Origin of the sequence: Rhizobium sp. BK512, assembly GCF_014194915.1 — a bacterium.
In the GTDB taxonomy this organism is placed as follows: domain Bacteria; phylum Pseudomonadota; class Alphaproteobacteria; order Rhizobiales; family Rhizobiaceae; genus Rhizobium.
On record NZ_JACIAS010000003.1, the window covers coordinates 744,115 to 854,770 of the forward strand.

A 110,656-nucleotide genomic window follows, 5' to 3' on the forward strand; every position below is an offset into this window, starting at 1 on the left:
GGTGACGTCGCTGACCTGTACGTTTGCCAAAGTCGTTTCTCCCTAATCCAGTTCGGCTTGCGTCTTGGTAATGTGCAAATAATTCATCGGCTCACCCCTTCCAGATGATGTAGGCGCCGAGCACGGCCGAGATTGCCGCCGCAAACCACACCGAAAGCCCGAACGGTTCGATGAACCGCATCCAGAGCAGGGAGAGAGCGACCCAGATTACGACCGAAATGAAGAGCCTGTCGAACCAGTTCGTCTCGATCGGCAGGAAGCCTGGCTGTCTTTCATTGTTCCGAGAATTCGAGGCCATCCCGCTATCCTTTCACTGCGCCGAAGGTCAGGCCGGCAACGATGTGACGCTGCACCACCGAGAAGACGATGAGGGCCGGGATCAAGGTCAGCATCGAGATCGCTGCCATGATGCCCCAGGCCGTCCCGGTCGTCGTCACGTATTCCGACAGGCCGGTTGTCAGCGTCCGGGCGTTGAAGTTGGTGAGTGTTGCGGCGAGCAGATATTCGTTCCACGCGAACACCCAGGTGAGGATGAGCGTCACTGCAAGGCCCGGTCGCGCCAATGGAAAGACGATGTCGTAGAGCACCATCCAGGGGCTCGCGCCATCCATATAGGCGGCCTCGTCCAGTTCCTTCGGAATGCTCTCTACGGTCGGACGCAGGGTCCAGATGGCGAAGGGAAGGTTGAAGGAGCAGTAGACCAGGATCATGCCGAGCCTGGTATCAGCCAGCGAAAAGTCGCCGATCCTGTAGACTTGCGTCAGCAGCAGGAAGAGCGGCAGCAGGAAGACCGCCGGTGGCGCCATGCGGTTGGTGATCGTCCAGAAGAAGATGCTTTCCTTGCCTGCGAGATCGAAACGCGTCAGCGCGTAGCAGGCAAGAAAGCCGAGGGTCGTCACCAGGATCGCGTTCCCCGACGAAATGACCAGCGAGTTGATCATGTATCGCCGCAAGGTCTCGTTCGTCAGCACGTCCTGGTAGTTCTTCCAGAAGAAGCTCCGAAGGACGACGTCTGGCGTGGAAAACAGGTCGAAGGGCTGCTTCAGCGAGATGACGAAGAGCCAGTAGATCGGGAAGAGAGTTGCAAAGCTTATCAGCGTCCACAAGAGAACCGAAAGCCAGGGGTTCTGTCTTCTCATCGCATCAGCCTTTCTTCGCGCGGGGAGCAATCAGGCCAACATAGAGCAGCCAGCAGACGACGATGGTGAGATAAAGCACGACGACCGAGATCGCTGAGCCGTAGCCGTAGTTCGTTTTCGGAAAAACCTCTCTGAAGATGTGAACGCCGATATAGCGCGTCGACGACCCCGGACCGCCTCCGGTCAGCATCAGGACTTCGTCGACCGTGCGCAGCGCGTCCATGAGCCTGATGAACACCGTGGCCAGCAGGGCAGGGCGGATCAGAGGGAGCGTGATATGCCAGAAGATTTGGCTCTTGCCGGCGCCATCGATCTGCGCCTGCTCGAAGGGATCTGGCGGAAGCGAGACCAAGGCAGCAATCAGGGACAGGGTGACCAGCGGCGTCCAGTGCCAGACGTCCATGATGACGGTGATAGTGAATGCCGCGAGCGCACTCTGGCCGATGTTCAGATCGTAACCGAACCAGCTTCGCAGCAGGTATGGGATGATGCCGATCGACGGTGTCGTCATCAGCTTCCAGACCGATCCGACAATGATGGGCGCCATTATCAGAGGAAGGGTGTGGATGGTGCGGAAGAACGCTTTTCCCGGAAAGTCCTTCATCAGCGCCTGCGCGAGTATGTATCCGAGGATCAGTTCGGAAACGACTGCGAAGAACACGAAGGCGATGGTGATGCCGAGCGAAGCAAGGAACTGCTTGTCGAAAACGAGGGTCCGGTAGTTCGAAGCCCAGTTGAAGACCATCAGCGGATTTGCCGCGAAAGGGTTCCACTGGTGAAACGAAACCCAGACAACGTAGATGAAAGGAAAGATGCCGAAGAGCCCAAGGATCAGGATCGTCGGTGACAGCAGCAGCCATCCAAGTTTTTGTGAATGCATCGCCTCATCCTCTTCGGCACCCAACGGGGGCGGCCTCTCAAGTCAAGAAAGGAGCGGGTCGCCAAGCGAAGACGACCCGCCAAGTTGGGGAGGATGACCTATTTGCGATAGCCGAGCGACGTGAGCTCTTCTTCCGTCTTGGCCGCCATCTGGTCGAGCCCTTCGTCGGGCGCGATCTTGCCGGTCAGGATGTCGAAGAAGATCGGCAGGGTTGCTTCACGCAGCTGGGCATGGAACGGATACGGAGGGGCGCCGGCGAAGAGTTTGCCCTCATCCTTCAGCATCGTGTAGAAACCGCCGAGTTTGACATCCATCGCCTTGACCTTCGGATCGTCGAAGGTCGCCTTGTTGGTGATGCGCGGTGCCGCGATCGCCCAATCGGGCTGCACGTCGTTCTGACCCATGAATTGGAGGAAGAGCAGGGCTGCTTCCTTGTTCTTGGATGTAACCGGCAAGCCGAAGGCGCCGCCGTCATAATAACCGATATAGCCCTTTCCGGTTTTCGCGTCTTCCAGAACGCCCGGTTCCAGCGGCGGCAGGGCAAAGCCCACTTTGTCGACGACCTTCGACTGTGCAGGATCACTCGCGATCCATGCGGCGTTCTCACCGTAGATCAATCCCTGAGCGACACGGCCGGCAGCGAAGGTCGTGGCGGTTTCCGTCCAGGTGGACTGGGTCGATTCCGGCGGGGCGATGTCGCGCAGATGCAGCCAGTATTTCAGCGCGGCTTTCGCCTTATCGCTGTTCATTGCGCCGCCATGTTCGACGGTTGCAGCATAGTTGTTGCTGGCGTCGATGCCCCAGTTGTAGACACCGAAGGTCGGAGCGATGGATTCGAAATATTCATACCAGGACGCGGCATGACCTGTATGGGCCTGCGCAGTGGTGCCCCAGAGCTCAATGCCGTTATCCTTGCCGTATTTGGTGAAGAATTCGGCGATCTGCGTGTAGTCCTCATGCGTGGTCGCCGGCTTCAGGTCCTTGCCAGTCTCCTTCTTGAAGGCTTCCTTGATCTTCGGATCGTCGAAAAGGTCCTTGCGATAGAGGTAGGTCTTCAGGAAGGCTTCCATCGGCACGCCAAAGAGATCGCCCTTCTTGTCCTTGAAGTAGTCGGCAAAGCTGGTGAAGTTTGCGTCGTCGTAGGTCGGCGCCTTCAGATCCGCCTGATCCTTCAGCGTCTGCGTAATGTCGACGAGGAAATCCCGGGACAGATACGAATAGATGATGTCCTGTTCGATATAGACCATGTCATAGATGCCGGTCTTGGCCTCCATGTCCTTGATGGCCTTGTCGTACATCTGATCCCAGGACGTCGTCTCGATCTCGACCTTGATGCCCGTCTTCTTCTCGAATTCCGGCGCCAGCACATCCTTGATGTAGTTGGACGGGGGCGTGCTTTCGGTCACTCCGTGCAGCGTCACGCCCTTGAATTTGGCGCCGGCGTCGGACCAGAAATCTGCCCAGGCCGGCGAGGCAGCGGTGGCGAGACTGAGCGTCAGCGCGAGCGCGCTGGCCTTCAAAGCGTAGTTCATTTCAATCCTCCCAGATAGCAGCGAGATCATGTCGCCGGACCTTTGTGTAGAGGAAAAATGCCGTCTGCGCAATATTTGTTGTCTAAACCTGCAAATATGCAAGCTATGTTATTGTTTTCGGTAGAAAGTAATTTTCGAGAGAGAGATGGAGATAGGATGCAGGAATAACATTGCTGCATCGCAATGATTTACCTCGCAAAGGCAAAATTACGATCCTCGAATTTATTTGTTGCTTTGCCATACTAAATAACATAGCTGTTGCGCGAAGGCAGGCATCCAGCGGAGGAAAATGGCCATGCGTCGATTGGGTATCCATTCATTTGTATGGACAGGCGGCCAAACCCAGGAGGGCCTCGAAATGGCCCTTAACAAGTCGGCCGAGCACGGATATCGCACGATCGAATTCGCCTATCTGCGCCCGGAGAAATTCAATCTCGATCGTCTGGCGAAGCTCGCGCAATCTCTCGGCCTCGAGATCGGCGTGACGATGGGCCTGCCCGTCGACAAGGATATCTCAAGCGAGGATGCGGCGGCCATCGCCGCCGGTAGGCAGATGCTGGCCGATGCAGTGCATGCGGTGCGCGACATCGGCGGCAACAAGCTCGGTGGCATCCTCTATTCTGCCCATACCAAATATAATCGACAGCCCACGAAGAAGGGCTGGGACAACAGCGTCGCCGCGATCGCTGCGACTGCGGATATTGCAAGGGATGCGGGCGTCGACCTCGTCCTTGAGGTCGTGAACCGCTTCGAAACGAACCTTTTGAATACGACCGCCCAGGGACTGAAGTTCATTTCCGAGACCGGATCGGACCATGTCCGCCTGCATCTCGATACCTTCCACATGAATATCGAAGAAGCAAATCCGGCGGCTGCGATCCGGCTCGCCGGCGACAAGATCGGCTACTTCCACATCGGCGAAAGCAACCGCGGCTATCTCGGTGACGGCGTGATCAACTTCGATCTGATCTTCGATGCGTTGCTCGATATCGACTACAAGCGCGACATCGTGTTCGAGAGCTTTTCAACCGCCGTCGTCGACGAAGGCCTTTCGCTCGCCTGCGCAATCTGGCGTGACACCTGGACCGACAATGACCCGCTGGCGGCACATGCCAAGCGCTATATCGAGTTGAAATATGAAGAAGCGAAACGCCGCCGCGTCACGAACGCGCGCCCTTGATAATCCTTCTGCCGATCTGCTTCGAAAGTGTAGGCTGGAGCAGTCGATTTGAAGAGAAATGAAGATGAACGACACCGTCTCCATCGGAAGCTCGCCGCGCAGGATCAGGCAGAACAACATCGTCGCTGCCCTGCAGACGATCTACGGCCATCGCCGCCTAAGTCGGGCCGATCTGGCGCGGAAGCTTGGAATGAACCGCTCGTCGTCGGGCGAGATCGTTGCCGAGTTGACGGAAAGCGGCTTGGTCCAGGAGTCGGAGGAGAGCAGCAAGCAGCGTTCGGAGCAATCGCGCGCCGGCCGGCCGGGGATCATGCTCGAACTGGTGCCGGATGCGGCATTCTTCGCCGGGCTCGAGCTTGGCGTCGAGCACATATCTGCTGTCGTCGTGGATCTTTCGGCAGACGTCCGTGCCTGTCGCAGGCTGGCCTTCCAGGCGCAGTCCTCGACCGTGGAGGAAGCTGTGGCGCGGGGCGTCGAACTGCTCATGAACGCCATGTCGACAGAAATGGTCGAGCGCTGCAGGGGGCTGGGCATATCCGCGCCGGCGCATATCCGGCCGGAAGGAATTGTCACGCTTGCGCCGATCATCGGCTGGCGAGAGGTGCCATTGAAGGAGATCGGCCGCAGCGCCTTTCCGGCCGAGGTGCCGATTGCGGTGGAGAACGATGCCAACGCCTTCGCCATCGGTGACAGCTATCGTCGCGGCATTTCCGGGGTGACGCTCTTCCTGCTCATGGAGACCGGCGTCGGTGGAGGGATCATGATCGACGGGAAGCTGTTTCGTGGCGGTCATGGCCTTGCGGGCGAAATCGGCCATACCCTCGTACCGGGAAGCGGCGGACAGAAATTCGAGCAGCTGATCGGCCGCGAGGTGCTGATCCGGCAGTACCGGGAAGCGACCGGCCGTACCGACGTCGATCTGCAGGATTTCCTCACCGACGTTCGCGACCGTGTCCCGGACGCGGTGAACATAGCGGAGATGTGGTCGCGGCATCTTGCCTATGCGTTGCTGCAGGCCTGCCGTCTGCTCGATCCGGTCCGGATTGTCCTCGGCGGCTCCGTGGCCTCGCTCTATCCGATGGTGGCTGCCCGTGTGGCGGTCCACATGGCGGAGGGCCAGAACATTCCTTTTCCGACACCCGAGATCGTCGTTGATGACGATGCGGAATTCGGGTCCGCCTTCGGCGCGGCGTGCATGCTGCACCAGCGCTTCCTCTCTCTCGAAAACGAGGAATTCGGCGGTGAAGACGGTGCCTTACAACGATCAACAGCGACTTAGCGACACCTATCGAAAGCAGGATTGCAATGACTTCAGTGCTGGCTCCGGACAGTCTTGGTCCCACGGTTTGCGTCGGTGAGATCCTCGTGGAGATCGTCGCCACGACCGTCGGAGACGGATTCCTTGAGGCTCAGTCTCTTGTCGGCCCGTTCGCCAGCGGGGCGCCGGCGATCTTCATCTCGCAATGCGGCCGGCTCGGCGGCTCGGCGGCGATGGTGGGAGCCGTCGGCAATGACGATTTCGGTCGTGTCAACGTTGACCGCCTCAGGCGTGACGGCGTCGATGTCTCTACCATTGCCATCGATCCTGACTATCCGACGGGAAGCGCCTTCGTCCGCTACCGCAACGACGGTTCCCGCGACTTCGTCTATAATATCGCAAGGTCCGCGGCCGCACGCTTCGGCTGGTCTCAGGATGTCAGCGATCTCATCAGCCGCAGCGGGCATCTTCACGTGATGGGTTCGGCACTTTCCGTCCGGAGTGCTCGGGAGGTGATCGACAAGGCGGTCGACATCGTCAAGGCGCGGGGCGGTACGCTGTCGGTCGATCCGAACATCCGCAAGGAATTGCAGCTCGATGAGGACACCGAGCGCCGATTTTCCCGGCTCGTCGCTGCCGCCGATCTTCTCTTGCCGTCGGGTGAGGAGCTTGAGAGGGCGGCAGGTGTATCAGGCGAAGCCGAAGCGATCCAACGCCTTTTCGAAATTGGCGTGAAGGAGATCGTGCTGAAGCGTGGTGCCGAAGGCGCGACCTATTTCGGCAAGGATGGAGGCCGTATCGATGCCCCTGCGTTCCTCGTCGACGAGGTCGATCCGACCGGCGCCGGCGATTGCTTCGGCGGCGCTTACCTCACCTGCCGGCGGCTCGGAATGTCTCCAGGCGAGGCTCTCACATATGGTTCGGCTGCAGGTGCGCGTAATGTTGCGATCCGTGGCCCGATGGAAGGTGCCGGCACACGTCAGGAGCTCGACGCGTTCATCGCCTCAACGGAAAGGCGTTCCTGATGCAGATTGCGCTCAATCAACTGGCCACGCTCAGGGCTGAGGGTCGTCCCCTTGGTATTACCTCTGTCTGCTCGGCCCATCCGATCGTCTTGAGAGCGGCGTTGCGTCATGGGCGGGATCATTCGAGCACGGTTCTGATCGAGGCCACCTGCAACCAGGTCAACCACCTGGGCGGCTATACAGGCATGACCCCTGAGGACTTTGCGGCCCTCGTCCTGCGCGTCGCCAAAGAGGAGGGGTGCCCAGAAAATCTCATCGTGCTGGGAGGCGATCATCTCGGGCCAAATCCCTGGCGGGATCGTGCGGCCGAAGAGGCCATGGTGGAAGCCGAGAGGATGGTCGCGGCCTATATTGATGCCGGCTTCCGCAAGATCCATTTGGACGCGTCGATGGGCTGCCTGGGCGAACCCGCCGCATTGGACGACGAGACGACCGCCTATCGCGCTGCACGGCTTGCCGCCGTCGCGGAGACCGCGGCAAGGCGGGCAGGAGGCGCCATGCCGGTCTATGTAATCGGCACGGAGGTTCCTCCTCCCGGTGGTGCCGATCACACGCTGACCACGATCGAGCCGACCGAGGCTTCGGCCGCCAGACGGACGATCGATATCCATCGTCGTATCTTCGCACAGGCCGGCCTTGCTGAGGCGTTTGCGCGTGCCATCGGCCTCGTGGTGCAGCCGGGCGTCGAGTTCGGCAACCATAATGTCATCAGCTATGATCGCGGCAGGATCGACGCGTTGAAGCAGGTGCTCGAGGACGAGCCACAATTCGTGTTCGAAGCGCATTCCACCGATTATCAGGGCACTCGTCCGCTGACTGCACTCGTCGAAGACGGTTTTCCGATCCTCAAGGTTGGACCGGAACTGACCTTTGTCCTGCGCGAGGCCCTCTACGGGCTGGATCTGATCGCATCCGCCCTCGTGTCTGATTATGGCGAACGTCCGCTATACGCTGCGATGGAGGCTTTGATGCTGACGCATCCGGAAAACTGGAGCCGTCACTATCATGGTACGGAGGACGAGCAGCGCTGGCTTCGTCATTACTCGCTGTCTGATCGCATCCGATACTATTGGACGTCTGAGCCGGCTCAATCCGCGGTCGCGCGCCTTTACGGTGCGCTTGCAGGGAAAGCCGTGCCACTTCCGCTTTTCTGGCAGCACATGCCGGCAGCCGCACTGTTTTCCGATGCGCCACTCGATCCGGAAGAGGTTTTGGTCTGGCGGGTGACGAAAAGCCTTGCCGAATATCATGCAGCATGCGGCGGAGCGAGATGAGGCCGCCCAACAGAGGAGGAAGGAATGAACGAGTTGAAAGGGAAGGTTGCTGCGATCACGGGCGCGGCCTCCGGTATCGGTATGGCGTCGACGGAGGCGATGATCGCGGCGGGTGCCACGGTCGTTCTTGTTGACCGTGACGAGAAAGCGTTGAAGTCTGCCTGCGAGCGCCTCGGTGCACAGGCGATACCTCTCGCTTTGGATCTCCTGGATCCCGAGGCATGCGCCGGGCTTCTCGATCGCGTGCTGTCCAAGGTAAGCCAGCTCGATATCTTTCATGCCAATGCTGGCACCTATATCGGCGGTGACCTCGCGGACGCCAATCTCGATGCCATCGACCGGATGCTGAACCTGAACGTCAATGTCGTCATCAAGAATGTCCGGACCGTCATTCCGCACATGATCGAACGTGGCACCGGCGACATCGTCGTCACAAGCTCCGTCGCGGGCCATGCGCCCGTTCCCTGGGAGCCGGTCTATTCGCCGTCGAAATGGGCGATGCATTGCTTCGTCCAGACCATGCGCCGCCAGCTTCTGAAAAGCGGTATTCGTGTCGGCTCCGTCTCGCCCGGTCCTGTCATCAGCGCGCTGCTTGCCGACTGGCCGGAGGAAAACCTCCGCAAGGCGAAGGAAGCTGGGGCCCTGATCGAACCCAAGGAGGTGGCTGACGCCATCATGTTCATGCTGACGCGTCCGCGTAACGTCACGATCCGCGACATCGTCGTTCTACCAAGCGCATTCGACATCTGAGGAGCCGAGCTATGAGCTATCAGGAAAAATTCCGCCTCGACGGCGAACGGGCTGTCGTTACCGGCGGCGGACGCGCCATTGGACTTTGCTGCGCCCATGCGCTCGCCGAGGCTGGTGCCGCCGTCATCGTGATCGAGCGTAACGAAGCCGACGCAGAGGAAGCGCTGGCGCTTCGGGGCAAGGGATATGACATCGAGTTACGGTTGGGTGACGTCACTGATTCCGCGCGCATGGAGGCCATTGCCAATGAGCTTGCCGATGGTGGCCGGCCGGCATCGATCCTGGTGAACAATGCAGGGATCGGCAAGAACGGCATCCCGTCGGAGGACGTCACCGACGCCGACTGGCTGCGGATGATGGACGTCAATGTCAATGGCGTCTTCTGGTGCTCGCGTTCCTTCGGCCGTCACATGGTTGCGATGAAACGCGGTGCGATCGTCAATCTCGGTTCGATGTCGGGCATCATCTGCAACCGGCCGCAGGCGCAGACACCTTATAATGTTTCGAAGGCGGCTGTGCACCACATAACGCGCTCGATGGCCGCCGAGTGGGCCCAGCACGGCGTCAGGGTCAATGCCGTCGCGCCGACTTATATCGAAACGCCGATGGTTGCGGCAGTCGAAGCCAATCGTGAACGGATTCCGATCTGGCTCAACGATACGCCGATGGGACGAATGGGCACGCCGGAGGAGGTTGCCAGCGCTGTTCTCTTCCTTGCATCCGGTGCTGCAAGCCTGATGACGGGTGCAATCGTCAGCGTCGACGCAGGTTTCACCTGCTGGTAGATGCGCTATAGTTCGCAGGCGCCGTGTCCGCAGGGGCCTGCACTCCATCAAAGTTCAACTCCGAGCCGGGTCGTCCCTCACGGCATCGGCGAACTTGCGCATCAGGCGGACCAGATTGTCGAGATCATCGGGATCCCAGGTCTTGAATATCTCGATCCCCATGCGCTCGCGCGCGGCATCGACACGATCCGTCATTGATTTGCCTTGCGGGGTCACGATTGCTTCGCTGACGCGCCGGTCCGTCGCGCTGGCCTGACGTTGGATCAGGCCGAGGCTCTCCAGCTTGGCGACCTGACGGCTGACCGTCGTGTAGTCACGGCCGGCACGGTCGGCCAGCTCGACCACGCCGATTGGCCCCAGTCTCTCGATACCCACCAGCAGGGGAAAGAGCGCACGGTCGAGCGAGATTCCAGCCTCCCTGACCATTGCTTCGTCCCGTTGTGGACGGTTCATGACGCTGACGATTTCAAGCAGCGATCCATGAAGGTCACGGATACAGTTTGAGATGTGTGTATTTTGCACATTTTTTGTTGACGGCATTCCTGTTCTCCTATTATGTGCATAATACACATAAATGAGGAGCTACGGCAATGACAGATGAAGATGCAATCGATGTTTTGATTTGTGGCGCCGGCGCTGCCGGCCTGACACTGGCGATCGATCTGGCGCGGCGCGGCATATCCTTCCGGCTGATCGAGAAAATGGATGATCCGTTTCGCGGCTCACGCGGCAAGGGCCTCCAGCCGCGAACCCTGGAAGTCTTTGAGGATCTCGGTATCGTCGACAGGATTGCCGCTTCCGGCAGCCTCTATCCGCACCAGCGCGAATATCATGGCGACGGTAGCGTGAAGGATGTTGCGCTTTTCGAGGTCGGTGAACCGATCCCGGCCGAGCCCTACGGCACGCCGCTTCTCGTCCCCCAATTTCTAACGGAGTCAGCAATGCGCGAACGCCTCGCAGAACTCGGTCATTCTCCGGAATTCGGCTGCACACTGATTGCCTTCGAACAGGACCGGCAAGGTGTCACCGCAAGGATCGCCAAGGATGGGGAGCAGCAAATTGTGCGGGCGCTTTACCTCGTTGGCACCGACGGTGGTCGAAGCTTCGTCCGCCACGCACTTTCCATCGACTTTCCGGGAAAGACGCTCGGCGTTCGCGCGATCGTCGCCGATGTGACGTTGACAGGGTTGAGCAGAGACGTCTGGCATCGATTCAACGAGGGATCGATGGAAACGCAGATCTCCTTTTGCCCCTTGGCCGAGACAGGCCTCTTCCAGATGCAGGGGCCGATACCCCTGGAGGGTGAAATCGATCTCTCCGCCGAGGGGCTTTCGGCCCTCACGGCTGAGCGCACAGGCCGCAGCGATATCAATATTCAATCGGTTTCCTGGGCTTCGGCATTCAATATGAACGCCCGGCTTGCCGACAGCTATCGCGTTGGCCGTGTCTTTCTCGCCGGCGACGCAGCCCATACCCACCCGCCGACAGGTGGCCAGGGCCTGAACACCAGCGTTCAGGACGCCTATAATCTTGGCTGGAAACTGGCAGCCGTCCTGTCGGGTGCTCCAGAGGGGCTGCTCGACACCTATGAGGAAGAGCGCCGTCTGATCGCAGCGGACATGCTGGGGCTCGCCACCAGGCTGCTCGACGACGCAAAACGCGGCGAGATGCGGCGTGGCCGCGAGGTTCACCAGCTTGACATCGGCTATGGCGGTTCCAGCCTGTCGCTTGACGATCCGCTGCGTCGGGCTCGTATCCTCGCCGGGGACCGCGCTCCCGATGCGCTGCTGAAGGGTGCCGCAGGTCAGGCTACCCGGCTGTTTGAGCTCTTCAAAGGCCCGCATTGGACACTTCTTGGATTTGAGGCGGCAGCCATTTCCATTCAGCCGCGCAAGGGCCTGCATATTCATAGGATTGGACAAGGCGGCGATCTCACCGACAGCGAAAACCGGTTCCGCGAAACCTATGATATCGCGTCGGGCGAGTGGATCCTTGTCCGTCCCGATGGTTATATCGGCGCGATCGTATCGCAGCCCGAAGCGGCAGCATTGGAAACCTATCTTCGGTCTGTCGGATTGCAGGCAGGTGCAACGGTAACGCATTGAAACATGCTTCCGCGATATGATCCGCCAGCGAATCCGGAAATATTTATGGCGCGGAATCTTCAAGGATTTTCAGCAACGTGCCGCTATAATTGTGATGACAGCGGCGTTGGTAACGGTTGCGCATCGGGCATTTGGCCGCCTTGTGCTTCCGCCGCCTGCGACCGATATGACACAATCACGGATCACTCATGCCGAAATTCCTGTTCGCTTCGATATTCGCACGCACCAGCCGAGCTATCGGTCTTCGCCTGCTTGCCCTTTCAGTTGGACTGCTGATTTTCGTTGTTACGGGTCATGCTGAAGATGTCCTGCGCATTCCCTATTCGTCCGATATAGGCAGTCTCGACCCCGACAACGGATTTGAGGTTGCCGGATTGACGACACTCGACAGCGTCTACGAGGGTCTCGTCAAATATGAAGCCGGCTCAACGAAGATCGCCGGCTTGCTGGCAAAGAGCTGGGAGGTATCGGGGGACGGTCTGGCCTATACGTTTCACCTTGTCGACGGCGTCAAGTTTCATGATGGTACGGCCCTAAACGCGGATGCGGTTGTCACCTCATTCAAGCGCCGTCGCGACGGCGGTCTTGTCCAGAACTATACGCTCGCCAACATGGCAGATATCGCAGCACCGGATGCTTCCACCGTCGTCATCACGCTGCGCCATACACAGCCTTCCTTCATGGATAGTCTCGCAAGCCCGTGGGGGCCGAAAGTCATCAGCCCGGGAGCCCTTTCCGATCATGCCAAGGGCGACCTTGCCACGGGATGGCTGACCGATCATGCGGTTGGAACCGGGCCCTTCAAGCTCGCCGAATTCAAGCGAGGTGAGCGATATGTGCTCGAGCGGAACGAAAACTATTGGGGGGCCAAACCTTTTTTCGGCAAGGTGGAATTTTTGGTCATTCCCGATATCGGCCAGCAGATTCTCAAATTGAAAGCCGGTGAGATCGATGCCGTACCTGCCAATTTCCCGTTCGCGCAGGTCAGTAGCCTGCCAGCCGATCTGCAAATAACCTCGGCTCCCAGCATGACACAATACGAGGCCTTCATTAAGCCGGGATCGCCGCTCGATGATGCCGAGGTTCGCAAGGCGGTTCTGACCGCAATCAACCCGAATTTGTGGGCGAGCGATGCTTTCGGGCAATATGCGCATGTCTCGAAATCGCTCTATCCGAACATCATGCTGGATCCGGGTCAGCCAGTACAGTTTCCGACGGATATCGAGGCAGCGAAATCTGCCATCGCCAGGCACGGAGCGGTCACCCTCAGCATCGGGCTCTACAGCGCCAATCCGAGCTACGGGCGTATCGCCGACCTGATGATCGCCGGGCTGGCGCTCATCGGCGTCCAGGCCACCTCCCATATCATGCCGCCGGGGGCGGCCTATGCCATGAAGGGCGATTCCGCAGCTCCGGACATGCTGCTGATCATCGCTTCTCCGGACGCGGCTCACCCAGACAATCAGGCGAAGGCCTTCTTCACCAAGGATGCGCCGCTCAATCTTTACGGCAGGGCGCTTCCGGATGCGGATGCGCTTGTCGCGGAAGGCGCATCCAAAGCGGATATCGCCGCGCGCAACGCGCTTTATGAAAAAGCCGGCCAGATGTATTTCGATGCAGGCCATTTCATCCCGCTCGTCGATGTCGACGACGTTGTAGTCCATCGCATGGGGCTGAAGGATTTGGGTCTGCGGCCGGTCTTTCCAAGAGGCAGCATCGATTTTTCGAGCGTGAGACGCTGATGGCCGGGGTGCCGGCCTCAGACGGAGTTCGTGGCTCTAACTCAGCCTGTGAGGCATGATGGCTGTGAGCAAGGCAGTCCTCTCCATCGCCAATCTCAGTGTCGTCCTGCGGCGAAGCGATCGTGACCACCTTGTGCTCGATGGGATCAATTTCGAGGCGCTCCCGGGTGAGATCATTGCGGTCGTCGGAGAGAGCGGCTCGGGCAAATCTACGCTTGGAGCAACAATTCAGGGTCTTCTGCCGGCCTCTAGCGAGCCGAAGGTCAGCGGCTCGATCGATCTTGCCGGTTTGGAGATAGTGGGGGCAGAGCCGCGGGTTCTTCGTGCGGCACGTCACTCGCTTGTGCGTGCCGTTCCCCAGGATCCGATGGGCGCCCTCAACCCGACGATGACGATCCGCCATCAACTCAGGGAATCGGCCGATGGAGACGACAGCTTCATCGGGGATTGGCTTGGCAGGGTCGGACTTGAGAACACGAAAGCCATACTCGACACATTTCCGCATCGCCTGTCTGGTGGGCAGCGCCAGCGCGTCCTGATCGCGATGGCATTGATGGCACAGCCAAAAGTTCTGATTGCCGATGAGTCAATTACCTCACTCGACTTACCCTTGCGAAGTAAGGTTCTCGAACTGCTACGCAAGATCGCTCGGGAGCAGCAGACTGCAATTCTTTTCATCACCCATAATCTTGTCGCAGCTGCGTCGCTCGCGGATCGCGTGCTTGTAATCTATGGCGGGCGCATTCTGGAATTGGGTAGAATGGCAGATGTTTTGACAAATCCCGGCCATCCTTATCTCGCCGGTCTGCTTGCCACTCGGTTCGATTTTGACACGGATCGCACGCACCTTCTGCCTACTCTGCCGGTCGAGCGGATGAGGCTCGCCGATCTGGAAAACGTTTGTTGTTATGCCTCCCGTTGCCTCATCGTCCGGGACAAGTGCTTAAATAGCCGGCCCCAACCAACGCAGCTTTCTGTCAGCGGCCACACGGCGGCGTGCTTCTTCACCGACCTGGTCAAATCCAGCGCAGATCAACTTCGTTCTACGGAAGTCTGGCCGATGGTCACAGCGGCGAAGCCCGTGGAAGCGCTGCGGTTGTCCAATGTCAGGAAGAGCTTTACATCCACCGGCCCCTTTGGTCGCCGCAGATCTCAGCAGGTGCTGGAATCGGTCAATCTTTCGGTCGCGCTTGGTGAGTGCTTGGCTCTGCTTGGGAAAAGCGGCGCCGGCAAATCGACGATTATCAGGCTCGCGGCCGGGCTTCTGATGCCTGATGGTGGAGAGATTTTCCGTATCGACAATGCGCCACAAATTGTCTTTCAGGATGCTGCGGCATCCCTCACGCCTTGGCTTTCCATCGGCGAACAGATCGGCGACCGGTTGCGGTATCTGGGTCTTAACAAGGCAGAGCGTCTTCAAAAGGTTGGCAGGGCGCTAGAAATGGTCGGCCTCGACGAGAGCTTGATGTCTTCACTGCCGGCCGGTCTGTCCATTGGTCAATGCCAGCGTGCCGTCATCGCCCGCGCGATCATCGTGCCGCCGAAACTTCTGCTCTGCGACGAGCCGATCAGCGCGCTCGATGTATCGCTTGCTGCCACCACGTTGAACCTTCTCGGCGAGATCAGACGCCGCCTAGACATGGCGGTGCTTTTCGTTACCCATGATCTGGCCGCCGCAAGAATAATCGCCGATCGTATCGCTGTGCTGGATGAAGGTCGGGTGGTGCAGCAGGGTGATCCAGATAAGATCACTGACGGTTTTAATGTACCATCGATGGGCTCCGTTCTCGCAGCGATGCCGAGAAACCAAGCGAGCACAAGCGGACCGGACCTATGAACGTTCCCGAGTTCCTTCCCGAGGAACGCTTCGTGCGCTGGCCCGTTGTTCTCGGCCGCACCAGCTGGATCGACCGGATTGGGCTCTTTGGCGTCATTGCCGTAACGATTATCGCGTTGTTCGCTGCATGGCTCACGCCATTCGACCCGCAGCTCCGTGTCGCGGCGGCCTATCTGCCGCCTTCCGCCGAGCACTGGTTCGGGACAGACGAGATCGGGCGTGATCTCTTCTCGCGTATCGTCATCGGTATCCAATATACATGGCTGCCCGCGCTTGCCCTTGTCCTCATCAGCCTCGTCGTCGGCACATGCGTCGGCATGATACCCCGTCTCATCAGCCGCAGGCTCGACATGCTGGCGCAATGGGTAGCCGAGTTCTTCCTGGTCATGCCATCGACGCTGGTGGCGCTTGCGATAATCGCCACCCTGGGCGGAGGACTTACTAATACGATGATTGCGATGGGTATCGCGTGGTGGCCCTGGTATGCGCGCATATCCCGCGACGAGCTTCGGCGGCTGAACGCTCGTCCGCATGTCGAGGCTGCAAGAATTGCCGGTATCAGCGGCCCGCGCCTGCTGCTGCGCTACCTTCTTCCGGGCGCGCTTCCGGCCCTGCTCGTGGCGGCGACACTGGATGTCGCAACGGCCATTATGACGATGTCGCTCATGTCCTTCATCGGGCTCGGCCAACCGGCCCCGGCGCCAGAGCTCGGGGCGATGACATCAAGGGCGCTTGATAGTCTGTCCATTTATTGGTGGCTGCCAATATTGCCGGCGGCGGCCATTTTTCTCATCTGTCTTCTCGCCAATCTCGCGGGAGACGGCCTTCGCACGGCGTTGCGAGGAACCTAGGATATGCTGGTCTACTTTCTAAGGCGCCTATCGGGTCTCGTGGTCGTTCTCTTGGCAATGAGCTTTGCCGTGTTCTGCCTGCAAAGCATCATTCCGGCAGATCCCGCGCGCGCTATCGCCGGACCGCTCACGCCGCTTTCGAGTGTGAACGCTCTTCGCCAGCAACTCGGCCTCGATGATCCAATTATCGTCCAGTATGGCCGGTTTCTCTCGCGGCTCGCTGAAGGTGATCTCGGGACGTCGACCAGAACCCGTCAGCCCGTGGCCGCCGACATAAGAGAATATCTGCCCGCTTCACTCGAACTGTCACTAGCGGCTCTCTGCATCGGCCTTGTACTGGCAGGTGTCATTGCGGTGCTGCCCCGCATCCTGGGCAGCACTGGAGGGTTGAGATTCCTCTTGATCGCGGCCGGCTCGGTTCCGACGTTCATGTCGGCCTTGCTTTTGGTCTATTTTCTCTGGTTCCGTCTTGGCTGGTTGCCGGGTTCGGGCCGGATGAGCGAGGACGATATAGGCGGCCCGACTGGCTTCAACATGATCGACGCGTTGATCGGCGGCAGGGGCGACCTTAGCCTGGATGCCGTCAGACATCTGCTCCTGCCGGCCTTGGCTCTGGCGCTGCCGATTGCCGTGGCGGTGGGACGCAGTCTCGACAGTGCGCTGCGCGAAGTGATGCAGCAGCCCTACATCGGAACTGCGCGGGGAAAGGGTCTTCGGGAGGCGGTGGTCGTCTTGCGCCATGGTCTTCGCAACTCTGCATCTCCGGCACTAGCGATGGTTGGTCTGCAGATCCGGCTTCTGTTTGGCAACCTGCTGATCGTCGAACTCGTGTTCGGGTGGCCGGGCCTTGGGCTTTACATGGTCCAGTCCTTGAGCAGTGCCGATCTTCCAGCAGTCCTCGGAGTCACGGTTGTTCTCGGAACTTTCTACATCCTCGTGAACATTGTCGTCGAAATTATGCAGACGCTCGCCGATCCGCGTATCGAGCTGTAGCATTCTCGAAACCTATCCCTCTGGCCTAGTTCGCTAGACCTCAACCCTATGGATTTCCGGGGCGATCAGAGTTCATCTGGATATGGCGATCCCGATGTGGCATGGGGCGGTCTGATGGATGACGAGATCAGGTTGAAGGAAGGCGTTTTGGCGGTGCCGCGTTGCGGCGGTTCCTACGAGCCCCGTGATCGGTCGCAGGTCTCAGAGACAAATGTCCGCCGCAGGACCGGGCTCAGCAACTGGCAGGTCAAACGCGTAACTGACTATGTCGATGCGAGACTGGAAGGGCCGGTTCGTGTCGAAGATCTGGCGGCTGCGGCAAAGCTCAGCCCTGGCCATTTCCGCCGCGCCTTTTCGATCAGCTTCGGCATGTCACCTTATGCTTTTGTCATGCATCAGCGGATCGAACGTGCCCGGACGTTGCTGCTCGCCTCCGAGCACGAGATGGGTGATATCGCCTTTGCTTGCGGCTTGTCGGATCACGCGCATTTCAGCCGGTTGTTCCGGCGTTTCGTCGGAACGACACCCAGCCAATGGCGTCAAGATCTGGCGGCGGCGCAAAGCGCCGCTCAAGATGGTATCCGTTAAGCCGGATTATTCTCCCGCCACGATCAACCGATGGCGAGAGCCAGCGTGGTGCGTTTGTCGCCACCAGTCATGCTGACAGGGCCTCGAGTTCTTTGACTGACGGCCTGATGTGGATTTCACGCGGTGCCGGCTTGGCGTGAAGGTCGCGCACCGGCAGGCTGAATGTGATCGATGCACCGCCGCGAAGCCCATTCTCGGCCCACAGTCGTCCGCCGTGGGATTCGATGATGGACCGGCAGATCGCAAGGCCCATGCCCATCCCATCCTGCTTCGTCGTGTAGAACGCCTCGAATATCTTCTCGGTGTCGCCGATCCCGGTGCCCAGGTCGCTCACTTCCACTTCGACGGTGTCGCCGTCCCGCAGCCTGGACTCGATTTTCAGTGTACGGGCTCTGGGCTCGATATCCTGCATCGCTTCGATGCCGTTGCGGATGAGGTTGAGGATCACCTGTTCCATTTGCACATGGTCCGCGCTGGTCGAAGGCAGATAAGGATCGAGATTGACATCGAGCTTCACCTTGTTGGAGGCGAGCCTGTCGGCGATCAGTTCGCAGGCATCGTTGATCAGATTGTTCAGATCGACTGTGGTTCTGGGGTAGGCGGTCTTGCCGAACAGCGCCCTGATGCGGCTGACCACTTCGGCGGCCGCATCGGCATCGCGCACGATCCAGTCGGCGGACCGCAGGGCGCGTTCGAGATTCGGCGGTTCCGCGCTCAGCCAACGGCGGAATGCATTCGCATTGGCCACCACCGCCTGCAGCGGTTGATTGAGTTCATGCGCAATCGAGACGGAAAGTTCCGACATGCTGGCGGCGCGCAGGGCCCTTGCCAATCTCTCGTCGGATTGGCGCAGCGCCTCCTGCGCACGGACCTCATCGTCGATGTCGAGATTGACGCCGTACCAGCGAATGATCTTGCCATTCTCGTCGCGCAGGGGTTCGACGCGTGAATCCATCCATCGATACTGCCCGTCCTTATGGCGAAGCCGGCCCTTGTGATTGATGGGCTGACCCGTCGCAATGGCATGTCTGAACGCCTCCGTCACTGCGGCGCGATCCTCGGGATGGACAAGTTCTGCTTCGGCAGCGACCTCTTCCGTCGTCCTCGAATGAATATCGCCTTCGTTGAGCCCTGCCCATTCGGAGAAGCGCTTGTTGAGATAGCAGGGAAGTCCTTCGGGGGTCATGAGCCAGATCAGAGACGGTACCGTATCGACGATGAGGCGCAGTTCCGCCTCCCGCTGGCGCGCTGCTTCATGCGCTTCCATCTCGTCATGGATGTCGAGGCAGACACCGTACCACTGAATGATCTGGCCATCGGCATCGCGAAGCGGCTCGGCTTTCCCGTCGATCCAGCGATAGACGCCATCGCAGCGCCGCTGCCGATATTTCAGGGCGAAGCGTTCGCCGGTTTTGAAAGCCCGCGAAAGGCTCTCCTGAAACAGCGTCTGGTCTTCGGGGTGGATCGTGTCGATGATCGCTGTCGCGAACCGCCTTGTATCCACGGGATCATTACCCTGCAGCGAAATCCCGGTCCAGTGCATAAGGGGCTTGTTGATATAGGAGGTTTCGCCGGCCGGGCTGGCGCACCAGATGAGAGCCGGGACTGTGTCGATCATCTGCTGCAGCTGCTCCCGGCTTTCCCGCAGAGCAGCTTCCGCCTTTCGCTGATCGTCGATATCGACCGATGTCGCGAACCACGCCGTAATGTGGCCGTGTTCGTCACGCGAGGCGATGGCGGAATCGCGAAGCCATCGGTAGGTCCCGTCGGCGCGTCGCACACGCTGCTCTTCGAAGATCGGCTCGCCTGTCCTGAGGCTGTGTTCCCATCGCTGCTTGCATCCCTCGACATCATCGGGATGCACGAAGAGGCTCCACCATGAATGATTGTCTAGCTTGGCGATCCTGCTCATTTCCTCGGCAGTCACGCCGACAAAGTCGAGCGCCTTCGGATTCAGGAAGCGCAGGCGGCCGTCAGGATAGGCCGACCAGCCAAAGCCCGGAATGTCTTCGATATTGGGCTGGATATTCTTGTAAACGCGGTCGAACAGGCTCTGCGGCTTGAAGACGTTGATGAAAAACCAGAGCGCAGTGGCCGAGCAGGCGAACATGACGACCCGCACGGGTTCATCATCGCCGAAATTGGCGGGGGAGAGAATGATGGTCGCCGTCAACAAACAGCCGATGAGCAGCACGGCCAGACCTGTGCGCCAGCTTGTATAGAGCCAGATGGCGACCATTGCGACGAGAATGCCGGAGGTGTCTGCGAAAAGCCCTGCCAGCAGGATGCCGCTGCCGCCAATAGCCATGGCCGTGACGATCCGTTCTTTTGACGATGTCAACTGCATGGGAGTCCTCTTTGCTTTGCTGTCGGTGTCTTTTCCCCGACCTGACGCTGGTGGATAATTTCAGCCATCGTTCATTCGGACATGCGACGGCAGCGCTTGCCAGACATTGAAAAGCTGCGCCACCGAACTGACCTGCATCTTTTTCATCATATTGCTGCGGTGAAGCTTCACCGTAAATTCGCTGATCCCGAGGGAGAAGGCTATCTGTTTGTTGACTTCGCCGGATACGACCAGCTTCAGAACCTGGCGTTCGCGTACAGTGAGGGTTTCAAAAAGGGAAACGTATCGATCGGCTGCAGACAAGGCGTTCCTGCGGCTGATATCTGTTGCGATGGCGCTGGACACGGCATCGAGAAAGGTCTGGTCCCGTACGGGTTTGGTCAGGAAATCCTGCGCGCCGGCCTTCATTGCCTGCACGCTCATTGCAATGTCCCCGTGTGCCGTCAGAAAAAGCACGGGTGTGGTGACGCCATTGCGGGTCAAATGATGCTGCAGGTCCAGACCGCTGATGCCGGGCATACGAACATCCAGGACGACGCAACTCGGGCGGTCGGGCAGCTTCGCTTCGAGAAATTCTCGGCCCGATAAAAATGTCATTGCGTCGATGCCGACCGAATTCAGCAGGTTCTCCAGAGCCGCGCAAACGGTCTCATCGTCGTCAACCAAAATCGCGACCGGACTTTTCGACCCCTTGGAGGTGGCCACCCCCATGCATGATCCTCCAACTGCCAGCAGACATGCCGCTTCCCCGAACTGCGTGAGAATACCGTCATCGACGAGAAAATTGAAGGAGGGGGCAACTAAACCAAGTATATATTGCGGAGCACATTTTTATATGTCTGGGTTCTTGCGGCCCAGCATGATGCTATGCAGAGATGCGCCCGGCTTCGGCTAGCGGGACGCAACCTTGAACGCCGTCGGCCGATGCTCGATTGGCATGGCGAGCGTTTCGCCATTCACGATAAAATATGCGACGTTCGGTTCGGCTTGCGACGACGAGGGTGTCGCGAGCGGCACATAGATTTTTGCGGACGCCTTGGGCGCCGATGTGGCCCCATAGCCGAGATATGCAAGTATTGCGATTATCAGACCGCCGATGATCAGGAGCGGAAGCCTGGGCGTCTCGAGAGGCCTGTATCGAGAGCTTGGGTCATATCTCATCACAACCGCCTTTGATCGATCTTGGTCATGATCAGCTTACAGGCGGCTAGCGGGCTAAGCAGTTATACGAAGGTGTGCGACGGGGGCAACGAAGGTGTGCCTTGCGATGGTTCTGCGCGGGTGCATCCGCGCGGCTTACCTGACGCAATGAGCGGACTACCTGTTTGCAATAATGAGGGAATTTGACCGACTTGCCGATCGATCTCGCGGCCGAACCTAGACCCTTGGCGTATTTTGGCAAAGGGGGCCGCATGGTAGTATTGTTGCCACATGACCACGTCGCCAGTTGCAATTTCGGCGTGGCCCTCAGCTGACGGGAACCCCTTCATGAACGCGGCAGAATGGAGCAGTGTCATGCTTCATCGCTGTACGGCGGTAGCGGGGCTCTGCAAAGCAGTCGTTTGGAGGCGCGGAAAGCCATGATGATCGATCAAGTCAGCACGAGCGACGAGCCGGTTGTCTGTATCGTCGACGACGAAGGCCCTGTCAGGGCTTCTCTCGTGGACCTTTTCGAGTCGGTGGCGATGAAGGCTATCGCATTCGAGAGCGCTTCGGATTTTCTGGAGCGCTGCGATATGAGGCAGGCAGGCTGCATTCTCCTCGACGTGCGGATGCCCGGCATCAGTGGCCTGGACTTTCAGGACCAGCTCGCCGCTGCCGGCAACACCATGCCCATTATCTTCATGTCAGGTCACGGAAGTGTTCCGCTGACCGTAAAGGCAATGAAGGCAGGAGCAACGGATTTCCTGATCAAGCCGTTTGCAGGCAGCGCCGTGATCGCCGCCGTCGGCGAAGCAATCAGGCGAGATGCCGAGAACCGGAAAGAGGCTACTATTCGCGCCCAGTTGCAAATTTGCGAGGCCAGGCTTACTCCGCGCGAGCGGGAAGTCTTGCATTATGTCGCAGCCGGATTGATGAACAAGCAGATTGCACATGAAATGCAGATCAGCGAAATCATGGTGAAACTGCACCGGGGACGAATGATGAAAAAGATGCAGGCCGGCTCCCTCGCGGAGCTCGTTCGCAAATTTGACATGTTGAAACCGGATCTCAAACTGTATCAGTAACCTGCGTGGCGCCTGGCTCATTGCCCGAAAAAGAAGAATTGTACTTACGCAATGGCAAGTTCCCCCAACAAGACAGTCGCCGTCATTGATGACCATCGCTATCTCAGGGAATCCCTCAAGGATTTGCTCGAGGCGGCCGGTTATGAATGCGAGCTCTATGAGTCAGCCGAGACATTCCTGAGCGAAAAAGGCTATTCGCTTGCTGATTGCATTCTTGCCGATGTCAGAATGCCGGGAATGTCAGGCGTAGAGATGCTCCAGGCATTAGGCAGACTGCCTTCCCATCCGCCTGTCATCATCATGACGGCACACGGGGACAAGGAGGTCGAAGCCGCCGTCTCTCAGGCAGGTGCTGTTGCCTTTCTCAAGAAACCCGTCAATGCCGATTTGCTGATGTCGTGGCTGGAGCGCGCGATCAGGGATTATCGCGGAGGCTAAAATACCCTGCAGAAGTGCGCAGGTCCTGCATTCGGAATTGCGTTGTCACGCGTGAGCGGCCTGTTCCATCTCAAACGGCAGGGTAAAAACGAACTTCGCTCCGTGTGGATCGGCCTGCTCCACGCTCAACCGTCCACCGTGAGATTCGATGATGGAGCGGCTGATCGCCAGCCCCATTCCCATCCCCTGTCCTTTCGTCGTGAAAAAGGGTTCGAATATTCTATCGGGGAATTCGACGCCCGGGCCGCGATCGCTGATCTCGATCTGCACTGCATCCATGGCGCGGCAGGCGCGAATGCGTAGGACGCGGTCGTTGCCGGCAGAATCCATGGCCTCCAGACCGTTGCGGATCAGATTGATCAGGACCTGTTGAACCTGAACCCGATCGAAGGCGATCGGCGGAAGGTCTCGCTCGAACTCGAGATCCATGCGCACGCGCCGCCGCATCGCCTCCTCGGCCATGAGGTCGCGCGCTTCTCTGACCACGCTATCGAGTGAGGCATAATCTCTCGAGGTTTCGGAGCGTTTGAATAAAGCACGGATGCGGCCGACGACTTCGACGGCGGAATGGGCGCTTGCCGAGATACGTTCGACCGCTTTCTGCGCCCGTTCTATATTGGGTGGTTCCGCTGAGAGCCAGCGCTGGCCGACATCCGAGCTTGATATGACGGCCGCGAGAGGCTGGCTGATCTCATGAGCGATCGAGGCGGAAAGCTCGGCCAGGCTTGCTGCCTGGCTTGCACGCGCAAGGTTCAGCTGGGCAAGGCTCAAGGCCTCCTGCACGCGAACCTGATCCTCGACATCGATCGACAGGCCGTACCATTCCACGACTGCGCCGTTCTTATCGCGAACGGGCTCGAAGCGGCCTTCCGTCCAATGGAACGTACCGTCCGGCCCGCGCCGTCTGTATCGCATCATGAAAGGCTCGCCAGCCTGAATGCAATGCCTGATCCTGCGCTTCACTTCCGGCCCATCCTCGGGATGGAGAAGCTCCTGCGCTGCCCGTGCAAACTCCTCGAAATTTGCTTTGAAAAGTCCGAGTTCCTGCATGTAGCGTCTGCTGACATAGGAGAGTTCTCCCGCAGGCGTCCAGCTGCAGATGTGCACCGGCAAGGCATCGATGAGCCGTTGAAGATGCCGTTCACTTCGCTGCAGCGCCTCTTCGGCGTGGACCTGATCGTCGATATCATGGCAAAGGCCATACCACTGGCTGATGCGTCCATGCCGGTCATGTATCGAATCCGCGCGGCTCGACATCCAGTGATAGACGCCATCATGGCGGCGCAGGCGGTATCGCGTGGAAAAGCTTTTGCCGGTGGCGAAGCAATATCGGAGCGCATCCCTGAAGCCCGCGGCATCATCGGGATGGATCGCCATCTCGATCATTGCTTCGAGCCGGCTCATGCCTGGCTTTTGGATATCGGCGATATCCCGGCCGAGGTAATCGATCATCTGCTTGTTAAAAAAGATTGGCTCGCCGTCTGCCGTTAGCCGCCAGATGTGAGATGGCACCCTATCGACGAGTTCGGCAAGCGCCCGTTCTCGTTTGCGCAATGCCCTGGCGCTCCGGCTGACGATCATCCCCCGCTCCCGGCGACACATTCGCGTCTCAACAGGCTGAAATGCCCTGCACAGGATTTATCCCACGATACAGTGGAAGACGGAAGCAATTCATACGCGAACGTATCTTGGCATCAGATCGCTTCGATCCGCCCAATGGTTGTCCCGTCGATGACGAGTGGGCGCTCTCATCTGCAGCCGGGTTTCAAGACAGACGACCGCCCGCGCTGTTCATTTGTCTATTCTGGGCACAGTTCCTTGTCCTTGCGCACGGCTAATGGAGACCGATGCGACAGCTTATTTCCTGGGTCTCAACAAGGAGAATTAGGATGCTAGATCTAAAGGATAAAGTGGCTGTCATCACCGGCGGCAATAGCGGGATTGGCAAGGCGACGGCGCTCCTTTTCGCCAAGGAGGGAGCGAAAGTCGTCATCACCGGACGTCGTCAGGATGTTATTGACGACGCGGTTCGCGAGATTGGCCATGGAGCGATCGGAATTTGTGGCGATGTTGCCAGCATCGATTTCCATCGCCGGCTCGCGACTGAGGTTACGGAGCGCTTTGGCGTAGTCGATATCTATATGGCCAATGCCGGCATTATCAATCTCGCGGCGTCAGAGGCGGTCAGTGAGGCCGAATACGACCAGCACTTTGCGGTCAATACGCGCGGCGTCTTCTTCGGTGTTCAGACCATCGCTCCGCATATGCGCGATGGCGGAAATATTATCGTCACGAGTTCTCTGGCCGGGACAAAGGTTCTGCCGAACCACACTGTCTATGCCGGCACCAAGGCTGCGCTCGCCGCATTTGCCCGCAATTGGGCGATTGAATTCAAATCGCGCCGGATCCGTGTCAACATTCTTAGCCCCGGTCCGGTCGAAACCGAGATCCTGGGAAAACTCGGCGTCAGTGAAAGCAACCGTCCGCAATTCGAGCAGCAGATGGCTGACCTGATACCGGCAGGACGTCTCGGGCGCCCCGAAGAACTGGCTCAGGCCGCGCTCTTCCTCGCTTCGGCTGGTACCTTCGTGAACGGAATCGAACTTCACGTCGATGGAGGCATGTGCGTGGCCTGACACTGGCGCGTGAGATTTCGTGTGGCCGGATCGCGTGCCGGCCGCGCGAGCGTTCGCTCGGATTAGTCCCATTACGCCTGTGGCCCGCGGTGGAGGACAACGTGCGCTCCGACGCAAAATCAGACATTGGTCGGATTTATCGAACGAGGGCTGTATGGCCGACGCGGTCAGGATCGGGCCTCACAATGCCGGTAGCTCCCAGGCAAACCGGTTTTGAGGGCGACCCGTGGGCGACTCTTCAGTCGTTACCGCACGAACGCCCTAGAACGGAGGTTTGGATTGCTGCGGAGCGCGGCCAATACAATGATAGCGCCGCTCACGTCGGCTATCGCAGCGCCCGGTGGCATCCGAAACATTCTCCCATCCATTTGCTCGCGATTAGTTGAACAAAAAAGACTCGACACCTGAATAATTGCGCCATATTAAATTGTGCACAATCAAAAAGAGGAAGCCACTTATGCATAAAATCCTGAAATCCGTATTCGCACTCGGCGCACTGGCAGCTCTTGCCGTCCCTGCTGCCGCTGAATCTGCAAAGCCGACGGTGGTACTCGTGCACGGCGCGTTTGCCGATGCTTCGAGCTGGAACGATGTTATCGCTCGCCTCGAAAAGGACGGTTATCCGGTTGTCGCGGTCGCCAATCCGCTGCGCAGCGTGAAGTCGGATGGTGATTATGTCGGTCGTGTCGTCGCAGGGATAAAGACGCCGGTGGTTCTCGTCGGTCATTCCTATGGCGGTTCGGTCATCAGCGAGGCCGCGACAGAGACGAAAAATGTCGAGGCACTGGTCTATGTCGCTGCCTTTGCCCCTGACAAGGGCGAGTCTGCTGCCGACCTTTCGGGCAAGTTCCCAGGCAGCACCCTGGCACCGACGCTTGCCGAGCCCGTTGCATTGGAAAATGGCGGAAAGGATCTGTATATCCAGCAGGACAAGTTTCATGAGCAGTTCGCTGCTGATGTGCAGGCAAAGACCGCAAAGCTGATGGCAGCAACCCAGCGTCCGATCACCGAGGCGGCCTTGACCGAGGCAGCCCCCGGCGCGGCGTGGCAGACCATTCCGTCCTGGTTCATCTACGGCGACGCGGACAAGAACATTCCCGCCAAGGCTCTTGCCTGGATGGCTGAGCGTGCCCATTCCAAGGAAACCGTCGTCGTGAAGGGTGCATCCCATGTCGTAATGGTTTCTCATCCTGACAAGGTTGCGAAGATCATCGAAGACGCGGCTTCCGCCAAGTAACGCTCAATCTTCGAGTTGCTCCTGAATGGGCTCCGTCCTCGTCGGCGGAGCCCAGATGTTATTGCGGTAGGGGCACAGTTCTAAACAATCTGAAATTGTGTATCGCCGGCAGATGATGATGAATGGCCTTTTTCTGCAAGCTGATTGCCAGCAGGTAGTTTCTCGCCTGTCTCAAGAGGTCGTCGGCTGCGTTCCAGTCGCTCTCACGTTCGGCTCCCCAACCTTGGTTTGGGAGGTAAGCCTCGGACTTGGATGGTAATTTTGAGGCCCGCTTATCCAAGGAGGTTGCGATGCAGGTCACGAAATTCATTGTCTACGCGATGGTCGGCTTCAACATATTGCTTGCCGGCTGGCTGGCGCTGTACATGCTCTACGATCCCGAAAGCTGGTATTATTTTATCCCCGGCGTCACCGATACAGGGATGTACAACCAGCATTTCATTCGCGATATCGGCATCATCCAGGGCTTCATAGCGCTTGCATTTGCCTTTGGGGCCTGGAAGCCTGGCCGGCGGGTCGAGATGTGGGCCGGGGCGACCCTGTGGCTCATCGCCCATGCAACGTTTCATCTTTGGGAAGTCGCGGTCGGCATTTGCTCTTCGTCGGTGATCCTGCGCGACTTCCCGGCGGTGAGCCTGCCCGCGATCTTCGGGATCATTGCAACACTTTGGGCAATTCAGCAGGCCACAGCCTCCGCGAGCCGGCAAGGCGTTGCAGGCATTCGGGCGTAGTGCGATTGCTCAAGCCATAAAAGAGGAGGCGCTTTGCGGCGCCTCCTCCTTCGTCTGCGACGGTAGCATCTGCGTAAGCACTAAGCCGCCATCATCGATCGCGAAAGCCAGTCGTGGAACGTCACGGTTCCGGCAAGGGCATCGGCTCTCGGAAGGAGTGTCGTTTCGGCAAGTTCCACACCGAAGAACGGCGCTGTCGGATCGATCGCAATTGAGCGTGGATCTTCCGTCGCCGTCAGGATCTCGCGCGCCAATTGGTCCAGTTGTACAGGGTCCGGGCCGGCGATCTCAATGATGTCATTGCGGGGCGTGCCGATCATGATCCTTGATATCAAGGTCGAAGCCTCGTCCGCCGCAATCGGCCTGACCAGAGAGGGTGGCAGCCGGAAACTATTCCCATCGGCTGCCAAATCGATGATGCCGTTGAAGAATTCGAAGAACTGGGCGGACCTGATAATGGTGTGAGGTAGCCCAGAGGCCCTTATGAGATTTTCCTGCACCATCTTTGCGCGGAAATAGTCGTTTTCCACCAGCCGGTCCGTGGCGACCACGGACAGGGCAAGATAGTGCCCGACGCCAGCATCCTTCGCTGCCGCCAGCAGATTTTTGCCTGCCTGCTTGAAGAAGCCGAGCGCGTTTGAATCACCGAATGATCCGTAATTGGTGACATCGATCAGCACGTCCGCGTCGGCAAGCGCCGCCCTCAGCCCTTGGCCGGTATAGGCGTCGACGCCGGTACTGGTCGACACCCCACTGACGGTTTGACCCGCTCGTTCCAATTCGCGAACGATCTTGGATCCCATCATCCCGCTCGCACCAACAACCAAAATCTTCATCTCACGCCCTCGGGATAGTGACCGACATGCTGAAAGGATAGCCGTTTCCGGGGGCGGATCGATAAAACGAAGTTTTGGGTTGACCGGTAGCAGGGGCGATGGGTGTTCGCTCGAACCTCATGTTCCAGCGATTAATGTCATTTACCCAGCGTAAGATCCGAACCCGAACCAAGGTTTGGCAAACCAATGTTAGGGATGCCTGGCATGGCATCGGCCAGTACCTGAGTATCCGTGAGCCGTGTTAACCGGGCACGATGGGGATGATGAACGCAGGGCTTTTTCCGGCTTCTTCCTGCGGCCAACGAAATGGCAGCCGAGCGTCCAACCCATCCGGCTTATGTCGTCGAGCAGGCAAGACCGGCAGCGTTTACTGCCGGTTTTGTTCCACTTTGATGACGACGCATGCCCGTAGCGGGCGATGGTAAACCAAGGTGTATCGTCCGCCGGCGCATATCCTATGCTATCGATTGGCGTCTCATTGAGCAGGCTCGCATCATGCCGGCCGGCTGTAGCCTGTTTTGATCTGGCGGCTGGCATGTTTGGTGACTGAGAGCCGACAAAGGGTAAAGCAGAGGGATACGGGCGCATTCAAGGGTCGGAATCTCTCAGATGCCAGAGAGGTAATTCGATGCAAAACGCTCAGGTGAAAACGGACAAGAGCGCCGAGCCGGTCGTTTACGTCATCGACGATGACGCGGAGATGCGCAGTGCCCTCGTGGATCTTTTCACGGTCACGAACAAGCGCACATCAGCTTTCCCAAACGGTCTGGAATTTCTCAAATGGGCCGATGTCAATGCGCCAGGCTGTATCGTCGTCGACATGCGAATGCCAGGGGGCTCGGGGCTTGATCTTCAAAGCCAGCTTCTGGCGCTCGGCAGTAAACTGCCGCTCATATTCCTCACGGCCCACGCGGATGTTCCGACCAGTGTAAGGGCAATGAAGGCGGGCGCGACCGACTTCATCACGAAACCCTTCATCAACCAGGTTCTTCTCGACGCCGTGGATCACGCCATCAGGATAGATGACGAACGCCGCAAGTCGAATGAGGAATTGAAACGCGTCCAGGCGCTTGCCGACAGCCTGACACCCAGGGAGCAGGAGGTCATGCATGCGGTGGCGAGCGGTTTGATGAACAAGCAGGTCGCCTATCAGCTTGGTATCAGCGAAATGACGGTCAAGCTTCACCGCATGAGCCTCATGCGCAAGATGCAGTGCCGCTCTCTGGCAGATCTCGTGCGCAAGGTTGAACAGCTTCAGCGGGGTTAATGCCTGAACCGTTCCGCGCCCGAAGCAATCGAACTCCGGAAAGACCGGCTTGCCTCGATCTTTTCTCGCGGCGGCCGAATGGCCGCTGCCCGTCTGGCCGGGTATTCCCGGCTGAATTTCTGGTCGGGTACATGGGGCGCGGTCCGATCCCCAACGTATGTTTGGGTATGCGTCCAACCACAATCGCTTTAGGCTTAGATCCTGGCAGCCGGCTCAAGGCTGCCGTCTCTTCCACAGGAATCCGGGACCGAACCGATGATGCAACCCATTCATTCTACAGAGAGATCGTTAGAGCCTCTCACCATGCTCGCGGGGTTGTGGCTGCTGGCGCAGCGCCCGGTCCGGACAAAGTCGGTCTGACCTGACTACCGCCCCGCCTCGCTTGCGCGGCGGGAGGTTCATTCAACTCTTTGGTACAGCAAAAAGGAGCAGATTATGAAAATCGTCGTTATCGGCGGAACCGGCTTGATCGGTTCGAAGCTCGTCAAGCGCCTCCAGGCCAAGGGCCACGAGACTATTGCCGCCTCTCCCGCATCCGGCGTCAATACGATTACCGGCGAGGGGCTTGCCGACGTTCTCAAGGGAGCACAGGTCGTGGTCGACCTCTCCAACTCCCCGTCCTTCGAAGACAAAGCCGTGATGGAATTCTTCCAGACCGCGGGTCGCAACATTGCGTCCGCCGAAGCGGCTGCAGGCGTGAAGCATCATGTTGCACTGTCCGTCGTCGGCACGGAACGCCTTCCGGAGAGCGGATACATGCGCGCCAAGCTTGCCCAGGAGAAGATCATTAAAGAATCCGGGATTCCTTATTCCCTGGTTCACTCGACGCAGTTTTTCGAATTCATGTTCGGCATCGCTCAATCCGGCGTGCAGGGCGACAAGGTTCACCTTTCACCGGCGATGATGCAGCCGATCTTCTCGGACGATGTTGCCGACGCGCTTGTCGATGTCGTTCTCGGTAATCCGTTGAACGCCACCGTCGAAATCGCCGGTCCGGAACCGATCAAGATTGCGGATGCCGTCACCCGCTATATGCGGCAGATCGGCGACAAGCGCGAAGTGGTTGCCGATGATCAGACCCGTTATTTCGGTGCTCTGCTGAAGGAAGGCTCCCTTATGCCCGGTAATCAGGTACGGATCGGCAAGACGCGGTACTCCGAATGGGTCAAGACGGCTACCCCGCCTCCGGGTCACTGACCGGGCATCAAAATCTGCGTTGAAATAATCAAAGCCCCGGAAGGGGCTTTGATCGTTTTGGGTGGTGCGTTGCCGATCGACAGTTCCCGAAGCTCATCGCAATGCTATTCGAAAAAAGGGGGCGCCTCAGCAGCGCCCCAAATCATCAGGCCTTAAAGAAGCTGAGCAGATCGGCATTGACGATGTCGGCATGCGTGGTGGCCATGCCATGGGGCAGGCCCTTGTAAATCTTCAGGGTCGCGTTCTTCAGCAATTTTGCGGAAAGCGGTGCGGAATCGGCGACAGGGACGATCTGGTCATCGTCGCCGTGCATGACGAGAACGGGCACTTCGATCGATTTCAGATCTTCGGTAAAGTCCGTTTCCGAGAACGCCTTGATGCCGTCGTAATGGGCCTTCGCTCCACCGGCCATGCCCTGCCGCCACCAATTCTGGACGATTGGCTGCGAGACTTGAGCACCTGGGCGATTGAAGCCGTAGAACGGGCCGCTGGCCAGGTCGATATAGAACTGCGACCTGTTGGCTGCCAGTGCTGTGCGAAGGCCGTCAAAGACCTCAATCGGCAGGCCGCCCGGATTGGCCGCCGTCTTGACCATAATCGGCGGGACGGCCCCGATGAGAACGAGCTTGGCGACGCGCCCCTTTCCGTGACGTGCGACATAGTGGGTTGCTTCGCCGCCGCCCGTCGAATGGCCGACGTGGATTGCGTTGCGGAGGTCGAGATGCTGGACAACGGCCGCAGCGTCGGCGGCATAATGGTCCATGTCGTGACCGTCGCTGACCTGGGTCGAGCGGCCGTGTCCGCGGCGGTCATGCGCAATGACGCGATAACCCTTGCCGAGGAAGAAAAGCATCTGGTTGTCCCAGTCATCAGCGCTGAGTGGCCAGCCGTGGTGGAAGACGATCGGCTGAGCGTCCTTCGGACCCCAGTCCTTATAGAAGATCTGGACGCCGTCTTTGGTCGTGACGTATTCGGTGCTCATGGTGTGTTCTTCCTTCGCGTTCTTTGGCTCATCAGCCATTGCGGATGCAGAAAATCTCAAGGTTGCGGCAGCGACTGCAAATGTAATCGCCCCCGCCATCGTATCTCGGCGCGTTGGCCGAAAGTGTTGCGGATCCATATAGTTCTCCTTGTTTCGAGATGCTTGGTAGGTGCCGCGAACTGGTTGCTTTGGGAGGAGTAGTGTCGCCGAACCAAGCTTGGAGAAGCTATATTTTATGGGGATTGTGAGAAGCTATACTTCCGTTTCATCAATGGCCATTCGGACGCCCGAATGTCAGCCTTGGGCACCAAGGGATCTGAAGAGCGGCGATTCAGGAACACCGTAAACCCGCAGATTTTCGGGCGAAACCCAAACGGACGTTTGATCGTCCGACAGGTGCGCTTCGACTATGAGCGGGGAGGGGCGCCATTGAAGACAACTCATCGCAAGTCATTGTCATATTCGGCTGGGCTGTGCTCCATTCCCGTGCCGGACGGAGAAGCCCATGCAGCATGTTCTCGTTGCCGATAGCGATCACTCTGCGCGCAGTCTCATCCGTGATTTTCTCATGCAACAGTCGTTTCGCGTTACTGCCGTCAGCGCTGGCGATGAATTGCAAAGTGCGCTTTCCAGGGACGTGATCGATGCGTTCGTCATCGATCTTAACCTTAAGGGAGAGGACGCCCTCGAGATCGTGCAGCAATTGGCAACACTCTCGGCGGCGCCTGTCATCATCACCAGTGCCGATCGCACCGAGGAAGCCGACAAGGTCTTGGGATTTGAGCTTGGCGCAAGCGATTACATCACCAAGCCATTCGGCCTGCGAGAGTTCCTGGCACGGCTGAAGGCGGCCATGAGGGTGAGGTCCGCGCCCGATGCCGGGCGGGAGCGCCGTACGTACATGTTTGGCGACTGGATGCTCTCCATGCGTCAGCGAATACTTACGCGGCCGGGCGTTGGCGAGACGCAACTGACCGCCGCCGAATTCAATCTTTTGGTCGCGTTCCTGACCGCACCGAAACAAGTCCTGTCCCGTGAGCGGCTGCTTGCGGCAAGTCGCGTCCATTCGGAAGAGGTCTTCGATCGAAGTATCGACGCGCTGGTTCTGCGCCTGCGACGCAAACTGGAAACGGAGCCGTCAAAACCAAACCTGATCAAGACTGCGCGTGGAGCCGGCTATATTCTGGATTGCAATGTGATGGCGGACGAGGGGCTGCGCCTCAAACGATAGGTCCTGATCTTTACCGACGGGCGTCAGCCTCCGACCGGGGGAATGCGAAGAGCGTGAACCTCGACCGGTTCTTCGAAACCTCTGAGGTTGTAGAAACCCAGGCATTCCGTCTGGTCCGAACATCCTGCCATTCGAACGAAATCGGCCGACATCAGGGCCGGGCGCTGCAGTTCTTTCGTCAAGGCTTCAAGGCGGGAGGCGATATTCACGGCGGGGCCGATCACGGTGAAATCCAGCCTCTTTTTCGAGCCGATATTGCCGTACATCACCTCTCCGAGATGAATGCCCGTGCCGTAGCGGACCTCGTATCCGAATGCCGCTCCCTGGAAGCGTTTGATCGCCTCTTGCGCCTCGATGACAGCCTGAAGGAGACCGGTGCAGGCATCGGCCTTCTCCAGGGGGAAGACAGCCAGCAATCCATCCCCCATGAACTTGAGGATTTCTCCGCCGTGTCTTTCGATCGGATCGGCGATGGCATCGAAATATTGATTCAGAATGGAAATGACCTCATCGCGTGGCCGGCGATTGGAGAGCTTGGTGAAGTTTCGGAGATCGCAGATCATGATGGCGGCATTCACCGAGGTCCCGCTACCGCGCGTCGTCGCTCCATCCAGGATCTGTTCCCCGGCATGCGGGCCGACATAGGTCTGCAGAAGTGTCAGCGCCAGTTGGTTCTTGAGGCGAATTTCACTGACCAGTGAAAACAGCGGAAGGATCTCGCGGAAGAGTGCCATTTCCTCATCGGTAAATCCGCCCGGTTCGCTGGTCGAAAACGTCGCAAGGTGTCGTTTGCCCTGGGTATGGTCGATCGGCCAGGCGATGTAATCGGTGTGGCCTTCCTGCTTCAGCTCTTCGAAGACGGAAAATTGATGCGGCCCGTGGATCTGGAGCCGCTGGCGGATCTCGACGCCGCTTCTGATAACGGCGCGAAACGGACTTCTGAGAAAAGCGTCGGTCGCCTCGACATCGTAACCGATCGTCGTGATATCCGCTTGCCTGTGATCGTTGACCCAGACGACTCTCGTTCCGAGCCACTGGGGATGATGAACGCGAAGATGGAGGCTGGCGCGGCTGAGAGCAACGCCGCAGGAAGCAAGACGGTCGCAGAGTTGCAGAAATATGGGCTCAACCTGCAACTCGTCCCGAACGCCTGAAATCAGCCAGTTCGCGAGGGAGTGACGGTTGGCACTGTCGAGATTATGCATTTTTCGTCTCGTTAACCGCGGACTCTATGTTTGGCCAGAAGCACGGCGCTCCGACCCGGCATCGTGCTCAACGCGTTGGCTCTTTTTGCGGTGCAAGCGGCCAGCATATCAGGTTTGGTGTCAAGCCCACTCTTGTTTTAATGGTCAGGTGGGCTGAGGGGCGAATATGCTATGCGCCGAGGACTTATTGCCAAAGGCCCGATGATGCTTCGCCTTTATGACAGTGGATTTTACGAAAGCGCGTTGAAGGTCCGTATTCTGCTAAACGGCTGGAATGACCGTCCGAACTCAGAGGCGTCGATGTTGAGGCGGGTTCCAAGATGCCTTTAGCCGCCTTTCTGAGGACCCGCCGTCGGCCATAGACCGGCAGGAGCGAGTTCAAAAGCTATCTCTCGCGATCAGCCTGTCCTTGCCCCAAGCGACGGCTGGTGGCTGTATTCCTTGTATATTTTGCCGATGAGAAAACCGGATGCCGCAGGAAATCGCTTCGTTCGTCGTGTTGCTGAATGTCCTGGGCATAGCAGGCATCGTCGTATGGCATCTGCAGGGACGGTCCCGGCCATACGCGCGCCTGATCGTGCAGATCGGCTTCTTTACCGCGATGACGATTGTTCTTCTGCTGGGAGGGATTGTCCCGTTTCGCTTTGACCCACCGCATCTGGAAAGCATGAGTGCACTCTTTGTCTCTGCGAAGATATTCTGGTGGGTGCATCTCTCATGGGCCGTCATCGGCTTTCTGCGCATCTACATCGTGCTGGATGGGAGGCCACGGGAAGCGAGGCTCATTCAGGACCTTTTGATCGCAGTCGTTTATCTCGGTGTCGCCTTGTCGGTCATGGCTTTCGTCTTTGGCGTTCCGATCGGGACGTTGCTGGCGACATCAGGCGTCATTGCCGTCATCCTTGGTCTTGCCTTGCAGAATACGCTGGGGGATGTGTTCTCCGGGATCGCGCTGACGCTGGGGCGCCCCTATGTCATCGGCGATTGGATCTTGCTCAGCGACGGCACGGAAGGACGGATCGTTGCCAGCAACTGGCGCTCGACGCATCTGCTGACAGCCGCTCACAATATCGTCGTCTTGCCGAACAGCGTGCTTGCCAAGCTTGGGCTGACCAATATCAGCAGGCCGGATGAAAATCATCAGATTACGCTGTCGATCCGGATTGTGCCGACACGCATGCCGCACGTCATCCGCGGCGTCATGCAAACGGTGCTGGATAGCTGCAACTCTATCATCAAGGATCCGCCGCCGGCCGTTTCACTTGTCGGCATCGACGCCAGTGCGGTCGATGTGGAACTCTATTTTCAAGTCACCAGTCCGCTGAAGCGAGGTGTCGCCCGCAGTGAGGTCATCGACCTCGTATACCGACACTGCAAGTCCAGCGGACTTCAGCTTGCGATGCCGCTCAGCAAGGTCATCACGGCGACTGAGGTCATGGCACAGAATGCATCGGCCTCCAGCACGGGCCCGGTGCAAAGCCTCATCGAAGCCATCCCCGTTTTCTCGGTGCTTACAGAGGAGGAGGTAACGGCGCTCGCGGCATCCGCGACCAGGCGCATTTTTTCTCCCGGTGATGAGATCGCAAAAGAAGGGGACTCTCTTGCGAGCCTTATGATCATTCGGGCAGGGATCGTTTCGATGAGAAGAGACGGCGAGGAGGCGGCGCGCCTGGCGCCCGGCGATTTTTTTGGCGAAGGGGGCTTCCTTGCCGGGATCGGCGAGAGCCATGCGCTTCAGGCGGTCACACGGGTGACCGTTTATGAGATCGGCAAGGAAGCTTTTGCACCACTTCTGGGCGGTCGCCCCGAGCTCGCGGAGGATCTTGCAGCAAATCTCGCCTATCGGGAGGCGTTGAGCGGGAATATGGGCAATCATGCCATGCAGCATGATCGCCGGCGGTCCTACCTGCTGCAAGCCATTCGATCGGTATTCCGCAATCATGCACATGGGTGACCATCGCGCCGTGGGCAGTTTGCTGGGTGAGACAGCGGGATTGGTAGCGTTTGTCCGAACCGTCGAAACCGGATCCTTCAGCGCCGCGGCGCGCAGCCTGCGGACAACGCCGTCGGGCGTATCGAAAAGCGTTTCCCGGCTGGAAGGCCTGCTCGGGCTCAAGCTCTTTCGTCGCTCGACACGTCTCCTTACACTGACACCGGATGGAGAGACATTCTTCGGAAACATTGCGCCACTTCTCCGGCAGATCGAGGAATCTTCGGATGTCTTTCAAGCGGATCGCGGCGCGACCGGTCATTTGCGTGTGAGCCTGCCAAGCGAGCTTGCGAGGCTTCTCATGCCGCCCATCTTCACACGCTTCCTGCCGCAGCATCCCGGCATAACGCTCGATCTCGGGACGACGGATCGGCATGTGGACCTGATCCGCGAAAACTACGACATCGCGTTTCGCGTCGGTAAGGTCACGGGAAGCGACTTGATGATGCGCACGCTGGTGCATCTGGAGATGGTACTGGTCGCATCGCCTGCGTTTATCGAGACATGGGGACAGGTGAGTTCGGTGGAGAGGTTGCGTGAAATACCCTTCGCGCGCTACGCGATCGACGGCCGTACATATCCCGTTCGCTTTGGCGATGGCTCGACAATGATGCCGACAGGAGAGGTGGATCTCGACACAGCGACAGCGATCCGGATCGCGGCCTTGAGCGGTGTGGGCGTCGCTTATCTGACGAAATGCATCGTTCAGGAGGAGCTGGATAGAGGGGAATTGATCCAGCTTCTGCCCGAGCTCGAACTGGAGATGATGCCGTTCCAGGCCGTCCACGCTTTTGGCAGGATGCCGACTTACCGCCTGCAGCTCTTTTCGGATTTCATCGAGACCGAAATGCGTAAGCATGCACCCCGATAAGCACGGTCGTGCGACCAATGCAGATCCCGCAGCCACGCCCGAAATCTCAGACAGGGGTTGCGTTGCCGACAAGGTCGTTGGCCCTATCCCCAACCGATGGTTAGCTACCGTTTTTCCTTGCGCTTGCTACTCATTCCATGACCGCCTGCCTCGGCGGTCTGTTCCCCAAATGAACGATCTTGAAGGACGAGGATGACATGACGCAAAGACTGAATTACGCCCAGCTTTCACCAGAGCTCGTCAAAAAGCTCTCAGCCTTCAGCATGGAATTGAAGGAGAGCTCAATCGAGCAGACGATCAGGGATCTGGTCGAAATCCGCGCCTCCCAGATCAATGGCTGCAGCTTCTGCGTGGACATGCATTCCAAGGAAGCAAAGATCCATGGCGAACGTGAACTCCGTCTCTATCACGTCGCCGCCTGGCGCGAATCGACGCTGTTCAGCCCGCGCGAGCGCGCGGCCCTTGCCTGGACGGAAGCGGTCACCAAGCTTTCCGACACCGGTGTGCCGGACGAGCTTTATGAGAAGGTCCGCGGCCAGCTTTCCGAGAAGGAAGTATCTGACCTGACCTTCCAGATCATGGCTATCAACGCATGGAACCGGATCAGCATTGCGGTCAAGGCTGTTCCGGGCACTGCGGACAAGCTTTACGGCCTGGACAAGGCCGGCCTGCAATAAAACGACGACCGATATTGCGGCCGCATGGGAATGCGGCTGCAGCGACTCTATTCGGCTTTTTTAGTCACAAAGAGCCGACAATATTGCGGCATAGCGCGTCGCGTGGAGGCCATGCCGGCGGCTGGCTAAAGCTGGTTCTTCATGTCGCTGTCGTGCGATACTCGAACCGGGTCACACGAAAGCTTTTCTCCAACGATGCAGCAACTTGATCCGCGCTCGGAACGCCTCGGACGGACTTCCACCTGATCTCGTAGACCAGTTGGCGATGCCCGCCCTCGATATCCCTCAGCCCCGTGAAGATCGCCTCGGAAAGTTCAGGAGTTGTCGCCTTCACGTCGGGAATTCCTGAATCGTTTTCCAGCCTGATCGATACGGTGCCCTTCTGGTCGCCTGATATCCATCGGTCGACATGCTTCAGCGGGGAAAGGATGAGGACGGCAAGGATGGTGACGACGGAGCCCACGGCGATCTGACCGCCGCCGAAACACAGGCCAATTGCTGTTATCAGCCACAAGGTCGCCGCGGTGGTGACACCGGTTGCGATGTCGCCGCGGCGCAGGATTGCGCCTCCGCCGATGAAGCCCACGCCGGTGAGGACGCCGAGTGGGAAGCGCAGGATATCCATCGATCCGTTTGCGCTTTGGCTCGTTGCAAGGAGGATATTTGCCTGGATCATCGAAAGGCAGGCTGCAAGGCCAACGAGAATGGTGGTGCGCAATCCAGCGGCATGTCCGCCTCGCTCCCTGTCGAGGCCGATAAATACGCCGGCAACGATGGTTGCTGCCAGACGAAGTGCGATATCCGTCCAGTTCGGCGTTATGGGCATCAGGTCGATGAGATCCAATTCAGCCGCTCCCGTGCTCTATTTCCGAAGGTTTCAAGCGTGGGAAGCTAGAGCGCGGACGGGGGCGGGCCAGTGGAGCAGCGGAAATCAGCCTTTGACAGCGGCTCGTGCCGGATCGACACGCTGATGCAGGCTTGCGGCCGAGTGACGAATGACCTCTGAAATCTGCAGCAGTTGTTTGACCAGGGGCGTCGAATTGCGCCAGATGATGCCGATCGTTCTTAACGGCTGAGGCGTGCGAAATCGGGAAATGGAGACATCCGCCGAGCGTGTCTCCACGGGCACGGCCATTTCTGGGATCAGGGTGACGCCGATGCCGGCGCTGACCATCTGTACGAGCGTCGAGAGCGAGCTGCCCTCCATAATCTCCCGGGGGCGGGTCGATTCGATGCCGCAAAAGGACAAGGCCTGATCCCGGAAGCAATGTCCCTCTTCCAGGAGAAGCAGGCGCATTTCGCGCAAGGCCTCGGGTTCCGGCACCGGCTTGCCCTCGTCTTCGCGGTGGCGAACCAGCACGAACTCTTCCTCGAATAGTTTGATCTCGGTAAGCGACGGCTGGGACACCGGCAATGCGACGACAGCCAAGTCCAGCTCGCCTTGCGCCACTTCGTGAACTAGCCTGGTCGTCAAGGTTTCGCGCACCTGTATTTCGATATTGTCGAAGGTCCTGTTCAGATCGCTGATGATCGCCGGTAGCAAATAGGGGGCAATGGTCGGGATGATACCGATTCTCAGCCGCGTCAGCAGTCTGTCCTGCGAGGCGCGGGCGAGATCTCCGAGCTCGTCGACAGCTCTCAGAATGTCGCGCACACGCATCGCAAAGAGCTGTCCGAAGGCGGTCAGCCTGACTTCACGCGCGCCGCGCTCGAAGAGATCTCCGCCGAGTTCTTCCTCCAGCTCCTTGATCTGCATGGACAAAGCGGGTTGCGAAATGGCGCAGGCATCGGCCGCATGCCGAAAGCGGCCATGACGTGCCAGAGCTTCAAAATAACGAAGCTGTTTGAGTGTCAGGTTGGTCATAAGATGAACTTATCGCAGCTATCAGTAAATCCAACTTAAAATTATCACACGCTTCCGATAAAAGGGAGGAGAGGGAGGATGCATGCTAGCACGCTCGATCAGCAGCAAGGCGTCAAGCATGCAATCAGGCCCAATAGTTTAACGGACAGGCTGTCCCTGGATGGCTGCCTGGAGCAACAGGAGAAAACTATGGACCAGAAACCTGACAGCGCGGGCAAATGTCCCGTCGATCATTCGGGAGCAAGCGCCAGACGCAATCGCGACTGGTGGCCGAGCCAGCTCGACCTGCAGATGCTTCACCATCACTCCGGTCTTTCGGATCCGATGGACAAGGATTTTAACTATGCCGAAGAGTTCAAGAAGCTCGATCTCGATGCGGTGAAGAAGGATCTTCACGCGCTGATGACCGACTCACAGGACTGGTGGCCGGCAGACTTCGGCCACTACGGCGGTCTCTTCATCCGCATGGCCTGGCACAGCGCCGGCACCTATCGCATCACCGACGGTCGCGGTGGCGCCGGTCAGGGTCAGCAGCGCTTTGCGCCGCTCAACTCCTGGCCTGATAACGTCAATCTCGACAAGGCCCGCCGCCTGCTCTGGCCTATCAAGCAGAAATACGGCAACAGCATTTCCTGGGCCGACCTCTTGATCCTCACCGGCAACGTCGCGCTCGAATCCATGGGCTTCAAGACCTTTGGTTTTGCTGGCGGCCGTGCCGACGTCTGGGAGCCGGAAGAGCTTTACTGGGGTCCGGAAGGCACCTGGCTTGGCGACGAGCGCTACAGCGGCGAACGCGAGCTGGCAGAACCACTCGGCGCCGTGCAGATGGGCCTGATCTATGTCAACCCGGAAGGGCCGAACGGCACTCCTGATCCGCTTGCATCGGCTCGCGACATCCGCGAGACCTTCGCCCGCATGGCGATGAATGACGAAGAGACCGTGGCACTGATCGCCGGCGGCCATACCTTCGGCAAGACCCACGGCGCGGGCGACCCATCGTTTGTCGGCGTCGATCCTGAAGGTGGCGAACTCGAGGCGCAGGGCCTCGGGTGGGCGAGCAAGTTCAACAGCGGTGTCGGCCGCGATGCCATCGGCAGCGGCCTGGAAGTCACCTGGACGACGACCCCCACCAGGTGGAGCAATAATTTCTTCTGGAACCTGTTCGGTTATGAATGGGAATTGGAAAAAAGCCCGGGCGGTGCCCATCAGTGGGTCGCAAAGGGTGCCGGCGCCACCATTCCGGATGCCTTCGATTCTTCGAAGAAGCACCTGCCGCGAATGCTTACCTCCGACCTCGCGCTGCGCGTCGACCCGATCTACGAGGCGATCTCGCGCCGCTTCCTCGAAAACCCGGATCAGTTCGCAGACGCCTTTGCCCGCGCCTGGTTCAAGCTGACCCACCGCGACATGGGCCCGAAGGTTCGTTATCTCGGCAAGGAAGTTCCGGCAGAAGACCTGATCTGGCAGGACGTCATCCCGGCCGTTGATCATGCGCTCATCGACGACAAGGACATTGCTGATCTGAAGGCCAAGGTCGTTGCCTCCGGCCTGTCCGTTCAGGAGCTCGTCTCGACCGCATGGGCATCCGCTTCGAGCTTCCGCGGTTCCGACAAGCGTGGCGGCGCCAATGGCGCGCGCATCCGTCTTGCCCCGCAGAAGGACTGGGAAGTTAACGAGCCGGCACAGCTCGCCAAGGTTCTCGGCACCCTCGAAGGCATCCAGAAGGACTTCAACGCAGCCCAGACCGGTGGCAAGAAGGTCTCTCTCGCCGACCTGATCGTGCTTGCCGGTGCGGCCGGTGTCGAAAAGGCTGCCAAGGCAGGTGGCCAGGACATCGTCGTGCCGTTTACGCCGGGTCGCATGGATGCATCGCAGGAGCAGACCGATGCCGCTTCCTTCGCGGCTCTCGAACCGCGCGCCGACGGTTTCCGCAATTATGTGAACAGCAAGCGTCTGCAGTTCATGAAGCCGGAAGAAGCCCTTGTCGACCGTGCCCAGCTGCTGACGCTGACCGCGCCTGAAATGACGGTTCTCGTCGGCGGCCTGCGTGTGCTGACGGCCGGCAAGCCGGAGCATGGCGTCTTCACCGCGCATCCGGAAGCGCTGACGAACGACTTCTTCGTCAACCTGCTCGACATGGGCACCGTCTGGGCACCGCTCGCTGGCAAGGACGGCGTTTATGAAGGCCGCGACCGCAAGACCAACGTGGTCAAGTGGACCGGTACCCGCATCGACCTGATCTTCGGCTCGCACTCGCAGCTGCGCGCGCTCGCTGAAGTCTATGGCCAGTCCGATGCCAAGGCGAAGTTCGTCAAGGACTTCGTTGCCGCATGGAACAAGGTCATGAACGCTGATCGCTTCGATCTCGTCTGATCATGAATCTACCCCGGACGCGGCGGTCGCCGCGTCCGGGGTAATGTGTGGGCAGTCTTCGCCCGCCGCGCGCTGCCTATTAGCCAGGTTTCCTTTCGACATTTCCTTGCCTTGACGGACCGCGCTGTGATTTCGCAGCCGCGTGCTCTCGGATCATGCTGTACGAACCAAACCCGTCATTGAAGCGTTCCTGCAAGGCAACTTGTTTCGCTGAAAGGAAAGACGATGAGTGAGAAGCTCAGGAAGGGCGACAAGGTATCCTGGAGTACGAGCCAGGGCGAAACGGTCGGCAGCGTGGTCAAGAAGCAGACGGCGCCAACGAAAATCAAAGGGCACGAGGTAAAGGCCTCGAAATCGGACCCGCAATATATTGTCGAGAGCGAAAAGTCCGGCAAAAGAGCGGCTCACAAACCCGAGCAATTGCGCAGAAAGTGATTGAACCTGCCGTTCTGCTTTTGGCACGATGCGTTTGCGGCCGCGAAGTCGAAACCAATGAAAGAGGCCCGAGCGGAAACGCTGCGGGCCTATTAATTTTTTCTGAACTCGATCTGTGAAATAATAGGCTTCTCACTTTTTTGTAACATTGAGATTTTCGGACGCGGTAAGTCTCTGTAAATAAAGTGGAAGTTATGCGCATCAGCACCATCACCAACTGGGCCTATGGCATTACCGTGATCCTCACGGCGCTTTCGGCTGCCGCCTTTATCATGTCGTCGCGTAGTGCAGAGGATGAGCGGCGTGCGGTTGAGGAGCATCTTGTTCTCGATACGCTGACCGAACAGCTCGAGGTGGGTGCCGAACTCTCCAGCGATGAGGCAAGGCTCTATGTCATGCGCGGCGAACAGCGCCACCTCGATGCCTTCAAGGCGGACGTGGAAACCGAACGGCGCCGCGAGACGGCGGCCGAGCAGATCGCGGCGCGAGACATATCCGCCGTGGAGCGGAATATTATCGAAGGCATGAACAAGCAGGCTGAGGCGCTTGACGCCGTGGAAGCCGCCGCGATCGATGCTTTCCAGAAGGGCGACAGACAGGCAGCGCAGCAAACGCTATTTGGCTCGGAGCATGAGCGGTTGCAAACGGCTCTCATGGAGTCGGCCGGGCATCTGCGCGACGTCACGGCGACACGCACGGGAGCGGCGCTCGATGACGCGCGCCGGCGCAGCGACCAATGGAACCTCGTCGCCAAGATCATGCTGGCGATGACCGGCCTGCTTTTCCTTGCCGTGCTCTACTTTATCCTTCGCCGTCGCGTGGCGATGCCTCTGGTGCGCATGACCGGCATCGTCAGCCGACTTGCCAAGCAGGATTATGCGGTCGAGGTCCCTGACGATCATCGCCGTGATGAGATCGGCGAAATGAATGAGGCGATCCAGATCTTTCGTGAAAACGGGCTTGAGCGTGAACGCCTGGACGCGGAGCGACGAGCTGACCAGCATACCAAGGATCTGATCCTGCAGATGATGCACCGCCTTCAGGCCTGTGAAAATCAATATGAACTGGCCGATGTCGTCGCGCGCTTCGCGCCGCAGATCTTTCCGGGTATTGCCGGAAGTCTTTATATCCTCGACGAGGATAAATCCGTTCTTGCGCAAACCGGCACATGGCTGGAGCCTGTGAATGCGCAGGCGGCTTTTCCCGCCAGTGCGTGCTGGGGCCTGCGGCGCGGCCGCCCGCACATGAGCGGCACCGGGGACGGAGATGTGCCCTGCCAGCATGTGGAAGGAAGCGGTGTTGCCTCCTCCTGTTTCCCATTGACGGCGCAGGGTGACATGATTGGTCTTCTCTATCTAGAGGAGCGCCACGGGCAAATACCGGCGCTGGACAATGTTCGCCTCTATCTGGAACTGATCGCCGAAAATGTGGGCTTGGCGGTCGCCAACCTGCAGTTTCGTGAAAAGCTGACCGATCTCGCCATCCGCGACCCGCTAACGGCGCTTTTCAACCGCCGTTTCCTGGACGAAACGTTGCACCGACATGGGCGCGACAAGGGCCAGGAGCCGCTCGCATGCCTGATGATCGACATCGATCACTTCAAGCGTTTCAACGACCAGTTCGGCCACGATGCGGGCGACATGGTCATGCAGTATGTCGGGCAGGTTCTGCGCAGCGCTGTGGCCGATATCGGCAACGCATTCCGCTTCGGTGGCGAAGAATTCACAATTCTGCTGCCGGACTGTAGCGAGGAGGATGGTTTCGAATTAGCTGAAAAGCTGCGCGCGCAGATCGGTGGAGCGGCACTTTCACATTCAGGTCAGATCATCGGTGCGGTGTCGGTATCCATCGGAGTGGCGGCATCACCTGCAGAAGGCGTGGTCGATACGCTGGTCAGCCGCGCCGACGCGGCCCTTCTCGACGCCAAGGCCAAGGGCCGCAACAAAACTGTTCTTGCAAGCAGTTTGCGCAGGCCAACGCAGGAAACGTTGCGCGCCTGATATCAACAAAGAAGCGAGAGGCGATCAGCCGCCGACGACGCCGTGTGGCGCCAATTCGACGATCTCGCGGGCTGCGCCGTAATCGCGCTCATGGGCCGAGCGGTAGCGGTGTTCGGTGCGGCCGGTCAGATCACGATAGTAACGGTCGGTCATGCCGTCGGCATAGGTGCCGGTGTCAGCATCGAAGTCTTCGGTCGACGGCTTCATCGAGAAAAATTTGAACATCTTCACGGTCCTCCACAGCGTGCTATCAACATCCGGACGTATCGTTCGGTTCCTTCTCCACGATCATTATAACGAAAAAATTAACCATGTTTAAACAAACGGCATGTGTTTGAGCCCATGCCGAATGATTGCTTAAGATTTTCATGCCTGGTGAAGGAGCAGCGCCAGCATTTGCTGCAATGAAACGCCGCCGAGCGATTGACCTTCCTGTGATATGACAGTGGCGGACGAGACGTCGGCGCGGGACATTTCGCGCAGTGCCCCTTCGATATCCATATCTTCGCAAAGCTGCAGCTGGCTTTCGACCGGAATTTGCTTCGCGACGGCACCGATCTTGATGACCCGGCCCCGATTGACCTCCTTTACGAAGGCGGCGATGTAATCATTGGCGGGGTTGAGGACGATTTCAGCCGCCGAACCCTGCTGGATCACCTCGCCGTCACGCAGGATGGCGATTTTCTCCCCGAGCCGGAGCGCCTCATCGAGATCGTGGGTGATGAAGACGACCGTTTTCTTCAGGTCCTTCTGCAGATCGAGAAGGACGGTCTGCATATCGACGCGGATCAGCGGGTCGAGCGCCGAATAGGCCTCGTCCATCAGGAGAATTTCGGCGTCGTTGGTTAGGGCTCGCGCCAGGCCGACGCGCTGCTGCATGCCGCCGGAGAGCTGGTTCGGATAGTGGCCGCCGAAGCCCTCCAGGCCGACGCGCTTGATCCAGGCATTGGCCCGCTCCTCGCGTTCCGCCTTGGCGACACCCTGGATCTCCAGGCCGTAGACAGTGTTCTGCAGCACGTTGCGATGCGGCAGCAGACCGAAACGCTGGAAGACCATGGCCGTCCTACGGCGGCGGAATTCGCGAAGCTGCAAGGCGTCCATACGGCAGACGTCCTCGCCGCCATAGAGGACTTCGCCCGAAGTCGGGTCAATCAGTCGGTTGATGTGGCGGATCAGCGTCGATTTGCCGGAGCCGGAAAGCCCCATGATCACGGTGATCTTGCCGCCGGGAATGGTGATGTTGATGTCTTTCAGCCCGAGCACATGACCGTGCTCCCTGTTGAGCTCGGTCTTCGACATGCCCTTGCTGACGGCGTCCACATAATCACGGCCGCGCGGACCGAAGATCTTGAAGAGGCTTCGGATCTCGATCGAATTACTACCCATGCACGATCTCCCGGTGCTTCTGGAGCCGCAGGCCATAGGCCTGGCTGATCCGGTCGAAAATGATGGCAATGCCGACGATTGCGAGACCGTTGAAGACGCCGAGGGTGAAGTACTGGTTGGAGATGGCTTTGAGAACCGGCTGGCCAAGCCCTTGAACACCGATCATGGAAGCAATGACGACCATGGCGAGCGCCATCATGATCGTCTGGTTGATGCCGGCCATGATGGTTGGCAGCGCCAGCGGCAGCTGGACGTTGCGAAGCTTCTGCCAGCTCGACGAACCGAAGGCGTCAGCTGCCTCCAGCACATTCTCGTCCACCATGCGGATGCCGAGATTGGTGAGGCGGATCATCGGCGGCAGCGCGTAGATGACGACGGCTATGACACCGGGGACGCGACCAATGCCGAGGAGCATGACGACAGGGATTAGGTAGACGAAGCTCGGCATGGTCTGCATGACGTCGAGGATCGGATTGACGATTTTCTGCATCGCATTCGAGCGCGCCATCAGGATGCCAAGCGGCAGGCCGATGACGATCGAAAGCACGGTACAGACGAAGATCATCGACACGGTCTTCATCGTATCCTGCCACATGTCGAAATAGCCGATGACAAGAAGCGTCAGAACACAGCCAATGACGACCTTCCAGCTGCGGCTGGCAAACCAGGCAATGGCGGCAAAAGCGATGAGAATGATTGGCCAGGGTGTGCCGGTCAGCAGCCGTTCTGCCCAGATGAGAAAGCTTTGCAGAGGGCTGAACGCAGCCTCGATGCTGTCGCCATAGGCGCGGGTGAAGGCACGAAATCCTTCGTCGACGCTCTTCTTCAGCTCGCGCAGCACGTCGTCATTCATTGTCGGAAATTTCCAGAGCCAATCCATACCGGTCCCCAAATAGATAGCGGCGGCGGCCGATTGTTGTTTTGGCCGTCGCGCCGAAGGATTGTCCGGGCAGCGCCGAGGCTGCCCATGTCATGTCTGAGTGCTTAGAGCGAAGCCTTGATCTTTTCGGCGGCTTCCGGCGAGACCCAGTCTTTCCAGAGGGGTTCGTTGTTCTTCAGGAAGTATTTGGCGCCGTCTTCACCTGTCGCCTGGTTATCGGTCATCCAGGCGATCAGCTTGTTGACAGTGTCATTGGTCCAGGCGCGCTTCTTCAGGTAATCGATGGCAGGGCCGCCGCGATCGGCAAAGCTCTTGCTGATCAGCGTCTGCACATCATCGGACGGCCAGGCATTCGGCTTGGGATCGGCGCAATCGGCAATAGAAGTGCAACGCTTCCATTCTGCCGCATCATATTCCGTTCCGTATCCAAGCTTGACCATCTCATATTTGCCGAGCAGCGAGGTCGGTGCCCAGTAATAGCCGACCCAGGCCTGCTTGCCTTCGTAGGCCTTGGCGATAGAGCCATCGAGACCTGCGGCAGAACCGGTGTCAACGAGCGTAAAGCCTGCCTTCTCCGCATCATAGGCCTTGAAGAGCTGCGCGGTAACGACAGTGCCGCCCCAGCCCTGCGGGCCGTTGAAGACGGCGCCCTTGCTCTTGTCTTCCGGCGCCGGGAAGAGCTCGGGATGTTTCAGGAGATCAGGAATGGTCTTGATGTCCGGATGGGCGTCGGCGATGTATTTGGGAATCCACCAACCCTGTATCGCGCCGTCAGAGAGGATCTTGGCGCCCTGGACGACCTTGCCGCCTTCAAGGCCGCGCTTGACCAGCTCCGGCTGCAGGCTGACCCAGGCTTCCGGCGCAACGTCCGGCTCTCCCTTTTCCGCCATGGAGGTGAGCGTCGGGACGGTGTCGCCGCTGACGATTTCTGCCGAACAGCCATAACCTTCCTCGAGGATCAGCTTATCGAGGCTTGCAGCCACTTCTGCCGACTGCCAGTTCATGCTTGCGATTGTGATATTGCCGCAATCGGCGGCAAAAGCGCTGCCGCCCGCGAGCATGGCGCCAGCTGTGAGAATGGTGGATGCCAAAAGTACTTTCATTTTTTTGTTCCCTCTGGTCGCGGTGCATCCTGAACCCGGGCGCCGGCGGCACCGCACGCCGACCCCCGCATTGAGCCTGCTTTAGGGCTGCAACAGCCATTCTGGTTACGTCAAAAAATGGCGCATTAGAGCCTTCTTTCAATGCTGTCTTAAATACGGCGTCGCTTACGGCATTGATGGCTGCCCTCATCCCGCGCCAACCCTTCCACGAAGCAATTTTCGAAAACGAAGGATGCGCTTGTCAGAAGTTGGATACTAATATATTACTTCCTTCATCAGGCCGAAGGGAGGCGGTTATCGATGGCTTTAGATACCCAATTTTCAAATCTTGCCGGTGAAGGAACGCGATGAATTCGCCCACCGGAATCACGCGCAAGAAACGCTCCCTTCAAGGCGTCACGGTGCTCTCGCATCAGCGCGCAGCTGCACCGCGAGCGGCGACGCTGGTCTACAATGCGCTTCTCGATGACATCGTGTCGTTGCGCCGCAAGCCGATGGAGCTGTTGAACGAGAAGGAGCTCGAAGCGCAGTTTGGCGTCAGCCGCACGCCGATCCGCGAGGCGATCATCCGTCTTGCCGATGACGGTCTGGTGGACGTCTTCCCGCAGTCGGGCACGTTCGTTTCCCGTATTCCGCGGCGGGCGCTTTACGAGGCGATGCTCGTGCGCAAGGCGCTGGAGGATACAACGGTTTCGATCGCGGTCGAGAAGGTGACGCCGGCGGGTCTAAGGGCGCTGGAACGCAATCTCGCTGATCTCGATGCCTGTCACCGTGAAGGTGATGTCGCAGCCTTCCATATCATCGACAATGATTTCCACCAGCTCATCAGCACTATCGCCGGCTTTCCCGGCATCTGGGCAATCATCCAGCAGGTCAAGGTTCACAGCGATCGTTACCGCCTGCTGACGCTGCCGCAGCAAGGCCGCCTGACGCGCGTCATCGACGAACATGCAGCCGTGATCGATTGCATGCGGATGGGCGACAAGGATGGCGCAAAGGCCGCCATGGAGTTCCATCTCGGCAAGCTGCTGCACGAGGTCGAACAGGCCGAGATGCTCGACCCAGCCTATTTCATTGAGGATGCCCCGCAGATGGTGGCCTCCGGAGGAGAGAAGGATAATTCCAATGCAGATTGACGTGCGACACGCCTCCCATCCCGAAGCTGTCAAGGGTTTCGATACGGAAACCCTGCGGCGTCACTTCCTGGTCGAGACGGTGTTTGTGCCTGGCGACATCCGGCTCACCTATTCCCACTATGATCGCATGGTCATCGGCGGCGCTGCACCGCTCGGGGCGGCTCTCGCGCTGACCGCGCCGAAGGCGATTGGCCAGGAAACGTTTCTGGCCGAGCGCGAGCTCGGCGTGTTGAATGTCGGCGGCGCCGGTCGCGTGATCGTTGATGGCACCAGCTACGCTCTGGCGAAGTACGATTGCCTCTATGTCGGGAAAGGCGCCGTCGACGTCGGTTTCGAAAGTGCCGATGCCGGCAATCCGGCGAAATTCTACCTCGTTTCGACGCCCGCTCATGCCAGCCATCCGACGGTGCTTTTGACACGTGACAAGGCGCGGCACCTTACACCGGGCGAGGCGGCTACCGCCAACAAGCGTTCGATCTATCAATATATCCACCCGGAGGTCTGCCAGTCCTGCCAGCTGACCATGGGCTTCACCAGCCTCGAGACCGGTAGCATCTGGAATACCATGCCGAGCCACACGCATGACCGGCGCATGGAAGCCTATCTCTATTTCGATCTCGATGCCGACCAGCGCGTCTTCCATTTCATGGGCGAGCCGCAGCAGACGCGTCACATGCTCGTCGCCAACGAGCAGGCGATCATCTCACCGCCCTGGTCGATCCATTCCGGCGCCGGCACCAAGAACTACAGCTTCATCTGGGCGATGGCCGGCGACAACAAGAGCTTTACCGATATGGACCATATCGCAATCGGCGATCTGAGGTGACGGCGATGCAGGCCCTTTTCGATCTCTCGGGAAAAACGGCCGTCGTTACCGGTGCCAATACCGGCATCGGGCAGGGCATTGCCGTAGCGCTTGCCGAAGCGGGTGCCTCGATCGTCGCCGTCGGCCGCTCGTCTATGGACGAGACGGAAGCACTGGTCGCCAAGGCGGGCGCAAAATTCCACGTCATCAAAGCCGATCTCGGCACGATCGAGCCGGTCAAGCCGATCGTTGCGGAAGCGTTGGAGCGCTTTGGAGCCCTCGATATCCTCGTCAACAATGCCGGCATCATCCGCCGCGCCGACGCGATCGATTTCACCGAGGAAGACTGGGACGCGGTGATGAATGTCAACCTGAAGACAGCCTTCTTTCTGTCTCAGGCTGCTGCCCGCCACATGCTCGAAAAAGGGCGCGGCAAGATCATTAACATCGCTTCGCTGCTCTCCTTTCAGGGCGGCATCCGCATCCCGTCCTACACCGCCTCAAAAAGCGGACTTGCAGGTCTGACCCGGCTGCTTGCCTGCGAATGGGCGGGCAAGGGCGTCAACGTCAACGCCATCGCTCCCGGCTATTTCGTGACCAACAACACGACGGCGCTGCGCGAGGATGCCGATCGCAATGCCAGCATCCTGGCCCGAATCCCGGCGGGCCGCTGGGGTGAGCCCGGCGATATCGGCGGTGCTGCCGTGTTCCTGGCGTCGTCAGCATCCGACTATGTACACGGCACGGTTCTGCCCGTCGATGGAGGCTGGCTGGCGCGCTGACGCGACAGCCAGGAGGAGACATGACGCCTTCCCACGGGAAAGGCGAGGCCGCGCAGGTGGAGTTGGCGTGGCCGGAATGGAGGAGGACATGCAGTACCAGTTCGATTTTTCGGCCTTGCTGCCCTACTGGAGCGACTTCCTGTCGGGCGCGCTTGTCACGATCGAGATCACCGTCTTTTCGGTGGTCATCGGTCTGGTGATCGGCGTTGCCTGCGCCATAGCCCGTCGTTCGACTATCGGGCCGCTGCGTGCCCTTGTCAGTATCTATGTCGAGACAGTGCGTAACACGCCCTTCATCGTGCAGATCTTCTTCATTTTCTTCGGGCTGTCGTCGGTCGGCATCCGCCTGCCGATCATTGCCGCCGCTGTCTTCGCCATGGTCATCAATGTCGGCGCCTATACGGCCGAGATCATCCGCGCCGGCATGGATTCCATCCATCCGAGCCAGATCGAGGCAGCCGAGGCGCTCGGCCTGTCGAAGCTGCAGATCTACCGTGACATCATTCTCCTGCCGGCGATCGAACGCGTCTATCCCGCACTTTCCAGCCAGTTCATCCTGATGATGCTGTCGACCTCGATCGCTTCGCAGATCTCGGCCGAGGAGCTGACGGGCGTCGCCAACAACATCCAGTCGAACACGTTCCGATCACTGGAAACCTATATGGTCGTCGCGGTCCTCTACATCGCCATTACCTATCTGATGCGGGCGGGCTTCTATGGCCTCGGTCTCATCGCCTTTCCGCGCCGCCGCCGGCTCGGCACGTCGCTCTAGAGGTCGCCATGCTCGGTGGATTTTCCTTCAATCACCTCATCTATCTGCTGGATGGCCTTGTCTGGACGGTGGTGCTGTCTGCACTCGCCTTCCTGCTCGGCGGCATCGCCGGCTTCTTCGTGATGCTCTGCCGGATTTCACGCTTCCTCTGGCTGCGGCGGGCGGCCCTCATCTATATCCAGATCGTTCAGGGCACGCCGCTGCTCATCCAGATGTTCATCCTCTATTTCGGCCTGGGGGTCATCAATATCTCGGTGCCGCCGCTGGTGGCGGCCGGCCTCGGCATGATGATCTATTCGAGCTCCTATCTCGGCGAGATCTGGCGCGGTTCGGTGGAGTCGATCTCGCGTACACAGTTCGAGGCGGCCGAATGTCTCGGCCTGACGCGCTGGCAGGCGCTACGTGAGGTGATCCTGCCGCAGGCGCTGAGGATCGCCACGCCGCCGACGGTCGGTTTTCTCGTCCAGCTCGTCAAGAATACCTCGCTCGCCTCGGTCGTCGGCTTCCTGGAGCTGACACGTGCGGCGCAGGTCATCAACAACTCCCTGTTCCAGCCCTTCCTGGTGTTCGGCATCGCAGCGCTTCTCTATTTCGCTGTGTGCTACCCGCTGTCGGTCTGGAGCCGCTCTCTCGAGAGGAAGCTCAATGTCGGTCGCCGTTAAACTCACCAATGTCGTCAAGCGCTTCGGCGCGCTGGAAGTGCTGAAGGGCGTTTCCTTCGAAATCAATGCCGGCGAAGTGGTGGCGCTGATCGGCCAGTCCGGCTCCGGCAAAAGCACCGCACTTCGCTGCATCAACCGGCTGGAGACGATCCAGGACGGCTCGATCGAAGTGTGCGGCCACCGCGTGGAAGATCCGAAGCTCGATCTCCGGACACTGCGCCGGGATATCGGCATGGTGTTCCAGAGCTACAACCTCTTCCCGCATATGACGGTTGCCGAAAACATCATGCTGGCGCTGCGCCGCGTGAAGGGCATGCGCAAGGACCAGGCCTTCGAGATCGCCAGGCAGGTGCTCGCCAAGGTCGGTCTCTCGGAAAAGATCGATGCCTATCCGGAGCAATTGTCGGGCGGCCAGCAGCAGCGCGTGGCAATCGCCCGTTCGCTCGCCATGCAGCCGAAGGTGATGCTGTTCGACGAGGTGACGTCTGCTCTCGACCCGAAGCTGACGGGCGAGGTGCTGCGCGTGATGGAAGATCTCGCTCGCGGCGGCATGACGATGATCGTCGTCACCCACGAAATGGGCTTTGCCAAGCGCGCCGCCAACCGCGTCATCTACATGCATACCGGCAAGGTCTGGGAGACGGGTGGCGCCGATATCCTGAGCAATCCGCAGACACCGGAACTCAAGGAATTCATGGCTGCAGAGCTTTAGACCCCGGTACTTGCGGGAGGGAATTGCCTGCGCCGGATGAACCGGTGCGGGTTTTACAGGAGGCCCGACAAAGAGCGGGCAGAGGCAATCAGGTAGAGGAGACTTGGAGTATGCCGAAGACAATGATTTCGAAACTGGCACTTTTGGCGGGCGCGGGCCTGCTGGCGCTGGCAAGTGTTGCCCATGCCGACGTGCTCGACAATATCAAGAAGGCGGGCAAGGTGCGCATCGCGGTCGCGATGGGCATTCCGGAATATTCCTTCGTCGATGAAAACCTCAAGCCGACCGGTTCGGACGTCGAAACCGCGAAGCTGATCGCCAAGGATCTCGGCGTCGAACTGGAACTGGTGGAAATCACCAACGCTGCGCGCGTTCCCTCGGTCCAGACAGGCAAGGCCGATATGGTCGTCTCTTCGCTTGGCATCACCGAGGAACGCAAGAAGGCGATCGATTATTCCGTTCCCTATGCGACGCTGGCACTCGTCGTCGCGGCTCAGCCGAGCGTCGAGATCAAGAACTATGCCGATCTCGACGGCAAGCGCATCGGCGTTACCCGCGCGACGACCAACGACCAGGACATCACCGCCAATGCGAAGGGCGCCGATATCGTTCGCTTCGAGGATGACGCTACGCTGATCACCTCGGTTGTCTCCGGCCAGGTCGATATCCTCTCCAGCCAGTCGGCTGTCATCAACGGCATCAACAAGAAGATGGCCGATCATCCGCTGCAGGTGAAGTTTACGCAGAAGGAGACCAATCTCGGCATCGGTATTCCAAAGGGTGAAGCCGGCCTCAAGACCTGGCTCGACCAATGGGTGAAGACCAATTTCGACAACAAGGTGCTGCGCGACATCTATCGCAAGTACCACAATGCCGAACTGCCCGACGATCTGACCTCGCGTTGATCGAATAGCGGCGCCGGGCGCCGATGCCTTCATGGCGCCGGTCTTCGACGATCCTTAATTTCTGCCAATTTCGTCGCCGCGGCCCTTGTGCCGCGGCGTTCGATTTTTTGCGCCTGAATATCCGGCTTCTGCTACGCCGTCCTTCCATCGATGCCTGTGGCGACTTTGTTCTCTGTAAAACGTTGACGATTTATCGATAATTTCTTAGTGATATTGGAAACGAACGGCGGAGGCGATTTTGTCGGGCATTGCGGCTGGTAGCTGGGACTTCTGGATCGACCGTGGGGGCACCTTCACCGATATCGTCGGGCGCGACCCGTTCGGTGCACTCCACGCCCGCAAAGTGTTGTCTGAAAACCCGGAAGCCTATCGCGATGCGGCTGTGCACGGCATTCGCCTGCATCTCGGCCTGACCGCGGATGAGCCGATCCCGGCCGGGCTGATTGGCGAGGTCCGCATGGGCACAACCGTTGCCACCAATGCGCTTCTGGAGCGCAAGGGTGAACCTCTGGCGCTTGTGACGACGAAGGGTTTTCGCGACGCGCTACGCATCGGCTATCAGGAGCGCAAGAAGATCTTTGCGACGGAGATCGTCAAGCCGGAAGCGCTCTATCAGGATGTGGTCGAGCTCGAAGAGCGTGTACTGGCTGACGGTACCGTCGAGACAAAACTCGACGAAGCCGCGACCGAAGCAGCACTCCGCGATCTGCGAGGCAAGGGTTACCGCGCCGTCGCCATCGTCTTCATGCACGCCTACAAATATCCCGCACACGAGGCAGCGGCCGCGCGCATCGCGCGCGCCATCGGCTTCGAGCAGGTTTCCGTCAGCCATGAAGTCTCGCCGCTGATCAAACTGGTCGGTCGTGGCGATACGACTGTTGTCGATGCCTATCTTTCGCCGGTGCTCGGCCGCTATGTGCGTCAGGTCTCCGATGAGCTCGACGTCGCGAGAACCGGTGCGCGCGTCATGTTCATGATGTCTTCGGGCGGGCTTACGGCAGCCGATATGTTTCAGGGCAAGGACGCGATCCTGTCCGGCCCGGCCGGCGGTGTGGTCGGTCTTGCCAAGACCGGCGAGCAGGCAGGTTTCGGCCACGTAATCGGCTTCGACATGGGCGGCACCTCGACTGACGTCGCGCATTTCGACGGTGAATATGAGCGTGCTTTCGAAACGGAAGTGGCGGGTGTGCGCGTTCGTGCACCGATGATGCTGATCCATACCGTGGCGGCCGGTGGCGGCTCTATCCTGCATTTCGAAAGCGGCCGTTTCCGCGTCGGGCCTGATTCCGCAGGCGCTTTCCCAGGCCCCGCCTGCTACCGTAATGGCGGGCCGCTTGCGGTGACCGATGCCAACGTCATGGCCGGCAAGCTGCTGCCCGATTTCTTCCCGACGATCTTCGGCCCGAACCAGGACCAGCCGCTCGATATCGAGACGGTACGGCAGAAATTCGCCGTGCTTGCAGCGGAGATCGGTGACGGACGCAGCCCGGAAGAGGTGGCCGACGGTTTCATCCGCATTGCCGTTGCCAATATGGTCGAGGCGATCAAGAAGATTTCCGTCCAGCGCGGTTATGACGTGACGCGTTACGCATTGAACTGCTTTGGCGGTGCCGGCGGCCAGCATGCCTGCCTGGTGGCTGATGCGCTCGGTATGAAGAGCATACTTCTTCACCCGATGTCCGGCCTGCTCTCGGCCTATGGCATGGGCCTTGCCGATATCCGCTCCACCCGCCAGAAGGCGCTCGGCGTGCCGCTCGATGCGACCGCACCGGCAGCGATGACAGCGCTTGGCAGGGAGTTGCAGGGGGAATGCCAGCCTGAACTTGTGGCGCAGGGCGTCGAGGCCGGCAAGATCAAGACGGTGTTGCGTGCCCATATCCGCTATGCCGGCACCGATACGCTGCTCGCCGTCGAGGCACTGTTCCCGCAGGATGACGACGCGGCGCGCCTGCGCAGGGAATTCGAGATCCTGCATAAGCGCCGCTTCGGCTTCATCGCCGAAGACAAGCCATTGGTCGTGGAAGCCGTCGAGGTGGAATGCATCGGCGGTGCGGCCGCCGAAATCGACGTTGATCGTGGCGAAGCGGCTGAGGGCGAGGCATTGCCCATCCGACGCACCCTGTTCCATTCGCAGGGCGAAAGCCATGACGCGGCGGTCGTCATGCGCGATGGCATTCAGCCCGGCCAGACCGTGACCGGACCGGCCATCATCATTGAGCCGAACCAGACCATCGTCGTGGAAGACGGCTGGCAGGCGAAGCTGACGGCGCACGATCATATCGTACTCGCCCGCATCAAGGCGCTGCCGGAGCGCACGGCGATAGGAACCAAGGCCGATCCCGTCATGCTGGAGATCTTCAACAATCTTTTCATGTCGATTGCCGAGCAGATGGGCGTCACGCTGCAGAACACCGCCTATTCCGTCAACATCAAGGAACGGCTGGACTTCTCCTGCGCGGTCTTCGATGCGGACGGCAATCTCGTCGCCAATGCGCCTCATATGCCGGTTCATCTCGGTTCCATGGACGCGTCTGTCGCCACTGCCATCCGCGAAAATCCGGTCATTCATCCGGGCGACGTCTTTCTGATCAATGCGCCCTACAATGGCGGCACGCATCTGCCCGATCTCACCGTCTGCACGCCCGTCTTCGACGATGCCGGCACACGCATCCGTTTCTGGGTGGCGAGCCGCGGGCACCATGCCGATATCGGCGGTATCTCCCCAGGCTCGATGTCGCCTCTCGCGACGCATATCGAGGAGGAAGGCGTCTACATCGACAATTTCAAGCTGCTCGATCGCGGCAAATTCCGCGAAGACGCTCTTGCGGATTTGCTTACTGGTGCGCGTTATCCAGTGCGCACGCTGGCGCAGAACGTCAACGACCTGAAGGCGCAGGTTGCCGCCAATGAGAAGGGCGTGGCGGAACTGAAGAAGATGATCGCGCTCTTCGGCGAGGACGTGGTCGACGCCTATATGGGTCATGTGCAGGACAACGCCGCCGAAAGCGTGCGCCGTGTGCTCGACCGCCTGCCAGATGGCGAATTTTCTTATGAGATGGATCAGGGCTGCAAGATCGTCGTCAGGATTTCCATCGATCGGGAAAAACGCGAAGCAACCGTCGATTTTACCGATACCTCAGCGCAGCGCTCCGACAATTTCAACGCGCCGGCGCCGGTGACGCGCGCTGCCGTGCTCTATGTTTTCCGGGTGCTGGTCGAAGCCGATATTCCGATGAACGCCGGCTGCCTGCGGCCGATCCGCATCGTCATTCCCGATGGCACCATGCTGACGCCCGTTTATCCGGCAGCCGTCGTTGCAGGCAATGTCGAAGTCAGCCAGGCCGTTACCAATTGCCTGATCGGTGCCGTCGGCGCCATGGCCGCGGCCCAGGGCACGATGAACAACCTGACCTTCGGCAACGACAAGTATCAGTATTACGAAACCATCTGCTCCGGCGCGCCGGCAGGCCCGGGCTTCAACGGTGCGGATGCCGTGCACACGCATATGACCAATTCGCGCCTCACCGATCCGGAAATCCTGGAGAGCCGTTTCCCCGTTGTGCTCGAGGACTTCCATATCCGGCCAAATTCCGGTGGCCGCGGTCAGTGGCATGCCGGCAACGGCACGCAGCGGACGATCCGCACGCTCGAGAAGCTGGAATTCGCCGTTCTCTCCGGTCATCGCCGCGTGGCACCGTTCGGGCTGAAAGGCGGCGAAGATGGACAGACCGGCCGCAACTACGTTCGCCGAAACGACGGTACGATTGATGAACTGATCGGTGCTGCCCACACGGTGTTGGAAGTGGGTGAGGCCTTTACTGTCGTGACGCCAACTGGCGGCGGGTACGGACCGAGAGATGCCTGAGCAATTGGGATGGAAGTGCGTTCAATGGAAAAATCGAAAGAACAAAAGGCGCCCCGCGATCTGATCGTCTCGTCGGCCCATCTGGCACTCGGCAGCTCGCCGGCTCTTTCGGAGCTCGAATACGGATCGGTCCTCTTTTCTCACGCGTTTAATCGCTGGATGGTGCGCTGCATGGCTGCCGCCGGGGTGCCCAGTCTGTCGCCCGTCGAGATCCTTATCATTCACTCGGTTCGCCATCGCGGCCGGCCGAAGACATTGTCCGACCTCTGCCTCGTGCTCGATATCGAAGACACTCATGTCGCCAACTACGCGGTAAAAAAGCTTGATGCGGCCGGCCTCGTCAAAACCGGAAAATCCGGCAAGGAAAAAGTCATCCAGGTCACCGACAAAGGCCTGGCGGCGCTGACGCGATATTCGGAAATCCGCGAGCGGCTTCTGGTCGAGGCGACGAAAGTGTCGGGACTATCGCAGGAGGATTTGTCCGGTATCGCCTCCCACCTGAGAGCGCTCTCGGGCTATTACGAGCAGGCGGCAAGATCAGCGGCGACCTTATGATCGAAACCGCCGAAAGCGGAGGCGGCGCCATTCTCTCGGCTCTCTAACCGGGCCCGGATATCCGCTCCCTTGTCAAAAGCGTGCTCTGCCTTGAAAGGCGGAGCACGCTAGCAAGGTCGGGGCTCAGTTCTTGACCGTGTCTTCCAGGAAGAAGCGGCCGAGCGGGTTCTGATAGAAGTTGTCGATGTTCTTGCGCGCGACGTTGATGTAGGGGCTGTAGTAGAGATCGATCCAGTTGACGTCGTCCTTGGCGGTCTTCTGCAGGTCGATATACATCTGCTCGCGCTTTTTCGGATCGAGTTCCAGGCGGGCCTTGGCGACCAGCTCCTTCACGGCATCGTTCTTGTAGTTCGTCATGTAGTTGTTGTTGGAATCGTGGCCGAGCACGAAGGTCGTCTTCTGGTCCGGGTCGAGAATGTCGTTGGTCCAGTAATTGACCGAGATATCGTAATCGCCGGCAACCGTCATGTCCCATTCCTGGCTGGGATCGACCTTCTGCAGGTTGGCGGTGATGCCGGCCTTGGCGAGCTGCTGCTGCACCAGCACGGCGGTCTGTTCGTCCACTTCGTCGCCGGCGCGGATCAGGTAGTTCAGCGTCAGGTTGGTGACGCCGGCGTCGGCCAGCATCTTCTTGGCCTTTTCTGGGTCATAGGGGCGCTGCAGATTGTCGGCGTAATGATAGAGCGCGCCCTTCGGAACGTAGGAATTGGCGACCGTGCCCTGGCCGAAGGTGACGGCATCGACGATTGCCTTCTTGTCGATTGCGATGTCGAGCGCCTGGCGTACTTCCTTCTTGGCGAGATCGCCATGGGCATGGTTGATCAGCAGATGGTCCTCACGGGTCGAAGGATCGGCCAATACGTTGAGGTTGGCGTCCTTCTTCAACTCCTCGACGCGCGAAAAGGGCACGAAGATCGCCGCGTCGAGCTGGCCTGCCTGCACGTTCAGCATGCGGGTATTGTCGTCAGGCACCGAAATCCATTCGACGCCGTCGAGCTTTACCCGGTCCGCCTGCCAGAAATTCGGGTTCTTCTTGAGGATGATGCGGTCGCCGCGGCGCCATTCCTCTACGGTGAAGGCGCCAGACGAAATGGGCTTTTCAGCGTAGGCGTCGGCCCCCATGGATTCGATGCCGGCCTTGGAAATGACGGAGGCATTCGGCAGTGCCAGCGTCGACAGGAAGGGCGCGGAAGGGTTCTTGAGCTTGATCGTCAGTGTATGCGGATCGCTTGCGACGGCCGTGTCGATGACCTTATAGGAATCGCTCCAGAGCGAGCCTTGATCGTCGCGGATACGCAGCAGGCTGAAGGCCGCGTCTTCCGCCGTCAGCGGCGAGCCGTCGGAGAATTTCGCATCGCGGATCTTGAAGACATAGGTCAGTCCGTCGTCGGACGCCGTCCAGCTCTCGGCCAGGCCGGGCTCCAGCTTTGTGCCGGTCTTGTCGACGCGGATCAGCACGTCATAGACGTTGGAGAAGACCCAGTTGTCGATATTCTGCGCCGTTTTGATCGGGTCGAATGTCGTAGAATCTTCGCGACGGCCGATGGTGAGCACACCTGCGGCTTCGGCATAGGATGCACTGAGCGTCAGGCCCGCAAGAAGTGCTGCAAGCCCGATTGATTTCCATCTGGTGATCATGCGTTCGTTCCCTTCGTTGTTATGGCATGCGTTTGACGGGTAGTGCCGGCATCGATTGCAGCTCGTCTTCCAAGCTGGCGCTGCTCAGAAGCGGCTTGTCCGGATCGATATCGGGAATGGCGGCGATCAGCGCCGCGGTATAGGGATGTTTCGGCCGCGCAAAGACCTCTTCCGAGAGGCCTTCTTCGACGATCTCGCCACGATACATGACGACCACGCGTTCGCAGAGATTGCGCACGATCGCCAGATCATGGGCGATAAACATCAGCGTCAGGTTCATCTTTGCGGTGAGATCACGGAAAAGCGCGATGATCTGTGCCTGGATCGTGACGTCGAGGGCCGCAACACATTCGTCAGCAATGATGAGCTTCGGATCGACAGCGAGCGCCCGGGCAATCCCGGCGCGCTGGCACTGACCACCGCTCATGCTGCGGGGTTTGCGATTTGCAAACTCTCGCTCCAGCCCGACAAGATCGAGTAATTCGCCGATCCTCTCCGGAATGGCCGATGCCGGCACCTTGCCCTGCACCTTCAGCACCTCGGCAAGCATCTGCCCGATCGTGAGGCGCGGATTGAGTGCGTTATAAGGGTCCTGAAAGACCATGGCCGTCTCGCGCCGCAGCTTTGCGAGACCGGCGGCCCGCTGCTGCGCGAGATCGATCCCTCCGAAGGACACATGGCCTGAGGAGATCGGCGTCAGCCCTAGCACGGCGCGTGCGAGTGTGCTCTTGCCGCTGCCGGATTCGCCGACGATGCCTATGGTTTCGCCCGGCATGACCTGCAGGCTGACACCGGAAACGGCGCTTACCGTATTGGCACTGCTCTTGAACAGGCTGCCACCAACCTTGAAACGCACATGCAGGTCGTCGATCTCGAGAAGCGGCTTGGTCGATGCCGCCGAAGACGCGAGCAGCGGCTCCGGCATTTGCGCCTCGTCCGGCATGGAGGGATGGCTGTTGATCAGATTGATGGTGTAGGCGTCCTGCGGCCGGGAGAGGATCGTCCGTTTCGGCCCCTGTTCAAGCAGCTTGCCGTTGCGCATGACGGCGATGCGGTCGCAGGTCTGGGCGACGATGCCGAGATCGTGGGTGATGAGGATGATCGACAGGCCGCGCTTTTCTCGGATCTCCAGCAAGAGTTTCAGGATCTGCGCCTGGATCGTCACGTCGAGTGCCGTCGTCGGCTCGTCGGCGATCAGGATCTTCGGGTTGCAGGAGAGCGCCACGCCGATCATGGCGCGCTGGCGCATGCCGCCGGAAAACTCGTGCGGATAACTGTCATATTGGCGACCGGGATCGGGAAAGCCAACCTGCGTCAGGATCTCGATCGCCGCCGCCCGTGCTTCCTTGGCGCCGAGCCCTTGATGATAGCGGATGCCCTCGGAAATCTGGTCGCCGATGCGCATGACCGGATCGAGATGGCTCGTCGGGTTCTGGAAGATCATGCCGATCTCGCCGCCCCGAACTTCCAGCATCTCGGCTTCGCTTGCCGTCGTCAGATCACGCCCTTCGAGCAGGACGGCGCCGCCCTCGATCTTGATCAGAGAGGAGGGCAATAGCCGGACGAGCGAACGGCAGAGCAGGCTCTTTCCCGAGCCGCTCTCACCAACCAGGCCGAGGATTTCGCCCTTGGCGAGATCAAGCGAAACATGGTCGATCAGCGTCCGCGCGCCGCTATCGAGATGAACCCTGACTGTCAGGTCACGGACGGAAAGGACCGAAGCGCTCATTCGTGAACTCCGAGAAGTTCGCCGAGCGCATCACCCAGCATGCTGAAGCCGAAGGCGAGGCAGACGATGGATAGGCCTGGGAAAAGCGTGATCCACCATGCCGTTGTGATGAAGCTCTGCCCTTCCGCGACCATGACGCCCCACTCGGCGAGCGGAGGCTGCACACCGAGGCCGAGATAGCTGACGGCCGCGCCGCTGAGCAGCACCAGTGTGGCATCAGACATGGAAAAGACGATGGAGCCGGCAATGGCGTTCGGCAGAAGGTGGCGGAACATGATCCTGAAACGGCTGAAGCCGAGGCTGACGGCCGCGACCGCGTAGTCACTGCTTTTCAGGACCAGCATCTGGGCGCGGATGAGGCGTGCATAGGAGACCCAGCCGACCAGCGCCATGGCAATGTAGAAACTGCTGAGGCCCGGGCCGAGAATGGCGATGATCGACAGCATCAAGACAAGAAACGGGAAGGCGAGAATGATATCGACGAGGCGCATGAAAACCGCATCGACGATGCCGCCGAAGAAGCCGGCGATGGTGCCGACCGTCGTGCCGATCAGGAACGGGAAGATCACGCCGATGACGGCGATCTGCAGGTCGATGCGGGCGCCCCATATGACGCGCGAAAGTATGTCGCGGCCGAAATTGTCCGTGCCGAAGAGATGGGCGAAGGAGGGCGACTGTAGCCGCACATCGGCATTCTGCAGGATCGGATCATACGGTGCGACCAGTGGAGCGGCGATTGCCAGGAGCAGAAAGAACAAGAGAATGCCGGCGCCGATGACGAGTGTCAGCCGGCGGCCGAGGAAACGGCGCCAGGCGACCGGAGAGGGAGTAAAGGCCTCGACGCTCATAGCTTCACCCTCGGATCGACAGCGACGGTGACGATATCGGCAATGAAATTGACGAGCACGGTGGCGCAAGCAAATGTCATCGCTACACCCTGAACGACCATATAGTCGCGCGAGAAAATGGCGCGCACCAGCAATTGCCCCATGCCCGGCAGGGCAAAGACGCTTTCCACGACGACGGTGCCGCCGATCAGCCAGCCAATGTTGACGGCCAGAAGATTGATTGTCGGTACCAGCGAATTCGGCAGGACGTGGCGCCAGAAGACGACACTCTCAGGCATGCCGCGGGCGCGAGCGGCTGTCGCTACATCCGATTTCAGGGATTCGATCATCGCGGAGCGCAGGCTGCGGGTCAGCACCGTCGAGAGCGACAACGCAACGGTCAGCGCCGGCAGGATGAGATGAGAGAGCTTGTCGGTAAATGTCGTGCCGTAGCCGGAGACGGGCAGGACGCCGAGTTCGACGCTGAAAAAAATGATCAGCATCAGGCCGAGCCAGAAAGGCGGAAAGCCGATCCCGAATGTGGAGATGACGCGTACTGCATGATCAGGCGCGCGGCCAGCGTTGCGAGCTGCAATCGCCGACATCGGCACGGCGATCAGGATCGACAGGATGACGCTTGTCAGTACCAGCGCGATCGTCGGCTCGATGCGCGTGGCGATCAGCGGAAATACGTCGATCTTGTAGAGGATCGACTTGCCCATCTCGCCATTCGCGAGGTTCTTGAGGAAGTAAAAGTATTGCAGCCACATGGGCTGATCGAGGCCGTATTGGGCGCGGATATTGGCAAGAGCCGTCGGTGTTGCCCGCGTGCCGAGAATGTTGCGGGCGGGATCGCCGGGGATCAATCGCACCAGGATGAAGGTGATGACGCTGATGCCGAAGATAACGGGCAGAAACTGGACCGGCCGGGTCAGTATGAATTTATAGCGATGCATGGCGGCGCTCGCCCCCTTGTCTCCGGCGGGTTCCGATCACCTGATCTTGCATCAGCTTGCCCTGTGCCGCGATAGAAAATCGACCAGTGCGGGATAATATTCGTGCGGGTTTTCGTAGAACGGCATGTGGCTGGCGTTTGCGAAAACCTTGAGTTCGGCATTTGGCAACGCAAGCTTCATGCGCAGCGCGCAGGCCGGCGTCAACTCGTCATGTTCGCCCGTCGTAATCAATACCGGCGCCTTCACCCGCGGCAGGTCGGGAATACGGTTCCAGTCCTTCAGATTGCCGATATAGAGAAATTCGTTCGGCCCCTGCATGGTCTCATAGGGACCCATGTTCCAGTCATCCAATGAGCGGCGCACCGGCGCCGGCCAATCCGGCAGGCGGCAGACGTGGCGATAGTTCAGGATGGTCACGGCCGCGAGATATTCCGGATGATTGTAGGTTCCTTGCGCCTCATGCTTCTGCATCATCGCCACCGTCTCAGGCCCGAGGGCGGCCCGGAGCCGCTCCAGCTCCAAGATCAGATGCGGCATGTCGGCGACGGTGTCTTCGAGGATCAGCGTCTGCAGGTTTTCCGGATAGGTCAGTGCATAGTCGATCGCGAGCCAGCCGCCCCAGGAGTGGCCGAGCATATGGACTTTACCGAGACCCAGCGCCTTTCGCACCGTCTCGGTTTCTTCGACATAGCGGCCGATGGTCCAGAGCGATGCGTCGGTCGGCCGGTCGGAGGCGCCGGTGCCGAGCTGGTCGAAGGCGACAACGCGGTAACCCTTGTCGATGAGACAGGAATGAGCCTCGCGCAGATAGTCGCAGGGCAGACCCGGGCCGCCGTTCAGGCAGAAAACAGTCTCGCTGCCGGTTCCGAAGCTGTAGGCAATTACCTTGTAGCCGTCGACTTCAATCTCATGTCGTGCCTCAGGCTCGATTTCACGCCACATTCACCGCTCCGGCAGAAGATTTCGCTTGCTCAATAATTGGGCATGGCTAAATTTTTATCCGAAACGACGCTCTTCGCCAGCTATAAGAAGTGATAGGGTGGGGAACCACCGGGAGTCCGCCATGCTTGACGAAATCGGAACGATCAGACGGCAGTTCTCAGCCCATCAGACGCTGGACGGGCGTATCGATCAGGTTTTCGCGGCGATGAAAGAGATCGGTTTCGAGGCCCTGATCTACGACTACACGCCGGTGCCTTATGACATCGACGGAGGGATCATGATTCCGTCGATGTTAAAGCTGCGCAATATCTCCGAAGATATGCGCGAATACTGGTTCGACCGCGGCTATTTCCGCATCGATCCGGTGCAACAGGTGGCCTTGCGCACCTCGGCGCCCTTCTTCTGGAACTATGACAGGGACGCCGACACTCTGATCAACCGCTTCATGAGTGACGACACGGCGCCGGTGACGCGTTTCCTCAACGAGCGCGACATGTCGACGGGCGTGACGGTTCCCGTCCATATGCCGCGCGGCGATTATGCGACTGTGACCGGCATCCGTTTCGGCGTTGACAGCGATTTCGAGCACCACGCACTACGTTATATCGCCGATTTCAATCTCCTGGCCCATGTCTTCCATGAGGCCGCCTATTCGCTTTTCGACGCTGAGGCGCTGCGGGTCGGCAAGGTCCGTTTGACAGAGCGGGAGCGGGAATGCCTGCGCCATTCGGCAGAGGGACTTTCGGCCAAGGAAATTTCGCGCATCATCAATCGTTCCGTGCCGACGGTCGTCATGCATCTCAATGCGGCGGCCAAGAAGCTCGGCGCCCGCAACCGCACGCAGGCAGTGGTGCGCGCCACTCATTACCGGCTGCTGGAAGACCGCCCATCCTATAACTTCTAATAGCTGCCTTCGGCTTTTCGGCCACGTTATGCTTTTCCATCATTGCCCTAAAGGATGGAGATATAAGTGGCCGCAGTTTCGACGAAGGAAGGTTTTCTGCCGTTTCGCGAATATCAGACCTGGTATCGCATAACCGGTTCGCTCGATTCCGGCATGTTGCCGCTTGTCGTTGCCCATGGCGGCCCCGGCTGCACGCATGATTATGTCGATTCCTTCAAGGGTATTGCGGAGCTCGATGGCCGCGCTGTCATCCACTACGATCAGCTTGGCAACGGCAATTCCACGCGACTACCCGACAAGGGACCGGATTTCTGGACGCCGGCGCTCTTCCTCGAAGAGCTCGATGCGCTCCTGAAACATCTCGGCATTCAGGATCGGTATGCCTTCCTCGGCCAGTCCTGGGGCGGCATGCTTGGCGCCGAACATGCGGTGCGCCGGCCAAAGGGCCTGAAGGCGCTCGTCATCGCCAATTCGCCAGCCAACATGCATACCTGGGTGGCCGAGGCGAACCGGTTGCGCGAAGAGCTACCGCAGGCGGTGCAGGACACGCTTCTGAAACACGAGGAAGCCGGAACCATCACCGATCCGGACTATATTGCTGCCTCGCGCGTCTTTTATGACCGGCATGTCTGCCGGGTTTCTCCCTGGCCGCCGGAAGTCGCGCGCACTTTTGCGATCATGGACGAGGACAATACCGTCTACCGCAACATGAACGGTCCGACTGAATTCCACGTCATCGGTACGATGAAGGACTGGACGATCGAAGGTCGGTTGCCGCTTATCGAGGCGCCCACGCTTCTGATCTCTGGCAAATATGACGAGGCGACTCCGCTCGTCGTCAAACCCTATGTCGATCATGTGCAGGGTTGCGAATGGGTGCTCTTCGAGAATTCCAGCCACATGCCGCATGTCGAGGAACGCGAGCTTTGCCTGGACGTTGTTTCTGCCTTCCTTACAAGGCACGATTGATCGCGCCCCGCGGCCGGCGCCGACGGCCGCACCTCCTCTACCGTTCGAACGGCTCGCCGAGCGAAGCGACGCCGTTTAGCTTCAACAAGCGGCGGTCCGCGGAGATGATGCCGAGTACGACGATCGTTACCAGATAGGGCAGGCACGCCAGCAACTGCGAGGGCACGTCGAGCCCAGTCGCCTGCGCGGCTAGCCCCATCAGCGATACGGCACCGAAGAGACACGCGCCGAGGAATATCCGGCCTGTCATCCAGGTTCCGAAGACGACGAGCGCAATGGCGATCCAGCCGCGGCCGGCAATCATTCCATCCGCCCAGAGCGGCGTATAGATCGTTGACGCATAGGCGCCGGCAAAGCCCGCCATCATGCCGCCGAATGCCACGGCGGCGAAGCGGACGGCGATGACAGGGTAGCCGATCGCATGGGCTGCTTTCGGGTTTTCACCGACGGCGCGAATGACCAGTCCAACCTTCCCATAGGCGAAAGTCGCCCAGATCGCGACCGTCACCAGAAGCGAGAGCCAGACAACGATATCCTGTGTGAAGAGGCTGCCGACGACCGGGATCTCTGAAAGGCCCGGAATTGTGATTTTCGGCAGCGCCTTGACTGTCAGGCTTTCATAGCTCTTGCCGAACAGTGCCGACAGGCCCTGGCCGAGAATGCCGATCGCAAGCCCGGTCGCGACCTGGTTCGCGTTGAAGCCGAGGATGATGCCGGCAAAGATCAGTGACAGCAGACTGCCGCCGAGCCCGGCCGCGACAAATGCGAGGATGTGGCCGCCACCATGATAGACGATGATGAAGGCAATGACGGCGCCGAATGCCATCAATCCCTCGACGCCGAGATTGAGAACCCCGGCCCGTTCAACGACCAGTTCACCGAGGGCCGCCAGCAGAAAGGGTGTCGCAGCCGCCAGCATGCCGGCCAGGATGAACTCGATCGCATTCATGATGGGCTCCGGATGGCGGCCGGGGGCCAGGCAAGGCGATAGCGGACGAAGGCAACAGCAATCAGATAGATGAGCAGCAGGCTGCCCTGGAAGACACGGACGGCAGCAATCGGCAGGTTGGCCGAGACCATGGCATTATCGCCGCCGATATAGAGTGCGGCCATGACGATAGAGGATATGACGATGCCGATCGGATGCAGGCCGCCGAGATAGGCGACGATGATTGCCGCATAGCCGTAGCCGGTCGAGATCGAGCGCTGCAACTGGCCGAGCGGGCCGGCGACTTCTGCTGAACCCGCCAGCCCAGCGGCTGCGCCACCGATCAGCAGCGACAGCCAGATTGCCCAGCTCTCTTTGAAGCCGGCATAGCTTGCAGCGCGTGGCGCCAGTCCCCCGACTTGCAACCTGTAGCCGATGAAGCTCTTCTGCATGAAGATCCATGCAGCAACCGACAGGATACCGGCGAGAATCAGCGAGACGTTGACGCGCGTTCCTTCAAACAGGATCGGGACCATGGCGTCATACTGGAACATCACCGACTGCGGGAAGTTGAAGCCATTCGGATCCTTCCAGGGGCCGAGCAGCAGATAATTGAGAAGTTGCGCGGCGACGAAACTCAGCATCAGCGAGACCAGGATTTCGTTGGCATTGAGCCGGACGCGCCAGAAGGCCGTCAGCGATGCCCAGAGCGCGCCGCCAATCATGCCGAGCAGCAGCATTGCCGGCCAGATCCACTGGCCGGTGGCGTCCGGCCACCAGATCGGAATGGCAGAGGCAAAGATCGCTCCCAGCACGAATTGCCCCTCGGCGCCGATATTGAAGACTTTGGCGCGAAAGCCGATCGCAAGCCCCTGCGCGATGAGCAGCAGCGGCCCGGTCTTCAGGAGCACCTCCGAAAACGACGCCCAGGAATAGAAGGGCTCGATCAGCATCGCATAGATGACTGCGGCCGGGTCACGCCCCATGACGACATAAAGGCCGAGATTGAGGATGATCGTGACAGCGAGGGCGATCGGCGGGGCGAGCAGCGTAGCGGCAAGCAAGGCGCGTTCCCGGCGGACAAGGGTTGGCAAGGCGGCAAACACGGGTCTGCTCATGCAATCGCTTTCTCGCGCTGTGACTGGGCGCCGATCATGTATCGGCCGATGTCCTCGGGCTTCGTATCGCGTGTGACGAGCGGCGGGCTCAGCGTGCCGTGGTGAAGGACCTGGATGAAGTCGCTGAGCTCGAACAATTCTTCGAGCTCCTCGGAAATGACGAGGATCGCCATGCCTTCGTTGCGCAGCGTGATGAGCCGCTTGCGGATTGCCGAGGCAGCACCGATATCGACGCCCCAGGTAGGTTGGGCGAGGAAGAGCAGCTTCGGCGCCAGCATGATTTCGCGCCCGACGATGAACTTCTGCAAATTGCCGCCGGAGAGCGAGCCGGCCTCTGCCTCGGGACCGCGCGTGCGTACGTCGTAGTCACGGATGCATTCTTTGGTGAACGCGGTCGCCTGTGCCTTGTCGAGCAGGCCGCGTTTGACGAGACTGAGGGGATGGGCGGTTAGCAGGCTATTGAGGGTGAGCGACATTTCGGGGACCGCGCCACGGCCGAGCCGGTCCTCCGGCACGAAGGCAAATCCGAGCTGCCGGCGGGCTGCCGGCTCGAGCATGCCGACATCCTTGCCCATCATGAAGATCTGGTCGCGTTGGTCGCGCGGCAGGATCGTTTCGCCGGAGATCAGCGCGGCAAGCTCGCTTTGGCCGTTGCCGGAAATCCCGGCAATGCCGAGGATTTCTCCGGCGCGGACGACAAGGCTGGCCTGGGAGAGCGGCACGGCAAAAGGATCATCCGGCCTGTAATCGAGCCCTATCAGTTCCAGCCGCTTCTCGCCTTCGTCAAGCGGCAGCGCCGGCATGGGTTCCGGCATGTCACGGCCGATCATCATACGGGCAAGGTCATGGGCATCATGCTCGCGCGGATCGACATGACCGGTCACGCGCCCGCCGCGCAGGATCGTCGCGCGGTCGCAGAGCGACTGGATTTCTTCCAGCTTATGGGAAATGAAAAGGATGGAAACGCCGCCGTCGCGCAGTCGGCGCAGGGTCTCGAAAAGCTTCTCCACGGCCTGCGGCGGCAGGACGGATGTTGGTTCGTCCAGGATCAGCAGCTTCGGATTGGTCATCAGGCAGCGGATGATTTCCACGCGTTGTCGCTCGCCGACCGAAAGCGAGTGCACATGGGCGAGCGGATCGACCTCCAGGCCGAATTCGTGTCCGAGCTTGCGGATACGCTCCGCAAGTTCGGCTTTGTTGCCGGCGACGATCAGGCGGATATTCTCGACGACCGTCAGGCTCTCGAACAGGGAGAAATGCTGAAAGACCATGCCGATGCCGGCACGCCTTGCCTCTGCGGGAGAGGCAAGGCTGAGGTTCTGCCCGTTCCAGGCAACAGTTCCGCTGTCCGGCTGCTCGACGCCATAGATCAGCTTCATCAGAGTCGATTTGCCGGCCCCGTTTTCTCCGAGGATGGCATGGATCGAGCGGGGAGCGACGTCAAGGTCGATCTGCTGGTTGGCATGGACCTGGCCGTAGCTCTTGGAAATGCCGCGTAGCGACAGGAGCGGGCTTTCCATGGCTTATTTCGGCAACGGCGTCTTGACACCCTTGACGTGCCAATCCATCGCGACGATCTGCGCGTCCGTCAGCGTGGCGCCAGAGGCGACACCTTCACTGCCATCCGCCTTGGCGATTGGGCCTGTAAACGGCGAGAAGCTGCCGCTGGCGATCTTGGCCTCGATTTCCTTGATCTTGCTCATCGTGTCGGCTGGGATGGCTGGGTTCCAGTCGACAACCTCGACCACCTTGTCGGCAACGCCGAGGAAGGCGTTGGCGCCCTTGAAGGTGCCGGCGAGATGAGCATCGACGGACGCCTTGAAGAAGGGCGACCAGTCGGTGGCCACGCAGCCGAGATAGGTCTTCTCGGCATATTTCTTCATCGAGGAGTTCAGGTTGAAGGCATAGATACCGGCTTCCTCGCAGGCGGAGATGACCGAAGGCGTATCCTGCGCATTCGAGAAGATGACGTCGCAACCCTGCGAGATCAAAGCCTTGGCGGCTTCCTGTTCCTTGGCCGGATCGAACCAGGAGTTGACCCAGACGACAGAGACTTCGATGTCGGGTTTGACGGCCTGCGCGCCAAGCGTGAAGGCATTGATCGAGGTGATCAGTTCGGGAATGGCAAAGGCCGAAACCGAGCCGAGCTTGCCGGTCTTGGAGACAGCGGCGGCGGCCATTCCGAGCAGATAGGTGCCCTGGAAATATTTGGCAGCGAAGGGCGAGAAGTTCGGCGCGACCTGGAAGCCCGAGGCATGCAGCACGGTGACCTTTGGATTGCGGCGGGCGATCTGCAGTGCACCGTTCTGATAGCCGAAGGAGCCGGCGATCAGGAAATGGTTTCCGTCTGCGACCGTCTTGTTCATGATGCGATCGGCATCCGGGCCCTCGGCGATGTTTTCGATGATCGTGACCTTCACCTTGTCGCCATAGGCGGCCTTGATCGGATCGATGCCGGCGGCAAGCGCATGACCCCAGCCGACATCGCCGATCGGCGAAGGTACGACGAGAGCGATGCCGAGCGGTTCGTCGGCAGCAAATGCAGAGCGGCCGGCAAAGGCCGTGGCAAGGCCAGCAGCCGCGGCGCTCTTCATCAGCGTTCTGCGGGTCAGATTGTTGGACATGTCAGTTCCCCTCTTTTGGTTGTTCAGAATTCCACAGTCGCGAGCGCCGCTTCGGCATCCGCGAAAAGTTTGAATTCGTCGAGGCCGGTGAATTCACCTGCCTGCCAGACGATGCGCCCGTTGATCATGGTGAGGTCAGCCGGCATGCCGATCCCGACCTTGGCAATCAGGCTCAGCGGGTCGTGCCGCGTGCCGACATAGTCCATCCGCCGTGTATCGATCGCGAAAAGGTCTGCTGCCATGCCCGGCGCGAGACGTCCGATATCGCTGCGGCCGAGCAGGCTTGCGCCGCCCGTCGTTGCGTAACCAAGGAAATCGACCGGCGGCGGAACAGGGTGAGCGCGTGTCGATGCCGACAGGCATTGCAGCATATAGGCTGAGTGGATGCATTGCATGAGGTTGGAATTGTCGTTCGAGGCAGCGCCGTCGCAGCCAAGCCCGACGCGCAGGTCGAAGGCCGACATGGCCGGAATATCCGTCACCTCTGCGCCGACAAGATAGACCGGCTCCGGGCAATGGGAGACGCCGGTGCCGCTTGCCGCCATCTTGCGGAGTTCGTCATGCGTCAGTTCCCAGCAGTGAGCATAGAAGGTGTCGGGACCTGCAAAGCCGAGTTCCGTGCAGTAATCGACCGTACGCATGCCATGCCGCGCCTCGATGACAGGGCTTTCGCCTTCGCCGACATGGGTGTGCAAAAACACGCCGCGGTCACGGGCAAGTGCGACGGATTCAACGAAGGTCTCGCGATAGCAATTGACCGGCTGGCAGGGCGCAACGACCACCTGCCGCATGCTGAAGGGACCGGCATCGTGGTAGTTGTCGATCAGCCGGGCGCAATCGGCTATGAATTCATCCGTCGTTTCCAGCATGGCATCCGGGATCGTCGATCCCTCGGATTTTGGCAGCGTATTGCCGCCGCGGCCTGCATGGAAACGCATGCCGAGAAGCTCGGCCGCCTCGAACTGTCGGTCGATCAGGCGCTTTCCGGCGTGCCGGGGAAAGCAATATTGGTGGTCGAAAGCCGTCGTGCAGCCATGCTTGATCATCTCAGCCATGGCGGTAACCGAGGAATGGTAGAAGCAATCCTCGTTCAGCCGCGAGAAGATCGGGTATATGCGGTCCAGCCACTCGATGACCGACAGTTTCGTCCAGTCGAGATCGGCCCGGTTGCGCACGAAGCACTGAAAGAAATGATGATGCGTGTTGACGAGGCCGGGATAAACGAACCAGCCGGCGGCATCCTGGACGATCGTGCCTGATGGCAGGGGCTCCTGTGACAGGTTCGTGCCAATTGCCTGGATCGCCGGACCATTGGTCAGCACGTCCACGTTCCGGCGCACGCTTGGTCCGTTGCCCTCATTGACGATGACGGCTGCGCAATTTTTCAAGAAGTAGCCGGCCATCTCAGCTTTCCTCCTTAGCAGGATGAGGATCGGGCTTCAGCTCGTGCAGGCGGTGAATGCCGGGCATCTCGATGAAGCCGCCAAGGCTGCGGACGGCCCTCAACCAGAGCCGGATGTTTGGATAGGGATCGAGCGAGATGCCGCCATCGGGCGCGAGCGCCACATAGGGGAAACAGGCAATATCGGCGATCGTGGCGCGGTTCGACGCCAGGAGGCGCATACCGCGAAGCTGCTGTTCGAAGAGACCAGCCTCCAGCTCGCGCAGCGCGGCGATGCCCTGCGCCTGAAGGCTTTCGATATTGCCGGGGCGCAGAAGCATTTCATGCAGCCGCGCGCCGCCGAGACTGGCGGTCAGCCGATGCGAGAAGGACAGCCACTGCTGCACCCGCGCCGTCTCTTCAGGCGTGCTTGTACCCAACCATTCCGGCGCGCCTTGGGCGGCGAGATAGGCGAGAATGGCGGAGGATTCCGTCAGAACGAGATCGCCATCTTCCAGGATCGGAATCGACCCTGCCGGATTGAGCGCCAGAAGTTCCGGACCGCGATGTTCAGCGCCTGGATGAAAATCCACCGCCCGGATATCCAGCTTGACACCGAGGATCGCCGCCATCAGGCGGATCTTGTAGCAACTCGGCGAGAGAATGTAGTCGTAGAGCTTCATTGCGCGACCAACTGTGCACCGTAGGTATAGTTGTGGCGCTTGAGCCAGCGTCTGTAGGCGACCGAAGTCAGGTCCGCGCGCGTCGGTATTTCCATGCCGGGATCGAGCGGCAGAAGGGCTGGGATCTGGTTCTCGAGGATCGAGCGGTCCTGCAGGAAGATCATCTGCTGGAAATGAATGAGATCTGTCATCGGTGTGTCGTCATCAAAGAGTGCCATCCATGGCCACACGTCGCAAAGGTCTTCCGCAAGCGGTTGGACGAAGAGGGTAATGACGTCCCATTCGCTGGGGCGGGGAGGGCAGGTCTTGTAGAGTACCGAGCAGGTAGGTGCCGGCACGCGATACATATATTCGGTGGTGATGCCGCCGGTCGCCGATTTGGCGGCCTGCGGCTGATAGAATTTCACCTGCGTTGCCCAGACCTCGTCCTCGTCTTCGCGGATCTCGACCTTGTAGTTCTGGACTTCCGTATGAGGCTCGGCGCCCAGAATACCGGTATGGACGAAGGGGAAATGGGCGATGTCGAGGAAGTTCTCGACCGCCCGCAGCGGCGAACAGCGCACCCGCACGACGCCCACATCGACGAAGCGGCGGCCGGGCTGGTCCGCCTCGGGAATGGCAAAAAGCTCCTTGCCGGGATTGCCGAGCGACGACCAGACATGGCCGTAGCGGATGCGGACCGGAAGGCTGCGCCCATCGGCTGATGTCACCTGCGCATTGTCATCGGAGGTGCGCGCGACTTCTATGAGCTCGCCCATCAGAGCGGTCTTTGTGCCGGTTTCGCCGAGGCGGGAAAAAAGGCCGACCGGATACCATTCGTCGATCATTGCGCCAGCCTTCGTCATGCCACCTCCTTCTGCCGCGCTTCCGCCTGCCGACGCACGGCTTCGGCGACGCGGGACGCCGTGACTCGGTCCGCCGGGCTGCGATCCTTTTCGATCATGACGTGAATGAGCGTGCGCCCTGCTTGCTCAGTCGATAGCAGCCGGACCCATGGACAGTTCGCAATTGGAATGAGCCCGTCCATACCAATTTTCGCGCCCGCAGCGCCTTCGAGCGCCGGAATGCCGGCCTCGGCAGTCAACGAGCGCAACGGCAAGAGATCATCAAGCGATGGCTGTGACGCCGAGGGTTCTCCGACGGCAACCCAGATGACACCACCCGATTCCTCGACCTTATGAACTGCGACACGGATCGTTTCCGGCGGCACGAGGTCGGGGTGGGCAGGGATGCGGATGCATCCTCCCGCCGGAGAATAGCTCCAGCCGTGATAGATGCAGGAGAGTGCCTCGCCGCGCACGAAGCCGTGGGACAATCGCATCCCGCGATGCGGACAGCGATCCGACGATGCCGATACGCGCCCCGACTGAGTGCGCCAGAGAGCGATCGATCCTGCTGGCGTCCAGGCCGGTATGACGGTTGCCGGCGGCAGATCAGCAGACAGGGCGACTGGCGTCCAAGAGCCGGCCGTATCAGATGGCATAACGTATAAGTCCTCAATATTTCCAGGGCTTTAGCGCCGCCGGCCGCGCACGGTTCCCGAGCTGGCGGCCTCAGCTGTCAGAGGCTTGCATAAAAAAACCGCATTGGCAACAATGATTAAATAAAGGGCAGGCCCCAAATGTGGTCAGGGCTACGGTGTGTCGGCAGGGTCTACAATCCTGCGCTGAATCTCGTCCACCCAGACGTCGATCGGACCGAGCGAACACCCCATTTCCAGCATGTCGATCAGCTCAACGGGGCCCGCGACCTCAAGTTCGATTCGGTTGGTGCCTGTGTAAAAGAAATCCTGGGACAGTCCAAGCTTATCGGCATGGCGACGGATCCACGGAATGAACGAGGCCGCATCGACATCGCCGAGGATCGTCATTCGCTCGCGCAATTCCCCCTGCCGTGTCTGCGTCATCAAATTATCCATCATCTGATCCGTGAGGACAGCATAGCGGCTTGGTGCCGTTGTGAAAGGGGGATGATGGAACGAACGGTCTTATGCCTTTCATGTGCCATGAATAATTAGGCAGGAAACAGCCATATCATCAGCGACGGAGGCTGCTCCGGTGATTATGCTGACCGGCAACATCGATCCGCAGGACAAAAGGACATGAACATGACAACGACTTCATGGCACGCAGACCCGCTCGCTTGGGGTTTCGGACCGCGCATTTTCGAGGCCTTTCTGGAGCCGACCTGCCCCTATTCCGTCAGGACATTCAACAAGCTGGATGCGTTGCTCGAACAGGCAGGAGCGGACAGGATCACAATCAAGATCCGCCTGCAGTCGCAGCCCTGGCATCTCTATTCCGGCGTGATCGTGCGTTCTGTTCTTGCAGCCTCGACACTGAATGGTGGCAAGGAAACCGCAAAGAAGGTCATGGCGGCTGTCGCCGCCCATCGTGAGGAATTCGAGTTCGAGCGTCACGCCGACGGTCCTAATATGGATGCCACCCCGAATGAGATCATCGAGCGCCTCGAGCACTACAGCGGCGTGGCGCTGAAAGAGGCCTTCGCTATCCCCGATCTCGACAAGGAGATCAAATGGCACTGCAAATATGCCCGCCAGAACGGCATCCATGTCTCGCCGACCTTTATGATCGACGGATTGGTGCGGCCGGACCTGAGCAGCGGCGATGATGTCGAGGCCTGGGTTAAGCTGCTGATCGGGTAGCCGTTCAACAATGTCGAGGAAGCGATCTCAGGACTGGATGTTCCTGTCGATCGCTTCTCGGCCACGAACACTCCGTTCGCGCCGCTTCCTCATCGTTTCGAGATGAAAGCCGCCGAAATGCTCGATACCGGTGGCATGCACGCGCTCAGCGGAGATCTTTACGAGGGCGTGCTGTTTCTTCCACAGGCGTATCTTCCGGCGGCTGTTCCCAGCCAAAGACGCTTCGGCCGCCGAAGGCCGAGGACTGCCGGAATTCGCCTGCGACAATTTCCTTGAGGTCGGGGCCGGTGACGTAGCGCTCCATGCTGCGCGACTGGTCGTCGAGACGACGCAAGGCCTGCAGTTCCTCATCGCGCCCGAGTTTGCCCTTCACGATCGCGGATTTCATCACATTGATGGTCTCGTCGTAGACTTTGAGCGGTACCGGGAAGGGGTGCCTGTCCTCGCCGCCGTGAGCGATCGAAAAGCGGGCGGGATCGGAGAAACGGCAGGGCGCGCCGTGCACGACTTCGGCGACGAGCGCCAGCGCCTTGACTGTGCGCGCGCCGACGCCGGGCACAAGCAGCAGATTCTCGAAATCGACCGGTCCACGATCAGCAGCGGCAGCAAGGTTGCCGTGCAGCCGCCGCATATTGACGTCGCTTTCGCGGACATCATGGTGCGCGGGCATGATGAGGTGCGGCAGCATCGGCTGTTCTGCCGGCTCAGGAGCGGGTGCGGGACCGGCCGCCAGGGCAAGGGCTGCCGCCTCGCGGATGATGCGATCCGGTCCAAGTGTTGCAAGGAGATCGAGCTGGTCGTGACGGGATTTTTCAGCGCGGCGGTCGGCAAGATTGATGATCTCACCCTGCGAGCGGCCTTCTATTGCCGCATGCGGGGAATTGACGAAGCTCTCCAGTCCTTCGGAAAACCAGTGATAGCGCCGCGCCTGGCGCTTGTCGCCGTTCATGCCTTGCTGGACGATCACCCAATGGCCGTCATCGGCGACGATGAAGCCGTGCAGATAGAGATCGAAACCATCCTGCACCGCTGCGCTATCTACCTTGGCGACCAGGCGACTTGTCTTTGCAAGGCCGGCACCGTCAAGGCCGGTGCGATCACCGATCGCCATCAGTTCGTCCGGCGTCTTGCGCGATTGCGCACCGCGCCCGCCGCAGACATGAAGGCCGAGTTCCTTGGAGAGTGGTTTCAGTCCACGTTTCAACGCCCCGAGTACACTGGTCGTAATGCCGGAGGAATGCCAATCCATGCCCATGACGGCGCCGAAGGACTGGAACCAGAAGGGATGGGCAAGCCGACGCAGGAATTCATCGCGCCCGTAGTGGTGCACGATTGCCTCGGCGATCAGAGCGCCGAGTGTCGTCATACGGTTACCCAGCCATGGCGGCACGCGCCCTCCGTGAAGGGGGAGGTCGGCGCTGCCCGCTCTCTGCGACATGCTTACTCTTTCTGCCCGTAATCTGCTGCGGTCGACGGGATCAACCGATAGAACAGCTATCCGTCAAAATCGGGGCGATGGCAATAAATTCCTATTTACAGGAGGCGGCTCACCATCCCGGCAAAATAAGCATCAAAAGATGCGATTTCCCATCCGGCTGCGGAACCGAAACCTCACTTCCTAATTTCTATGTCAACTGGGAATGAGAGACTGAGTCATGAAGTCGCTTGCTACACCATCCATGTTTCTGCCGGTGATCCCGATCGTTCTGGTTGGTGGTCTCGGCTTTGCCTCCTATGGGGTTCGCGAACCGGCGCCGCATCATTTCGCCAACCTCGATGCGCCGCTCTGGACGACGGTACCGACACACGTTGATCCAAAAACGCAAAATTACGAGCGGCTTCCGCCCCTTCAGGCCGCGGCTAACGATTTGTCCTCAACGCCGGCCAAGCTGGTTGGCGTAACGGCCATTGCGCCGCCTGATGCAACGATGACAGGGGCGATCGAGCAGCCGAAGCAGGAATGGACTGCTGACGGTCGTCATCTCAGCCGGTGCCAGCAACGTTATCGGTCTTATAATGTGGCCGACAACACATATCAGCCTTTTGACGGGGGACCCCGCAAACCGTGCGTGATTGAAGAAAGAGAGCCCTCCGTCGGGCTACCCGCGGCGGGCGCAGCCCAGAGCCCGCATATATCATGGTGCGCCGCCCGCTATAATTCCTATCGCGCTGTGGACAACAGCTATCAGCCATTCGACGGGCCAAGACGTCAGTGTGTAGCTCCCGTAATCTAGGCAAGATCATTTTAGTCTTCCCGTGAGAAGATCGCGTCCTTGGTGATGACGCTTGCTTTTTGCCCCGGACCAAAGTCCGAGGTCATCTGGCACCTATGTCCGACCGTCTTGCAATTTCGGAACAAGCGGTCAATCTCATGCTTCCTGCTTTGAGCAGACACTTGAGGAAAAAGGACAAGGCAAGCGACGATGGTGATCTCCAAGCGCAATTTTCTGATGGGCTGCGGCGCGAGTTTTCTTGCCGCTGCGCCGCTGAAGGTTGATGTGGCGGGTTCGTTTCCCTCGCTCGCCAGCCAGGCAGCCTTTGCAAAGAACGATAACGGCAATGGCGGGGGAAATGGGAACGGCAACGGCGGTAATGGCGGAGGTGGTGGAAACGGCAACGGCGGCGGAAACGGAAATGGTAATGGCGGGGGAAATGGAAATGGCAACGGCGGGGGAAACGGCAACGGCAATGGCGGCGGGAGCGGCAACGGCGGGGGGAACGGAAACGGCAATTCGGGTGGCAGCGGCAATAGTAGCGGGAGCGGACGATCCAGCTCGACCGGAGGCGGCAGCACGGGCAATGCGTCCTCGACATCGGGAGCACGCGCAACCGAAGATACGGACGGCTCGATCGATGTCCGGCATACGAATGGAATAACCGAAACCCTACGTGCAGGACGCTACATCATGAAGGATTCGAAAGGCCGTACGATCATCAACCGGCGGGCGACGTCGGCTGACAGCACGCGGCTCACGCGCCTCCTGCGCTAGCGTTTTTCGCGCCACCGCAAGGCAGCTTCCGTCCTGTTCGTTACGCCGAGTTTTGTCAGGATCTGGGTCATATGATGCTTTACCGTTTTCTCCTGCAGGTCGAGACGCAGGCCGATGTGCTTGTTTGAAAGGCCTTGCGCCACGAGATCCATCACCTCGCGTTCCCGAGGAGTAAGCGCGTCCCTGTCCGATGCCTGCCCGCTCAACGAATATTCCATGACTTTGGCTGACATCGCCGGGGAGACGTAGCGGGCTCCCTTGAAAACGGTGCGGATGGCGTCCGCCAGCCCGCGGGAGCCGACACCCTTGAGAATGTAACCCTTTGCGCCTCGTTGCAGCGCTTCGACCAGCGTATCGACTTCCTCTGAAGCCGTGAGCATGAGAATTTTGGTCTCCGGGCTTATGGAAAGGATCTCGTCGATCACCGAAAGGCCGTCCCCGGGCATCGACACATCGAGAAGCAGCACGTCCGGACGGGTATCGGCGGCGATCATTGCTGCATCAGATGTGTTGGCACCTTCTCCGACGACGACAAAATCGCTGACCTCGGAGAGGCTGCGGGTGACCCCCTCGCGGAACAGGGGATGGTCGTCTACCACGCCGATTTTGATGGACGTCATCCTAATCCTCCACTTCCATAGGCGCGAAGGTCATGATGACAGTCGTTCCGCCTTCGCCGGTTATTATGTCGAATTCCCCGCCAAGGCTATCGATCCGTTCTTTGAGCCCGGCAAGGCCGAGGCTCGCCGGCCTCACCAGTGTCGGATCAAAACCCTCGCCTCGGTCGCTGACTTCGACGCGGACGGCGCCGCCGTGTGATGTTGCTCTGACTGCCTGCTCCACGCCGCCACCGTGGCGATAGGCATTGTTGAGCGCCTCCTGAACGAAGCGGTAGATGCAAATTTTGAGAGCGGTGGCAAGTTCCGGATCGTCCTCGTCAATTTTTGTATCGACAGTAGTGCCGGTCTTTTCTTGGTGGGCTTCGACAACGCGTTTCACGATTTCCGTAATCGAAGCCTTCTCGATTTGCGGCAGTACCAGTCCCTTGCAGATGTCGCGGATCTCCTTCATCGCCTCGGCGAGACTCGAACGGATCCAGGTGAGCTCCTTTTCGCGTGCCTCCGGCTGGACAGCGGCGTCGACAAGCAGGTTGCTGTCGAGCCGCAGCGAGGCATAGGCGATGTGCTGCGCCGGGCCGTCATGCAGATCGGCACCGATGCCGCGCAAATAGGTTTCGTTCAGGGCCGCGGCGCGCTGGGAAGACAATTGAAGTCGGCGTTGCAGGCCGCGATTTTCAGCCAGAAGTGCGGAGAGTTCGTCTACCCTGGCCTTTAGCGCTTCGCGTTGCACTTCGATCGTATGGCTGCCGCGAAAGACAAGAATGGAGAGGGTGAGGAAGAAAATCGCGGTCAGGCCGGCCACGGCCAGCCAACTCCAGAGCCGTGCCTGTGCAAGGCTGTCTTCCAGCCCTTCGGAAGTCTCATAGAATTCAAGCACAGCCACGGCCTCTCCCGACCAAGGCTGCAAAACAGGATTGTATATTTCCATGAGCGCCCTGCCGAGATTGCGCTCTTCGGCGCTTTCAGGGTCGCTTGCGACTTCGTAACGCGCGACCAGCGAGCCGGCAAACGCCTGGGCGAGTTTGCCATTGACCGGAAATGTCTTCCCCACCAGCTCCTTTTCATTGGAGTAGAGGATCGTGCCGTCACGGCGCCACAGCTTGAACGACACGAGGCGGCGGCCAAGTGCGCCCTGTCCAAGTGTTTCATCGAGCGCTTGGGCACTTGCGTCATCGAGCAGCGATTCCGTCTGCATGTCGGGAAGCAGGGGTGCGACCACGCTGTCCACGTAAAGCGCTGTTGCAGCCCCGGAATTGTGAATGACGGCATTCTCGATAAGTCGGGTGACGATGAGCCCGATCCCGAACATTGCGGCAAGTGAGACGAGTCCTCCCATAATGAAGAATTGGGAGGCGAGGGAGCGGGCGTTCCACCGTATGAGCCAGTTCATTTCCAACCTGATTTGCGACGATCCATGCAAACTATCGCATCGGCCGGACTTTTCCACCTCACCTGGACTGGACGACATCGGCGCCGCGAATGCTGGCGGTCAACTCGTCGGTATCACCCGACATGGCCGTGCCGAAGACGTAGAGCATGACGGCAAGAAAGATGACAAGCGCAAGCAGGGATGCGTTCCATGCGCTGGAAATTTCCGGGATTTCGTTCCTGTCGTCCATGACTAACTCCTCTTTCGATGGAGGGCCGAACGGGTGAGGAGGCAGTGCGTTCCGGGGCAGGGACTTCAGTCCGCGCGGGATCGGACCAAAGTCTGAAGCCAGTCCGACTGAGGTCCGGGATCCGGAACAGCAAGGAAAACCGGTCGTTGGTTTGGCAGCGGTCAAAAAGGCCGCCTCGAAACCAGAGGAGGAGAAAATGCTCTCCAAACTAGTTGTGGGCACGGCTGTTGCCGCGTCTCTCATGTCAGGCATCGCACTCGCCCAGTCTTCGACGGTCAATGGTGCCGCTGGTGGCGCTGTAACCGGGGCGATCGTCGGTGGCCCGGTTGGTGCGGCAGTCGGCGGCGTAGCCGGTGCAATTGTCGGCACGGCCATCGATCCGCCGCCGCAGAAGGTCGTCACCTATGTTCGCGAAGCTCCGGCTCCCTCGGCCCGCGTGGTCGTCAAGGAAAAGGTCGTTGTCGGCCACGCCTTGCCGGAGACTGTTGTCGTAACGCCCATTCCGGACAATCCGAAATATGCCTATGCGATCGTGAACGATGAACGTGTCATCGTCGAGCCTTCTTCCCGCAAGGTGATCCAGGTCATCAACTAACCTCAACATCGACGCGGCATCTGCCGCGTCTCCTTCCATCACTAAGAAAGATCCGGTGGCTTGACCATGCCTGTCATCGCGATCCTGCTTGCGATGGCACGCATTCTCTCTGCACTCCTCTTTGCCATAGGGGATCACGATGACCGTCGCGGCGGCCGTGTATGGATTCCCTGCAGCAAGTGGTGACCGGCCGCGATGAAGCTCATCACGACCTCCTGTCAAACGGCCCGGGGATTAGATCCAACCCAGTCGGTAGTCGTGCCACGAAAACGATTTGAAAGACTACCGCTTACACGGATCTCAACTGAGAATGCTGTCGATCGTCAACGCGACAAGGCCTGCCAGGGTGAAAGTCTCCCAAAGAGCTTTGTGATAGCTGAGAGCGAGGCGGCCCGCATGCGCAACAGTCTCTGCCGGCGAAGGGCATCGACGCGTGTTCCCGGTGCCTTCGCGAGTGCCGCCCTGGCTGCCCTTACGGGCTCCACCAGACTGGCGGCGACATCCGGCAAGGTATCCACTTCCGCTTCGAGGCGCGTGAGATAGGCGTTCAGCCCGTCGGCGGCGGCTTGCCGCAGGCGGGGGGTCGGAGCGTTGCGAAGTCTGCGCGTCGCCCAGCGCAGATGTTCCTCAGCGTGCCGGTGCAGCGCCTGCGGATGCTTGTATGCCCTGTGGTCGCCAAGCATGTCGGCGACAAACGCCACTTCTCCGAGCTCGCCGCAGCGCCACCAGAGTTCCATATCCTGCAGATATTGCCAGGCTGGATCCCAGCGGCCGGCCTTGAAGAAGACATCCGTACGGATCGTCGCACCCGGCATCGCGACCATGTTGTTGAGCAGCAGCAATTCCCGGAAGGCCTCACCGCTGTTGCTGTAACTCCACCCGAAGCGGTGGCCAGGGATAGGGTCTCCTTCATAGGTGATCTGCCTGAAACGGCCGTGGATCAGGGCGGGGTTGCGCATTGCCGCGCGCCCGATGGCGCGCAACGCGCCCGGAGCGAGGCGATCGTCGGCGTGCAGTGTGACGAGGTAATCAGCATTCGCGCCGGCGGTATAGGCGCGGTTCCAATTGTCCGTGCGCGGTACGGTGTCGCGGTGCAGAGCCGGCTTCAGCAAGGGAGACGTGTAGGATTCGATTATTTCCCGGCTGCCGTCGGTGGAGCCGTTGTCGCAGATATGAACCTCGAAGTCCGGATAATCCTGTGCCAGAGCGCTGTCGAGCGCCTCGGCAAGCGTTTCAGAATTGTTGTAGCAGGGTATGATAATGGCGAGAGAGGGTAATCTGTTTGATGTTCCGGCCGTCATGATGATCTCCCGTTTACTCGTCCTCTGATCCCGCGAAGCGTGTCAAGGGATCGTCAGCAAGGCTCCGCTTGTCCCGGTCGAAGCGGGACGGCACAAGTATTTCCTCCGTCGTCGACGCTAGCCGGCAAGGGCCGCGTCTGCGATCTTCACATCGAACACATTGCGCGCCGGTAGCGTCCGGACATCGAAGCCGTGAGCGACCACGCCGTTCAGCATCGGGCAGACAAAGAGCAGGCCGTTGTGCGAAAGGCGCGCTCGGTTCTCCAGGCTGTGGGCCAGAGCCAGATGAAAAACGGCTGCGTTGCGGAAAGCATAAACGCCTGCCGATGCATGATCGGAAATGACGACCTTTTCCCTTGCCTCCTGCATCCGGCCATCCTCTCCAAGGCTGAGATAGCTGTATTGCGGATGGCGGGAAGCGAATGTGAGCGCGAGACCGCCGAGATTGGCGTCGGCAGCGAAGATGTCGGCAATATCAGCATCGCAATCGAACATGATATCGCAGAGATCGACGACGACGGGTGCGTCCGGAAACGCGACGAGTGCCATACCGGCCGCAGCGCTCCAGGCGGCGCCGCCGCTCATTTCGGACAGCCAAACGATGCGCGCTGTTGGATAGCGTGCCAGCAATGTTTCACGGGCGTAGCGCTGTGATGCTGGCCTGTCCCGCAGCACGAAAACAGGCACGGCCGCACCGCTCCACCAGGCGCGCGCCTCCAGCGTGGCGCCGAGCAATGTTGTCTTTCCAACCGGCGTTTCCGCCTTCACCGAGCCGTCAGGTCGCTCAAAATCATTCCCGGCCATGGGAATGACGATGTTCAGCGGCGCTGTCGCGCTCGGGCTGGTTGCGACGTCACGCATAGGCAGGCTCGCGACCCTGCAGATATTCGGCCAGATCCTCGGGCGTGCCGAGCCCGTGCATGTTCCTGACGTCGATCTCGTAAACGCCGATGCGCGCACCGTTGCGAATGGCGTAATTATAGGCAGGGCAGACATAGAACTCGTTGTTGGTGCGGTCGTTGTGCACCATCATGTCGAGCGCGCCCTTCATGAAATCGCCGGCGCGGCGGAAGAAGTAGATGCCAACCGTCGCCAGTTCGGAGATCGGCTGCTTTTCGGCAACCCTGAGCACGAAGCCTGCCGCATCGGTTTCGGCGAAAGACCATTTCGGATCGCGCTTCGGATCGCGAAACACGAGGATCGACCCGTCGAGATCGCGTGACATGCAGTCATCGATGAAATCGACGATACGCATGTCCACCACTTGGTCGGAATTGGCGATGAGAAGCGGAGCTTCCTCGTCGAGGTGCTGGCGCGCCAGCAGAACAGTGCAGGCGGTGCCTTCGGTGAGTTGATCGACCGAAACGATCCCGACGCCCTGCGAGCGCAGTTCGGCCACCGCATCCGCCTGGCTGTCCAGATGTTCTCGCAGCAGCAGGACCGTCGGCTGTCCGCCGGGCGGCAGCGTGTTTTCCAGCACATGCTGGATCATCGGCCGGCCAAGCACGTCGATGAAGGGCTTTGGGCGGGTGAACCCGACCTTGGCGAAGCGGCTGCCCCGGCCGGCGGCCGGAACTACCAGCTGCACGGGTCGCTGGGCCTGTGCGGAGGACAGGCGGCGGACCCCATTGAGCTCGAAGTTCTCGATCATCTTCGGATTGTAGAAGCTGTGGTAGCGGTCTGCCGGAACGCTTGCGGAAACGACACGGCCGCCATCCAGGATGACCTCGTTCAGCGAGGAGCTGACATAGTAGCGGTCATCCACCGTCACCCCGTGCCTCAAGGCAGCAGTCGCGGCCTTGAAGAAAATCTGGGCCTCGCGGAAATAATAGAATCCTGCGATCGCCTTGTTGCTGATCACATCCTTCTCGGATGTACGGTTGATCAGGCCGTCATCGCCAAGCGTCACATAGGACCAGCGCGGGTGGATCGTCTCGAAGGTGATGACGCCGGCATCCGCTTTGGCTGCCTCGAATTCGGCAATCACGGATGCAAGGCGGGTGTCGATGATCTGGTCGCTGTTGGCAATCACCAGCGGCTCGGTCGGGTCGATCCTGTCGATCGCCATCAGGCAGGTGCAGAGCGCACCGGCGGTCGCGCCTTTCAGCATCACGACTTCGGAGCGACCATTGGTGCTGAGGTCGAAGATCCGCTCATAGGAATATTTGACGGCATCCTGCTGATCGACGAGGAAGAGGAAATGCGCGTCGCTGCCTAGCGACTTCATGTTTTCGATCGCCCACAGGATCATCGGCTTTCCGGCCACTTCGATGAGCGGGCGCGGATAGGCGTAGTCTTCCGGGCTGAAATGCGGGCTTGTGCCCGTCGTGGGGAACAGGACGATCATGCCATCACCTCCGATACACGCTTGATTTCGGACACGATCCGGCCATACACAACGTCGGCCGGTGTTCCGATCTGCATGACGTAAGCGCCGCTGTCGCGCGCGGCCTTCAGGCCATATTCATTGTCTTCGAGAATAAGGCACTCATCCGGCCTGAGGCCGAAGCGCTCCATCGTCGTCACATACATTTCCGGATCCGGCTTGGCCCGGGTGACATCCTCATTGGATACGATGAGGTCGATATAGTCCGCCAGTCCGGCGCGCCGCATCATGGACTCGATGGTGACACGGATCGAGTTCGAGCAGACGGCGATCTTGTAGCCGTCGTGCTTGAGACGGCTGAGCGCATATTGATGGGCAAACACCGGCTTGCAGCGGGTGTAGATCAGCTCCATCGTATAGTCCTGCTTCAGCTCATGGATCAGCTCGTTCAGTCCCTTCGGCAAACCGTTGGTACGGGAGAGGATCTCCAGCTTGCGGCGGGTCGGCAGGCCATCGAACGTGGTGAGATGCGCTTGGCGATCAATCGGCATGCCGAAAAGATCGAGCGCCCGGTTCAGCGCCTCATAATGCCATTCCTTGGCATCGATCAGCACGCCATCCATGTCGAACAAAACAGCACGGATCATGTGACTTCCTCCTCAACCATCCAGGCAAAGCTCTGCTCGGCTGCATCGGGCAGATCGGTACAGATCATCAGCCGCTCGAGTGGAAGCCCACTCTTCGCAGCCTGTCGCAATGCGCCGGACCAGGCAGCCCAGACTGCCTCATGCGGGCGCTTGTGCAGTTCCGGCGAGACCATCGCGACGTATTTTCCGCGTCGGAGATCATCAATCGCGCGTTCGATGGATGCCGGCTTTTCGGTGAAGGAATCTACCCAGACACCCTCGCAACGTTCGTAGAAGGATGGGTAGAGCTCGACTTCGCTGTAGCGGGTGAAAACCGGGATGCCGCTGTCGAGATAGGGCCTGAGATCGGGAACTGAGGCATCGAAAACGAACGAACGTTTCGTCACCCCATACTGTTCCAGCATCGGCACCAGGGCAGGGCAGAGGCCGTCCGCCTTGATATTGATGGCGAGCCGGCCCGGGGCGCCATTTGCTGCATAGCACTCAAGAACGCGCGCAAAGGACAATGCGCCGGTTGTGGCGGGATCGTGTGAAATAACCAGTTCGCCATCCAGGTCGCGAACATCCAGTTCGACGCCGTGTCCGGCGGCAAAAGCCTTGTCGAATGCCCCTAAAGTGTTCCGCTCATGGGGGGCAAGCCACCAGCCACGATGTGCAAGTATGATCATTATTATGTCCCTCCGGCCAAATTGGCCAATAAACGATTTTGTGTCGTCACAAAGGGCCGGATGAAATCCATGCATGTGCCGACCAATCTTCATATGCAGGATTGTAATTCCATCTTGACTATGCAGAAGTGAGTATAGATCGTCAACATAGAATATACACCAAAGTTGTTACTTTGGTAACACGTGCGGTACGCGTAATAATGCAAATATAAATGCCAGATAAACTCAATAGAACATGTGACCATGGGCACATCTAGTACGGCATCACTACTCGGCACAGATCAGGACCAGGAGCCGCGTAGTGTCTCTACATCGCGGGATGCGCTATGGGTTTCGGGCGCTCGTCTGGTCAGTCAGCTCTGCGGTATCGGTACGTTGCTCGTCGCGGCCCGCGTCCTCTCACCGGCCGACGTTGGCGTCTTTGCCATGGTCTCCTCGACCGTGTTGCTGCAATCGAAGATTGCCGAAGCCGGATGGAGCGAATACCTGATTGCTGCGCCGCACGATCGAGAGCTGCCCGGTACGGTCCTTTTTTGCGCGCTTGCAAGCGGTTTCGCCTTCACCATCCTTGGCCTGATCGGGCTTGCCGTTTCGCTCGTCTGGCTGGCACCCACCGGATCGATCTTTGTCACTCTCTTGCTGCTGATGGCGACCATCGTGCCCGGAACGTTCATTATCTGCCAGAGCGGCGTACTGGTCAGGGGACGACGCCTGCGTGAACTTGCCTGTTATCAGGCGGCATCGGAGTTTGCGGGCCTTCTGGTGACGACCGGGGGACTGTTGCTCGGCTGGGGCATTGTCGCGCTCGCGGCAGGACGCTGTTGCGTCGTCGTTGTCGCACTTCTGATGTCCACGGGCTTTGCGCGCTGGCTTCCGCGCTTCGAATTCCAACTCACAACCGCCCGCGAGGCGCTTGCCTATTCTACACGGCTCCTGGCGTCGCGCCTGATGCAGTTCGCGCAAAGTTACGGTGCGGAATTCCTGATCGTGTTCTTTATCGGCGCGACGGAGGTCGGCCTCTATAGAATGGCAAGCCGCATCGTCGGCGCGGTCACAGAGCTCATTTCTGAACCCGTGCGAATGCTGGCATGGAGTTATTTCTCCCGCCAGCAGAGTGCGGCGGGCGGCGGGGCGGAAGGCCTCAGCCGGCTCACGGGATTGATAATGGCGGCTACCGCATTTGCCGCTCTTCCCGTCTTCATGGGGCTTGCCGTCGTATCCGAGCAGCTCGTCAACGTGCTGCTTGGGGTCCAGTGGCTCGCGGCCGCCCCAGTGCTCATCCTTTTGGCAGCTGCGCGCGGCATTGCCGTCATCCAGATGCTCAACGAACCCGTACTCAGCATTATCGGCCGGGTCTCCCTGTTGCCACGGCTGAATATGCTGTTCACGGCAACAAGCCTCGCCTGCCTTGCGATTGCCGGCTGGGTCCGCCCGGACCTCGTCAATATCGCGATCGCGCAGGTCGTGGCTGCGGCATTGACCACCTCAATCTCTCTCTACTTCCTGCAGCGCGGCACGGGTTTTCGTTGGCCCTCCCTGTTGCGCAGGGTTCTTCCCGCCGGGCTGGGCGCCTGCGTCATGGTCGGCGCCGTGGGTCTGGCCCTGCATATGACAGGCGGCAGCCTGCATTTGCCCTTGGTGGACTTGTTGATGGGGGTTGTGGTTGGCTTGCTTGCCTATGTCGTCATCGCGTGGTCCAGCGGTCGCGCCCTGATGGCGGAGCTGAACCATGTGACAGGTGCGCGCTAGCGGCCCGGATGCTGATGCCCTCTAAAACCGAGCTTTGGTCGAGCGCCTCGACCGTGCAGTGGGGGACGAGATGCCCACTCGATTGTCTGTCGCGTGAGATTCCGGGCACAAGGCGGGATGTATCCGCGAGCTTCGAACTTATGACCGCTGAGCGCGTTCTCATCTTGCGATAATCGACCCGCCGGATGGAGGTGCCCATGACGGATATACGAACGCGCGGATTCAAAACGAAAGCCGAGCTTGATGAACATCTTGCCGATATCGAAAAGGCGGCCGAAGCGGAGGAGGCTATGTTGCCGCGGGTCGATCAATCGGCGGAGGAGCAGGAGACTGCCGAGCTCGCAAGATTGCAGGCGGACCTGACGTCGTTGCGCCGACGCGTCGCTCTCCTCCGCGAGCAGGCAAAGACCGCCATTTCGACACGCGCCCAATCGGCGGATGGGAGAGCCAATCAGCGGCTTGCGAACTATCCCTGGCTGAAACTCGCCGGCATCGTTGCCGTGACGCTCCTGGTGGCGGCACGGTCCAGGTCACTGCCTTCTTCTGGCATGACAGCGATGCCTCTCGCCTTTTTGCGTTCTCGCTAAGGGTGATCAGCCGAAGCGAATTATTGACGGGGAGTTCGGCGATAACCGGGATCGATCGCGTGTGGGCGATTGCCGAGCTCTACACGTCGATCAGATACGATCTTCCACGAACTGTTCTGCTCCCTCCACCGGCTGTAGCCAGGGTTCGCGCCGCTTGATCCAAAGCTCGTAGGTGGGCTTGAGGCCGGTTGGCGCATCCTCAAGCGTTCCGAGTTTGATCTCGGCCTCGTCTTCGTCGTAGGCAAAGACCCGCGAACCGCAGGTCGGGCAGAAACGGCGGCCGTGATGCACTGCGGTTTCCCCCGTGGTTTGGAAGGCGTCCTTCCGCCAGATGGCGTAGTAGGTAAAGGCTGCGCCGCTTTCCTGTCGGCAGTCGGTGCAATGGCAAAGCCCGATCCGTTTCGGCTCACCCTCGACCTGGTAGCGTATCTTGCCGCAACCGCAGCTCCCCTGTCGTATGGTCATCCAACTCCCTCCCTTAATGCTTCACTCCGACGAGCGTTTGATCGTCGTCGAAATTGCCGTTGCTCAAACTGTCGTAGCGATTGAGGCTTGGCTTGCCGCCGCGCGTGCCGAAGGGCGTCAACTGCACCATCATTTCCCTGGCGCGATCGAGTGCGGCTTCTTCGCTCGCCGCCGCCGCTTCGGGAAGGCGTACTGTCAACTGCTCACCGGCGTCGCCGAAGAAATCGACATGCCAGACCTTGTGCCGGTGCGTTACCTTTGCGTCGCTCACATACATTGAAACCTCCCTTCGGCTTTTCCGCGGGCTACGCTTCTCTCGTGGCTTGGAATTCATTGTATCAACCGATATGCTCGCGGTTGGTTCCGGGGGCTTCGTTTCCTGGGCTCTGCGTGGGCGTGGTTCACTCAAGGCTTCACTCCGCGCTGCCAAGAGACGGGCATTCATCGAGGAGCCTTGCTTGATACAAGCTGGCTTGCGTCGCAAGTCGAGATGATCGACGCATCCAATTGCAATCCTCTGCGTTCACTTCAAACACCACATCTGTTCGAACGCTCGAAAGGAACGCATATGAGTTTTCCAGTTCCGACAACCATTGATCCTACGCGTCGGTATCAGGAGGCGACAGACGCTGCCCGTATGGCCTTGGAGGCGCTTGTCGCTGATGCCAACGCGGCGGGCTGGAGCACGGATGAAATAACAGTGGCACTGGTTGAGGCGGCTCGCTCGCTCAAGGAAGCAAACACAAGGGATCCAGATCCCGCCGAGGATCCGTCGATCAGCGATATCGATGCGAAGCAAGGACAGATTGGGCGTGGTGAGTTATTCGACTGAGTGACGACCCGGCGACCGCTCACGAACATGAGGTCGCATCTGGCACAGGATCGTCTCGTCAGATCCTGATCTGCAGCAGACCGCCCCTGGCAACCTGTCTACCGTGGCACCAGAACGGGTGGATCATGTCACTTATAGTCAGGATATCGGCGCATGGAACGAGCGGCGACCATCCTTCATCGGCATCGAGGCCAACGAAAGCCAGCCGTGTCAGTGATCTTGTACCTGAAAGCAAATCTTCGTCATCGACGGTGATGTCTACCAGCAGTACTTCCGGAGCCCGCACGGAGCAATCGACCGCTTCCCGAGCGATCGTCGTCACCGATATGCTCGGCCCGATATAGAAGGCCATGATTGTGTTGTTGTCGAAATCGGAGATGGCGGGAACGAGCAGATTTGGTGGTAAGGCTGTCAGCGTGTCGCGTGTGCCGTCGAACCGATGCCCGGTAACGTCCTCACCTGCGAGACTGCAATTTCCCGAAAACTGATAGAAGATTTCGCGTCGGGTCAGATATTCAACCGTCCACTGACCGATATGATCGGCTGCATTTGAAATCGTGAGCGCGGCGATCTCCGAGACGACTTCGTGGAAAGTGGTGCGAGCGTTGGCCATGGCAATTTCTCCTTGAGAGAACAAAGGCGGTGGACGGATGAATGTTCCACCAAAAGAGAATAACGCCCATGCGTGGGTGATGACCCACGGCTTCGATCGCGGCCGTGCTTTCAGGGCCGTGCTTTCAGGAAGGTACCGCCGAGCCACGCAATGAGCGCCATCATATTGACGCAGTGCGCGTTAACCTTTGAGAGCGAAGGAGATGAGCATGGCCGGCTACGATAGCTATTATATCGAGATCACCACGCGTCTTCGATCCGTGCGATCTTTCTGCGACTTCCTGTCGAGCGGCGGGACGGTCGGTGTTGCTTCGGCGGATGGTAAACGCTACGGCGATGTTACCCCCGATCTGCTTGCAAGAACACGCAAGGAAGCAGAGGCACTGGATCGCATACGCCGGCAACTTTTTCCGGAGCGTGCGGATGAGGAGGTTTCGCCGGCGCTCTATACTTGTGAACTCAACGGCTCTCGCCCCCCACGTAAGGCAGGTCGAGCTCAATCATGACGGGTGCATGATCGCTCGTGTGGTTCCACCGTCGCGGATTGCGCCGGACGCTCACAGAGCGAAGATGTGGGGCGATGTCTGGGCTGAGAAGCACATGGTCGATCCGCAGTCCGGCATCCCGTTCGAATGAGTTTCTCCAGTATTTCCAGAAGGTGTAGATTCGCTCGTCCGGATGAAGGTGGCGAAGCGCATCCGTCCATCCCTGTTGAACCAGTCTGGCATAGGCCTTCCTGACCTCTGGTCTGAACAGGGCATCATCGCGCCAACGTTCCGGCGAATAGACATCCATGTCTGTCGGTATGACGTTGAAGTCGCCGATGAGGAGGGTCGGGACTTCGATGTCCAGGAGCTCTCCGGCATAGTGATGCAGGCGTTGAAACCAGCGCAGCTTGTAGTCGAACTTGGCGCCGGGCGCAGGGTTGCCGTTTGGAAGATAGAGGCAGCAGATCAGCAGACCGCTTACAGCAGCCTCGATGTAGCGGCTGTGGCTGTCGTCCAGGTCTCCCGGCAAGCCTCGGCGCGTAAGCACCGGCAGAACGTCTCTCGCAAGGATTGCCACGCCATTCCAGCTCTTTTGGCCGTGCCAGACGGCGCGATAGCCTAAGCGTTCGATCTCCCGTTGGGGGAATTTATCATCGGGAGTCTTCAGCTCCTGAAGGCAGGCGATGTCCGGCGCATCTTCTTGCAGCCATCGCACGAGTATTGGGAGGCGGCCGACAATTCCGTTGATATTGTAGGTGGCTATTTTCAATCGACCTCCAGACGGCGAGGCGGGCCGGACAGGTTGGGTGCTCGTCTGCCATTTCGTTGGCCATGGCGGGAAACCGGAAAAATCGCCATGTTCACCATCCCCGTCGCGTCCGGTTGACACGGTCCGCACTCGGCGAGGGGAATGTACATGGCTTCAGAAAGTTCCTTTGCCCGGACGCCGAGGTGGAATCAGGCCGGCTTGCAATAACGTCACCCCGCTCTTACTTACCTCCTATCACCCGTATCGGATGGGTAAGCTCCCATCGGACCGCAGGATCTCCTCTTGAGGAAGCGCGGTCCAGACAAGACTTTCGCAAACATCGACCATTGGCTGGTCCAGTACCTATCGCAGCCGCGACCACGCAGCGGCAAAGCCAGATCCTCTGATCGTTTGATCCAAGCCTGCTTGGATTTGCGCCCACCCGTGCAGGACGAATGCCGTGAAATCGCCAGGCGAGCGGGTTCGCTACCATCATTCGCAAGGAGAAAACATGCAGGTCATCGTTAGAGACAACAATGTTGAACAGGCTCTGCGGGCGCTGAAAAAGAAGATGCAGCGCGAAGGACTGTTTCGAGAAATGAAGGAGCGCCGGGCCTATGAGAAGCCCTCCGAGCGACGCGTCCGTGAAAAAGCCCAGGCTATAGCCCGGCAGCGCAAGGCTGCCCGCAAGAAGATGCAGCGTGAAGGGCTTCTACCGGCAGCAAGACGCCGCGCGTCTGCGCGCTGATAACGGCAGCGCTGCCGCAATAAGCCGGTGGCGCTCTATTCTTGCCCCTCTGTTCTGGAAAGGGACATCATGGAAGAGTTGCGTAGTTTGACGGTTTCCGATGATCGGCTTGACGATTGCCGCGAGGCTATCGGACCTGATCTGCAGGATCTGATCGAGGCGACTGTGGCTTCTGGTTTTACGATCGAGGAAACACTGATTGCGATCAGCGAACTGGTGGCAGAAGATTTCGCCTCCGCGGTAAGGCTCCCGAGCGTTCACTGAGGAGGGCACTCAAGCGCGCGATACGCGGTCTCGAGGTGGTGCGTCATGATTGTCGACCACTTTTTCTTCTCCATCGAGCGCGTTTTGCATTTCCTCGAGAACGCGAATGAGCTGCGAAGTCGTCGGCGTTGCGTGGCTAGAGATAACCGGGTCGGCAGCAATATCGACGGGCATTCTCTGGCCTGTCCGCGACAGCGCTGGCAGCAGGCTCACGATGAGCCGGGCGAAGAACTTCTTTCGGCGTTCGGCGACCTCAGCCAGCAGGAAACAAAGGACGAAGCAGGCAACCAGCAGGGCTGCCGCCGTCGGAACATGCTCCTCCACCGGATGCAGGAAGGATGCAAACATGAGGATGAGCGGCTGGTGGACAAGATAGAGCGTAAAGCTGCCGCCAGCCAGCCATCTGATCGCCGGACCCGTCTTTTCGAACAGTGCCGGAGCCTGTCGAAGCAGCGATGCCGCACCGATAAGATGCAAGACCACGGCAACGCCAATGAGATTGAAGTAGACGAAATTGATCGCTTCTTGAGGTGGTGACCAGGTCTCGTACATGTTGGTTGCGGCGCGATCGGCGAAAAATTTCAAGCTGAAGAACAGCACGACCGATGCGGCAATCATTGCGATTGCGATGGGACGCCGAAAGGGTGGGCGCTCGATGACGCACTTCATCGTCAACCAGCCCATGAGCCATAGCGGCATATACATCAGGATTTTCGGACCGGCCAAAGCGGCCCAGAGGCACAGCAACGGTATTTTCGTGCGGCTCGGCGAAAAGGCCAACAGGCCGAAGAACAGGTAGTATTGAACTTCAAAGCCCAGCGACCAGTAAGGTTCGCCGCTGCCGAAAACGGCATGTGCAAACCATAGTTGATTGGTGAAGGTCACGTAGGCGAGCGCGGCTTCGACCGAAACTGGCGTGAAAAATCCGGTGTTGATGAAATCGTAGTAGAAGGCGTTCGCATGTGTCCCGATATTGTCGGCCACGAAGATCACCGCAATCGCCAGCAGGGCAACAGGCATAATTCGGGCGAGACGGGCGACAAGGTATACGCGCCACTCCCTTTCGCTCACCTGCCTGACATAGCTGATAACAAATCCTGAAAGAACAAAGAAAACGGCGACCGCTTCCCGCCCCCAACCAAGAGGTCCGATCTTGATGGAGGGGAGAAGGAAGACATGCGCGTGGGAGAGAAATACGACAACGGCTGCGCCGAACCGCAGCAGGTCGAGATAGATGGAAAGATTGCCGTGGATCTTCCTGCTGTCAGTCGCGCCCATGCCTTATTTCCCGCCGGATGACAAAGCGCATGTTCAGTTGAGAGCCGCTTCGTTCAGGACCTGATTTCCGCGCGGATGCGCGAGGGCGCCATTCGATCAAGCAAACCCTTTAAAAATGTTTAGTGAATAGTCTTAAAATGCAGAGAAGTGGCCGCTTTCGACAGAAAAATCGCGTTATGCGCGTATTTCCCGACTACTATAATCGTTTTGCCCAGGCCGCTGCATATGCGGATAGTTTTTGCATGTGGTCGCCGGCGGAATAGCCTGAGATCTTCTTCCGTGGCTTGAGGTCGTGGTCGCCATCTTCCAGCCAGAGCAGATCGATCTGATTGGAGAGCGAATAGGTTGCGACCTCGTCTCTTGATCCAAAGGGGTCACGCGTTCCCTGGCAGATCAGCGTGGGCGTTTGCAGGCTCTGCAGATGCGCGGTGCGAAGCTGGTCCGGCTTTCCCGGCGGGTGAAACGGATATCCGAGGCAAAGCAGGCCCCGGATTTTCTTCGCCGCAAAAGTCTCGTCTGCGATCATGCTTGCGACACGACCGCCCATCGACTTGCCCCCGATGATCAGGTTGCCGGCATCGAGTTCACCGATGGCTGCACGATATTCGCCGAGCAGATGGTCTGCACGAGGCGGCGGCTTTACCGCTCCGGTCTGGCGACGCTGGGCCATATAGGCAAACTCGAATCGCGCCACCTTGAAGCCGCCGTCTGCGAGCGCTTTCGATAGACCGGTCATCGACGCAGAATCCATCGCTCCGCCTGCACCATGAGCAAGGAGGATGGTGAAACTCGCCGTTTCCGGTCCCGTAATCAAAAAGCTGGTCATTTCTTCTCCGCCTGCCCTTGATGTGAGTCTGTCATACAGGCGGCGATACTCTGCGAGCGAACATGCGATCTTAGCAAGAGCATGGCTCCCAATCGACCGAAGGCTTTCCGGTTTCTATTGCCCCTCAAATCAAGCAAGGCCCTGATTTTTCCGACAAAAGGCTGAAATATAACCCGCATGAGGTGCGGCGTTGAGTGATTGTTCGCTACCGTTTCAGGGAGCCATTTTTTGGCTCCATCAACCCTGCGTTAACGATTTGTTAACCATGAAGCAGCTAAAGCTTTTAAACCGAAATTAACCAAGTTTACTAACGTGTTAACTGAAGCGCGCTCCATTCGCATCAAAGGCAGATCGTTTCTTGCGGTCGTGCTGACACCTGATTTGCCGTTCGAGGATTGGCTCGTACGTCTCGACGACCTCGCTGCGAGATCAGCTGGTTTCTTCCTCGGCAGGCCGGTTGTTCTGGATGTCAGTGAACTCGCGCTGGATCGTGCCGCCCTCAAGGGAATGGTTGCGGCTCTCGGCGAGCGCGGCGTCAGGGTGATGGGTATTGAAGGCGCGCGACCATCGCAGCTCGACGCCAGCATGCCGCCGGGCATGGTTGGTGGGCGACCGGCCGCTGATGTGGAGATGCCTACCGCTAGCGCGGAGACCGAGGCGCGGAAACCGAACAAGGCGCAGGCGCCCGAAGTGCGAGAGGTCGTTGCACCGGTTGTTCGTGCAGCTCCGTCTTCGCTTGTACTGCATGAGCCGGTGCGCTCCGGTCAGTCGATTGTTTTTCCCGAGGGGGATGTAACGGTCATCGGATCCATCGCTTCGGGCGCTGAAGTTATCGCTGGTGGTTCGATTCACGTTTATGGCGCGCTTCGCGGACGCGCACTCGCCGGGTCGATCGGCAATTCAGCGGCGCGAATCTTCTGCCGCAAGCTGGAGGCCGAGCTTCTGGCAATCGACGGGATCTATAAGACCGCCGACGATCTGCCGGCGGATCTGCGTGGCCAGGCTGCGCAATTATGGCTTGAGAATGATGCGATCATGGCGTCGCGACTGATTTAACGGGTGAATGGTTCAAACAGGAGAGGGATATGGGAAAGGTCATTGTTGTAACCTCGGGTAAGGGCGGCGTTGGCAAGACAACCTCGACTGCAGCGTTGGGGGCCGCGCTGGCGCAAAGAAACGAGAAGGTCGTGGTCGTCGATTTCGACGTTGGCCTTCGCAACCTCGATCTCGTCATGGGCGCCGAGCGCAGGGTCGTCTATGACATGATCAATGTCATTCAGGGCGACGCCAAGCTGACCCAGGCGCTGATCCGTGACAAGCGCCTCGAAACGCTTTTCCTGCTGCCGGCGTCCCAGACCCGCGACAAGGACTGCCTCACCGAAGAAGGCGTCGAGCGCGTCATCACCGAGCTTAAGAAGCATTTCGACTGGGTCATCTGCGACAGCCCGGCCGGTATCGAACGTGGTGCAACGCTTGCGATGCGGCATGCCGATATCGCCGTGATCGTCACCAATCCGGAAGTTTCCTCGGTACGCGATTCCGATCGCATCATCGGTCTTCTGGATGCCAAGACGGAAAAGGCGGAGCGCGGCGAGCGCATCGAAAAGCATCTGCTTCTCACCCGCTACGATGTCACCCGTGCCGAACGCGGCGACATGCTGAAGGTGGATGACGTGCTCGAGATCCTGTCGATCCCGCTGCTCGGTATCATCCCGGAAAGCATGGATGTGTTGCGTGCGTCCAACCTTGGCGCTCCGGTGACGCTTGCAGATCAGAGTAGTGCGCCGGCCAAGGCCTATTTCGAAGCGGTCCGTCGCCTTAATGGCGAAGTTCTTCCGGTTTCGATCCCCGGCGAGAAGCGTGGTCTGTTTGGCAAGATCTTCGGACGGAGGGCAGCATGAGCGTATTCGATTTCTTTCAGAAGAGGAAAACCGCGCCGGTTGCGCGCGAACGCCTGCAACTGCTTTTGGCACATGAACGAATCTCTCCCGGATCGGATCTCGTTTCGATCCTTCGAGAAGAGATCCTTGCTGTGATCGCCAAGCATGTCGAAATCGAAGGCGATCGCCTGCAGATCAGGATCGATCGCGGCGAGAACGTCTCAATCCTCGAAATCGACGTCGAAATCCCCGCCAAGGCCGCCCGGGCGGCTTGAGCTACGAGCTGATTTATCCGGGAGGCTGAAATGTCTCCCGGGAAAATCTCATGTTCCTCACGGTGGCGGATTTCTGGCCTTACAGGATCACCGGTGAGAGACCGCAGTCGGCGCGGAAAGCCTTGAAGGCCCCAAGCGCCCGCAGCGAGCGGCCGTCATCGATTGCGGCCAGGTCGAGAATGATCGCGTTGGCGATTGTCATGGGAACGACGAGAGATTGGGATTCGCCGGCGTCGCCGCGGGAGACCGAAATCTGCCTGTCGGGTGCCGGATCGATGCGGATACTGAGCAGATCGGTCAGCGCCAGCACCCTGGCACCTCTTTCGGCTGCGATCTTTCGGATCTGTTGGATGAGGGGCGAGGCCTTGCGGAAGGCAAGCAGCCAGACGACATCGCCGGTTTCCAACGTAGCCAGCACTTCGGCGATCAGATGCATCTGGCTGGCGAGATCGACTGACGGATAGCCCGAGCGATTGAGCCTGAGGGCGATGAGCGAGGCGAGGGCGGCAGAATGCCCGCGCCCGAAGACGAAGACGCGTCGGCAATCGCGCAGCACTTCGGAAAAACCTCTGATATCGGCGTCGGCAACGGCGTTGCGCACCTGCTGGAGCGCAGTGATCTCGCTGTCGAGAACGGAGGAAAGCACGCCGCCGTCTTCCGCCCGGACGAGACGGGCGGCCATGCGGGCGGCCGGGCTTTCAAAATCGCCGCCGCCTTCGATGAGATTCGCCTGCAGAAAGGTCCGGAATTCCGGATAGCCTTTAAAGCCAAGGCGGCGTGCCAGCCGCACCGCCGAGGCCGGATGTACTCCGGCGCGGAAGGAGACCGCTTTGCCGTTTTCCATCGCCGCGCGGATAGGATCCTGCATCATCACGTCGAGAAGGCGCGTATCGGCCTCGGTGAGCTTCGTCGAGTTGCGGCTGATAAGATCGCCGAGAAGCTGCGGAATCTCGCTTTGTCTTTCCATTGCATCACTTCTTGCGCTTTTCCAAACCGGAACGATCAGCGGCGTCTAAATTCGACGATCTCCAGCTGAAAGATCGACACGGCTCCCGCTCTGGTTATCGAAAAACACGGCCTGGTCAAGGTCGCACATGACCCAGAAGTTGTCGGAATGGCGTGGTACATCCTTGCGCGGGCTGGTAAGCGTGATGCGTCCGGCCGGGCTCTCACAATGCAGGATGATATCAGACCCTGTCATCTCCGACAGCATGAGCCGGACGGGCAGGGCAGGCTCCGCAGGTTCCTCGGCGCGGATCGTCATGGATTCGGGCCTTAGCCCGGCGGTCAGGCCCGATCGGCCCTGCCAACCGGGAAGGTGCTCGACAGGCATGAAATTCATCGCGGGAACACCCAGGAAGCCCGCAACAAAGCGGTTCTGCGGCTGGTCATAGATTGCCTCCGGCGTGTCGAACTGCAGGAGATTACCGTCCTTCATCACCGCGATCCTGTCGGCCAGTGAAAGCGCCTCGGTCTGGTCATGCGTGACATAAACGATTGTCGCGCCGAGCTGGCGATGCAACTCCTTGATTTCAGTGCGCATGGCGACCCGCAGCGCGTTGTCGAGGTTTGACAGCGGCTCGTCCATCAGGAAGATGGAACTGTTGCGCGCCATGGCCCGGCCCATCGCCACGCGCTGACGCTGACCGCCGGAAAGGGCACCCGGCTTGCGATCGAGATAGGCTTCGAGCTGCAACGTCTTTGCCACATCTTGAGCCCGCGCATTGCGCTCGGCTTTCGGCATGCCGCGCAGTTCCAGGCCGAAGGCAATATTCTCGCGCACCGTCATATGGGGATAGAGCGCGTAGTTCTGGAAGATCATGGCGATGTCGCGATCTTGCGGAGCGAGATCGTTGGCACGCCGACCGCCGATTTCGATATCGCCCTCATCGCATCGCTCAAGCCCTGCGATGAGGCGCAGCAGGGTAGACTTGCCGCAACCGGAAGGGCCAACGATAACGATGAATTCGCCGGACTTGATATCCATGGAGACGCCATGCAGGACTTGCGGGCCGCCGACGTATGATTTTCTGATATCGCGTACGACGATCCCGCTCATTGCGCAGTCTCCACCTCGAAGCGATTGCGTATGGCGATGGCAAGGCTTGGGCGGTCTGTCGTGAAGACTTTCACGCCAAGTGCCAGCACCCTTTCGATCTGCCTGGCCGAATGGGCGGCCCAGCAACCAAAATCGAGCCCTGCGGCTTCAATTTCAGCCATCAGTGCCGTATCGGCGGTGTCCACGTGGACGCCGATTTCCGGGATATTATGAGACTTCGCGACTTCGATAACAGCTGCGGCCCCGAGCTGACGCAGCACCGGCGGGCTAACGAGCCAGAGTTTCGGCCGGCTGGTTGCCGCTGAAAGCGCATCCTGCGATTCCACCAGAAAGGAGGAGAATATCGTCCTTTCGAGCATACCGTGGCGGGCGAGAATCTCTACGACATGCGGTACGAAATTCTCATAGGGGCGACCGTCGACCCCCGGCTTGATCTCGCAGCGGAAGTCAACCGTGCTGTCGGCATAGAGGGCGCAGAGTTCGGCAAGCGAGATCGGATGTCCGCCGGCGCCGTAATTGATGACGGCGGCGCGAACTTCCGCCTCGCTCATCGCCGCGATCACGCCGCTGCGGTCCGTCGTTCCGTCAAGAGTGGCGTCGTGATGAACCATGATTGCGCCGTCGGCTGTCGGATGGACGTCGAACTCGACTTCTTCCAGCGCCATTCTTGCCGTCGCGGCAAAACCGTGCGGCGTGCTGTCGCCGAATTCCAGAGTGCCGCCGCGATGCGAAGCGATGCGTGTCATTCTATGCTTGTCCTTGTTCATGATTATTTGACCGCGCCGAGCGTAATGCCGCGCACGAGATGTCGCTCGACCAGCAGGAAGCCGAGCAGCACGGGCAGCATGCTGAGGGTGCAGGCCGCCATGACGAGTGGCCAATCGACCAGACCTTCGCCGGGATTGATGCGATAAAGGCGAGCAAGACCGATCTGCAGTGTGTAGAGGTCTTCCTTGCCAACGGCGACGAGCGGCCAGATGTAGTTGTTCCACTCACTGATGAATATGTAGAGCCCCATGGAAAAGATGGCGGGCTTCGCGATCGGCACGATCACGCGCCACAGCACCTGCAGCGGTGTTGCGCCGTCCATATAGGCGGCCTCGTCCAGCGCTTTCGGGATGCCCTTGATATATTGGCGCAGGAAGAAGGCGGCAAAGCCATTCGAGATCGCGGGCAGGATGAGACCGGCATAAGTATCGAGCAGGCCGGCCTTGGCGAGTGTCAGGTAGTTCGGGATCAGGCTGATATGGCTCGGGATCATCAGCGTGGCGACGGTCGCGCCAAAGAGCAGGTTGCCGCCGCGGAACTGGTAGCGCGCGAAGGCAAAGGCTGCCATGGTTGCGACCGTAATGCCGAGCAGCGTGACCAGGCCCGACACGATGATGCTGTTCAGCAGGTAGCGGGCGAAATTGTATTCGGCGACGGCCCGGACATAGTTGTCGAGCGTGAACTCGTACTGGCCCGTGTAATAGGACTGCGCTGTCTCGAACGACATCCAGATCGAATAGAGTACGGGCGACAGGAAGATCAGGCCGGCAGCAAGCGCGAGCCCGGTCACAAGACGGTTCTTAAGCCTCATAGTGAACCCTCCGGCCGATGACGAAGGATTTGATCAGCGCGAGCACGATCAGGAAGATGAAGAGCAGGACGGCGAGCGCCGATCCCCTGCCGATATCGAAAAGGGTAAAACCGACGCGGTAGAGCAGATTGACCAGCATATCGGTCGCACCCGCCGGGCCGCCGCGGGTCATGATGTTGACGATGGTGAAGACCTGAAAGGCCTCGATCACCGAAATCACCAGCAGGAAATAGGTGGTCGGCATGACCAGGGGCACGGTCACGCGCCGGAAGACATGAAGGCGCCGGCCGCCATCCACGGCGGCAGCATCATAAAGTTCCTGCGGCACCGCCTGCAGGCCGGCGATATAGATCACGATATCGTAGCCGAGCTGCTTCCATGTGTTGACTATTATCAGCACCCAGAGCGCGAGTTGCGGATCCTGGAGCCATTGCACCTTGCCGAGGCCGAGCGAGGTCAGCGCCGCATTGACCATGCCGTAATCGGTGGCGAAGACCCAGGAGAAAACAACGGCGATCGAGACTGTGGAGGTTACGGAAGGCAGAAACAGCGCTCCACGCAGGAGCCGTGAGGGCAGGGTTTCGCGCACGAGATAGCTTGCAACGGCAAGCGCCAACGCCAGCCGGATCGGCACCGAGAACAGCGCAAAGATCGCGGTTACCTGCAAGGAATTCCAGAAGTCGCGGGAGTTCAAAAGCAGGCGGTAATTCTCAAAGCCGACGAAAGGCATAGTCGGCGACAGGAAGTCCCAGTGCCGGAAACTGAGGTTCACGCTGGTGATGACGGGAATGTAGGTGAAGACCGTGATGAAGATCATCAACGGTGCGACGAGAAGATAGGGTGTGAGTTTGCGCAGCATGGGACCGGAACAGTTGAGACGACGGGCCGTTCAAGACCCGCCGTATTGCTGAAGTGAGAGGCTCAGTTGCTGGAACGCTTGGCTTCTTCGCGCGTCTGCGCGGCAAAATCCGTCATCGCTTCCGTGACATCGCGCTGGCCGAGCGCCATGGCTTCCCACATCTTGTATTCGGTCGAGCGCATCCAGGTGACGACGGGCGGACGGGCACGGCCATGAGCGAAATCAAGCTGCTTGATGGCGACGTCGATGCCCTGCTTCTTGGCAAGCGCTTCGATGGCAGCCGGCTGGGCGGCGCTCTTCTTGTTGATCGGCAGGTAGCCGGTTGCGGCAAACCAGATGGAATTGGCTTCCGGCGAAGCAGCGTAGCTGATGAACTTGTAAGCGGCGTCCTGAACATCCTTCGAAGAGGTTGAGAGGATACCGATACCGGCGCCGCCGATCGGAACCGAGCAGACCTTGTTGCAGGGCATCGGACGCACTTCCAGCTTGTCACCGAGCGCCTTCTTGGCACCGCCGTAATCGCCCGTCGAATTCAGGGAGATGCCGACCTTGCCGGCAAAGAAAGCGTCGCGGCCGACATCTTCATCGGTGACGCTATCCGGGGAGGCGACCTTCTGGTCATGCACGAGCGAGGCCATCCACTGATAGGCTTCGATCGTATTGGGCGAGTCGAGCAGGATATCGTTGGTCTTGGAATCGATGAGCTCGCTGTCATTGGACATGACGAGACCCCAGCGCGCAAACTGGCCAGGGGCTGCAATGCCGGTGATGCCTTCCGAGCCGAGCTTCTCGGTGATTGTCTTCGAAACGGCAAGAATATCTGCGAAAGTCTTCAGCGGCGGCTCCGTCGTGAAGCCGGCGCGCGCCAGGATGTCCTTGTTGTAATAGAGGACCGGCGTGGAGGAGTTGAACGGCACGATGTAGTTCTTGCCGTTATAGACGCCGACCTCACGTGCGTAGTCGTAAAGGTCGTCCTTCAGCGGGTCGGCGTTGAAATAGGGTGTCAGGTCGGTCAAGGCGCCGCGATCGGCAAAGAGGCCGTAGCGGGTGACTTCCATGATGACGGCATCAGGCGCGCGGTTGGCGGGAATGGCGGCCTGCAGCTTGGCGACGATATCATTGTAATCGCCCACAAACTCACCCTCGATATGAATACCGGGATTGGCGGCTTCAAAATTGGTGATGATCTTGTTGAGCGCTTCGCCGGACGATTTGCTGAAGCTGTGCCAGAACTTCACGGTCGTATCGGCATGCGCCGAACCGACCATGGACATCAGAGCGACAAGGCTGATGGCAGCCGTATTCTGCAATTTGTTTGACATAATTTTCTCCTCTGCAAAAAAAATTGCATTCCGTTTTGGCGACGGATAGCGCGCAGACGAGACAGTTTGTTGAAGGCTGTGCGAAGTTTTCGTGACAGAGGAGGGCGAGGTCTCTAAGTCCGATGCCTGGTGACGGAGAGCTTCAGTTCGGCCGTGATCGAATGCGCCGGTGAAGGGTGGTCGGGCTTCTGTCCACGGGTCCGACTGGTCGAACGCTGCGGTGCTTTATGCTTTGCAGGTAGCTGACAGCGTGATATTCCCGGTGACGCCCGCCTTTATCTCAAATGTTAAATAGAGATCATATGTCCCAGCAAGAAGACGCGGCGAACACGTCGCAAATGGATTCAGCTCCCCAGCCCATGGCAAGGCCTCAGCGTAAATGGCTGGGTGATATCGAACGCCTCAAAGGATTGGCTATCATCCTTGTCGTTTGGGGGCATACCTATGATGCAGCTTTCCCTGTATGGGCTATTGGTCTGCGTAAGGCGATCTACGCTTTCCACATGCCGCTCTTCATGTTCCTGAGTGGTTATGTCTTCGTCTATGTCGGCGCTCACAAACTGAAGGGGTCGCTGTCGACCTATACGTCAAAGCGCGCAAAGCGGCTTCTTATTCCGTTCTTCATCATGGCGGCCATTTAAACGGATCGAGAGCCCTGCCTCCGTATGTTCCCGTCGTTGGCTGAAGCTGGATAGAGCTTCGACCAATGGAAGCCGGATTTCAACCGGCATGGATATTCGACCGCAATGCGGTCGTCGAAACGGGGTAAGAAAATGTTTAAGCACGCGCTGGTTGCTGCGGTGACGCTTGCATCTCTGTTTGCGGTTCAGACCGCGCAGGCCGCCGGTCCTGCCGGTATTGCCCGCGGATTGAAGGCCGCGCCGGCATTCAGCTATATTTCCGAAAAGCGCCGGACTACGGCACCTTTCGCCCATGTGATGTTCTGCGCGCAAAACCCCGGTGAATGCGAGGCACGCGGTGGAGCTTCGGAAATTTCGCTGAATGAATTCGCGAACAAGCAGCTTCGATCGGTCAATGCCTCGGTCAACCGTTCGATCCGCCCGGTGAACGACAGCCAGGATCAGGGCGATGTCTGGCAGGTGAACGTGAAATCGGGTGACTGCGAGGATTTCGCGCTGACGAAGCGTGATCATCTCATTGCGATGGGCTGGTCGCCGAAGGCACTGCGGATTGCGGTGACGAAGACGCCCTACGGTGAAGGACACGCGGTTCTGGTTGTCAAGACCGATCAGGGCGATCTGGTGCTCGACAACCGCACGAATGTGATCAAGGGCTGGAGGGATACGGATCTTCGCTGGCTGATGATCCAGTCGGGCGATAACCCGCGGATATGGTACGAACTCTGATTGGATTTGCTGCACCGTAAAACCAGCCGGACAGACGGTTCTTAGCCGAGCCGTTGGTTTCGTATCACGAACATGGATGGCGTGACGCCCATTGCGTCACGTTCTGGGCTCCATCAAAAAGGCGTCACTTTCCGCGGGCACAAGTTCCAGCGGCCAGATGCGGTTACGCACTCCGTTGCTGTAGGTTTCCGAATAGGCAGGCATTCCCGCAAGCAAGGTTTCGGCAAGTGCCGCACCGAGGTCAGGCAGCGACATGCGGAAGCAGGTGAGTGTCGGCTGCAGGAATCTGGCGCGGGGTTCCTCGCGGAAGCCGATAACAGCGAGATCGCGGCCGGGGACGATGCCGGCTTCGACAAGGCGGCGGTAGAGGCCGATCGCCATCAGTTCGTAGATCAAAATGATCGCTGTGGGCTTGTCCTCGATCCGCAACAGTTCGTCGCCGGCTTGATACCCGCCCTGTTCACTGGACTTCACGCGGATCACCAGCTTCGGATCATAGCCGATACCGTGCTTCTCCAGGGCCTTCCGGTAGGCATCGACAAAGATATAGCCGAGATTGATCTCCCCTGACGGTGCGGCAATCGCAATGCGGCGATGCCCCTTGCCGACGAGCCGGTCGACGGCGCAGGTCGCAACACCTTCGAAATCAAGGTCGATCCAGGTGAAGTTGCCGCCGCCGGAAGAGCTGCGACCGAGTGCGACGAAGGGGATCTTCGCCTTGACGAGCAAATCGATGCGTTTGTCGATGCGTTGAGTTGCGGAGATGATCATGGCATCGACGACACGGCGCGCCACCATACGCTTCAGATACTCGTAGGGATCCTCGTCGCTGGGGCAGGGCAGCATGACGAGATCGAGTTTATGTCGCGACAACACGCTTTGGAGCCCGCCGGTGACGCCGAGGAAGAAGTTGTCGCTGTTTTCGACCGTCTCCTTGCTGGATTCAATCATCAGGCCGATGACGTTGGTCGTTCCCTGACGAAGGCTGCGGCCGGATTGATTGGCCACGTAACCGAATTCTTGGGCGGCGGCCAGCACGCGCTTGCGGGTCTCCTCGTTGACATCGGCCTTGCCGTTCAGCGCACGCGAAACCGTCCCGATCGATATATCGAGATGTTCGGCGAGCTGGCGGATACCCTTCATCTGCAAACTTTCTTCCGGTAGGCGGATCCTCTGATCTTATTGCCATGGGAAAACGTTTACGGAAAGCATTTGCCGTAACGGCGGACTGTATTTTTGCGCGGTCCGAAAAAAAATTTGTTGCTGCATTGCCGAAGCTTTTGCCTAAGCGCCCGTTCGCATTGTGATTTTCCGCAGCAATCAGACAACCGTGCCGGCATTGACAGCAGCAAACGTTTCCGCTTAGTATCGTAAACGTTTACGGAAGGCGTTTCGGGAGGAAATCTGAAGCGCACCGCTGGAGGAAATCGTGAAATTGAATGCCATTCTGTGCGGGTGCGGAGCTATGTCCAAAGGCTGGCTGCGTGCTATCAAGGAAACGCCCGACCTTGCCGAGGCAATCCAAGTCGTCGGCCTTGTCGACGTCAATCCGGCTGCCGCTGAGAAGCTCGCCGAGGAATTCGGCTTGAGCGCGGCTCGCATCGGCACTGATCTCGCCGCCGTCATCGCCGAAACCAAAGCAGACATCGTTTTCGATGTCGTTATCCCGACCGCTCGTTTCAACGTCGTCTCGACGGCCATGAAGGCCGGTTGCCATGTGCTGAGTGAAAAGCCGATGGCGACCTCGCTTGCTGAAGGTGCAGCACTCATCGATCTTGCCGCCGAGACCAGCAAGATCCATGCGATCATTCAGAACCGCCGTTTCATATCCGGTGTGCGCCGCCTGCGTCGCTTCGTCGAGAGCGGGGCGATCGGCGAGTTGACCGGCATTCATTGTGACTTCTTCATCGCCCCGCATTTCGGTGGCTTCCGCGAAGAGATGGACAATGTCCTGTTGCTGGACATGGCGATCCACACTTTCGATGCTGCACGATATGTGGCCGGCAAAAAGCCGCTCGCCGTCTATTGCGTTGAGCGTAATCCCAGAGGGTCCTGGTATCGCCATGGTGCCTCGGCCAATGCCACTTTCGAATTCTCCGACGATGTCGTCTTCACCTATCGCGGCTCCTGGTGTGCCGAGGGTGAGCGCACGAGCTGGGAAAGCCAATGGCGGATCGTCGGTTCCAGGGGCATGCTGACCTGGGATGGCGAGGACGGATTTAAGGCGGCTACCTCCGGCAATGAGACGGGCCTGCTTCACGGCTTTTCGCCTGTGGAGGTTCCCGCACCCGAGCGCGAGGAAGAAACGCATGGCCATGCCAGCGTGATCGCCAGCTTCGTCGAAGCGATCCGCACCGGCAAGCGGCCGGAGACGGCCAGTTCCGACAATATCAGAAGCCTCGCCATGGTCTTCGGTGCGATCGAAAGCGCCAAGACCGGACGTCGCGTCGAAATTTCAGCATAAGGATAGATGACGTGAGCAACCCCGCCAAAGCCATTCGCATCGGTACCATGGTCAGCGCCTCCAAGGGCGGCGCCGACAAGCGCATTGCCCAGATCGCCGATATGGGTTTCGAAAGCTTCGAGCCTTTCTTCTGGCAGACCACCAATGGCCAGGATCTCGCCGAACTCGGCAAGCGCAGCGTCGACGCAATCGGTGATCGCGACATCACCATTTCGACGCTCGGCATGTTCGGCAATCCGCTTGAGGAGACCGATATCGACCTGCAGACGCTGCAGGGGTGGAAGGATTGCATCGATAACGCCCATCACTTCGGCGCCACCTGCGTTGCCGGTTTTACCGGCCGCATCCGCAACAAGCCGCTGACCGAAAGTCTGCCGCGCTACAAGCAGATCTGGAGCGAGCTCGCCAAGCGCGCTGCCGACAAGGGCATCAAGATCGCTTTCGAAAATTGCGCCATGGACGGCAACTGGGCGACCGGCGACTGGAACATTGCCCACAACCCCGATGCCTGGGAACTGATCTTCAACGAGACGCCCGACGACAATATCGGCCTCGAATGGGAGCCGTGCCATCAGATGGTCTATCTGATCGAGCCGCTGCCGCAGATCCGCAAGTGGGCGAGCAAGATCTTCCACGTCCACGGCAAGGATGCGACCATCCGCTGGGATGTGATCAAGGAACACGGTATTTTCGGCAAGGAGAAGTTCGTCTTCATGCGCACGCCGGGCTTCGGCGACAGCAACTGGACAGACATCATTTCCGAGCTGCGGCTCGCCGGCTGGTCCGGTTCCATCGATATCGAAGGCTGGCATGACCCGGTCTATCGTGATGCGCTGGAAATGACCGGTCAGGTCTATGCGCTCAATCATCTGAAACATGCCCGGGGCGGCGATTTCGTCATCGATCCGGTGTGAGGAAACATGGCCGGCACGGAGGACATGCCGGCCATTTCAAGGGATAACCACAAAGGAGGAGAACTATGGCTATCCGCAAATTTGCAGTTCTGGGTGCGCTGGCGCTTGCTGGCGTTTCGCTCTTCGGTCTTTCCGCCAAGGCGGAAGACGTCAAGCTGACGCTGTGGTCGCTCGACAAGGACATCCAGCCGGCGCCGAACCTGGTCAAGGAATTCAATGACCAGCACAATGGCATTACCATCGAATATCGCCTGATCCAGTTCGATGACGTCGTTACCGAAGCGATGCGCGCCTATGCTACCGGCCAGGCTCCCGACATCATCGCCGTCGACAATCCCGAGCACGCGCTATTTTCATCGCGCGGCGCCTTCCTTGATCTGACCGATATGATCAAGAATTCCAAGGTCATCAAGCCCGAAAACTACTTCCCCGGACCGCTGAAGTCGGTCGAGTGGGACGGCAAATATTTCGGTGTGCCGAAGGCAACGAACACGATCGCGCTTTACTATAACAAGGACATGTTCAAGGCGAAAGGCCTTGATCCGAACAAGCCGCCGCAGACCTGGGACGAACTTGTCGAAGATGCCCGCAAGCTGACGGATCCGGCTAAGAACGTCTATGGTCTCGCCTTCTCGGCCAAGGCCAATGAGGAAGGCACCTTCCAGTTCCTGCCCTGGGCGCAGATGGGCGGCGGCAGTTATGAACACATCAATTCCGACGGTGCGGTCAAGGCGCTTGAAGTCTGGAAGACGATCATGGACGAGAAGCTTGCTTCTCCGGATACGCTGACCCGTGGCCAGTGGGATTCGACCGGCACTTTCAATTCCGGCAACGCTGCCATGGCGATTTCCGGTCCGTGGGAGCTGGACCGTATGACGAAGGAAGCCAAGTTCGACTGGGGTGTCACTCTGCTGCCGGTCCCGAAAGAAGGTGCTGAGCGTTCCTCGGCCATGGGCGACTTCAACTGGGCTGTTTTCTCGACGAGCAAACATCCGGCTGAAGCCTTCAAGGCGCTCGAATATTTCGCGTCGCAGGACGACAAGATGTTCAAGAACTTCGGCCAGCTTCCGGCCCGTTCCGATATCTCGATCCCCGAGACCGGCCAGCCGTTGAAGGATGCTGCCCTCAAGGTCTTCCTCGAACAGCTGAAATACGCCAAGCCGCGCGGCCCGCATCCGCAGTGGCCGAAGATTTCCAAGGCGATCCAGGACGCCATTCAGGCCGCACTCACCGGCCAGATGAGTCCGAAGGACGCGCTTGATCAGGCTGCCGACAAGATCAAGGCAGTGCTCGGCTAACCATCACCGGATGGCCACCGGCCATCCATCTTTTCCTCCCGGCAGGGGCTGTCTCCCGCGAAAGCGTCGGGCAGCCCCGTTCGGAGCAATGGAGGACCCATGAGAAGGATCCTTTCCAGCGTCAGGGATGGCCGCGGTTTCGATATCGTGCTCGTCGCCTTTCCGCTCGGCTTTCTGTTCCTGATGGCAGGCCTGCCGCTCATCTACAATGTGGTGATGAGCTTTCAGGAGGTTGACATGTTCAGCCTCGGTACCTTCTCGCGCCCCTGGGTGGGTTTCAAGAATTACGTGGACCTCTTTGCACAGCCTGAAACGCTGCCGATCCTCTACAATACGGCGATCTTCGTCGTCGGTTCGATCGCCGGCCAGTTCTTGATAGGCTTCGGTCTGGCACTGTTCTTCTGGGTCAATTTCCCAGGCGCCTCCTGGCTGCGCGGCCTCTTTCTTGTCTCCTGGGTCATGCCTGGCCTCGTCGTTGGTGCGATCTGGAACTGGATCCTGTCAGGTGATTTCGGTGTGCTGAACTTCATCCTGAAGGAAAGCGGTATCATCTCCGGCAATATCTTCTGGCGCTCGGACCCGCACTATTCGCTCTACGCCGTCATCATCGCCAATATCTGGCTGGGCACGTCCTTCAACATGATCCTGCTGTCCGTCGGTCTCTCCGGGATCCCGGGTGATCTCTATGAGGCCGCCGAACTTGACGGTGCCACGGCCTGGCAGCGCTTCTGGACGATCACGCTGCCGATGATGCGCTCGACGATTGGCGCCATCATTTCGCTCGGCCTGATCTTCACGCTGCAGCAGTTCGACCTCTTTGCCGCCATCACTTCAGGCGGACCAAACAATTCCTCCAACGTCACGCAATACTGGGCCTGGGATTTGTCTTTCCGCCAATACGATTTCGCCAAGGGCGCGACCATTTCCGTCATCATGATCGTCTTCGTGATGTTCGCCTCTGTCGTCTACGTGCGCTCAACCCGCCATGAGGTGCGCGGATGAGCGAGACTGCACGCAATCGATTGATGCTCGTGATCGCCATCATCATGGCGGCGATCTATCTTTTCCCGCTCTATTGGATGTACATCACGGCGCTGAAAAGCGGCTCGGAGATGTTCGCCACACCCCCGAGCTTCTGGCCGGCCTCGCCGCAATGGAGCACCTATACCTATGTCTGGGAAAGCCGGAACATGGGGCTCTATCTCTGGAACTCGTTGGTGATCGCGATTGGCGCTGTCGTTATCATCACGGTGCTCGGCGTTGGCTGCGCCTATGTGCTGGCGCGCTACCGCAACATCTGGGTGGATATCGGCCTCTTTCTTATTCTCATGCTGCAGGTTCTGCCGGCTTCGCTGATGATCACGCCGATCTTTGTCGGTTTCTCGCAGATCGGCATGCTGAATTATCCGCGGCTTGCCGTCATCATCGCCATTGCCGCAAAAAGCATGCCGTTCTTCGTGGTGCTGGTGCGCGCCACCTTTATGGCGGTCCCGATGGAGCTCGAAGAGGCGGCGCTCGTCGACGGCAATTCGCGTGTCGGCGCCTTCTTCAATATCGTGCTGCCGCTTGCCCGCAACGGCATTTTGGTCAGCGCTATCCTCATCTTCATGCAGGCCTTCGGCGAGTTCGTCTATTCCAAGTCGATGATCCAGGCCGCCGAGCTTCAGCCGGCAAGCGTCGGGCTCAATTCCTTCATGGGGCCGAATACCAATGAATGGAACAACATCATGGCCTACGCCACGATGTATGTGACGCCGATCCTTGCCATCTTCGTTCTCTTGCAGCGCCGCATCGTATCCGGCCTCACTTCGGGAGCCCTCAAATGACCCCACAGATCGAGCTTGCCGGCGTCAACAAATATTACG

112 protein-coding genes (2 of these 112 running past the window's edge) are annotated in these 110,656 nt (G+C 59.3%); 58 read left to right on the forward strand and 54 right to left on the reverse strand.

Annotated features, from left to right (window positions below; translation table 11 throughout):
- The 5 genes from FHX06_RS14310 to FHX06_RS14330 all read right to left on the reverse strand — a co-directional run.
- Positions 1-30, reverse strand: the start of a protein-coding gene (locus FHX06_RS14310) for an ABC transporter ATP-binding protein (RefSeq protein WP_112546277.1). Its footprint begins 1,032 nt before the window's first position; 30 of the gene's 1,062 nt are visible here — the first part of the coding sequence; the start codon lies at positions 28-30; its stop codon lies beyond the left edge, outside the window.
- 61 nt (positions 31-91) lie between these two features.
- Positions 92-298 (reverse strand): DUF2160 family membrane protein, encoded by a 207-nt coding sequence (locus FHX06_RS14315; protein WP_112546278.1) that lies wholly within the window; start codon positions 296-298, stop codon positions 92-94.
- 4 nt (positions 299-302) lie between these two features.
- Positions 303-1,139 (reverse strand): carbohydrate ABC transporter permease, encoded by an 837-nt coding sequence (locus tag FHX06_RS14320; protein ID WP_112546279.1) that lies wholly within the window; start codon positions 1,137-1,139, stop codon positions 303-305.
- 4 nt (positions 1,140-1,143) lie between these two features.
- A complete protein-coding gene (locus FHX06_RS14325) occupies positions 1,144-2,019 on the reverse strand; it encodes a carbohydrate ABC transporter permease (protein ID WP_112546353.1) in 876 nt (291 codons plus the stop codon).
- 98 nt (positions 2,020-2,117) lie between these two features.
- A complete protein-coding gene (locus tag FHX06_RS14330) occupies positions 2,118-3,551 on the reverse strand; it encodes an extracellular solute-binding protein (RefSeq protein ID WP_112546280.1) in 1,434 nt (477 codons plus the stop codon).
- A 295-nt stretch (positions 3,552-3,846) separates the two neighbouring features.
- Here FHX06_RS14330 and FHX06_RS14335 point away from each other — a divergent pair, with 295 nt between their 5' ends.
- The 6 genes from FHX06_RS14335 (at position 3,847) to FHX06_RS14360 (ending at position 9,823) form a co-directional block, all read left to right on the forward strand.
- Positions 3,847-4,731 (forward strand): sugar phosphate isomerase/epimerase family protein, encoded by an 885-nt coding sequence (locus tag FHX06_RS14335; RefSeq protein WP_112546281.1) that lies wholly within the window; start codon positions 3,847-3,849, stop codon positions 4,729-4,731.
- 64 nt (positions 4,732-4,795) lie between these two features.
- A complete protein-coding gene (locus FHX06_RS14340) occupies positions 4,796-6,010 on the forward strand; it encodes an ROK family transcriptional regulator (RefSeq protein ID WP_112969180.1) in 1,215 nt (404 codons plus the stop codon).
- A gap of 26 nt (positions 6,011-6,036) precedes the next feature.
- A complete protein-coding gene (locus FHX06_RS14345; protein ID WP_183879769.1) occupies positions 6,037-7,014 on the forward strand; it encodes a sugar kinase in 978 nt (325 codons plus the stop codon).
- Positions 7,014-8,288: a D-tagatose-bisphosphate aldolase, class II, non-catalytic subunit gene (locus tag FHX06_RS14350; protein WP_183879771.1), complete on the forward strand. Its 1,275-nt coding sequence runs from the start codon at positions 7,014-7,016 to the stop codon at positions 8,286-8,288. The genes FHX06_RS14345 and FHX06_RS14350 overlap by 1 nt, the downstream gene beginning before the upstream one ends.
- A 24-nt stretch (positions 8,289-8,312) precedes the next feature.
- On the forward strand, positions 8,313-9,038 hold the full coding sequence (locus tag FHX06_RS14355) for an SDR family oxidoreductase (RefSeq protein ID WP_112546284.1): 726 nt from the start codon (positions 8,313-8,315) through the stop codon (positions 9,036-9,038).
- A gap of 11 nt (positions 9,039-9,049) precedes the next feature.
- Positions 9,050-9,823 (forward strand): SDR family NAD(P)-dependent oxidoreductase, encoded by a 774-nt coding sequence (locus FHX06_RS14360; RefSeq protein ID WP_112546285.1) that lies wholly within the window; start codon positions 9,050-9,052, stop codon positions 9,821-9,823.
- A gap of 54 nt (positions 9,824-9,877) precedes the next feature.
- On the opposite strand, the gene FHX06_RS14365 is transcribed toward FHX06_RS14360, so the two are convergent.
- The gene (locus FHX06_RS14365) at positions 9,878-10,363 is read right to left on the reverse strand and encodes a MarR family winged helix-turn-helix transcriptional regulator (RefSeq protein ID WP_112546286.1); all 486 of its coding nucleotides are present in this window, start codon (positions 10,361-10,363) and stop codon (positions 9,878-9,880) included.
- Positions 10,364-10,413: 50 nt separating this feature from the next.
- On the opposite strand from FHX06_RS14365, the gene FHX06_RS14370 reads away from it, so the two are divergent.
- The 6 genes from FHX06_RS14370 (at position 10,414) to FHX06_RS14395 (ending at position 17,939) form a co-directional block, all read left to right on the forward strand.
- Positions 10,414-11,928: an FAD-dependent oxidoreductase gene (locus FHX06_RS14370; RefSeq protein WP_183879774.1), complete on the forward strand. Its 1,515-nt coding sequence runs from the start codon at positions 10,414-10,416 to the stop codon at positions 11,926-11,928.
- A gap of 188 nt (positions 11,929-12,116) precedes the next feature.
- Positions 12,117-13,670 carry an ABC transporter substrate-binding protein gene (locus tag FHX06_RS14375; RefSeq protein WP_183879776.1) on the forward strand — a complete coding sequence of 518 codons (1,554 nt, stop codon included), beginning with the start codon at positions 12,117-12,119 and terminating at the stop codon, positions 13,668-13,670.
- Between the two features lie 58 nt (positions 13,671-13,728).
- Positions 13,729-15,507, forward strand: coding sequence for an ABC transporter ATP-binding protein (locus tag FHX06_RS14380; protein WP_246715566.1), 1,779 nt, complete (start codon positions 13,729-13,731; stop codon positions 15,505-15,507).
- On the forward strand, positions 15,504-16,358 hold the full coding sequence (locus FHX06_RS14385) for an ABC transporter permease (RefSeq protein ID WP_183850474.1): 855 nt from the start codon (positions 15,504-15,506) through the stop codon (positions 16,356-16,358). Before FHX06_RS14380 ends, FHX06_RS14385 begins: the two co-directional genes overlap by 4 nt.
- A 3-nt stretch (positions 16,359-16,361) precedes the next feature.
- A complete protein-coding gene (locus FHX06_RS14390; protein ID WP_183879780.1) occupies positions 16,362-17,351 on the forward strand; it encodes an ABC transporter permease in 990 nt (329 codons plus the stop codon).
- A gap of 114 nt (positions 17,352-17,465) precedes the next feature.
- Positions 17,466-17,939, forward strand: a complete 474-nt coding sequence (locus FHX06_RS14395) for a helix-turn-helix domain-containing protein (protein WP_183879781.1) — start codon at positions 17,466-17,468, stop codon at positions 17,937-17,939.
- Between the two features lie 67 nt (positions 17,940-18,006).
- On the opposite strand, the gene FHX06_RS14400 is transcribed toward FHX06_RS14395, so the two are convergent.
- Positions 18,007-20,286: a PAS domain-containing protein gene (locus tag FHX06_RS14400; protein WP_183879783.1), complete on the reverse strand. Its 2,280-nt coding sequence runs from the start codon at positions 20,284-20,286 to the stop codon at positions 18,007-18,009.
- 60 nt (positions 20,287-20,346) lie between these two features.
- On the reverse strand, positions 20,347-20,997 hold the full coding sequence (locus FHX06_RS14405; protein ID WP_112546294.1) for a response regulator transcription factor: 651 nt from the start codon (positions 20,995-20,997) through the stop codon (positions 20,347-20,349).
- Between the two features lie 872 nt (positions 20,998-21,869).
- Between FHX06_RS14405 and FHX06_RS14410 the strand changes: the two genes are divergently transcribed.
- Together FHX06_RS14410 and FHX06_RS14415 are read left to right on the forward strand one after the other, a co-directional pair.
- Positions 21,870-22,514, forward strand: coding sequence for a response regulator transcription factor (locus FHX06_RS14410; protein WP_409564407.1), 645 nt, complete (start codon positions 21,870-21,872; stop codon positions 22,512-22,514).
- A 51-nt stretch (positions 22,515-22,565) separates the two neighbouring features.
- On the forward strand, positions 22,566-22,952 hold the full coding sequence (locus FHX06_RS14415; RefSeq protein WP_112969107.1) for a response regulator transcription factor: 387 nt from the start codon (positions 22,566-22,568) through the stop codon (positions 22,950-22,952).
- Positions 22,953-22,997: 45 nt separating this feature from the next.
- Here the strand turns inward: FHX06_RS14415 and FHX06_RS14420 are convergent, their stop codons facing one another.
- Positions 22,998-24,533 carry a PAS domain-containing protein gene (locus tag FHX06_RS14420; RefSeq protein ID WP_162738451.1) on the reverse strand — a complete coding sequence of 512 codons (1,536 nt, stop codon included), beginning with the start codon at positions 24,531-24,533 and terminating at the stop codon, positions 22,998-23,000.
- Positions 24,534-24,841: 308 nt separating this feature from the next.
- Here FHX06_RS14420 and FHX06_RS14425 point away from each other — a divergent pair, with 308 nt between their 5' ends.
- The 3 genes from FHX06_RS14425 (at position 24,842) to FHX06_RS14435 (ending at position 27,556) form a co-directional block, all read left to right on the forward strand.
- The gene (locus tag FHX06_RS14425) at positions 24,842-25,588 is read left to right on the forward strand and encodes an SDR family NAD(P)-dependent oxidoreductase (RefSeq protein WP_113210200.1); all 747 of its coding nucleotides are present in this window, start codon (positions 24,842-24,844) and stop codon (positions 25,586-25,588) included.
- Between the two features lie 457 nt (positions 25,589-26,045).
- Complete coding sequence (locus FHX06_RS14430) at positions 26,046-26,825, forward strand: alpha/beta fold hydrolase (protein ID WP_183879787.1); 780 nt, start codon at positions 26,046-26,048, stop codon at positions 26,823-26,825.
- Positions 26,826-27,115: 290 nt separating this feature from the next.
- Positions 27,116-27,556 (forward strand): hypothetical protein, encoded by a 441-nt coding sequence (locus FHX06_RS14435; protein WP_112969111.1) that lies wholly within the window; start codon positions 27,116-27,118, stop codon positions 27,554-27,556.
- An 80-nt stretch (positions 27,557-27,636) separates the two neighbouring features.
- Here the strand turns inward: FHX06_RS14435 and FHX06_RS14440 are convergent, their stop codons facing one another.
- Entirely contained in the window at positions 27,637-28,392 is a 756-nt protein-coding gene (locus FHX06_RS14440; RefSeq protein WP_183879789.1) for an SDR family oxidoreductase, read from the reverse strand.
- A 628-nt stretch (positions 28,393-29,020) separates the two neighbouring features.
- Here FHX06_RS14440 and FHX06_RS14445 point away from each other — a divergent pair.
- Together FHX06_RS14445 and FHX06_RS14450 are read left to right on the forward strand one after the other, a co-directional pair.
- Positions 29,021-29,659 (forward strand): response regulator transcription factor, encoded by a 639-nt coding sequence (locus FHX06_RS14445; RefSeq protein ID WP_113202069.1) that lies wholly within the window; start codon positions 29,021-29,023, stop codon positions 29,657-29,659.
- Between the two features lie 435 nt (positions 29,660-30,094).
- Positions 30,095-30,856 (forward strand): SDR family oxidoreductase, encoded by a 762-nt coding sequence (locus FHX06_RS14450; protein WP_112546303.1) that lies wholly within the window; start codon positions 30,095-30,097, stop codon positions 30,854-30,856.
- Between the two features lie 145 nt (positions 30,857-31,001).
- On the opposite strand, the gene FHX06_RS14455 is transcribed toward FHX06_RS14450, so the two are convergent.
- Positions 31,002-31,838: an alpha/beta fold hydrolase gene (locus tag FHX06_RS14455; RefSeq protein ID WP_112546356.1), complete on the reverse strand. Its 837-nt coding sequence runs from the start codon at positions 31,836-31,838 to the stop codon at positions 31,002-31,004.
- A 505-nt stretch (positions 31,839-32,343) separates the two neighbouring features.
- Between FHX06_RS14455 and FHX06_RS14460 the strand changes: the two genes are divergently transcribed.
- Positions 32,344-33,069 carry a winged helix-turn-helix domain-containing protein gene (locus FHX06_RS14460; protein WP_183879791.1) on the forward strand — a complete coding sequence of 242 codons (726 nt, stop codon included), beginning with the start codon at positions 32,344-32,346 and terminating at the stop codon, positions 33,067-33,069.
- A gap of 23 nt (positions 33,070-33,092) precedes the next feature.
- Here the strand turns inward: FHX06_RS14460 and FHX06_RS14465 are convergent, their stop codons facing one another.
- On the reverse strand, positions 33,093-34,274 hold the full coding sequence (locus FHX06_RS14465; RefSeq protein WP_183879793.1) for an adenylate/guanylate cyclase domain-containing protein: 1,182 nt from the start codon (positions 34,272-34,274) through the stop codon (positions 33,093-33,095).
- Between the two features lie 469 nt (positions 34,275-34,743).
- Here FHX06_RS14465 and FHX06_RS14470 point away from each other — a divergent pair, with 469 nt between their 5' ends.
- From FHX06_RS14470 to FHX06_RS14480, 3 genes are all read left to right on the forward strand, one after another.
- The gene (locus tag FHX06_RS14470; RefSeq protein WP_113208401.1) at positions 34,744-36,228 is read left to right on the forward strand and encodes a cyclic nucleotide-binding domain-containing protein; all 1,485 of its coding nucleotides are present in this window, start codon (positions 34,744-34,746) and stop codon (positions 36,226-36,228) included.
- Positions 36,229-36,238: 10 nt separating this feature from the next.
- Positions 36,239-37,135, forward strand: coding sequence for a LysR family transcriptional regulator (locus tag FHX06_RS14475; protein WP_113208431.1), 897 nt, complete (start codon positions 36,239-36,241; stop codon positions 37,133-37,135).
- Positions 37,136-37,332: 197 nt separating this feature from the next.
- On the forward strand, positions 37,333-37,812 hold the full coding sequence (locus tag FHX06_RS14480) for a carboxymuconolactone decarboxylase family protein (protein WP_112546307.1): 480 nt from the start codon (positions 37,333-37,335) through the stop codon (positions 37,810-37,812).
- Between the two features lie 139 nt (positions 37,813-37,951).
- On the opposite strand, the gene FHX06_RS14485 is transcribed toward FHX06_RS14480, so the two are convergent.
- The gene (locus FHX06_RS14485; RefSeq protein WP_183879936.1) at positions 37,952-38,638 is read right to left on the reverse strand and encodes an MgtC/SapB family protein; all 687 of its coding nucleotides are present in this window, start codon (positions 38,636-38,638) and stop codon (positions 37,952-37,954) included.
- Between the two features lie 105 nt (positions 38,639-38,743).
- Complete coding sequence (locus FHX06_RS14490) at positions 38,744-39,676, reverse strand: hydrogen peroxide-inducible genes activator (protein ID WP_183879795.1); 933 nt, start codon at positions 39,674-39,676, stop codon at positions 38,744-38,746.
- Positions 39,677-39,865: 189 nt separating this feature from the next.
- On the opposite strand from FHX06_RS14490, the gene katG reads away from it, so the two are divergent.
- From katG to FHX06_RS14505, 3 genes are all read left to right on the forward strand, one after another.
- On the forward strand, positions 39,866-42,049 hold the full coding sequence (katG, locus tag FHX06_RS14495) for a catalase/peroxidase HPI (protein WP_183879798.1): 2,184 nt from the start codon (positions 39,866-39,868) through the stop codon (positions 42,047-42,049).
- 225 nt (positions 42,050-42,274) lie between these two features.
- Positions 42,275-42,484: a DUF2945 domain-containing protein gene (locus FHX06_RS14500; protein ID WP_183879800.1), complete on the forward strand. Its 210-nt coding sequence runs from the start codon at positions 42,275-42,277 to the stop codon at positions 42,482-42,484.
- A gap of 194 nt (positions 42,485-42,678) precedes the next feature.
- Positions 42,679-44,484: a diguanylate cyclase gene (locus tag FHX06_RS14505; RefSeq protein ID WP_113145321.1), complete on the forward strand. Its 1,806-nt coding sequence runs from the start codon at positions 42,679-42,681 to the stop codon at positions 44,482-44,484.
- Positions 44,485-44,508: 24 nt separating this feature from the next.
- On the opposite strand, the gene FHX06_RS14510 is transcribed toward FHX06_RS14505, so the two are convergent.
- The 4 genes from FHX06_RS14510 to FHX06_RS14525 form a co-directional block, all read right to left on the reverse strand.
- Positions 44,509-44,709: a hypothetical protein gene (locus FHX06_RS14510; RefSeq protein WP_246715548.1), complete on the reverse strand. Its 201-nt coding sequence runs from the start codon at positions 44,707-44,709 to the stop codon at positions 44,509-44,511.
- Between the two features lie 141 nt (positions 44,710-44,850).
- On the reverse strand, positions 44,851-45,870 hold the full coding sequence (locus FHX06_RS14515; protein WP_113114394.1) for a glycine betaine/L-proline ABC transporter ATP-binding protein: 1,020 nt from the start codon (positions 45,868-45,870) through the stop codon (positions 44,851-44,853).
- Complete coding sequence (locus FHX06_RS14520; RefSeq protein ID WP_183879802.1) at positions 45,863-46,750, reverse strand: ABC transporter permease; 888 nt, start codon at positions 46,748-46,750, stop codon at positions 45,863-45,865. The genes FHX06_RS14515 and FHX06_RS14520 overlap by 8 nt, the downstream gene beginning before the upstream one ends.
- A gap of 104 nt (positions 46,751-46,854) precedes the next feature.
- Positions 46,855-47,853, reverse strand: a complete 999-nt coding sequence (locus FHX06_RS14525) for an ABC transporter substrate-binding protein (RefSeq protein WP_183879804.1) — start codon at positions 47,851-47,853, stop codon at positions 46,855-46,857.
- A 347-nt stretch (positions 47,854-48,200) separates the two neighbouring features.
- Here FHX06_RS14525 and FHX06_RS14530 point away from each other — a divergent pair, with 347 nt between their 5' ends.
- The 9 genes from FHX06_RS14530 to FHX06_RS14570 all read left to right on the forward strand — a co-directional run bounded on the left by FHX06_RS14530 (position 48,201) and on the right by FHX06_RS14570 (position 58,047).
- The gene (locus FHX06_RS14530) at positions 48,201-48,989 is read left to right on the forward strand and encodes a GntR family transcriptional regulator (protein ID WP_183879806.1); all 789 of its coding nucleotides are present in this window, start codon (positions 48,201-48,203) and stop codon (positions 48,987-48,989) included.
- Positions 48,979-49,815 (forward strand): 5-dehydro-4-deoxy-D-glucuronate isomerase, encoded by an 837-nt coding sequence (gene kduI / locus FHX06_RS14535; protein ID WP_183879808.1) that lies wholly within the window; start codon positions 48,979-48,981, stop codon positions 49,813-49,815. Before FHX06_RS14530 ends, kduI begins: the two co-directional genes overlap by 11 nt.
- Positions 49,816-49,820: 5 nt before the next feature.
- Positions 49,821-50,576, forward strand: coding sequence for a 2-dehydro-3-deoxy-D-gluconate 5-dehydrogenase KduD (kduD, locus tag FHX06_RS14540; RefSeq protein WP_113014380.1), 756 nt, complete (start codon positions 49,821-49,823; stop codon positions 50,574-50,576).
- A gap of 88 nt (positions 50,577-50,664) precedes the next feature.
- Positions 50,665-51,348 (forward strand): amino acid ABC transporter permease, encoded by a 684-nt coding sequence (locus FHX06_RS14545; RefSeq protein ID WP_112546318.1) that lies wholly within the window; start codon positions 50,665-50,667, stop codon positions 51,346-51,348.
- Between the two features lie 8 nt (positions 51,349-51,356).
- On the forward strand, positions 51,357-52,010 hold the full coding sequence (locus FHX06_RS14550) for an amino acid ABC transporter permease (protein ID WP_113114390.1): 654 nt from the start codon (positions 51,357-51,359) through the stop codon (positions 52,008-52,010).
- Positions 51,994-52,722, forward strand: a complete 729-nt coding sequence (locus tag FHX06_RS14555; protein ID WP_113014378.1) for an amino acid ABC transporter ATP-binding protein — start codon at positions 51,994-51,996, stop codon at positions 52,720-52,722. Before FHX06_RS14550 ends, FHX06_RS14555 begins: the two co-directional genes overlap by 17 nt.
- Before the next feature lie 110 nt (positions 52,723-52,832).
- Positions 52,833-53,627 carry a transporter substrate-binding domain-containing protein gene (locus tag FHX06_RS14560; protein ID WP_112546321.1) on the forward strand — a complete coding sequence of 265 codons (795 nt, stop codon included), beginning with the start codon at positions 52,833-52,835 and terminating at the stop codon, positions 53,625-53,627.
- 238 nt (positions 53,628-53,865) lie between these two features.
- Complete coding sequence (locus FHX06_RS14565) at positions 53,866-57,492, forward strand: hydantoinase B/oxoprolinase family protein (protein WP_183879810.1); 3,627 nt, start codon at positions 53,866-53,868, stop codon at positions 57,490-57,492.
- A 24-nt stretch (positions 57,493-57,516) separates the two neighbouring features.
- Positions 57,517-58,047, forward strand: a complete 531-nt coding sequence (locus FHX06_RS14570; RefSeq protein ID WP_183879812.1) for a winged helix DNA-binding protein — start codon at positions 57,517-57,519, stop codon at positions 58,045-58,047.
- A 123-nt stretch (positions 58,048-58,170) separates the two neighbouring features.
- Here FHX06_RS14570 and FHX06_RS14575 read toward each other — a convergent pair whose 3' ends face one another.
- From FHX06_RS14575 to FHX06_RS14595, 5 genes are read right to left on the reverse strand one after another with little or no spacing between them, the layout of a single operon-like run.
- Positions 58,171-59,685 carry an ABC transporter substrate-binding protein gene (locus FHX06_RS14575; protein WP_183850430.1) on the reverse strand — a complete coding sequence of 505 codons (1,515 nt, stop codon included), beginning with the start codon at positions 59,683-59,685 and terminating at the stop codon, positions 58,171-58,173.
- A 19-nt stretch (positions 59,686-59,704) separates the two neighbouring features.
- Positions 59,705-61,414, reverse strand: a complete 1,710-nt coding sequence (locus FHX06_RS14580) for a dipeptide ABC transporter ATP-binding protein (protein ID WP_183879814.1) — start codon at positions 61,412-61,414, stop codon at positions 59,705-59,707.
- A complete protein-coding gene (locus FHX06_RS14585; protein WP_113210219.1) occupies positions 61,411-62,262 on the reverse strand; it encodes an ABC transporter permease in 852 nt (283 codons plus the stop codon). The genes FHX06_RS14580 and FHX06_RS14585 overlap by 4 nt, the downstream gene beginning before the upstream one ends.
- The gene (locus tag FHX06_RS14590) at positions 62,259-63,197 is read right to left on the reverse strand and encodes an ABC transporter permease (RefSeq protein ID WP_112969131.1); all 939 of its coding nucleotides are present in this window, start codon (positions 63,195-63,197) and stop codon (positions 62,259-62,261) included. Before FHX06_RS14590 ends, FHX06_RS14585 begins: the two co-directional genes overlap by 4 nt.
- Before the next feature lie 51 nt (positions 63,198-63,248).
- Positions 63,249-64,139, reverse strand: a complete 891-nt coding sequence (locus FHX06_RS14595) for a proline iminopeptidase-family hydrolase (protein WP_113210220.1) — start codon at positions 64,137-64,139, stop codon at positions 63,249-63,251.
- A 121-nt stretch (positions 64,140-64,260) separates the two neighbouring features.
- Between FHX06_RS14595 and FHX06_RS14600 the strand changes: the two genes are divergently transcribed.
- Positions 64,261-65,043 (forward strand): helix-turn-helix transcriptional regulator, encoded by a 783-nt coding sequence (locus tag FHX06_RS14600; RefSeq protein ID WP_112546327.1) that lies wholly within the window; start codon positions 64,261-64,263, stop codon positions 65,041-65,043.
- 66 nt (positions 65,044-65,109) lie between these two features.
- The gene (locus FHX06_RS14605; RefSeq protein ID WP_113202049.1) at positions 65,110-66,012 is read left to right on the forward strand and encodes a proline iminopeptidase-family hydrolase; all 903 of its coding nucleotides are present in this window, start codon (positions 65,110-65,112) and stop codon (positions 66,010-66,012) included.
- 37 nt (positions 66,013-66,049) lie between these two features.
- On the opposite strand, the gene FHX06_RS14610 is transcribed toward FHX06_RS14605, so the two are convergent.
- From FHX06_RS14610 to FHX06_RS14650, 9 genes are all read right to left on the reverse strand, one after another.
- Positions 66,050-66,961: an ABC transporter permease gene (locus FHX06_RS14610; protein WP_183879816.1), complete on the reverse strand. Its 912-nt coding sequence runs from the start codon at positions 66,959-66,961 to the stop codon at positions 66,050-66,052.
- Positions 66,958-68,058 carry an ABC transporter permease gene (locus tag FHX06_RS14615; RefSeq protein ID WP_183879819.1) on the reverse strand — a complete coding sequence of 367 codons (1,101 nt, stop codon included), beginning with the start codon at positions 68,056-68,058 and terminating at the stop codon, positions 66,958-66,960. The genes FHX06_RS14610 and FHX06_RS14615 overlap by 4 nt, the downstream gene beginning before the upstream one ends.
- The gene (locus FHX06_RS14620) at positions 68,055-69,578 is read right to left on the reverse strand and encodes an ABC transporter ATP-binding protein (protein WP_113202047.1); all 1,524 of its coding nucleotides are present in this window, start codon (positions 69,576-69,578) and stop codon (positions 68,055-68,057) included. Before FHX06_RS14620 ends, FHX06_RS14615 begins: the two co-directional genes overlap by 4 nt.
- A gap of 3 nt (positions 69,579-69,581) precedes the next feature.
- Positions 69,582-70,682 carry a BMP family ABC transporter substrate-binding protein gene (locus FHX06_RS14625; RefSeq protein ID WP_113202046.1) on the reverse strand — a complete coding sequence of 367 codons (1,101 nt, stop codon included), beginning with the start codon at positions 70,680-70,682 and terminating at the stop codon, positions 69,582-69,584.
- Positions 70,683-70,705: 23 nt separating this feature from the next.
- The gene (locus FHX06_RS14630) at positions 70,706-72,085 is read right to left on the reverse strand and encodes an amidohydrolase (protein WP_183879821.1); all 1,380 of its coding nucleotides are present in this window, start codon (positions 72,083-72,085) and stop codon (positions 70,706-70,708) included.
- A 1-nt stretch (position 72,086) separates the two neighbouring features.
- Positions 72,087-72,746, reverse strand: a complete 660-nt coding sequence (locus FHX06_RS14635; protein ID WP_113210223.1) for a glutathione S-transferase family protein — start codon at positions 72,744-72,746, stop codon at positions 72,087-72,089.
- A complete protein-coding gene (locus FHX06_RS14640; protein WP_183879823.1) occupies positions 72,743-73,591 on the reverse strand; it encodes an aromatic ring-hydroxylating oxygenase subunit alpha in 849 nt (282 codons plus the stop codon). Before FHX06_RS14640 ends, FHX06_RS14635 begins: the two co-directional genes overlap by 4 nt.
- Positions 73,588-74,229: a Rieske 2Fe-2S domain-containing protein gene (locus FHX06_RS14645; RefSeq protein WP_183879825.1), complete on the reverse strand. Its 642-nt coding sequence runs from the start codon at positions 74,227-74,229 to the stop codon at positions 73,588-73,590. The genes FHX06_RS14640 and FHX06_RS14645 overlap by 4 nt, the downstream gene beginning before the upstream one ends.
- Before the next feature lie 150 nt (positions 74,230-74,379).
- Complete coding sequence (locus tag FHX06_RS14650; RefSeq protein WP_113210226.1) at positions 74,380-74,652, reverse strand: acylphosphatase; 273 nt, start codon at positions 74,650-74,652, stop codon at positions 74,380-74,382.
- Positions 74,653-74,853: 201 nt separating this feature from the next.
- On the opposite strand from FHX06_RS14650, the gene FHX06_RS14655 reads away from it, so the two are divergent.
- The gene (locus FHX06_RS14655; protein WP_113210248.1) at positions 74,854-75,411 is read left to right on the forward strand and encodes a DsbA family protein; all 558 of its coding nucleotides are present in this window, start codon (positions 74,854-74,856) and stop codon (positions 75,409-75,411) included.
- 145 nt (positions 75,412-75,556) lie between these two features.
- On the opposite strand, the gene FHX06_RS14660 is transcribed toward FHX06_RS14655, so the two are convergent.
- Positions 75,557-76,849 (reverse strand): DUF763 domain-containing protein, encoded by a 1,293-nt coding sequence (locus tag FHX06_RS14660; RefSeq protein WP_183879827.1) that lies wholly within the window; start codon positions 76,847-76,849, stop codon positions 75,557-75,559.
- Between the two features lie 217 nt (positions 76,850-77,066).
- Here FHX06_RS14660 and FHX06_RS14665 point away from each other — a divergent pair, with 217 nt between their 5' ends.
- Both FHX06_RS14665 and FHX06_RS14670 read left to right on the forward strand, forming a co-directional pair.
- Positions 77,067-77,645, forward strand: a complete 579-nt coding sequence (locus FHX06_RS14665; RefSeq protein ID WP_113210227.1) for a BA14K family protein — start codon at positions 77,067-77,069, stop codon at positions 77,643-77,645.
- Between the two features lie 189 nt (positions 77,646-77,834).
- On the forward strand, positions 77,835-78,401 hold the full coding sequence (locus FHX06_RS14670; protein WP_112969143.1) for a hypothetical protein: 567 nt from the start codon (positions 77,835-77,837) through the stop codon (positions 78,399-78,401).
- On the opposite strand, the gene FHX06_RS14675 is transcribed toward FHX06_RS14670, so the two are convergent.
- From FHX06_RS14675 to FHX06_RS14685, 3 genes are read right to left on the reverse strand one after another with little or no spacing between them, the layout of a single operon-like run.
- Positions 78,398-79,021, reverse strand: a complete 624-nt coding sequence (locus tag FHX06_RS14675) for a response regulator (protein WP_112545254.1) — start codon at positions 79,019-79,021, stop codon at positions 78,398-78,400. The two genes, FHX06_RS14670 and FHX06_RS14675, sit on opposite strands and share 4 nt — an antisense overlap.
- A gap of 1 nt (position 79,022) precedes the next feature.
- On the reverse strand, positions 79,023-80,411 hold the full coding sequence (locus FHX06_RS14680) for a sensor histidine kinase (RefSeq protein WP_183850405.1): 1,389 nt from the start codon (positions 80,409-80,411) through the stop codon (positions 79,023-79,025).
- 58 nt (positions 80,412-80,469) lie between these two features.
- Positions 80,470-80,640: a hypothetical protein gene (locus FHX06_RS14685; RefSeq protein ID WP_183850403.1), complete on the reverse strand. Its 171-nt coding sequence runs from the start codon at positions 80,638-80,640 to the stop codon at positions 80,470-80,472.
- A gap of 196 nt (positions 80,641-80,836) precedes the next feature.
- Here FHX06_RS14685 and FHX06_RS14690 point away from each other — a divergent pair, with 196 nt between their 5' ends.
- Positions 80,837-81,235, forward strand: a complete 399-nt coding sequence (locus FHX06_RS14690; protein ID WP_112545477.1) for a DUF1236 domain-containing protein — start codon at positions 80,837-80,839, stop codon at positions 81,233-81,235.
- A 323-nt stretch (positions 81,236-81,558) separates the two neighbouring features.
- Here the strand turns inward: FHX06_RS14690 and FHX06_RS14695 are convergent, their stop codons facing one another.
- From FHX06_RS14695 to FHX06_RS14715, 5 genes are all read right to left on the reverse strand, one after another.
- A complete protein-coding gene (locus FHX06_RS14695; protein ID WP_183879829.1) occupies positions 81,559-82,536 on the reverse strand; it encodes a glycosyltransferase in 978 nt (325 codons plus the stop codon).
- A gap of 117 nt (positions 82,537-82,653) precedes the next feature.
- Complete coding sequence (locus FHX06_RS14700) at positions 82,654-83,397, reverse strand: hypothetical protein (protein WP_210300524.1); 744 nt, start codon at positions 83,395-83,397, stop codon at positions 82,654-82,656.
- On the reverse strand, positions 83,390-84,883 hold the full coding sequence (locus FHX06_RS14705; RefSeq protein WP_183879831.1) for a glycosyltransferase family 2 protein: 1,494 nt from the start codon (positions 84,881-84,883) through the stop codon (positions 83,390-83,392). Before FHX06_RS14705 ends, FHX06_RS14700 begins: the two co-directional genes overlap by 8 nt.
- Positions 84,880-85,509: an HAD family hydrolase gene (locus FHX06_RS14710; RefSeq protein ID WP_112545258.1), complete on the reverse strand. Its 630-nt coding sequence runs from the start codon at positions 85,507-85,509 to the stop codon at positions 84,880-84,882. Before FHX06_RS14710 ends, FHX06_RS14705 begins: the two co-directional genes overlap by 4 nt.
- On the reverse strand, positions 85,506-86,177 hold the full coding sequence (locus FHX06_RS14715; protein ID WP_113145341.1) for a hypothetical protein: 672 nt from the start codon (positions 86,175-86,177) through the stop codon (positions 85,506-85,508). The genes FHX06_RS14710 and FHX06_RS14715 overlap by 4 nt, the downstream gene beginning before the upstream one ends.
- A 243-nt stretch (positions 86,178-86,420) precedes the next feature.
- Here FHX06_RS14715 and FHX06_RS14720 point away from each other — a divergent pair, with 243 nt between their 5' ends.
- Positions 86,421-87,926, forward strand: coding sequence for an oligosaccharide flippase family protein (locus FHX06_RS14720; RefSeq protein ID WP_183879833.1), 1,506 nt, complete (start codon positions 86,421-86,423; stop codon positions 87,924-87,926).
- A gap of 197 nt (positions 87,927-88,123) precedes the next feature.
- Entirely contained in the window at positions 88,124-88,513 is a 390-nt protein-coding gene (locus FHX06_RS14725) for a hypothetical protein (protein WP_183879835.1), read from the forward strand.
- A 90-nt stretch (positions 88,514-88,603) separates the two neighbouring features.
- Here the strand turns inward: FHX06_RS14725 and FHX06_RS14730 are convergent, their stop codons facing one another.
- On the reverse strand, positions 88,604-88,978 hold the full coding sequence (locus FHX06_RS14730) for a GFA family protein (protein WP_113145343.1): 375 nt from the start codon (positions 88,976-88,978) through the stop codon (positions 88,604-88,606).
- Between the two features lie 13 nt (positions 88,979-88,991).
- Positions 88,992-89,255, reverse strand: coding sequence for a hypothetical protein (locus FHX06_RS14735; protein ID WP_113202036.1), 264 nt, complete (start codon positions 89,253-89,255; stop codon positions 88,992-88,994).
- 177 nt (positions 89,256-89,432) lie between these two features.
- On the opposite strand from FHX06_RS14735, the gene FHX06_RS14740 reads away from it, so the two are divergent.
- The gene (locus FHX06_RS14740) at positions 89,433-89,810 is read left to right on the forward strand and encodes a hypothetical protein (RefSeq protein ID WP_409564399.1); all 378 of its coding nucleotides are present in this window, start codon (positions 89,433-89,435) and stop codon (positions 89,808-89,810) included.
- A gap of 58 nt (positions 89,811-89,868) precedes the next feature.
- Here FHX06_RS14740 and FHX06_RS14745 read toward each other — a convergent pair whose 3' ends face one another.
- On the reverse strand, positions 89,869-90,423 hold the full coding sequence (locus tag FHX06_RS14745) for a hypothetical protein (RefSeq protein WP_112545264.1): 555 nt from the start codon (positions 90,421-90,423) through the stop codon (positions 89,869-89,871).
- A gap of 208 nt (positions 90,424-90,631) precedes the next feature.
- Between FHX06_RS14745 and FHX06_RS14750 the strand changes: the two genes are divergently transcribed.
- Positions 90,632-90,928: a hypothetical protein gene (locus FHX06_RS14750; protein ID WP_112545265.1), complete on the forward strand. Its 297-nt coding sequence runs from the start codon at positions 90,632-90,634 to the stop codon at positions 90,926-90,928.
- Here the strand turns inward: FHX06_RS14750 and xth are convergent.
- Positions 90,882-91,679 (reverse strand): exodeoxyribonuclease III, encoded by a 798-nt coding sequence (gene xth / locus FHX06_RS14755; protein ID WP_183879942.1) that lies wholly within the window; start codon positions 91,677-91,679, stop codon positions 90,882-90,884. The genes FHX06_RS14750 and xth overlap by 47 nt on opposite strands.
- A gap of 490 nt (positions 91,680-92,169) precedes the next feature.
- On the opposite strand from xth, the gene rpsU reads away from it, so the two are divergent.
- Together rpsU and FHX06_RS14765 are read left to right on the forward strand one after the other, a co-directional pair.
- Positions 92,170-92,406, forward strand: a complete 237-nt coding sequence (gene rpsU, locus FHX06_RS14760; protein ID WP_112545267.1) for a 30S ribosomal protein S21 — start codon at positions 92,170-92,172, stop codon at positions 92,404-92,406.
- 69 nt (positions 92,407-92,475) lie between these two features.
- On the forward strand, positions 92,476-92,670 hold the full coding sequence (locus FHX06_RS14765) for a hypothetical protein (RefSeq protein ID WP_112545268.1): 195 nt from the start codon (positions 92,476-92,478) through the stop codon (positions 92,668-92,670).
- Between the two features lie 9 nt (positions 92,671-92,679).
- On the opposite strand, the gene FHX06_RS14770 is transcribed toward FHX06_RS14765, so the two are convergent.
- Together FHX06_RS14770 and FHX06_RS14775 are read right to left on the reverse strand one after the other, a co-directional pair.
- A complete protein-coding gene (locus FHX06_RS14770; protein ID WP_183879837.1) occupies positions 92,680-93,948 on the reverse strand; it encodes an acyltransferase family protein in 1,269 nt (422 codons plus the stop codon).
- A 196-nt stretch (positions 93,949-94,144) separates the two neighbouring features.
- Positions 94,145-94,774: an alpha/beta fold hydrolase gene (locus FHX06_RS14775; RefSeq protein WP_183879839.1), complete on the reverse strand. Its 630-nt coding sequence runs from the start codon at positions 94,772-94,774 to the stop codon at positions 94,145-94,147.
- Positions 94,775-95,086: 312 nt separating this feature from the next.
- Here FHX06_RS14775 and minC point away from each other — a divergent pair, with 312 nt between their 5' ends.
- From minC to minE, 3 genes are read left to right on the forward strand one after another with little or no spacing between them, the layout of a single operon-like run.
- Positions 95,087-95,830, forward strand: a complete 744-nt coding sequence (minC, locus tag FHX06_RS14780; protein WP_183879841.1) for a septum site-determining protein MinC — start codon at positions 95,087-95,089, stop codon at positions 95,828-95,830.
- 29 nt (positions 95,831-95,859) lie between these two features.
- On the forward strand, positions 95,860-96,675 hold the full coding sequence (minD, locus tag FHX06_RS14785) for a septum site-determining protein MinD (protein ID WP_112545272.1): 816 nt from the start codon (positions 95,860-95,862) through the stop codon (positions 96,673-96,675).
- Positions 96,672-96,929 carry a cell division topological specificity factor MinE gene (gene minE / locus FHX06_RS14790; protein ID WP_112545273.1) on the forward strand — a complete coding sequence of 86 codons (258 nt, stop codon included), beginning with the start codon at positions 96,672-96,674 and terminating at the stop codon, positions 96,927-96,929. Before minD ends, minE begins: the two co-directional genes overlap by 4 nt.
- A 79-nt stretch (positions 96,930-97,008) precedes the next feature.
- Here minE and FHX06_RS14795 read toward each other — a convergent pair whose 3' ends face one another.
- The 6 genes from FHX06_RS14795 to FHX06_RS14820 form a co-directional block, all read right to left on the reverse strand.
- Positions 97,009-97,896, reverse strand: a complete 888-nt coding sequence (locus FHX06_RS14795; RefSeq protein WP_183879843.1) for a MurR/RpiR family transcriptional regulator — start codon at positions 97,894-97,896, stop codon at positions 97,009-97,011.
- 45 nt (positions 97,897-97,941) lie between these two features.
- A complete protein-coding gene (locus FHX06_RS14800; protein WP_183879845.1) occupies positions 97,942-98,988 on the reverse strand; it encodes an ABC transporter ATP-binding protein in 1,047 nt (348 codons plus the stop codon).
- Positions 98,985-99,734 carry a glycerophosphodiester phosphodiesterase family protein gene (locus FHX06_RS14805; RefSeq protein WP_183879847.1) on the reverse strand — a complete coding sequence of 250 codons (750 nt, stop codon included), beginning with the start codon at positions 99,732-99,734 and terminating at the stop codon, positions 98,985-98,987. The genes FHX06_RS14800 and FHX06_RS14805 overlap by 4 nt, the downstream gene beginning before the upstream one ends.
- Before the next feature lie 23 nt (positions 99,735-99,757).
- Positions 99,758-100,567 carry a carbohydrate ABC transporter permease gene (locus FHX06_RS14810; protein WP_113114364.1) on the reverse strand — a complete coding sequence of 270 codons (810 nt, stop codon included), beginning with the start codon at positions 100,565-100,567 and terminating at the stop codon, positions 99,758-99,760.
- Positions 100,557-101,426, reverse strand: coding sequence for a carbohydrate ABC transporter permease (locus FHX06_RS14815; protein WP_183879849.1), 870 nt, complete (start codon positions 101,424-101,426; stop codon positions 100,557-100,559). The genes FHX06_RS14810 and FHX06_RS14815 overlap by 11 nt, the downstream gene beginning before the upstream one ends.
- Positions 101,427-101,488: 62 nt before the next feature.
- Positions 101,489-102,748 carry an ABC transporter substrate-binding protein gene (locus FHX06_RS14820; protein ID WP_183879851.1) on the reverse strand — a complete coding sequence of 420 codons (1,260 nt, stop codon included), beginning with the start codon at positions 102,746-102,748 and terminating at the stop codon, positions 101,489-101,491.
- A gap of 302 nt (positions 102,749-103,050) precedes the next feature.
- On the opposite strand from FHX06_RS14820, the gene FHX06_RS14825 reads away from it, so the two are divergent.
- On the forward strand, positions 103,051-103,389 hold the full coding sequence (locus FHX06_RS14825; protein WP_162710116.1) for an acyltransferase family protein: 339 nt from the start codon (positions 103,051-103,053) through the stop codon (positions 103,387-103,389).
- A gap of 132 nt (positions 103,390-103,521) precedes the next feature.
- On the forward strand, positions 103,522-104,115 hold the full coding sequence (locus tag FHX06_RS14830; protein WP_183879853.1) for a transglutaminase-like cysteine peptidase: 594 nt from the start codon (positions 103,522-103,524) through the stop codon (positions 104,113-104,115).
- A 96-nt stretch (positions 104,116-104,211) separates the two neighbouring features.
- Here the strand turns inward: FHX06_RS14830 and FHX06_RS14835 are convergent, their stop codons facing one another.
- A complete protein-coding gene (locus tag FHX06_RS14835; RefSeq protein WP_183879855.1) occupies positions 104,212-105,258 on the reverse strand; it encodes a substrate-binding domain-containing protein in 1,047 nt (348 codons plus the stop codon).
- A 286-nt stretch (positions 105,259-105,544) separates the two neighbouring features.
- Between FHX06_RS14835 and FHX06_RS14840 the strand changes: the two genes are divergently transcribed.
- The 6 genes from FHX06_RS14840 to FHX06_RS14865 all read left to right on the forward strand — a co-directional run.
- Positions 105,545-106,579: a Gfo/Idh/MocA family protein gene (locus tag FHX06_RS14840; RefSeq protein ID WP_183879857.1), complete on the forward strand. Its 1,035-nt coding sequence runs from the start codon at positions 105,545-105,547 to the stop codon at positions 106,577-106,579.
- An 11-nt stretch (positions 106,580-106,590) separates the two neighbouring features.
- Entirely contained in the window at positions 106,591-107,493 is a 903-nt protein-coding gene (locus FHX06_RS14845; protein WP_112545283.1) for a sugar phosphate isomerase/epimerase family protein, read from the forward strand.
- A gap of 65 nt (positions 107,494-107,558) precedes the next feature.
- Positions 107,559-108,791, forward strand: a complete 1,233-nt coding sequence (locus tag FHX06_RS14850; RefSeq protein ID WP_112970280.1) for an ABC transporter substrate-binding protein — start codon at positions 107,559-107,561, stop codon at positions 108,789-108,791.
- 99 nt (positions 108,792-108,890) lie between these two features.
- Positions 108,891-109,793: a carbohydrate ABC transporter permease gene (locus tag FHX06_RS14855; protein WP_113202025.1), complete on the forward strand. Its 903-nt coding sequence runs from the start codon at positions 108,891-108,893 to the stop codon at positions 109,791-109,793.
- Positions 109,790-110,617, forward strand: coding sequence for a carbohydrate ABC transporter permease (locus FHX06_RS14860; RefSeq protein WP_112545285.1), 828 nt, complete (start codon positions 109,790-109,792; stop codon positions 110,615-110,617). The genes FHX06_RS14855 and FHX06_RS14860 overlap by 4 nt, the downstream gene beginning before the upstream one ends.
- Positions 110,614-110,656, forward strand: partial view of an ABC transporter ATP-binding protein gene (locus tag FHX06_RS14865; protein ID WP_113014342.1) — the beginning only. 1,028 nt of this gene lie beyond the right edge of the window; the window shows 43 of its 1,071 coding nt (coding positions 1-43); it begins with the start codon at positions 110,614-110,616; its stop codon lies off the right edge, out of view. The genes FHX06_RS14860 and FHX06_RS14865 overlap by 4 nt, the downstream gene beginning before the upstream one ends.

What these genes read in the sequence shown, in the direction of transcription:
- FHX06_RS14440 (WP_183879789.1), bottom strand. Translation starts at nt 28,392, where the DNA reads ATGAAGATTTTGGTTGTTGGTGCGAGCGGGATGATGGGATCCAAGATC.
- FHX06_RS14460 (WP_183879791.1), top strand. Translation starts at nt 32,344, where the DNA reads ATGCAGCATGTTCTCGTTGCCGATAGCGATCACTCTGCGCGCAGTCTC.
- FHX06_RS14490 (WP_183879795.1), bottom strand. Translation starts at nt 39,676, where the DNA reads ATGACCAACCTGACACTCAAACAGCTTCGTTATTTTGAAGCTCTGGCA.
- FHX06_RS14430 (WP_183879787.1), top strand. Translation starts at nt 26,046, where the DNA reads ATGCATAAAATCCTGAAATCCGTATTCGCACTCGGCGCACTGGCAGCT.
- FHX06_RS14850 (WP_112970280.1), top strand. Translation starts at nt 107,559, where the DNA reads ATGGCTATCCGCAAATTTGCAGTTCTGGGTGCGCTGGCGCTTGCTGGC.
- FHX06_RS14720 (WP_183879833.1), top strand. Translation starts at nt 86,421, where the DNA reads ATGGGCACATCTAGTACGGCATCACTACTCGGCACAGATCAGGACCAG.
- FHX06_RS14555 (WP_113014378.1), top strand. Translation starts at nt 51,994, where the DNA reads ATGTCGGTCGCCGTTAAACTCACCAATGTCGTCAAGCGCTTCGGCGCG.
- FHX06_RS14750 (WP_112545265.1), top strand. Translation starts at nt 90,632, where the DNA reads ATGGCCGGCTACGATAGCTATTATATCGAGATCACCACGCGTCTTCGA.
- FHX06_RS14375 (WP_183879776.1), top strand. Translation starts at nt 12,117, where the DNA reads ATGCCGAAATTCCTGTTCGCTTCGATATTCGCACGCACCAGCCGAGCT.
- FHX06_RS14415 (WP_112969107.1), top strand. Translation starts at nt 22,566, where the DNA reads ATGGCAAGTTCCCCCAACAAGACAGTCGCCGTCATTGATGACCATCGC.
- FHX06_RS14560 (WP_112546321.1), top strand. Translation starts at nt 52,833, where the DNA reads ATGCCGAAGACAATGATTTCGAAACTGGCACTTTTGGCGGGCGCGGGC.
- FHX06_RS14615 (WP_183879819.1), bottom strand. Translation starts at nt 68,058, where the DNA reads ATGAGCAGACCCGTGTTTGCCGCCTTGCCAACCCTTGTCCGCCGGGAA.
- FHX06_RS14770 (WP_183879837.1), bottom strand. Translation starts at nt 93,948, where the DNA reads ATGGGCGCGACTGACAGCAGGAAGATCCACGGCAATCTTTCCATCTAT.
- FHX06_RS14710 (WP_112545258.1), bottom strand. Translation starts at nt 85,509, where the DNA reads ATGATCCGTGCTGTTTTGTTCGACATGGATGGCGTGCTGATCGATGCC.
- FHX06_RS14340 (WP_112969180.1), top strand. Translation starts at nt 4,796, where the DNA reads ATGAACGACACCGTCTCCATCGGAAGCTCGCCGCGCAGGATCAGGCAG.
- FHX06_RS14830 (WP_183879853.1), top strand. Translation starts at nt 103,522, where the DNA reads ATGTTTAAGCACGCGCTGGTTGCTGCGGTGACGCTTGCATCTCTGTTT.
- FHX06_RS14775 (WP_183879839.1), bottom strand. Translation starts at nt 94,774, where the DNA reads ATGACCAGCTTTTTGATTACGGGACCGGAAACGGCGAGTTTCACCATC.
- FHX06_RS14680 (WP_183850405.1), bottom strand. Translation starts at nt 80,411, where the DNA reads ATGAACTGGCTCATACGGTGGAACGCCCGCTCCCTCGCCTCCCAATTC.
- FHX06_RS14855 (WP_113202025.1), top strand. Translation starts at nt 108,891, where the DNA reads ATGAGAAGGATCCTTTCCAGCGTCAGGGATGGCCGCGGTTTCGATATC.
- FHX06_RS14385 (WP_183850474.1), top strand. Translation starts at nt 15,504, where the DNA reads ATGAACGTTCCCGAGTTCCTTCCCGAGGAACGCTTCGTGCGCTGGCCC.
- FHX06_RS14400 (WP_183879783.1), bottom strand. Translation starts at nt 20,286, where the DNA reads ATGCAGTTGACATCGTCAAAAGAACGGATCGTCACGGCCATGGCTATT.
- minE (WP_112545273.1), top strand. Translation starts at nt 96,672, where the DNA reads ATGAGCGTATTCGATTTCTTTCAGAAGAGGAAAACCGCGCCGGTTGCG.
- FHX06_RS14465 (WP_183879793.1), bottom strand. Translation starts at nt 34,274, where the DNA reads ATGCATAATCTCGACAGTGCCAACCGTCACTCCCTCGCGAACTGGCTG.
- FHX06_RS14815 (WP_183879849.1), bottom strand. Translation starts at nt 101,426, where the DNA reads ATGCTGCGCAAACTCACACCCTATCTTCTCGTCGCACCGTTGATGATC.
- FHX06_RS14450 (WP_112546303.1), top strand. Translation starts at nt 30,095, where the DNA reads ATGAAAATCGTCGTTATCGGCGGAACCGGCTTGATCGGTTCGAAGCTC.
- FHX06_RS14505 (WP_113145321.1), top strand. Translation starts at nt 42,679, where the DNA reads ATGCGCATCAGCACCATCACCAACTGGGCCTATGGCATTACCGTGATC.
- FHX06_RS14380 (WP_246715566.1), top strand. Translation starts at nt 13,729, where the DNA reads ATGGCTGTGAGCAAGGCAGTCCTCTCCATCGCCAATCTCAGTGTCGTC.
- FHX06_RS14800 (WP_183879845.1), bottom strand. Translation starts at nt 98,988, where the DNA reads ATGAGCGGGATCGTCGTACGCGATATCAGAAAATCATACGTCGGCGGC.
- FHX06_RS14390 (WP_183879780.1), top strand. Translation starts at nt 16,362, where the DNA reads ATGCTGGTCTACTTTCTAAGGCGCCTATCGGGTCTCGTGGTCGTTCTC.
- FHX06_RS14470 (WP_113208401.1), top strand. Translation starts at nt 34,744, where the DNA reads ATGCCGCAGGAAATCGCTTCGTTCGTCGTGTTGCTGAATGTCCTGGGC.
- FHX06_RS14480 (WP_112546307.1), top strand. Translation starts at nt 37,333, where the DNA reads ATGACGCAAAGACTGAATTACGCCCAGCTTTCACCAGAGCTCGTCAAA.
- FHX06_RS14550 (WP_113114390.1), top strand. Translation starts at nt 51,357, where the DNA reads ATGCTCGGTGGATTTTCCTTCAATCACCTCATCTATCTGCTGGATGGC.
- FHX06_RS14660 (WP_183879827.1), bottom strand. Translation starts at nt 76,849, where the DNA reads ATGTCGCAGAGAGCGGGCAGCGCCGACCTCCCCCTTCACGGAGGGCGC.
- FHX06_RS14445 (WP_113202069.1), top strand. Translation starts at nt 29,021, where the DNA reads ATGCAAAACGCTCAGGTGAAAACGGACAAGAGCGCCGAGCCGGTCGTT.
- FHX06_RS14585 (WP_113210219.1), bottom strand. Translation starts at nt 62,262, where the DNA reads ATGAGCGTCGAGGCCTTTACTCCCTCTCCGGTCGCCTGGCGCCGTTTC.
- FHX06_RS14335 (WP_112546281.1), top strand. Translation starts at nt 3,847, where the DNA reads ATGCGTCGATTGGGTATCCATTCATTTGTATGGACAGGCGGCCAAACC.
- katG (WP_183879798.1), top strand. Translation starts at nt 39,866, where the DNA reads ATGGACCAGAAACCTGACAGCGCGGGCAAATGTCCCGTCGATCATTCG.
- FHX06_RS14520 (WP_183879802.1), bottom strand. Translation starts at nt 46,750, where the DNA reads ATGGATTGGCTCTGGAAATTTCCGACAATGAATGACGACGTGCTGCGC.
- FHX06_RS14635 (WP_113210223.1), bottom strand. Translation starts at nt 72,746, where the DNA reads ATGAAGCTCTACGACTACATTCTCTCGCCGAGTTGCTACAAGATCCGC.
- FHX06_RS14700 (WP_210300524.1), bottom strand. Translation starts at nt 83,397, where the DNA reads ATGCGTGACGTCGCAACCAGCCCGAGCGCGACAGCGCCGCTGAACATC.
- FHX06_RS14405 (WP_112546294.1), bottom strand. Translation starts at nt 20,997, where the DNA reads ATGGGGGTGGCCACCTCCAAGGGGTCGAAAAGTCCGGTCGCGATTTTG.
- FHX06_RS14500 (WP_183879800.1), top strand. Translation starts at nt 42,275, where the DNA reads ATGAGTGAGAAGCTCAGGAAGGGCGACAAGGTATCCTGGAGTACGAGC.
- FHX06_RS14650 (WP_113210226.1), bottom strand. Translation starts at nt 74,652, where the DNA reads ATGACGCAGACACGGCAGGGGGAATTGCGCGAGCGAATGACGATCCTC.
- FHX06_RS14835 (WP_183879855.1), bottom strand. Translation starts at nt 105,258, where the DNA reads ATGAAGGGTATCCGCCAGCTCGCCGAACATCTCGATATATCGATCGGG.
- FHX06_RS14795 (WP_183879843.1), bottom strand. Translation starts at nt 97,896, where the DNA reads ATGGAAAGACAAAGCGAGATTCCGCAGCTTCTCGGCGATCTTATCAGC.
- FHX06_RS14410 (WP_409564407.1), top strand. Translation starts at nt 21,870, where the DNA reads ATGATCGATCAAGTCAGCACGAGCGACGAGCCGGTTGTCTGTATCGTC.
- FHX06_RS14320 (WP_112546279.1), bottom strand. Translation starts at nt 1,139, where the DNA reads ATGAGAAGACAGAACCCCTGGCTTTCGGTTCTCTTGTGGACGCTGATA.
- FHX06_RS14315 (WP_112546278.1), bottom strand. Translation starts at nt 298, where the DNA reads ATGGCCTCGAATTCTCGGAACAATGAAAGACAGCCAGGCTTCCTGCCG.
- FHX06_RS14350 (WP_183879771.1), top strand. Translation starts at nt 7,014, where the DNA reads ATGCAGATTGCGCTCAATCAACTGGCCACGCTCAGGGCTGAGGGTCGT.
- FHX06_RS14640 (WP_183879823.1), bottom strand. Translation starts at nt 73,591, where the DNA reads ATGACGAAGGCTGGCGCAATGATCGACGAATGGTATCCGGTCGGCCTT.
- kduD (WP_113014380.1), top strand. Translation starts at nt 49,821, where the DNA reads ATGCAGGCCCTTTTCGATCTCTCGGGAAAAACGGCCGTCGTTACCGGT.
- FHX06_RS14515 (WP_113114394.1), bottom strand. Translation starts at nt 45,870, where the DNA reads ATGGGTAGTAATTCGATCGAGATCCGAAGCCTCTTCAAGATCTTCGGT.
- FHX06_RS14370 (WP_183879774.1), top strand. Translation starts at nt 10,414, where the DNA reads ATGACAGATGAAGATGCAATCGATGTTTTGATTTGTGGCGCCGGCGCT.
- FHX06_RS14625 (WP_113202046.1), bottom strand. Translation starts at nt 70,682, where the DNA reads ATGTCCAACAATCTGACCCGCAGAACGCTGATGAAGAGCGCCGCGGCT.
- FHX06_RS14530 (WP_183879806.1), top strand. Translation starts at nt 48,201, where the DNA reads ATGAATTCGCCCACCGGAATCACGCGCAAGAAACGCTCCCTTCAAGGC.
- rpsU (WP_112545267.1), top strand. Translation starts at nt 92,170, where the DNA reads ATGCAGGTCATCGTTAGAGACAACAATGTTGAACAGGCTCTGCGGGCG.
- FHX06_RS14810 (WP_113114364.1), bottom strand. Translation starts at nt 100,567, where the DNA reads ATGAGGCTTAAGAACCGTCTTGTGACCGGGCTCGCGCTTGCTGCCGGC.
- FHX06_RS14735 (WP_113202036.1), bottom strand. Translation starts at nt 89,255, where the DNA reads ATGTATGTGAGCGACGCAAAGGTAACGCACCGGCACAAGGTCTGGCAT.
- FHX06_RS14395 (WP_183879781.1), top strand. Translation starts at nt 17,466, where the DNA reads ATGGATGACGAGATCAGGTTGAAGGAAGGCGTTTTGGCGGTGCCGCGT.
- FHX06_RS14715 (WP_113145341.1), bottom strand. Translation starts at nt 86,177, where the DNA reads ATGATCATACTTGCACATCGTGGCTGGTGGCTTGCCCCCCATGAGCGG.
- FHX06_RS14600 (WP_112546327.1), top strand. Translation starts at nt 64,261, where the DNA reads ATGCTTGACGAAATCGGAACGATCAGACGGCAGTTCTCAGCCCATCAG.
- FHX06_RS14610 (WP_183879816.1), bottom strand. Translation starts at nt 66,961, where the DNA reads ATGAATGCGATCGAGTTCATCCTGGCCGGCATGCTGGCGGCTGCGACA.
- FHX06_RS14765 (WP_112545268.1), top strand. Translation starts at nt 92,476, where the DNA reads ATGGAAGAGTTGCGTAGTTTGACGGTTTCCGATGATCGGCTTGACGAT.
- FHX06_RS14645 (WP_183879825.1), bottom strand. Translation starts at nt 74,229, where the DNA reads ATGCCATCTGATACGGCCGGCTCTTGGACGCCAGTCGCCCTGTCTGCT.
- FHX06_RS14745 (WP_112545264.1), bottom strand. Translation starts at nt 90,423, where the DNA reads ATGGCCAACGCTCGCACCACTTTCCACGAAGTCGTCTCGGAGATCGCC.
- FHX06_RS14860 (WP_112545285.1), top strand. Translation starts at nt 109,790, where the DNA reads ATGAGCGAGACTGCACGCAATCGATTGATGCTCGTGATCGCCATCATC.
- FHX06_RS14510 (WP_246715548.1), bottom strand. Translation starts at nt 44,709, where the DNA reads ATGTTCAAATTTTTCTCGATGAAGCCGTCGACCGAAGACTTCGATGCT.
- FHX06_RS14570 (WP_183879812.1), top strand. Translation starts at nt 57,517, where the DNA reads ATGGAAAAATCGAAAGAACAAAAGGCGCCCCGCGATCTGATCGTCTCG.
- FHX06_RS14525 (WP_183879804.1), bottom strand. Translation starts at nt 47,853, where the DNA reads ATGAAAGTACTTTTGGCATCCACCATTCTCACAGCTGGCGCCATGCTC.
- FHX06_RS14435 (WP_112969111.1), top strand. Translation starts at nt 27,116, where the DNA reads ATGCAGGTCACGAAATTCATTGTCTACGCGATGGTCGGCTTCAACATA.
- FHX06_RS14345 (WP_183879769.1), top strand. Translation starts at nt 6,037, where the DNA reads ATGACTTCAGTGCTGGCTCCGGACAGTCTTGGTCCCACGGTTTGCGTC.
- FHX06_RS14825 (WP_162710116.1), top strand. Translation starts at nt 103,051, where the DNA reads ATGTCCCAGCAAGAAGACGCGGCGAACACGTCGCAAATGGATTCAGCT.
- FHX06_RS14330 (WP_112546280.1), bottom strand. Translation starts at nt 3,551, where the DNA reads ATGAACTACGCTTTGAAGGCCAGCGCGCTCGCGCTGACGCTCAGTCTC.
- FHX06_RS14580 (WP_183879814.1), bottom strand. Translation starts at nt 61,414, where the DNA reads ATGAGCGCTTCGGTCCTTTCCGTCCGTGACCTGACAGTCAGGGTTCAT.
- FHX06_RS14485 (WP_183879936.1), bottom strand. Translation starts at nt 38,638, where the DNA reads ATGCCCATAACGCCGAACTGGACGGATATCGCACTTCGTCTGGCAGCA.
- FHX06_RS14545 (WP_112546318.1), top strand. Translation starts at nt 50,665, where the DNA reads ATGCAGTACCAGTTCGATTTTTCGGCCTTGCTGCCCTACTGGAGCGAC.
- FHX06_RS14805 (WP_183879847.1), bottom strand. Translation starts at nt 99,734, where the DNA reads ATGACACGCATCGCTTCGCATCGCGGCGGCACTCTGGAATTCGGCGAC.
- FHX06_RS14425 (WP_113210200.1), top strand. Translation starts at nt 24,842, where the DNA reads ATGCTAGATCTAAAGGATAAAGTGGCTGTCATCACCGGCGGCAATAGC.
- FHX06_RS14705 (WP_183879831.1), bottom strand. Translation starts at nt 84,883, where the DNA reads ATGATCGTCCTGTTCCCCACGACGGGCACAAGCCCGCATTTCAGCCCG.
- FHX06_RS14620 (WP_113202047.1), bottom strand. Translation starts at nt 69,578, where the DNA reads ATGGAAAGCCCGCTCCTGTCGCTACGCGGCATTTCCAAGAGCTACGGC.
- FHX06_RS14675 (WP_112545254.1), bottom strand. Translation starts at nt 79,021, where the DNA reads ATGACGTCCATCAAAATCGGCGTGGTAGACGACCATCCCCTGTTCCGC.
- FHX06_RS14420 (WP_162738451.1), bottom strand. Translation starts at nt 24,533, where the DNA reads ATGATCGTCAGCCGGAGCGCCAGGGCATTGCGCAAACGAGAACGGGCG.
- FHX06_RS14455 (WP_112546356.1), bottom strand. Translation starts at nt 31,838, where the DNA reads ATGAGCACCGAATACGTCACGACCAAAGACGGCGTCCAGATCTTCTAT.
- FHX06_RS14665 (WP_113210227.1), top strand. Translation starts at nt 77,067, where the DNA reads ATGAAGTCGCTTGCTACACCATCCATGTTTCTGCCGGTGATCCCGATC.
- FHX06_RS14630 (WP_183879821.1), bottom strand. Translation starts at nt 72,085, where the DNA reads ATGGCCGGCTACTTCTTGAAAAATTGCGCAGCCGTCATCGTCAATGAG.
- FHX06_RS14355 (WP_112546284.1), top strand. Translation starts at nt 8,313, where the DNA reads ATGAACGAGTTGAAAGGGAAGGTTGCTGCGATCACGGGCGCGGCCTCC.
- FHX06_RS14820 (WP_183879851.1), bottom strand. Translation starts at nt 102,748, where the DNA reads ATGTCAAACAAATTGCAGAATACGGCTGCCATCAGCCTTGTCGCTCTG.
- FHX06_RS14695 (WP_183879829.1), bottom strand. Translation starts at nt 82,536, where the DNA reads ATGACGGCCGGAACATCAAACAGATTACCCTCTCTCGCCATTATCATA.
- minD (WP_112545272.1), top strand. Translation starts at nt 95,860, where the DNA reads ATGGGAAAGGTCATTGTTGTAACCTCGGGTAAGGGCGGCGTTGGCAAG.
- FHX06_RS14730 (WP_113145343.1), bottom strand. Translation starts at nt 88,978, where the DNA reads ATGACCATACGACAGGGGAGCTGCGGTTGCGGCAAGATACGCTACCAG.
- FHX06_RS14325 (WP_112546353.1), bottom strand. Translation starts at nt 2,019, where the DNA reads ATGCATTCACAAAAACTTGGATGGCTGCTGCTGTCACCGACGATCCTG.
- FHX06_RS14590 (WP_112969131.1), bottom strand. Translation starts at nt 63,197, where the DNA reads ATGCATCGCTATAAATTCATACTGACCCGGCCGGTCCAGTTTCTGCCC.
- FHX06_RS14725 (WP_183879835.1), top strand. Translation starts at nt 88,124, where the DNA reads ATGACGGATATACGAACGCGCGGATTCAAAACGAAAGCCGAGCTTGAT.
- FHX06_RS14690 (WP_112545477.1), top strand. Translation starts at nt 80,837, where the DNA reads ATGCTCTCCAAACTAGTTGTGGGCACGGCTGTTGCCGCGTCTCTCATG.
- FHX06_RS14595 (WP_113210220.1), bottom strand. Translation starts at nt 64,139, where the DNA reads ATGTGGCGTGAAATCGAGCCTGAGGCACGACATGAGATTGAAGTCGAC.
- FHX06_RS14360 (WP_112546285.1), top strand. Translation starts at nt 9,050, where the DNA reads ATGAGCTATCAGGAAAAATTCCGCCTCGACGGCGAACGGGCTGTCGTT.
- FHX06_RS14655 (WP_113210248.1), top strand. Translation starts at nt 74,854, where the DNA reads ATGACAACGACTTCATGGCACGCAGACCCGCTCGCTTGGGGTTTCGGA.
- FHX06_RS14575 (WP_183850430.1), bottom strand. Translation starts at nt 59,685, where the DNA reads ATGATCACCAGATGGAAATCAATCGGGCTTGCAGCACTTCTTGCGGGC.
- kduI (WP_183879808.1), top strand. Translation starts at nt 48,979, where the DNA reads ATGCAGATTGACGTGCGACACGCCTCCCATCCCGAAGCTGTCAAGGGT.
- FHX06_RS14670 (WP_112969143.1), top strand. Translation starts at nt 77,835, where the DNA reads ATGGTGATCTCCAAGCGCAATTTTCTGATGGGCTGCGGCGCGAGTTTT.
- FHX06_RS14365 (WP_112546286.1), bottom strand. Translation starts at nt 10,363, where the DNA reads ATGCCGTCAACAAAAAATGTGCAAAATACACACATCTCAAACTGTATC.
- FHX06_RS14685 (WP_183850403.1), bottom strand. Translation starts at nt 80,640, where the DNA reads ATGGACGACAGGAACGAAATCCCGGAAATTTCCAGCGCATGGAACGCA.